The 115,343-nt window shown below is 38.3% G+C and carries 118 protein-coding genes, 2 pseudogenes and 1 riboswitch (2 of these 121 only partly in view); of the genes and pseudogenes, 78 read left to right on the top strand and 42 right to left on the bottom strand.

The annotated features are described in order from the left end of the window. A protein-coding gene (gene paaZ, locus AOLE_RS12945) for a phenylacetic acid degradation bifunctional protein PaaZ (RefSeq protein WP_013198409.1) crosses the window boundary here: on the bottom strand, nt 1–229 show its 5' end (the start). The gene continues 1,874 nt to the left of window position 1, outside the view; the window shows 229 of its 2,103 coding nt (coding positions 1–229); it begins with the start codon at nt 227–229; the stop codon falls past the left edge of the window. Nucleotides 230–495: 266 nt separating this feature from the next. On the opposite strand from paaZ, the gene paaA reads away from it, so the two are divergent. The 13 genes from paaA (at nt 496) to AOLE_RS12880 (ending at nt 11,865) form a co-directional block, all read left to right on the top strand. Next, nucleotides 496–1,434, top strand: coding sequence for a 1,2-phenylacetyl-CoA epoxidase subunit PaaA (gene paaA, locus AOLE_RS12940; protein ID WP_013198408.1), 939 nt, complete (start codon nt 496–498; stop codon nt 1,432–1,434). Between the two features lie 32 nt (nt 1,435–1,466). Further along, a complete protein-coding gene (gene paaB, locus AOLE_RS12935) occupies nt 1,467–1,757 on the top strand; it encodes a 1,2-phenylacetyl-CoA epoxidase subunit PaaB (RefSeq protein WP_000389648.1) in 291 nt (96 codons plus the stop codon). 12 nt (nt 1,758–1,769) lie between these two features. Continuing rightward, nucleotides 1,770–2,525 carry a 1,2-phenylacetyl-CoA epoxidase subunit PaaC gene (gene paaC / locus AOLE_RS12930; protein ID WP_005303777.1) on the top strand — a complete coding sequence of 252 codons (756 nt, stop codon included), beginning with the start codon at nt 1,770–1,772 and terminating at the stop codon, nt 2,523–2,525. Nucleotides 2,526–2,541: 16 nt separating this feature from the next. Continuing rightward, complete coding sequence (gene paaD / locus AOLE_RS12925) at nt 2,542–3,042, top strand: 1,2-phenylacetyl-CoA epoxidase subunit PaaD (RefSeq protein ID WP_013198407.1); 501 nt, start codon at nt 2,542–2,544, stop codon at nt 3,040–3,042. Between the two features lie 23 nt (nt 3,043–3,065). Next, nucleotides 3,066–4,127, top strand: a complete 1,062-nt coding sequence (gene paaE, locus AOLE_RS12920; protein ID WP_013198406.1) for a 1,2-phenylacetyl-CoA epoxidase subunit PaaE — start codon at nt 3,066–3,068, stop codon at nt 4,125–4,127. A gap of 8 nt (nt 4,128–4,135) precedes the next feature. Beyond that, nucleotides 4,136–4,909, top strand: a complete 774-nt coding sequence (locus AOLE_RS12915) for an enoyl-CoA hydratase-related protein (protein WP_013198405.1) — start codon at nt 4,136–4,138, stop codon at nt 4,907–4,909. Then, entirely contained in the window at nt 4,909–5,700 is a 792-nt protein-coding gene (paaG, locus tag AOLE_RS12910) for a 2-(1,2-epoxy-1,2-dihydrophenyl)acetyl-CoA isomerase PaaG (protein ID WP_013198404.1), read from the top strand. Before AOLE_RS12915 ends, paaG begins: the two co-directional genes overlap by 1 nt. Before the next feature lie 2 nt (nt 5,701–5,702). Further along, nucleotides 5,703–7,241, top strand: a complete 1,539-nt coding sequence (locus tag AOLE_RS12905; RefSeq protein WP_013198403.1) for a 3-hydroxyacyl-CoA dehydrogenase — start codon at nt 5,703–5,705, stop codon at nt 7,239–7,241. Between the two features lie 12 nt (nt 7,242–7,253). After that, nucleotides 7,254–8,462: a 3-oxoadipyl-CoA thiolase gene (gene pcaF / locus AOLE_RS12900; protein ID WP_013198402.1), complete on the top strand. Its 1,209-nt coding sequence runs from the start codon at nt 7,254–7,256 to the stop codon at nt 8,460–8,462. Nucleotides 8,463–8,502: 40 nt separating this feature from the next. After that, nucleotides 8,503–9,792: a phenylacetate--CoA ligase PaaK gene (paaK, locus tag AOLE_RS12895; protein WP_013198401.1), complete on the top strand. Its 1,290-nt coding sequence runs from the start codon at nt 8,503–8,505 to the stop codon at nt 9,790–9,792. 53 nt (nt 9,793–9,845) lie between these two features. Beyond that, a complete protein-coding gene (paaX, locus tag AOLE_RS12890; RefSeq protein ID WP_000062822.1) occupies nt 9,846–10,811 on the top strand; it encodes a phenylacetic acid degradation operon negative regulatory protein PaaX in 966 nt (321 codons plus the stop codon). Then, a complete protein-coding gene (locus AOLE_RS12885) occupies nt 10,798–11,403 on the top strand; it encodes a carbonic anhydrase (RefSeq protein ID WP_013198400.1) in 606 nt (201 codons plus the stop codon). Before paaX ends, AOLE_RS12885 begins: the two co-directional genes overlap by 14 nt. Before the next feature lie 78 nt (nt 11,404–11,481). After that, nucleotides 11,482–11,865, top strand: a complete 384-nt coding sequence (locus AOLE_RS12880) for a PaaI family thioesterase (RefSeq protein ID WP_002036046.1) — start codon at nt 11,482–11,484, stop codon at nt 11,863–11,865. Between the two features lie 251 nt (nt 11,866–12,116). On the opposite strand, the gene AOLE_RS12875 is transcribed toward AOLE_RS12880, so the two are convergent. The 5 genes from AOLE_RS12875 to AOLE_RS12855 all read right to left on the bottom strand — a co-directional run bounded on the left by AOLE_RS12875 (nt 12,117) and on the right by AOLE_RS12855 (nt 15,859). After that, on the bottom strand, nt 12,117–13,355 hold the full coding sequence (locus AOLE_RS12875) for an MFS transporter (RefSeq protein WP_013198399.1): 1,239 nt from the start codon (nt 13,353–13,355) through the stop codon (nt 12,117–12,119). Nucleotide 13,356: 1 nt separating this feature from the next. Continuing rightward, the gene (locus tag AOLE_RS12870) at nt 13,357–14,040 is read right to left on the bottom strand and encodes a hypothetical protein (RefSeq protein ID WP_013198398.1); all 684 of its coding nucleotides are present in this window, start codon (nt 14,038–14,040) and stop codon (nt 13,357–13,359) included. Between the two features lies 1 nt (nt 14,041). Next, nucleotides 14,042–14,752, bottom strand: a complete 711-nt coding sequence (locus tag AOLE_RS12865) for a phytanoyl-CoA dioxygenase family protein (RefSeq protein WP_013198397.1) — start codon at nt 14,750–14,752, stop codon at nt 14,042–14,044. Nucleotide 14,753: 1 nt separating this feature from the next. Beyond that, nucleotides 14,754–15,497 (bottom strand): SAM-dependent methyltransferase, encoded by a 744-nt coding sequence (locus AOLE_RS12860; RefSeq protein WP_013198396.1) that lies wholly within the window; start codon nt 15,495–15,497, stop codon nt 14,754–14,756. Between the two features lie 80 nt (nt 15,498–15,577). After that, nucleotides 15,578–15,859: a hypothetical protein gene (locus AOLE_RS12855; protein WP_013198395.1), complete on the bottom strand. Its 282-nt coding sequence runs from the start codon at nt 15,857–15,859 to the stop codon at nt 15,578–15,580. Nucleotides 15,860–17,130: 1,271 nt separating this feature from the next. On the opposite strand from AOLE_RS12855, the gene AOLE_RS12845 reads away from it, so the two are divergent. Both AOLE_RS12845 and AOLE_RS12840 read left to right on the top strand, forming a co-directional pair. Next, nucleotides 17,131–17,685, top strand: a complete 555-nt coding sequence (locus AOLE_RS12845; protein ID WP_013198394.1) for a TetR/AcrR family transcriptional regulator — start codon at nt 17,131–17,133, stop codon at nt 17,683–17,685. A 245-nt stretch (nt 17,686–17,930) separates the two neighbouring features. Beyond that, complete coding sequence (locus AOLE_RS12840) at nt 17,931–19,271, top strand: aspartate aminotransferase family protein (protein ID WP_013198393.1); 1,341 nt, start codon at nt 17,931–17,933, stop codon at nt 19,269–19,271. A 154-nt stretch (nt 19,272–19,425) separates the two neighbouring features. On the opposite strand, the gene qhpR is transcribed toward AOLE_RS12840, so the two are convergent. The 3 genes from qhpR to AOLE_RS12825 all read right to left on the bottom strand — a co-directional run bounded on the left by qhpR (nt 19,426) and on the right by AOLE_RS12825 (nt 23,170). Continuing rightward, nucleotides 19,426–20,460 carry an AraC-like transcriptional regulator QhpR gene (gene qhpR, locus AOLE_RS12835; protein WP_005802588.1) on the bottom strand — a complete coding sequence of 345 codons (1,035 nt, stop codon included), beginning with the start codon at nt 20,458–20,460 and terminating at the stop codon, nt 19,426–19,428. A gap of 308 nt (nt 20,461–20,768) precedes the next feature. Further along, nucleotides 20,769–22,094 (bottom strand): HAD family hydrolase, encoded by a 1,326-nt coding sequence (locus AOLE_RS12830; RefSeq protein ID WP_013198391.1) that lies wholly within the window; start codon nt 22,092–22,094, stop codon nt 20,769–20,771. 74 nt (nt 22,095–22,168) lie between these two features. Further along, nucleotides 22,169–23,170, bottom strand: a complete 1,002-nt coding sequence (locus AOLE_RS12825; RefSeq protein ID WP_013198390.1) for a phosphotransferase enzyme family protein — start codon at nt 23,168–23,170, stop codon at nt 22,169–22,171. 181 nt (nt 23,171–23,351) lie between these two features. Between AOLE_RS12825 and eat the strand changes: the two genes are divergently transcribed. Continuing rightward, nucleotides 23,352–24,767, top strand: a complete 1,416-nt coding sequence (eat, locus tag AOLE_RS12820) for an ethanolamine permease (protein ID WP_013198389.1) — start codon at nt 23,352–23,354, stop codon at nt 24,765–24,767. 87 nt (nt 24,768–24,854) lie between these two features. Here the strand turns inward: eat and AOLE_RS12815 are convergent, their stop codons facing one another. Further along, nucleotides 24,855–25,322 (bottom strand): Lrp/AsnC family transcriptional regulator, encoded by a 468-nt coding sequence (locus AOLE_RS12815; RefSeq protein WP_004642213.1) that lies wholly within the window; start codon nt 25,320–25,322, stop codon nt 24,855–24,857. Nucleotides 25,323–25,440: 118 nt separating this feature from the next. Here AOLE_RS12815 and AOLE_RS12810 point away from each other — a divergent pair, with 118 nt between their 5' ends. The 3 genes and pseudogenes from AOLE_RS12810 to AOLE_RS20905 all read left to right on the top strand — a co-directional run. Then, on the top strand, nt 25,441–26,301 hold the full coding sequence (locus AOLE_RS12810; RefSeq protein WP_023274282.1) for an EamA family transporter: 861 nt from the start codon (nt 25,441–25,443) through the stop codon (nt 26,299–26,301). A 194-nt stretch (nt 26,302–26,495) separates the two neighbouring features. After that, nucleotides 26,496–27,122, top strand: a complete 627-nt coding sequence (locus tag AOLE_RS12805; protein WP_013198387.1) for a hypothetical protein — start codon at nt 26,496–26,498, stop codon at nt 27,120–27,122. A 37-nt stretch (nt 27,123–27,159) separates the two neighbouring features. Continuing rightward, nucleotides 27,160–27,258, top strand: a pseudogene (locus AOLE_RS20905) (aminotransferase); the annotation flags it as partial. A gap of 113 nt (nt 27,259–27,371) precedes the next feature. Here the strand turns inward: AOLE_RS20905 and AOLE_RS20600 are convergent. The 3 genes from AOLE_RS20600 to AOLE_RS19970 all read right to left on the bottom strand — a co-directional run bounded on the left by AOLE_RS20600 (nt 27,372) and on the right by AOLE_RS19970 (nt 28,384). Continuing rightward, nucleotides 27,372–27,605: a hypothetical protein gene (locus tag AOLE_RS20600; protein ID WP_035331595.1), complete on the bottom strand. Its 234-nt coding sequence runs from the start codon at nt 27,603–27,605 to the stop codon at nt 27,372–27,374. Nucleotides 27,606–27,946: 341 nt separating this feature from the next. Continuing rightward, nucleotides 27,947–28,078, bottom strand: coding sequence for a hypothetical protein (locus tag AOLE_RS20760; protein ID WP_227502001.1), 132 nt, complete (start codon nt 28,076–28,078; stop codon nt 27,947–27,949). Nucleotides 28,079–28,228: 150 nt separating this feature from the next. Next, entirely contained in the window at nt 28,229–28,384 is a 156-nt protein-coding gene (locus AOLE_RS19970) for a hypothetical protein (RefSeq protein WP_013198384.1), read from the bottom strand. Nucleotides 28,385–28,768: 384 nt separating this feature from the next. Between AOLE_RS19970 and AOLE_RS12790 the strand changes: the two genes are divergently transcribed. The 12 genes from AOLE_RS12790 to AOLE_RS12740 all read left to right on the top strand — a co-directional run bounded on the left by AOLE_RS12790 (nt 28,769) and on the right by AOLE_RS12740 (nt 38,839). Then, nucleotides 28,769–29,089, top strand: a complete 321-nt coding sequence (locus AOLE_RS12790) for a hypothetical protein (RefSeq protein WP_013198383.1) — start codon at nt 28,769–28,771, stop codon at nt 29,087–29,089. Nucleotides 29,090–29,326: 237 nt separating this feature from the next. After that, nucleotides 29,327–29,536 (top strand): cold-shock protein, encoded by a 210-nt coding sequence (locus AOLE_RS12785; RefSeq protein ID WP_013198382.1) that lies wholly within the window; start codon nt 29,327–29,329, stop codon nt 29,534–29,536. A 217-nt stretch (nt 29,537–29,753) separates the two neighbouring features. Beyond that, complete coding sequence (locus AOLE_RS19965; protein ID WP_013198381.1) at nt 29,754–29,903, top strand: hypothetical protein; 150 nt, start codon at nt 29,754–29,756, stop codon at nt 29,901–29,903. Between the two features lie 96 nt (nt 29,904–29,999). Then, complete coding sequence (locus AOLE_RS12780; protein ID WP_013198380.1) at nt 30,000–30,470, top strand: hypothetical protein; 471 nt, start codon at nt 30,000–30,002, stop codon at nt 30,468–30,470. Between the two features lie 147 nt (nt 30,471–30,617). Further along, nucleotides 30,618–30,806, top strand: a complete 189-nt coding sequence (locus tag AOLE_RS12775) for a hypothetical protein (RefSeq protein ID WP_081399341.1) — start codon at nt 30,618–30,620, stop codon at nt 30,804–30,806. 611 nt (nt 30,807–31,417) lie between these two features. Then, entirely contained in the window at nt 31,418–31,981 is a 564-nt protein-coding gene (locus tag AOLE_RS12770; protein WP_013198378.1) for a TetR/AcrR family transcriptional regulator, read from the top strand. Between the two features lie 317 nt (nt 31,982–32,298). Further along, complete coding sequence (locus AOLE_RS12765) at nt 32,299–33,363, top strand: catalase family peroxidase (protein ID WP_013198377.1); 1,065 nt, start codon at nt 32,299–32,301, stop codon at nt 33,361–33,363. Between the two features lie 12 nt (nt 33,364–33,375). Next, nucleotides 33,376–33,966, top strand: a complete 591-nt coding sequence (locus tag AOLE_RS12760; protein ID WP_013198376.1) for a cytochrome b — start codon at nt 33,376–33,378, stop codon at nt 33,964–33,966. A 276-nt stretch (nt 33,967–34,242) separates the two neighbouring features. Next, nucleotides 34,243–35,169: a LysR family transcriptional regulator gene (locus AOLE_RS12755; protein WP_013198375.1), complete on the top strand. Its 927-nt coding sequence runs from the start codon at nt 34,243–34,245 to the stop codon at nt 35,167–35,169. A gap of 111 nt (nt 35,170–35,280) precedes the next feature. Beyond that, a complete protein-coding gene (locus AOLE_RS12750) occupies nt 35,281–36,474 on the top strand; it encodes a CaiB/BaiF CoA transferase family protein (protein ID WP_013198374.1) in 1,194 nt (397 codons plus the stop codon). Then, nucleotides 36,471–37,409 carry a hydroxymethylglutaryl-CoA lyase gene (locus AOLE_RS12745; RefSeq protein WP_013198373.1) on the top strand — a complete coding sequence of 313 codons (939 nt, stop codon included), beginning with the start codon at nt 36,471–36,473 and terminating at the stop codon, nt 37,407–37,409. The genes AOLE_RS12750 and AOLE_RS12745 overlap by 4 nt, the downstream gene beginning before the upstream one ends. A gap of 113 nt (nt 37,410–37,522) precedes the next feature. Then, the gene (locus tag AOLE_RS12740) at nt 37,523–38,839 is read left to right on the top strand and encodes an MFS transporter (protein WP_013198372.1); all 1,317 of its coding nucleotides are present in this window, start codon (nt 37,523–37,525) and stop codon (nt 38,837–38,839) included. A 141-nt stretch (nt 38,840–38,980) separates the two neighbouring features. Here AOLE_RS12740 and AOLE_RS12735 read toward each other — a convergent pair whose 3' ends face one another. The 6 genes from AOLE_RS12735 to AOLE_RS12710 form a co-directional block, all read right to left on the bottom strand. Continuing rightward, the gene (locus AOLE_RS12735; RefSeq protein ID WP_013198371.1) at nt 38,981–39,706 is read right to left on the bottom strand and encodes a cysteate racemase; all 726 of its coding nucleotides are present in this window, start codon (nt 39,704–39,706) and stop codon (nt 38,981–38,983) included. A 1-nt stretch (nt 39,707) separates the two neighbouring features. Continuing rightward, nucleotides 39,708–40,730: a D-cysteate sulfo-lyase gene (locus AOLE_RS12730; RefSeq protein WP_013198370.1), complete on the bottom strand. Its 1,023-nt coding sequence runs from the start codon at nt 40,728–40,730 to the stop codon at nt 39,708–39,710. 16 nt (nt 40,731–40,746) lie between these two features. Then, nucleotides 40,747–41,538, bottom strand: coding sequence for an ABC transporter ATP-binding protein (locus AOLE_RS12725; protein WP_013198369.1), 792 nt, complete (start codon nt 41,536–41,538; stop codon nt 40,747–40,749). Next, nucleotides 41,538–42,317, bottom strand: coding sequence for an ABC transporter permease (locus tag AOLE_RS12720; protein ID WP_013198368.1), 780 nt, complete (start codon nt 42,315–42,317; stop codon nt 41,538–41,540). Before AOLE_RS12720 ends, AOLE_RS12725 begins: the two co-directional genes overlap by 1 nt. Nucleotides 42,318–42,326: 9 nt before the next feature. Beyond that, nucleotides 42,327–43,406, bottom strand: a complete 1,080-nt coding sequence (locus tag AOLE_RS12715) for a taurine ABC transporter substrate-binding protein (protein WP_013198367.1) — start codon at nt 43,404–43,406, stop codon at nt 42,327–42,329. Between the two features lie 334 nt (nt 43,407–43,740). Continuing rightward, a complete protein-coding gene (locus AOLE_RS12710; RefSeq protein ID WP_013198366.1) occupies nt 43,741–44,178 on the bottom strand; it encodes a DUF2147 domain-containing protein in 438 nt (145 codons plus the stop codon). Nucleotides 44,179–44,686: 508 nt separating this feature from the next. Here AOLE_RS12710 and AOLE_RS12705 point away from each other — a divergent pair. Continuing rightward, entirely contained in the window at nt 44,687–45,157 is a 471-nt protein-coding gene (locus AOLE_RS12705) for a Csu type fimbrial protein (protein ID WP_013198365.1), read from the top strand. A gap of 136 nt (nt 45,158–45,293) precedes the next feature. On the opposite strand, the gene AOLE_RS12700 is transcribed toward AOLE_RS12705, so the two are convergent. From AOLE_RS12700 to AOLE_RS12665, 8 genes and pseudogenes are all read right to left on the bottom strand, one after another. Then, on the bottom strand, nt 45,294–45,971 hold the full coding sequence (locus tag AOLE_RS12700) for a membrane protein (RefSeq protein WP_013198364.1): 678 nt from the start codon (nt 45,969–45,971) through the stop codon (nt 45,294–45,296). Between the two features lie 47 nt (nt 45,972–46,018). Beyond that, entirely contained in the window at nt 46,019–48,190 is a 2,172-nt protein-coding gene (locus tag AOLE_RS12695; protein ID WP_013198363.1) for a TonB-dependent siderophore receptor, read from the bottom strand. Between the two features lie 156 nt (nt 48,191–48,346). Continuing rightward, nucleotides 48,347–48,931 carry a GNAT family N-acetyltransferase gene (locus AOLE_RS12690; protein WP_013198362.1) on the bottom strand — a complete coding sequence of 195 codons (585 nt, stop codon included), beginning with the start codon at nt 48,929–48,931 and terminating at the stop codon, nt 48,347–48,349. A gap of 49 nt (nt 48,932–48,980) precedes the next feature. Further along, nucleotides 48,981–49,799 carry an isocitrate lyase/PEP mutase family protein gene (locus tag AOLE_RS12685; RefSeq protein WP_013198361.1) on the bottom strand — a complete coding sequence of 273 codons (819 nt, stop codon included), beginning with the start codon at nt 49,797–49,799 and terminating at the stop codon, nt 48,981–48,983. A gap of 64 nt (nt 49,800–49,863) precedes the next feature. Further along, nucleotides 49,864–50,562, bottom strand: a complete 699-nt coding sequence (locus tag AOLE_RS12680; protein WP_013198360.1) for a DUF1826 domain-containing protein — start codon at nt 50,560–50,562, stop codon at nt 49,864–49,866. A gap of 153 nt (nt 50,563–50,715) precedes the next feature. Continuing rightward, entirely contained in the window at nt 50,716–53,259 is a 2,544-nt protein-coding gene (locus tag AOLE_RS20755) for a TonB-dependent siderophore receptor (protein WP_013198359.1), read from the bottom strand. A 58-nt stretch (nt 53,260–53,317) separates the two neighbouring features. Continuing rightward, nucleotides 53,318–54,284 (bottom strand): annotated as a pseudogene (locus tag AOLE_RS12670) (FecR domain-containing protein). 30 nt (nt 54,285–54,314) lie between these two features. Continuing rightward, complete coding sequence (locus tag AOLE_RS12665; protein ID WP_013198357.1) at nt 54,315–54,821, bottom strand: sigma-70 family RNA polymerase sigma factor; 507 nt, start codon at nt 54,819–54,821, stop codon at nt 54,315–54,317. Nucleotides 54,822–55,187: 366 nt separating this feature from the next. On the opposite strand from AOLE_RS12665, the gene AOLE_RS12660 reads away from it, so the two are divergent. Together AOLE_RS12660 and AOLE_RS12655 are read left to right on the top strand one after the other, a co-directional pair. Continuing rightward, a complete protein-coding gene (locus AOLE_RS12660; RefSeq protein ID WP_023274281.1) occupies nt 55,188–56,561 on the top strand; it encodes a putative bifunctional diguanylate cyclase/phosphodiesterase in 1,374 nt (457 codons plus the stop codon). A gap of 144 nt (nt 56,562–56,705) precedes the next feature. Continuing rightward, the gene (locus tag AOLE_RS12655) at nt 56,706–58,652 is read left to right on the top strand and encodes an acid phosphatase (protein ID WP_013198355.1); all 1,947 of its coding nucleotides are present in this window, start codon (nt 56,706–56,708) and stop codon (nt 58,650–58,652) included. A gap of 123 nt (nt 58,653–58,775) precedes the next feature. Here AOLE_RS12655 and AOLE_RS12650 read toward each other — a convergent pair whose 3' ends face one another. The 3 genes from AOLE_RS12650 to AOLE_RS12640 are packed head-to-tail and all read right to left on the bottom strand — an operon-like array spanning nt 58,776 to nt 61,647. Further along, complete coding sequence (locus AOLE_RS12650; RefSeq protein ID WP_013198354.1) at nt 58,776–59,690, bottom strand: alpha/beta hydrolase; 915 nt, start codon at nt 59,688–59,690, stop codon at nt 58,776–58,778. Beyond that, nucleotides 59,674–60,573: an alpha/beta fold hydrolase gene (locus AOLE_RS12645; RefSeq protein ID WP_023274280.1), complete on the bottom strand. Its 900-nt coding sequence runs from the start codon at nt 60,571–60,573 to the stop codon at nt 59,674–59,676. Before AOLE_RS12645 ends, AOLE_RS12650 begins: the two co-directional genes overlap by 17 nt. Before the next feature lie 21 nt (nt 60,574–60,594). After that, nucleotides 60,595–61,647, bottom strand: a complete 1,053-nt coding sequence (locus tag AOLE_RS12640; protein ID WP_013198352.1) for a sugar phosphate isomerase/epimerase family protein — start codon at nt 61,645–61,647, stop codon at nt 60,595–60,597. 180 nt (nt 61,648–61,827) lie between these two features. Here AOLE_RS12640 and AOLE_RS12635 point away from each other — a divergent pair, with 180 nt between their 5' ends. Then, nucleotides 61,828–62,427, top strand: a complete 600-nt coding sequence (locus AOLE_RS12635) for a TetR/AcrR family transcriptional regulator (protein WP_013198351.1) — start codon at nt 61,828–61,830, stop codon at nt 62,425–62,427. 77 nt (nt 62,428–62,504) lie between these two features. Here the strand turns inward: AOLE_RS12635 and AOLE_RS12630 are convergent, their stop codons facing one another. Then, a complete protein-coding gene (locus AOLE_RS12630) occupies nt 62,505–63,125 on the bottom strand; it encodes an NUDIX hydrolase (RefSeq protein ID WP_013198350.1) in 621 nt (206 codons plus the stop codon). Nucleotides 63,126–63,359: 234 nt separating this feature from the next. Continuing rightward, nucleotides 63,360–64,247 carry a LysR family transcriptional regulator gene (locus tag AOLE_RS12625; protein WP_013198349.1) on the bottom strand — a complete coding sequence of 296 codons (888 nt, stop codon included), beginning with the start codon at nt 64,245–64,247 and terminating at the stop codon, nt 63,360–63,362. 106 nt (nt 64,248–64,353) lie between these two features. Here AOLE_RS12625 and AOLE_RS12620 point away from each other — a divergent pair, with 106 nt between their 5' ends. From AOLE_RS12620 to AOLE_RS12560, 12 genes are all read left to right on the top strand, one after another. Then, on the top strand, nt 64,354–65,274 hold the full coding sequence (locus AOLE_RS12620; protein ID WP_013198348.1) for an alpha/beta hydrolase: 921 nt from the start codon (nt 64,354–64,356) through the stop codon (nt 65,272–65,274). A gap of 24 nt (nt 65,275–65,298) precedes the next feature. Then, the gene (locus tag AOLE_RS12615; RefSeq protein ID WP_013198347.1) at nt 65,299–66,213 is read left to right on the top strand and encodes an alpha/beta hydrolase; all 915 of its coding nucleotides are present in this window, start codon (nt 65,299–65,301) and stop codon (nt 66,211–66,213) included. A gap of 700 nt (nt 66,214–66,913) precedes the next feature. Continuing rightward, on the top strand, nt 66,914–67,468 hold the full coding sequence (locus tag AOLE_RS12605; protein WP_013198345.1) for a TetR/AcrR family transcriptional regulator: 555 nt from the start codon (nt 66,914–66,916) through the stop codon (nt 67,466–67,468). Between the two features lie 319 nt (nt 67,469–67,787). Next, nucleotides 67,788–68,954: a carbohydrate porin gene (locus tag AOLE_RS12600; protein WP_013198344.1), complete on the top strand. Its 1,167-nt coding sequence runs from the start codon at nt 67,788–67,790 to the stop codon at nt 68,952–68,954. An 11-nt stretch (nt 68,955–68,965) separates the two neighbouring features. After that, entirely contained in the window at nt 68,966–70,261 is a 1,296-nt protein-coding gene (locus tag AOLE_RS12595) for a serine hydrolase domain-containing protein (protein ID WP_013198343.1), read from the top strand. 284 nt (nt 70,262–70,545) lie between these two features. Beyond that, nucleotides 70,546–71,250, top strand: coding sequence for a hypothetical protein (locus tag AOLE_RS12590; RefSeq protein ID WP_013198341.1), 705 nt, complete (start codon nt 70,546–70,548; stop codon nt 71,248–71,250). A 141-nt stretch (nt 71,251–71,391) separates the two neighbouring features. Then, nucleotides 71,392–71,709, top strand: coding sequence for a hypothetical protein (locus AOLE_RS12585; protein WP_005041709.1), 318 nt, complete (start codon nt 71,392–71,394; stop codon nt 71,707–71,709). Nucleotides 71,710–71,878: 169 nt separating this feature from the next. After that, entirely contained in the window at nt 71,879–72,073 is a 195-nt protein-coding gene (locus AOLE_RS12580) for a hypothetical protein (RefSeq protein WP_013198340.1), read from the top strand. Nucleotides 72,074–72,323: 250 nt separating this feature from the next. Next, complete coding sequence (locus AOLE_RS12575) at nt 72,324–72,782, top strand: hypothetical protein (RefSeq protein WP_013198339.1); 459 nt, start codon at nt 72,324–72,326, stop codon at nt 72,780–72,782. A gap of 312 nt (nt 72,783–73,094) precedes the next feature. After that, nucleotides 73,095–73,439: a hypothetical protein gene (locus tag AOLE_RS12570; RefSeq protein WP_005303900.1), complete on the top strand. Its 345-nt coding sequence runs from the start codon at nt 73,095–73,097 to the stop codon at nt 73,437–73,439. A gap of 121 nt (nt 73,440–73,560) precedes the next feature. Beyond that, on the top strand, nt 73,561–74,505 hold the full coding sequence (locus AOLE_RS12565; RefSeq protein WP_023274277.1) for a DUF4424 family protein: 945 nt from the start codon (nt 73,561–73,563) through the stop codon (nt 74,503–74,505). Between the two features lie 92 nt (nt 74,506–74,597). Then, a complete protein-coding gene (locus AOLE_RS12560) occupies nt 74,598–75,395 on the top strand; it encodes an SDR family NAD(P)-dependent oxidoreductase (protein WP_013198337.1) in 798 nt (265 codons plus the stop codon). Here the strand turns inward: AOLE_RS12560 and AOLE_RS12555 are convergent. Then, nucleotides 75,392–75,994: an HvfX family Cu-binding RiPP maturation protein gene (locus AOLE_RS12555; RefSeq protein WP_013198336.1), complete on the bottom strand. Its 603-nt coding sequence runs from the start codon at nt 75,992–75,994 to the stop codon at nt 75,392–75,394. The genes AOLE_RS12560 and AOLE_RS12555 overlap by 4 nt on opposite strands. A 164-nt stretch (nt 75,995–76,158) precedes the next feature. Here AOLE_RS12555 and AOLE_RS12550 point away from each other — a divergent pair, with 164 nt between their 5' ends. The 17 genes from AOLE_RS12550 (at nt 76,159) to AOLE_RS12465 (ending at nt 90,206) form a co-directional block, all read left to right on the top strand. Next, complete coding sequence (locus AOLE_RS12550) at nt 76,159–76,467, top strand: HvfA family oxazolone/thioamide-modified RiPP metallophore (protein WP_004702533.1); 309 nt, start codon at nt 76,159–76,161, stop codon at nt 76,465–76,467. Between the two features lie 69 nt (nt 76,468–76,536). Next, nucleotides 76,537–77,400: an HvfB family MNIO-type RiPP peptide maturase gene (locus AOLE_RS12545; protein ID WP_013198335.1), complete on the top strand. Its 864-nt coding sequence runs from the start codon at nt 76,537–76,539 to the stop codon at nt 77,398–77,400. Continuing rightward, entirely contained in the window at nt 77,351–78,106 is a 756-nt protein-coding gene (locus tag AOLE_RS12540) for an HvfC family RiPP maturation protein (protein ID WP_023274276.1), read from the top strand. The genes AOLE_RS12545 and AOLE_RS12540 overlap by 50 nt, the downstream gene beginning before the upstream one ends. Nucleotides 78,107–78,108: 2 nt before the next feature. Continuing rightward, entirely contained in the window at nt 78,109–78,729 is a 621-nt protein-coding gene (locus AOLE_RS12535; RefSeq protein ID WP_004702529.1) for an RNA polymerase factor sigma-70, read from the top strand. Continuing rightward, nucleotides 78,723–78,902: a zf-HC2 domain-containing protein gene (locus AOLE_RS12530; RefSeq protein ID WP_002048456.1), complete on the top strand. Its 180-nt coding sequence runs from the start codon at nt 78,723–78,725 to the stop codon at nt 78,900–78,902. Before AOLE_RS12535 ends, AOLE_RS12530 begins: the two co-directional genes overlap by 7 nt. A 90-nt stretch (nt 78,903–78,992) precedes the next feature. Further along, nucleotides 78,993–79,904: a LysR family transcriptional regulator MumR gene (gene mumR, locus AOLE_RS12525; protein ID WP_013198333.1), complete on the top strand. Its 912-nt coding sequence runs from the start codon at nt 78,993–78,995 to the stop codon at nt 79,902–79,904. 340 nt (nt 79,905–80,244) lie between these two features. After that, the gene (locus AOLE_RS12520; protein WP_081399177.1) at nt 80,245–81,498 is read left to right on the top strand and encodes an NRAMP family divalent metal transporter; all 1,254 of its coding nucleotides are present in this window, start codon (nt 80,245–80,247) and stop codon (nt 81,496–81,498) included. Nucleotides 81,499–81,532: 34 nt separating this feature from the next. Continuing rightward, on the top strand, nt 81,533–82,297 hold the full coding sequence (locus tag AOLE_RS12515) for a LamB/YcsF family protein (protein WP_004793259.1): 765 nt from the start codon (nt 81,533–81,535) through the stop codon (nt 82,295–82,297). Nucleotides 82,298–82,299: 2 nt separating this feature from the next. Next, complete coding sequence (locus AOLE_RS12510; RefSeq protein WP_081399176.1) at nt 82,300–83,115, top strand: putative hydro-lyase; 816 nt, start codon at nt 82,300–82,302, stop codon at nt 83,113–83,115. Between the two features lie 32 nt (nt 83,116–83,147). Next, on the top strand, nt 83,148–84,731 hold the full coding sequence (locus AOLE_RS12505; protein WP_013198331.1) for a 5-oxoprolinase subunit B/C family protein: 1,584 nt from the start codon (nt 83,148–83,150) through the stop codon (nt 84,729–84,731). Next, complete coding sequence (locus AOLE_RS12500; protein ID WP_013198330.1) at nt 84,731–86,449, top strand: acetyl/propionyl/methylcrotonyl-CoA carboxylase subunit alpha; 1,719 nt, start codon at nt 84,731–84,733, stop codon at nt 86,447–86,449. The genes AOLE_RS12505 and AOLE_RS12500 overlap by 1 nt, the downstream gene beginning before the upstream one ends. A gap of 301 nt (nt 86,450–86,750) precedes the next feature. Beyond that, nucleotides 86,751–87,971, top strand: a complete 1,221-nt coding sequence (locus AOLE_RS12495; protein WP_013198329.1) for a chloride channel protein — start codon at nt 86,751–86,753, stop codon at nt 87,969–87,971. Nucleotides 87,972–88,177: 206 nt separating this feature from the next. After that, on the top strand, nt 88,178–88,483 hold the full coding sequence (locus tag AOLE_RS12490) for a hypothetical protein (protein WP_013198328.1): 306 nt from the start codon (nt 88,178–88,180) through the stop codon (nt 88,481–88,483). Nucleotides 88,484–88,555: 72 nt separating this feature from the next. Further along, on the top strand, nt 88,556–88,867 hold the full coding sequence (locus AOLE_RS12485) for a hypothetical protein (protein ID WP_013198327.1): 312 nt from the start codon (nt 88,556–88,558) through the stop codon (nt 88,865–88,867). Between the two features lie 42 nt (nt 88,868–88,909). Next, a complete protein-coding gene (locus AOLE_RS12480) occupies nt 88,910–89,215 on the top strand; it encodes a hypothetical protein (RefSeq protein WP_013198326.1) in 306 nt (101 codons plus the stop codon). Between the two features lie 421 nt (nt 89,216–89,636). Then, nucleotides 89,637–89,951: a hypothetical protein gene (locus AOLE_RS12470; RefSeq protein ID WP_013198324.1), complete on the top strand. Its 315-nt coding sequence runs from the start codon at nt 89,637–89,639 to the stop codon at nt 89,949–89,951. A gap of 42 nt (nt 89,952–89,993) precedes the next feature. After that, entirely contained in the window at nt 89,994–90,206 is a 213-nt protein-coding gene (locus AOLE_RS12465) for a hypothetical protein (RefSeq protein ID WP_013198323.1), read from the top strand. A gap of 162 nt (nt 90,207–90,368) precedes the next feature. Here AOLE_RS12465 and AOLE_RS12460 read toward each other — a convergent pair whose 3' ends face one another. Continuing rightward, nucleotides 90,369–90,671, bottom strand: coding sequence for a hypothetical protein (locus tag AOLE_RS12460; RefSeq protein WP_013198322.1), 303 nt, complete (start codon nt 90,669–90,671; stop codon nt 90,369–90,371). 974 nt (nt 90,672–91,645) lie between these two features. Here AOLE_RS12460 and AOLE_RS12455 point away from each other — a divergent pair. Next, nucleotides 91,646–92,200, top strand: coding sequence for a TetR/AcrR family transcriptional regulator (locus AOLE_RS12455; RefSeq protein WP_013198321.1), 555 nt, complete (start codon nt 91,646–91,648; stop codon nt 92,198–92,200). Nucleotides 92,201–92,254: 54 nt separating this feature from the next. Here the strand turns inward: AOLE_RS12455 and AOLE_RS20555 are convergent, their stop codons facing one another. From AOLE_RS20555 to yddG, 3 genes are all read right to left on the bottom strand, one after another. Then, entirely contained in the window at nt 92,255–92,488 is a 234-nt protein-coding gene (locus AOLE_RS20555; protein WP_013198320.1) for a hypothetical protein, read from the bottom strand. A 419-nt stretch (nt 92,489–92,907) separates the two neighbouring features. Next, the gene (locus AOLE_RS12445) at nt 92,908–93,339 is read right to left on the bottom strand and encodes an SRPBCC family protein (RefSeq protein ID WP_013198319.1); all 432 of its coding nucleotides are present in this window, start codon (nt 93,337–93,339) and stop codon (nt 92,908–92,910) included. Between the two features lie 128 nt (nt 93,340–93,467). After that, nucleotides 93,468–94,400, bottom strand: a complete 933-nt coding sequence (gene yddG, locus AOLE_RS12440; protein ID WP_013198318.1) for an aromatic amino acid DMT transporter YddG — start codon at nt 94,398–94,400, stop codon at nt 93,468–93,470. A 204-nt stretch (nt 94,401–94,604) separates the two neighbouring features. Between yddG and AOLE_RS12435 the strand changes: the two genes are divergently transcribed. The 5 genes from AOLE_RS12435 to uca all read left to right on the top strand — a co-directional run bounded on the left by AOLE_RS12435 (nt 94,605) and on the right by uca (nt 102,284). Further along, nucleotides 94,605–95,555 (top strand): 3-hydroxyacyl-CoA dehydrogenase NAD-binding domain-containing protein, encoded by a 951-nt coding sequence (locus tag AOLE_RS12435; RefSeq protein ID WP_013198317.1) that lies wholly within the window; start codon nt 94,605–94,607, stop codon nt 95,553–95,555. 235 nt (nt 95,556–95,790) lie between these two features. Continuing rightward, nucleotides 95,791–96,954 (top strand): zinc-dependent alcohol dehydrogenase, encoded by a 1,164-nt coding sequence (locus AOLE_RS12430; RefSeq protein ID WP_013198316.1) that lies wholly within the window; start codon nt 95,791–95,793, stop codon nt 96,952–96,954. A 188-nt stretch (nt 96,955–97,142) separates the two neighbouring features. Beyond that, nucleotides 97,143–97,238, top strand: a riboswitch (guanidine-I (ykkC/yxkD leader). 28 nt (nt 97,239–97,266) lie between these two features. Next, nucleotides 97,267–98,007, top strand: a complete 741-nt coding sequence (locus AOLE_RS12425; RefSeq protein WP_013198315.1) for an urea amidolyase associated protein UAAP1 — start codon at nt 97,267–97,269, stop codon at nt 98,005–98,007. 15 nt (nt 98,008–98,022) lie between these two features. Then, nucleotides 98,023–98,676, top strand: a complete 654-nt coding sequence (locus tag AOLE_RS12420) for an urea amidolyase associated protein UAAP2 (protein WP_013198314.1) — start codon at nt 98,023–98,025, stop codon at nt 98,674–98,676. Between the two features lie 2 nt (nt 98,677–98,678). Further along, the gene (gene uca / locus AOLE_RS12415) at nt 98,679–102,284 is read left to right on the top strand and encodes an urea carboxylase (protein ID WP_013198313.1); all 3,606 of its coding nucleotides are present in this window, start codon (nt 98,679–98,681) and stop codon (nt 102,282–102,284) included. 40 nt (nt 102,285–102,324) lie between these two features. On the opposite strand, the gene AOLE_RS12410 is transcribed toward uca, so the two are convergent. Continuing rightward, nucleotides 102,325–102,861 (bottom strand): NAD(P)H-dependent oxidoreductase, encoded by a 537-nt coding sequence (locus tag AOLE_RS12410; RefSeq protein WP_013198312.1) that lies wholly within the window; start codon nt 102,859–102,861, stop codon nt 102,325–102,327. Nucleotides 102,862–102,953: 92 nt separating this feature from the next. Between AOLE_RS12410 and AOLE_RS12405 the strand changes: the two genes are divergently transcribed. From AOLE_RS12405 to AOLE_RS12390, 5 genes are all read left to right on the top strand, one after another. Continuing rightward, nucleotides 102,954–103,319: a winged helix-turn-helix transcriptional regulator gene (locus AOLE_RS12405; protein ID WP_013198311.1), complete on the top strand. Its 366-nt coding sequence runs from the start codon at nt 102,954–102,956 to the stop codon at nt 103,317–103,319. 221 nt (nt 103,320–103,540) lie between these two features. Beyond that, entirely contained in the window at nt 103,541–103,666 is a 126-nt protein-coding gene (locus AOLE_RS19945) for a hypothetical protein (protein ID WP_001000625.1), read from the top strand. A 4-nt stretch (nt 103,667–103,670) separates the two neighbouring features. Continuing rightward, the gene (locus tag AOLE_RS12400; RefSeq protein WP_001118705.1) at nt 103,671–104,105 is read left to right on the top strand and encodes a CopG family ribbon-helix-helix protein; all 435 of its coding nucleotides are present in this window, start codon (nt 103,671–103,673) and stop codon (nt 104,103–104,105) included. A gap of 12 nt (nt 104,106–104,117) precedes the next feature. Next, nucleotides 104,118–105,929: an allophanate hydrolase gene (atzF, locus tag AOLE_RS12395; protein WP_013198310.1), complete on the top strand. Its 1,812-nt coding sequence runs from the start codon at nt 104,118–104,120 to the stop codon at nt 105,927–105,929. Then, nucleotides 105,926–106,948, top strand: coding sequence for an ABC transporter substrate-binding protein (locus AOLE_RS12390; RefSeq protein ID WP_013198309.1), 1,023 nt, complete (start codon nt 105,926–105,928; stop codon nt 106,946–106,948). Before atzF ends, AOLE_RS12390 begins: the two co-directional genes overlap by 4 nt. 51 nt (nt 106,949–106,999) lie before the next feature. Here the strand turns inward: AOLE_RS12390 and AOLE_RS12385 are convergent, their stop codons facing one another. The 4 genes from AOLE_RS12385 to AOLE_RS12370 all read right to left on the bottom strand — a co-directional run bounded on the left by AOLE_RS12385 (nt 107,000) and on the right by AOLE_RS12370 (nt 110,655). Then, nucleotides 107,000–107,881: an ABC transporter ATP-binding protein gene (locus AOLE_RS12385; protein WP_013198308.1), complete on the bottom strand. Its 882-nt coding sequence runs from the start codon at nt 107,879–107,881 to the stop codon at nt 107,000–107,002. Further along, entirely contained in the window at nt 107,881–108,825 is a 945-nt protein-coding gene (locus AOLE_RS12380; RefSeq protein WP_009389057.1) for an ABC transporter permease, read from the bottom strand. The genes AOLE_RS12385 and AOLE_RS12380 overlap by 1 nt, the downstream gene beginning before the upstream one ends. A gap of 95 nt (nt 108,826–108,920) precedes the next feature. After that, nucleotides 108,921–109,322: a hypothetical protein gene (locus tag AOLE_RS12375; protein ID WP_013198307.1), complete on the bottom strand. Its 402-nt coding sequence runs from the start codon at nt 109,320–109,322 to the stop codon at nt 108,921–108,923. Beyond that, nucleotides 109,315–110,655 (bottom strand): MFS transporter, encoded by a 1,341-nt coding sequence (locus tag AOLE_RS12370; RefSeq protein ID WP_013198306.1) that lies wholly within the window; start codon nt 110,653–110,655, stop codon nt 109,315–109,317. Before AOLE_RS12370 ends, AOLE_RS12375 begins: the two co-directional genes overlap by 8 nt. 98 nt (nt 110,656–110,753) lie before the next feature. Here AOLE_RS12370 and AOLE_RS12365 point away from each other — a divergent pair, with 98 nt between their 5' ends. The 3 genes from AOLE_RS12365 to AOLE_RS12355 all read left to right on the top strand — a co-directional run. Continuing rightward, entirely contained in the window at nt 110,754–111,650 is an 897-nt protein-coding gene (locus tag AOLE_RS12365; protein ID WP_013198305.1) for a LysR family transcriptional regulator, read from the top strand. A gap of 106 nt (nt 111,651–111,756) precedes the next feature. Then, nucleotides 111,757–114,654, top strand: coding sequence for a type VI secretion system Vgr family protein (locus AOLE_RS12360; RefSeq protein WP_013198304.1), 2,898 nt, complete (start codon nt 111,757–111,759; stop codon nt 114,652–114,654). Beyond that, nucleotides 114,654–115,343, top strand: partial view of a hypothetical protein gene (locus AOLE_RS12355; protein ID WP_005303969.1) — the 5' end (the start) only. The gene runs 711 nt beyond the window's last position; 690 of the gene's 1,401 nt are visible here — the first part of the coding sequence; its start codon is at nt 114,654–114,656; its stop codon lies beyond the right edge, outside the window. Before AOLE_RS12360 ends, AOLE_RS12355 begins: the two co-directional genes overlap by 1 nt.

Below are 115,343 nucleotides of genomic sequence, written 5' to 3'. Positions count from 1 at the left end.
GTTCTGAACCATTTTGTTTGGCATATTGAACAACACGTTTCATATCAATGCCATGACTACTTACGGCATAAATCGATTCACCTGTAATGGCATGGTAAACAGGGCGCAGTTCTTCACTGGTCGAATGCCATGTTCCATAGACAGAAGAAGCAAGATGAGGCAGTTGATGCCCAGACTGCTGAAAATCTGTGTCAGTTGAGGTTCCTTCTAGGTGTGCTTGTTCAAGCATGACCAAACTCCTTTTTTTATGTGATACGTCAATTATAAAAATTGAAAAAATATGATTCATAATTTCAGATTAATTTGTCTAAAAGTCAACTTTATTTTGATTTGTAAAAGTAAAAAGGTTTTTTACAATTGGCTTAAATTTAATAATTTCAATAATTTGATGTGTTTTACTGTTGGTAATTTAATTTGATACTAAAAAAGTGATTGACTTTGTTTTTAGTGTATCGAAAAATAGATTTAAGGGTGATGCCTACAGGGAATGAAAGAATGGAAAACAACTACCAGAAATTTGAACAAAATATTGCCAATGAAATTACGATCGAGGCTAAGGATCAAATGCCCGATGCCTACCGCAAAACATTGATTCGTCAAATTGGGCAACATGGCCATTCTGAAATTGTAGGTATGTTGCCTGAAGGAAACTGGATTACTCGTGCGCCGACTTTAAAACGTAAAGCGGTTTTGCTCGCGAAAGTACAAGATGAAGCAGGTCATGGTTTGTATTTGTATAGCGCCGCAGAAACTTTAGGTGCTGACCGTGATGACATGATGGAAAAATTAATTGATGGGAAAATGAAATACTCATCAATTTTTAACTATCCAACTTTGACTTGGGCAGATGTCGCTGCAATTGGTTGGCTTGTCGATGGGGCAGCCATTGTGAACCAAGTTGCGCTTTGCCGTACGTCTTACGGACCATATGCACGTGCAATGGTACGTATTTGTAAAGAAGAAAGTTTCCACCAACGCCAAGGTTTTGAAGCCATGATGGCTTTAGCAGGTGGTACACCAGAACAAAAACAGATGGCACAAGATGCGGTAAATCGCTACTGGTGGCCAGCACTCATGATGTTTGGTCCAAGTGATGAGCACTCTCCAAACAGCGCACAAAGCATGGCATGGAAAATCAAACGCTTTAGTAACGATGAATTACGTCAAAAGTTTGTTGATAACACGGTGCCGCAAATTTTACAGCTAGGTTTGGAAGTTCCAGACCCAGATTTAAAACTGAATGAAGAAACAGGCCACTATGAGTTTGGCGAGATCGACTGGCACGAATTTAAAGAAGTGATTGCCGGACGTGGACCATGTAATCACGAGCGTATCGAAGCACGCCGTAAGGCATGGGAAAACGGCAAATGGGTTCGTGATGCAGCCGTGGTCTACGCTAAAAAACAACAGCTTGAAGCGAACAAAGTGGCTTAACAAGATTTATGGAAAAATTTGAGGAAATCAAAATGGAAGATAAAAACAACTGGTCGCTCTACGAAGTATTTGTACGTAGTAAACAAGGCTTAAGCCACCGTCATGTAGGCAGCTTAAGAGCACCTGATGATGAGATTGCACTGCAACATGCTCGTGATGTTTACACACGCCGCAATGAAGGAATCAGCATTTGGGTGGTTCGTTCTGAACTGATTAAGTCATCACAGCCAGATGAAAAAGCTGAATTTTTCGATCCTTCTTTAGACAAGGTTTATCGTCATCCGACTTTCTACCATATCCCAGATGGCATTGAGCACATGTAAGGGAGATGACACATGAATCATTCAGTTTTATCTAAATTCTTATTACATATTGGCGACAGCCAACTGGTTTTGTCTCAGCGTTTGGCTGAGTGGTGTGGGCATGCACCTGAGCTTGAAGTTGATATTGCCTTAGCAAACATCGGTTTGGACTTATTAGGTCAGGCAAGAAACTTTCTGACTTTGGCTGGTCAATATGATGAAGCTAAACGTGATGAAGATCAGCTTGCATATTTCCGTACAGAACGTGAGTTTTTAAACCTATTGTTATGCGAACAACCGAATGGCGATTTTGCACAAACGATTGTACGTCAGTGGTTGATGGACCATTACCATCTTCATTTATTTACGGCTTTAACCCAGAGTTCGCTTCCAGAAGTTAGTGCGCTTGCTGTCAAATCTTTAAAAGAAGTGAAGTATCACATCCGTTTTTCAACAAGCTGGATGGAACGTTTAAGTTTAAGCACAGATGAAGCACATCAACGTGTACAAGATGGATTAAATAATTTATGGCGCTTTACTGCTGAGTTATTTGAACTTAATGCAGACGAACAAGCACTAGTTGCAGAAGGTGTGATTCCAGATTTTTCAAATGAAAAAGAACAATGGAACCAAACCATTGCAGATGAACTTAAACGTTTTGAATTAAATGTTGCTGTGAACGGTGCTTATCGCCGCGGTGCAAAACAAGGATTGCATACCGAGCATTTAGGTTATTTGTTGGCTGAAATGCAAAGTATTCAAAGAACTTATCCAGGCATGACCTGGTAAGACAAGGAGGTGAGCCATGCAAATGATTCGTCATTGCATCGACCAATGTTGGGATGTTCTACAAACGGTAAGTGACCCTGAAATTCCGGTTTTATCTGTTGTGGATTTAGGCATGATTCGTGGTGTAGAGATTAACGACCAACAAGAAATTATTGTTCGTTTAACTCCGACATATAGCGGTTGTCCAGCAACAGATATGTTGAAAGCACAAATTGCTGAAGCCTTTACCGCAGAAGCTTTGACACCAGTCAAAGTCATGGTCGATTTGTCAGAAGCATGGACCACGGACTGGATGTCTGAAGCGGGTAAAAAGAAACTGCAAGTTTATGGCATTGCACCACCAGAAGGGTTGGCGCATCAATGTGGGACTCACGTTCACTTAAAAGATGGTGTCGAGTGCCCACGTTGCAAAAGTAAACACACCCGACTGTTAACAGAGTTTAGTTCTACCGCCTGTAAAGCACTTTATAAATGTCAGGACTGTCTTGAGCCTTTTGATTACTTCAAATGTATTTAAGTCTTTAGATAAGGAAATCAGCCATGAGCCAATTTGTACCATTAAAAGTAAAAAGTATTACGCCTCAAACCGATCAGGCAATTTGTATTGCATTTGACGTTGTACCTGAACAACAAGAACAATTTCAATTTCAACCGGGGCAACACTTAACCATTCGCCATTTAACAGAAGCTGGTGAAATCCGCCGTTGTTATTCAATTTGTAGCTATGCAGCAAAAGAAGATATCAGTATTGCGGTTAAAAAAATTGATCAAGGTCAATTTTCAAACTGGGCAAATGACCATTTGAAAGTAGGCGACGTGCTTGAAGTGATGCCACCCCAAGGCGTGTTTTTTCAGAAAGCAGCCAAGATGGGTGGACAAAACTATTTAGGCGTTGCAGCGGGCAGTGGTATTACGCCAATTTTATCGATTGTTAAGCAGGTGTTGTTTGAACAACCTGAAGCTAAATTTACATTGCTCTATGGCAATCGCTCATGGAAACAAACCATGTTTGCCGAGCAAATTATGGATCTGAAAGATCAGTTTAAAGAACGTTTTCAACTCATCAATATTTTTTCTCGTGAGTTCAATGACAGTGAACTGATGAATGGCCGTATTGATGAAGAAAAGCTTAAACAGCTTTTTGATTTTGATGTACTTGAAACGAGTTTTGACCATGTTTTTGCATGTGGTCCAGACGAAATGATGAATGCCGTAGAAAGCACTTTGCCAAGCTATGGTATTGCAAAAGAAAAAATCCACACCGAACGTTTCCACACAGGCCAAGCGCGTAAACGTAGCGCTGAAGCTGATGCAAACCGTAAAGAAGAAAAAGTAAACATCATTTTAGATGGTCGTGAACTGATTGTGTCTGTGGCTCAGGATGATGAAAGTATTCTTGATGCGGCTTTACGCGCAGGTGCTGACTTGCCATATGCCTGTAAAGGTGGGGTGTGTGCGACTTGCCGTTGTAAAGTTGTTTCTGGTGAAGTCGATATGTTCCTTAACTATAGCCTTGAAAAAGATGAAGTTGAAAAGGGCTATGTGCTTAGCTGTCAAACCTTACCAAAAGGCCCAAATGTTCGTTTGAGTTTTGATGAGTAGAGGCTGTCATGCAAGAGTTAATCAAAGCCAGTACAGCAACTGACGGTGTCTTGTTATTAACCCTAAACCGTCCAGAAAAAAGAAATGCTTTAAACAATGCAACATTGCAATGTTTATGCGAGTTGCTCGAAGAAGCTGAGCACAATGCTCAAGTCAAAGCAGTGGTTTTAACAGGTAACTCACAATGTTTTGCTGCTGGAGCAGATCTTAGCGAGTTGGCTGCAATGGACGCCGTGACTTTGCAACTCGATATTCGTCCGAAGCTTTGGCAAAAAATTGATGCGTTTAGTAAACCACTGATTAGCGCAGTCAATGGCTATGCCTTAGGCGCTGGGTTTGAGCTGGTTTTGCATTCAGATATGGTCGTTTGCGGTGAAAATGCCCGTTTTGCTCTACCTGAAATTGGCCTTGGCATGTTGCCGGGTGCAGGCGGAACACAGCGTTTAGCACGCTTGGTTGGGCAACAACTCACCATGCGCTGGGCCATGACAGGTGAGATGATTTCGGCAAAACAGGCGGAGCAACATGGCATTTGCAGCCAAGTGGTGCCGACCGAATTAACTGTTGAATATGCGGTTCAACTTGCAGCCAAAATTGCCAAACAAGCGCCTTTAGCGATTAGCGTGATTAAACAATCAATTAAAAGTATTCATGAAACGACTTTAAGTCAGGGACTCAAGTTTGAACGTCAAAACTTTGTCTGGCTGGCGGCTACAAAAGATCGAAACGAAGGGATTAATGCTTTCTTTGAGAAAAGAAAGCCAGTGTTTAGAGGTGAGTGATGGACTATCAAAATATTATTGCTGAAGAAAAAAATGGTGTTGGCTACCTGACATTTAACCGCCCAAAAGCACTGAATAGCTTTAACGTTGATATGCATCGTGAAGTGGCTGAGGTTTTAAACCTGTGGACCAAAAATCCAGATGTTCGCTGTGTGGTGATTAGTGGCGAAGGCCGTGGCTTCTGTGCAGGGCAAGATTTAGGTGACCGTGTAGTAGACCCAAACGCTGAAGCTCCAGATTTAGGATATTCCATTGAAACTTACTATAACCCGCTCATTAAAACGATTGTAAATATGCCAAAGCCTGTGATTTGCGCCGTAAATGGTGTGGCAGCAGGTGCAGGGGCAAATATTGCACTGGCATGTGATTTGGTGATTGCAGCAAAATCGGCAAACTTTGTACAAGCCTTTTGCCGCTTAGGTTTGGTTCCAGACTCGGCGGGCACATGGTTTTTACCACGTGCGGTAGGCCATGCGCGTGCGATGGGTTTGACCTTATTAGGTGACAAGCTACCAGCAGAAACCGCAAAAGAGTGGGGCATGATTTGGGATGTCGTTGAAGACGCTGAGCTTAAAGCAAAAGTTACTGAACTCGCAGAGCGTTTAGCGAAACAGCCTACATTTGGTCTATCTCTCATTAAAAAAGCCATTCATCAATCAAGTAATAACACCTTTGATGAGCAAATGCTGTTAGAGCGTGACTTACAACGTATTGCGGGTCGTTCAGAAGATTATCGTGAAGGTGTACAAGCCTTTATGAATAAACGTGAACCAAATTTTAAAGGGCGCTAAGCATGACAGAATTAGACTTATCTCGTGCCCGAATTGCCGTTATTGGTTCTGGCACCATGGGCATCGGCATTGCCCAGTTAGCCATCGTCAATGGGCACTCGACTGTTTTATATGATCTGGATGCTCAAAAAGCGCAACAAGCCGTTCAAGGTTTAGGGCAGACATTTAAAAAGCTGGTTGAAAAGAGCAAGCTCACACAACAGCAAGCTGATGAAGCTTTGGCACGTTTAACTGTGGTCAATCAAATTGAAGCGTTACGTGATGCCGACTTGGTTATTGAGGCAGTTGTTGAGAAAAAAGAAGTTAAACAGTCTTTATTTAAACAGCTCGCTGAAATTTGTAGTTCGCAAACCATTTTTGCAAGTAATACATCTTCAATTTCAGTGACTGCAATTTCGGCTGGCATTGCTCACCCTGAGCGCGTAGTGGGATTACACTTTTTTAACCCTGCGCCAGTTATGAAACTGGTTGAAATTGTACAAGGCTTAAAAACACCAAACAGCTTATGTTTGGCTTTAAAAAACTTGATGCTTGGCTGGAAAAAAATTCCAGTACTCACCAAGTCGACTCCTGGGTTTATTGTTAACCGAATTGCACGTCCGTTTTACGCAGAAGGCTTTAGAGCACTGCAAGAGCAAGTCACCAGCTACGACCAGCTAGACTATGCCTTAAAGCAATGCGGCGGTTTTGCGATGGGGCCATGTGAACTTACCGACCTCATTGGACACGATGTTAACTTTTCGGTGACCCAAAGCGTTTACCAAGAGTTCTTTTATGAGCCACGCTATCGCCCAAGCCTGATTCAAAAAGAATTGGTCGATGCGGGTGCTTGGGGCCGTAAGTCAAAACAAGGCTTTTATACCTATAACGAAAAAAATCAGTACGAGACATTTCAGCCTCAAGCTGTAACTGCCAAACCAGTTGATGCCCATATTCAGCTCAAAGGGACTTGGTCTCAGCTACCTGCTTTTTTAACGCGTTTAGGTTTAAAAAGCGGATCTGCGAGCGACGACAATATTCTTCAAATTGATGATATCGACTTACGTTTAAGCCAAGGTGAGTCAGCCAATATCCATTACTTAAGCCGTAAAGTGGTTTTAATGGATTGGCATCATGATTTTGAGCACGCTGAAGCTTTAGTACTCAGTCATAACGAGCTTTGTGAAGCAAGTGATCTGGCTAAAGTCGAAGCTTACTTTGCGCAGTTTGGTATCAGTGTGATGTGGATTAAAGATCATCCGGCACTGTTAACCTTACGCACCATCGCTTTACTCATTAATGAAGCCTGCGAAGCAAGTTTACATGGTGTTGCGAGTCTGGAAGATATTGATAATGCCATGAAATATGGAGTGAATTATCCTAAGGGTCCTTACCAGTGGTTGACACAAATGGGTGGTGCTTATGTGCTCCAAACTTTAAATAATTTATATGCACTGTATGGAGAGGAAAAATATCGCGCGAGTATCTACCTCAAGCAATATGTAGCGAAAACTCAAAACATTGCTACTCAATATTCACGTGATATGACCGAATTTGCATAATCAGGAGTCAACATGGAAGACGTTTTAATTTGCGATTTTATTCGTACCCCAATTGGACGATATGCAGGTGCCTTAAGTGCTGTACGTGCAGATGATTTAGCTGCATTGCCCATCAAATATTTAAAAGATAAACACCCGAACTTACCGTGGAATACGGTAGACGAAGTATTTTTAGGATGTGCTAACCAAGCAGGTGAAGACAACCGTAATGTTGCACGTATGGCAACACTCTTGGCAGGCTTACCTGATGCAGTGCCAGCGATGACAGTCAATCGTTTGTGTGCTTCTGGCTTAGATGCGGTGGGACTTGCAGCACGCTCAATTAAAGCAGGTGAAGCGCAGTTCGTGTTGGCCGGTGGTGTAGAGTCAATGAGCCGTGCGCCATTTGTACAAGCTAAACCGACCGAAGCGTTTAGCCGAACCCCTGAGATTTATGACACCACCATTGGCTGGCGCTTTGTAAATAAGCAGCTTAAAGCACAATACGGCACCGACAGCATGCCTGAAACTGCCGAAAATGTAGCTGAAAAATATCAAATTAGTCGTGAAGACCAAGATGCGTTTGCATTTCGTAGCCAACAAAAAACGGCTGCTGCCCAACAAAACGGTTTTTTTAACGACGAAATTTTGCCTGTTGAGATCGTAGACCGTAAGAAAAATGTGAATGTGGTTAATCGAGACGAACATCCGCGTGAAACGACACTTGAAGCACTCGCAAAACTAAAAGCGCCTTTTAAGAAAGAAGGCGGTTCGGTGACTGCTGGAAATGCCTCTGGTGTAAATGACGGTGCTGCGTGTGTGTTAATTACCAACCGTGAATTTGCAGATACACATGGTTTAAAACCTTTAGCACGAGTAATTGGCATTGCAAGTGCAGGGGTTGAACCCAAATATATGGGTATAGGTCCTGTTCCGGCTGTGCAGAAACTTTTAAAGCAAACAGGTTTAACGCTAGATCAGATGGATGTGATTGAGCTGAATGAAGCATTCGCAGCCCAATCTTTGGCTTGTATGCGTGAACTCGGTCTAAAAGATGACGATGAACGCGTTAATCCAAACGGTGGTGCGATTGCATTAGGACATCCACTCGGTATGAGCGGTACACGTTTAGTCATTACGGCAACACGTGAGCTAAAAAAACGAGGTGGACGATATGCACTTTGCACAATGTGTGTGGGTGTGGGACAAGGCGTCGCACTGATTTTGGAAAATTTAAATTAATTCAGACGGTTTTAAAAATTACATAATGAGGAGATAGGCGATGGACAGCCTTACAACGGATAATGTTGAGCAATTAACACTTGCAGAGCTTAGAGCGCTGCAAACTAAACGGTTAAAGCAAACCCTGACTTTTGTATATGAAAATAGTCCGGTCTATAAGAAAAAGTTCGATGACGCAGGTGTGCATCCTGATGACTTCGTAACTTTAGATGATTTGGCGAAGTTTCCATTTACCACTAAACAGGATTTAAGAGACAACTATCCGTTTGGAATGTTTGCCGTACCGCAAGAGCAAATTGTGCGTTTACATGCATCATCGGGTACAACGGGTAAACCGACTGTAGTGGGTTATACCCAAAAAGATATTAATACTTGGTCGGACATTGTTGCGCGTTGCTTACGCATGGCAGGTTTAAGTGCCAAAGATATGATTCAAGTTGCTTATGGCTATGGACTATTTACAGGTGGTCTAGGCGCGCATTATGGCGCTGAGCGTTTAGGTGCAACCGTGATTCCAATGTCTGGCGGACAAACTGAAAAGCAAGTTCAGCTCATTCAAGACTTTAAACCTACTGCAATTATGGTTACGCCATCGTATTGCGTGAGCATTATTGAAAAGCTTGAGCAACAATTTGGTACTGCACGTAATACGTCTTTAAAAGTCGGTATTTTTGGTGCCGAGCCGTGGACCAATGAACTGCGCCGTGAAATTGAAGAGCGCTTAAATATTAAAGCACTCGATATTTATGGTTTGTCTGAGGTGATGGGGCCGGGCGTTGCGATGCAATGTCTAGGTGAGGGCGAGGGATTAACCATTTGGGAAGATCATTTCTACCCAGAAATTATTAACCCTGAAACGGGTGAAGTCTGCAAAGATGGCGAACTTGGCGAGCTAGTCTTTACGACTATTACCAAAGAAGGCTTACCGATTATTCGTTACCGTACTCGTGATTTGACTCGCTTACTCGCTGGAGAAAATCTAGCGATGCGTAAAATGGATAAAATTGTGGGTCGTAGCGACGACATGCTGATTATTCGCGGTGTGAACGTTTTCCCGACTCAGATTGAAGAGCAAATTTTGCAAGTTCCGCATTTAGTTCCTAATTATGAAATTTTGGTGACTAAAAAAGGACATATGGATACTTTGCATATTCGTACAGAGATGTGTCATAACTGTACTATACAGGCCAATCAACTTGCTCAGGAGTTGATGAAACGCATTAAAACCATGATTGGGATTAGCGTTACTGTAGAAGTTGTTACAGAAGCGACCTTACCTCGTTCGGAAGGTAAGGCAAAGCGGGTAATCGATATGCGTCAGATTGCTTAACATCAAGATCATTCAGGGTATAGAATCTATACCCTGAAACTAAACGCCAAGACATGAGTATGAGTGCAAAAATACAGCAAATAATTGATTCTGTTGTAAAGAATGAAACCTTAAGTGGAACTTCGCTTATTTCGACAATTTTTGGAGATTCAGTACTTCATCGGGGTGGAAACATTAGTCTTGCAAGCCTGATTCAGTTATTAGAGCTATTTGGTTTTAATGACCGAGCTGTAAGAACCTCTGTCTTTCGTTTAGTTAAAAATGATTGGTTATGTTCAGACAAAATCGGCAGAACCAGTTTTTATCGTATTACCGATTCAAGCCGTTCGACTTATTTACAAGCCGAGCAACGCATTTATAACGACCAGATGAAAGAGTGGGACCATTATTGGGATCTTATTCTGATGTCTAGCCTCGACACTGAAAATAAAGCGTTGTTAAAAAAAGAACTCGAATGGTTAGGATTTGCCAATATTTCGACAAACTTAATGGCTTATCCGGGTTGTAACCGTATTGAACTGCAACGCTTGTTGGTTGACTTAAATATGAGTGAGCAAGTGGTGGTGTTTAAAGCCGAAACCTTGCAGCTCTTTAATAATTCGGTCGATACCATTGGTCGTATGCTCAGAACCAACTGGCCCATCGATGAATTACGCCAAAGATACCTACAGTTTCTCGATATTTTTAGAGAAATTGGCGTGTTGTTGATGCAGGAAAATGAACAACTCGAACCTGTTCAGGCCTTTCAAATTCGAACTTTGCTGATTCATTATTATCGACGGATTTTATTGAAAGACCCTGCATTACCGCTTGAGTTGTTGCCAACTGACTGGCCCGCGATTAGTGCACGAACTTTATCAATGAATATTTATAAAAAAGTATTTGAACCTGCCGATGAATACTTCTTGTCTGTTGCCGCAACAGCAGAAGGACCAATGCCAAATGCCACAGCACATTATTGGCGCCGTTTCGGAGGTTTGGTGGCGACAAATGAGAGGTTAAATCATGCCTTGTTATAGTATTGACGGTGTTATTCCAGTCGTTAGCCCAGATGCTTTTGTACACCCAACCGCTGTTTTAATTGGTGATGTGATTATTGAAGCAGGCGCATATGTAGGGCCATTTGCTTCATTGCGTGCCGATTTTGGTCGTATCCATATTAAGCAAAATGCCAATGTACAAGATAACTGCACCATACATGGTTTTCCGCAAAGCGTGACTTTAGTTGAGGAAATGGGGCACATAGGGCATGGCACAACTTTACATGGCTGCCGCATTGGCAAAAATGTTTTGGTCGGCATGAACAGCGTAATTTTGGACTATGCCGAAATTGGTGAAAACACTATTATTGGTGCAAATAGTCTAGTCAAAACCAAAGATATTATTCCGGCAAATGTATTGGCAATGGGTAGTCCAGCCAAGGTTGCACGTGATTTATCAGAACAAGAAAAAAAGTGGAAAACTCGCGGTACGCAAGAATACATTGAGCTTGCACAGCGCTGCTTAAATTCAATGCAAGAAGTTGAGCCTTTAAGCTCAGAATTGGATGACCGCCTGACCTATAAGGATTTTAGTTCTTCAAACTATCAGATTAAACAAGATAGCGTTTAACGGCTATTCATAAGTCGATTTCAATACACATAGATTCATAACATTTAGGGAAATACTCGCACGAGTAGGGAGACGTTTGTGCAAAAAATGGAAACTACCGCAGTTGATCAATTCGCAGAATTATTAGGTGTTCAAGTGCTGCATCGCAGTTTTGATGAAGCGCGTTGTCAGCTTAATGTGAAAGACGAACACATGAATGCCTTGGGCGGTGTGCATGGTGGTGTCATATTTTCTTTAGCTGATATCGCTTTTGCGATGGCTTGTAACGCAGGGGATGCGCCATATACGGGCCTACAGGCTGATATTCGCTATATGAGCGGTGCGAAAGATAGGGTGTTATTTGCAACGGCAACTAAAGTCGGTAGTAGTAAAAAATTCGCGCATTATGAAGTGTTGATAACAGACGGTTTGAATAATAGAGTCGCTTTATTTACATCTACGTGTTACAGACTTGCGCCGTAAGATACCGCTAGTTAGAGTGGATGGGACTTTTACTCTGGATTAACATTGCTTACCAAGCTAATCCATGCGTAACCATTAAAAATAAATACTCGTTTATTTTTTATATGAAAGTCTTTGCCCTTAAGTTTTTTAATAGTAGAACTTTTTGCTGTATTAAAAAAAAACTCTGCGAGAAGCAGAGTATATATTTTATATAATTCTTTTTATATTAAAAATAGTTAAGTAAAAATATAGAGTATATGAAAATTCATTTAAAGTAAGATTTTATCTACTTTTCGTAAACTAAAGAATAAAATTACTAAAGAAATTAAGTTAATTAAGCAATTAAATAAAAATACATATCTTGATCCAAGAAAATCTACTATTAATCCTCCAGATAATGAACCTAATGGCATTGCTCCATAAATTAATGTTCTAGCAGCGCCTACTAACTTACCCATGGCTTCGGGTGGTACTACTTTTTGGCGATAAGTAGCTGAATATATATTAAACAAACCAAGACAAAGTCCCCATAGGAAATATCCAATTGAAATTAATATAGATGTTATCCAAATAGGACCTCTTGCAAATGACATAATTATAGATCCAATTATCATAAGTATAATTGAGAAAAGCATCAGAAACTTTACACTAAAAAAAATATGAAGCCACCTAGCTGAAATATTTCCAACTAATGATCCAATGCCACTAAAAATTAATAAAGAGGAAGCTATTAATGTATTAAATCCAAATAATTTTAGAGTTACTATGAAATATACAGATTGTACAGCCATAAATGCAAAATTTGATATCGCACCAACGAGTATTATACCCATTAAAACAGGTCTTGATAAAAGTTCATGAAAGCCATCAAAAAAAGATTCTTTTTGGCTGGAAATATTACTTTTCCTATCTTTAGCTTCTATAGGTAACTTAGCTATAAATATAGCTGATAGGAAAAAAGTTGCTGCATTAATTAATAATGAGGATGTTGCACCTATAATATTAATAATAAAGCCTGCTACTCCTGGACCACTAATTTCACCTACAGAGGAAATGACCTGTAGATTTGCGTTGGCGGAAAGGCGTTTATCGGGAGGAATAACTATTGGAAATAATGAAGAAAGAGATAACTCAAAAAATATCCTAGCGATTCCAATTAAAAAAGCTATTAATATAAGAAATGGAATATTTATGAAATAAAAGGTATATAAAATTGGTATTGATAAAACTAAAATGAATCTAGTTAATTCAGCATATATTGCTATAAATTTTCTATCTGAGCGGTCAACAAAAGATCCTATACTGATACTAAATAGCAAATTAGGTAAGTAGCGTGCAGTAGATATTAAACTGACCTCTATTGCAGACGCATGTAATAAATGAATTGCTATGATAGGAAGTGCTATATTATGAATAGCAATTCCTATGGCAGCAATAGATTGAGAGGACCAAATAATTCTAAATGCCTTGAGGGTCCATGCAGAATTAGAACTGATTTTTTTTAACAAATTAAAAGTCCTTTTTTATTTTTGTTATATCTAGTTTGTTAAGTGTCAATTTTGTACTTTTTAATACAGGAAAAAACCATGCAATTTCTTCACCTTTTTCTATGGTAATTTTTGTATTAAGAGGTGGGAGCCTAACTATAATATTAAGATGTGCATAATTGTATAAATCATTGTCTATGTAAGTTTGTCGGGTTTGATTGCCGTGTTCAATACCTGCCATTACTTCAAACTGATTATTTGTAAGACATGCATTTGGAATTGGTCCTTGATAAAGATAATAGTCTAAAGGAAAAAAAACTATAATACCTGTTTGGATTTTTACGTATTCAGAACCGGATATCCAACTAGCTATAAGACCTGAATCACTATTTGGCCACTCATCTCCTTGAATACAAGCTTTTCCAAAAGCAGATTTTCTTTCATAAAATATTCTTTCTTTTAAAGGTGTTTCATTTCTCTCTAAAATAACAGTTCCAGGGCAGCGAACACTAAAACCATAATTAGCTATAATTGCTATAGGAATACAGTCATAAGGATGAACTTCTCTACCAAGGTCAACTGCACGTGGTAAATCATCTTCTTTTTTTTGTAATCTATTTGCATATGCAAGTTTAATTTTACTGGGTGGGTAGGCCCCCATTTCTTTTGATTCTAGGCAATCAAATGCCCATAATATTTCAGGCATTTCATTTCCCCTTCATATTTTCTCTAAAGCTAGATGAGCGATAGTTAAATGCAAAGGCTTCACGAGCTGGGAGAGTAGTCTTTTGTCCACTACGGTGAATAGCATAAGCATGATGTACTATGCAGTCTCCTTTTCTTAGAATTACTGGTTCAAAGGTATATTCTGAAGAATCTTTAAGCTCCATTCCAAAATCACGTGCATTAGATTCTATATGAGGTAATAACTCCATTAAATTATCTGTTTTTGCATATTCTAGTACGCCATCGCCTAAATTAATATCAGTTAATGGACACCAATATGTTATAGCCATTTCATCATCAAAATGGCTTTGATAAAAAATTTGATCTTGATGTGGAGGGGTAGGATATGCACCTAATTTAGGTTTACAGAAATATTCACAATGTATAGGAATTACAGATTTACTTAATAATTTCTCAGAGACATTCATTATTTCTTTATCTCTAGATAAATCAAAAAGAAACTCACTCTTCGAAAATAGCGAATTAATCACTAAAAAATTGCCTTCTTCATCTGTTATAGAATTGGTTTGAATACCCAATTCTAAGTCTTTTTTAATTAATATAGCTTCTTCAATTAAATTGGCAACTAGATTGCTAGATAAGAAATTAGGCAAAATGACCCAACCTCTAGAAAGAAGTGTTTTGGAGTAAAATTTTAAATCATTATCACTATAAAAATTATTAAAAAGCATTTTATAACCCTTTGTCTATTGGTGGTATATAGAGAGTAGGTCTGTTATTTAGTAAAATTTCTTTACTAGTAATATCTTGAATCTTAATTTTCCTTATGTCTGATATTTCTAAAATTTGTGTTGCAGAATGTATAATATAAACTTCATGTTCTTCAGGGTAAAAATTAATTAAATGTTCTTTCAAAGGACTTAATGCAGAACCATTAATTTCTCCTAGCATAATTTCTTTATTGTTAGTAGTACTTAATTGAAATATTAGAAGTGGTACTTCAGTATTCAAACTCCAATTGTGATTTATTAATGTCGTACTATCAAAAAACTGTAAAGCATATCCATAATCAATTTTAAGATCACACATTAATGTGTCGAAGGAGCTTATACCTGGTAAAATTTTTACAGATAGATTGTTTTCTTCAGCTAAATCAAGAGTATACTCAGATGCGCTAACTAAAAACAGAGGATGCCCATGTACTATAAATGATACAGGCCCATTATCTTTAGCAGTTGCTATAATAAGTTCAGAAATTTTTTTGTATACATCTTGGCGATATAATTCATCTTTATAAAGATAAGCCATATCATGTACTTGAGCAGAGGAGTATGTTTCTTTAAAGTCCTCAATTAAGGAAGTGTCAGGATTCAAAACAAATATATGTTTTGATATTTGAAGAGCCTGCTTTGTTTCTTCTGTAAGATGAAGAGAACCTAAAATTCCTGATCCTAATAGATATATATTCGTAGCCAAATTATAACCCCTTATTTTAATTGTACTTTGAAAGAGTTTAGTGTTCTCTTTCAAAGTATAGTTTTAGGTTAATTATGATGTTATGCAATTTCTTCTAATTTCATAATTTCCGTTATTTTGAATCCGTTATCTCTTAGGAAACCGCGGAATGGACGTACATCAATACCCCATTCTTCTAGTGCTACACGTCGCATAGTTGAAATAACACTAATTTCCTCCTCGGTTAATCCTGAGTTTTTTAATGCCTCCTTCGGATTCTCAGTTAATAGTTCACGAAATTTAATATCTTTTGCTGCTTGCTGAAGAATATTTTCTACTCGAATTTTTCCTTCGCTTGTAAGTGGCTTAACATGTAGTGACATGGTTAGTCTCCTTTATATATTAATTTTATGTTGTACCGCCTTAATGAAAAAGCAAAAGTCATACCAGATAATATTAAAAATTATTAATTGCTTGAATTTTAAATTTAAAATTATTTTTTTATATAATAATAATTAAATAAAAAGGTATAGATTATAATTAAACATGAACTATAGAGATACATTCTAATGGTTTAATCAAATCTGTGCCTCTAGTTAGTGCATATTGATGAAAGAGGAATAATCTGTCTATTGTTAAGGATTGTAATTTTCTAGCATTTTAATTATTTATAAATACTAGGATGTTGGAAGCTTGTTGAAATAATTAAGTAAATTATTATTTTAAAATAATAATTCTGCCAATAGACTTTATTGATTCTAGTATGGATGTTTTTTTAATACTGTTTTCATCTTCAATGTATTTATTAGAAAATATTTTTAATCCAAAATTTCTTAAGTATATTGCTGTTTATAAAGAAGATCTTCATTAATACGAGGTTCAAAAATTAAGACTTGGGTTTCCAGTGTATTCATTCTCTTTTACCCATTCTTTAACATTTTCTCGAATGATTTAATTGACCATTGAATGCTTGTTGTGCATCTCATAAGGATATTTTCATTTCATTATTTACTTTTTTATATTTGGAATTACCTATTGAAAACTAATATATTTAGATAAATTCTATTCCTCTACAACCTCCCACTTAACAATAACTCCTTCATTATTTAGCCTTGCTTTTTTAATGATTTAATTTAAAACAAATGGCATTTTACGTGCTTGACTGCAATAGGACAGAGCACTATTCTTTGCCTGCTGGCCTACATTGCCAGTCGGTTTTAGCAGACCGCATAGTAAGAGCATCAGATTATTCCTTCTGAGGAGTAGTCTCATGTATATCAATCGTCCCTCGCTCGTTGCGGTAGGACGAGTGAGGGACACCTTCGGGTGTGCTGATTCTTACTATCAGTCTGCTAACCCTTGCTCGTTCTGCCACCATAATTTTAATGTTTGGCAGAACTCCCAATAAAAAGGAGTTGGCTTTGCACATCCATTATTTATTGGCTCTCGATGCCAAAAGCTATAACGACACAGCTTAAAAATTAAAGCAGCTTGAACGCCCTAAGGTTTTCAGGCTTTAAGTCTTTTTTATTTAAAACTTAGCAACAACAAACTCGAGATGTGCTACGCACAGTCTTTACGGCTTTGCTATGCCTTTTTTTCTCCCAAAAAAGTATCTCATTTAGAAACAACAATAATTTATAACGGTAAAACCATGCCAAAGTTAGTTCTCCCAACACGTGCCATACAAGTTATTAATACGTCGATTTATTTATTTCACCATCACGGCTTTCATACGGTTGGGGTCGACCGAATTGTGAAAGAATGCCAAATTCCCAAAGCAACTTTTTATAACTACTTTCATTCTAAAGAGCGGTTTATTGAAATCTGCTTGATTGTGCAAAAAGAACGTCTAAAAGAAAAAGTGGTTTCAATTGCTGAATACGACCGAGGCACAAGTGTAAAAGATAAACTCAAGGCGCTTTATCTTTTACACACCGACTTAGAGGGGCTTTACTACCTATTATTTAAAGCCATTTTTGAGATAAAACTGACTTATGCAAAAGCCTATCAAGTCGCAATTAAATACCGTACATGGCTAATCAATGAAATCTATAGCCAGCTTATAAAACTCAAAACCGATGCGACTTTTCAGGACGCAAAACTATTTTTATATATGACTGAGGGCGCAATTATTCAGCTTTTAAGCTCAGATGGGGCAGACGACAGAGAAAGCCACTGGAATATGATTTCTAATGTCTTTCTTTAGACGTTTCGGCTTATTTGGGGAAAGGCATAAACCTTAATTCTAAAATAGCTATTGGATGGGCTTTGAGAGTTGACTTCAAATCGTGGCTTAAGTGGTCTGAGGTCAAGTTTTTTTAAAGATACTTAAGCAATATGGTTTGCGTAACTTCAATCAAATACTGAAATATTTCGAATCAGCGTATGAGTTGCCTACGTCAGTCATCGTCTCGCACAAAAGTATGCTGAATATAAATAGAGGAGTCATTCATGGGTACGCGTTCAACCATTATGGATACCAATAGCTTTCGTCCAGAACATGCTGCTGAGCTGGACCATGCTACCCGCAAACTGACCGATAAAAGAAATAAAATTTTAGGTGAATCCTATCGCTTGTTTTATCGTAATCCCGTGCATCTGGTAAAAGGACAGGGGCAATATTTATGGGATGCAGCAGGTCATCAATATCTGGATGTTTACAACAATGTTGCCAGCATTGGTCATTGTCATCCTGCAGTGATTGAAGCGGTAAATGAGCAAATGAAAATGCTCAATACGCATACGCGTTATTTACATGAAAACATTTTGGATTATACCGAAGAACTATTACAAACCACTCCCGATGAAATTGACCGTGCCATGTATATGTGTACTGGTTCGGAAGCGAATGATTTAGCGATTCGTATTGCACGTGAATATAGCGGCGGTACAGGAATCATTGTGTCTCAAGAGTCATATCATGGAACCAGTAGCTTAACCTCAGGATGCTCTCCAGCGCTTGGAACTGAGCAGCCTTTAGATGCGACAACTCGTCTAGTTCCAGCACCTGATTATTATCGCATTCAAACTGATGATTTAGGCACTTGGTTCGCGCAGCAGATCCAGCAACAAATTGATGATATGAATGCAAAAGGTATTAAGTTTGCAGGTTTTTTAGCGGACTCAATATTCTCTTCTGACGGTGTAATGCCTAATCCTGTTGGGTTCTTACAAAAAGCGGTTGATGTTGTGCATGCCAATGGCGGTATCTTTATTGCTGATGAAGTACAACCGGGTTTCGCGCGCACTGGCGATTCTTTCTGGGGCTTTGGTCGTCACAATGTTGTGCCTGATATCATTACCACAGGTAAACCAATGGGTAACGGGGTACCTGTGTCAGGGCTTTTAGCCAAGAGTGAAGTCCTTGCTGCTTTTAGCGATAAAATTCCATATTTTAATACCTTTGGCGGTAATCCTGTTTCTATGGCAGCGGCACAGGCTGTACTTAAAGTTATTCAGGAAGAAGAATTGCAAACCCATAGCAAATATGTGGGAGGGCTACTTCTAAAAGAACTCACCAAACTTATGGATAAACATGAGATGGTTGGCGACGTACGTGGCGCTGGTCTATTTATAGGATTTGAACTGGTTAAAGATAGAGCCACAAAAGAGCCGAATAAAGCGTTGGCTTTGAACCTTATTGAGGAGCTCAGAAATACTCATCGAGTTTTAACCTCAGTTGCAGGTCCTTATGGCAACGTATTGAAACTGCGCCCACCTTTGGCTTTCCAAACAAAAGATATCGATTGGTTAGTTGGTGCTTTGGATCAAGCCTTAACAAAATTAAAGTAAGTCACTTTAAATATAAAAAATACCCTTCAAGTTGGATGTTAAATCTAATTTGAGGGGTATTTTTTTGTTCAATTATCTTATGTGTCTGTAGAAGATATCTCGAATTGCTTAAATAATAAAAAGGCCTTTATTCAAGGCCTGTATTTGCGATGTTTTAGTGTCTTAATTGACGTGGTGTAACACCAAACCAGCGTTTAAATGCACGAGATAAAGCACTTACTTCTGAGTAACCTAGCAGGAATGCCATTTCTGAAATTGGAATATTTTTCTGCTTAATATAATGTTCGGCCAATTCACAACGAACCTGATCGACCAAATGGGTAAAGGTGAGTCCTTCATTTTTTAAACGGCGGGTAAGGGTGCAACTCGTTAAACCAATATCATGAGCGATTTTTTCAAGGTTTGGTTCACCTTCACTGAGTTCAAGTTGTATGTGAGAGCGAACTTGATCTGCAAGACATTGACTTGGTGAAGCGCGATTGAGTAGGTGCAATGTATCTAGAATCACTGTTAACAAAATAGAATCACGCCCCGGCATAGTATGCTGGACGTCTTTTTTTGAAATGATGATGGAGTTAAAAGGTTGATCAAAATAAACAGGCGCGTTAAATAATTTGCTATGTTCTTGCCAGAATTCAGGTCGAGTATGCTCAAAGTGAATCGCGCGAGGTGAATAATGAGGGCCCATCACTTCACGAATCACATTCATAAACATGCCCATGGTCAGTTCTGCATCTTGGCGGCGAGTTAAAATCGCGCCGTGTTGAACTTGATAATCTATGCGCCAGCTATCTCCCAAATCGACCATTCGATTGAGGGTATCTTTCTGATGCAAATAAAAATTATTGGTCATGTTCATGAGTGCAGACTCTAATGTATTTGAACAAAGACCAATGTACCCAATGAGCCCTAATGATTTGGGTTGAAACTGTTGACCATAATGCAGACCAAAATTATCACAACCAGAAACCAGCGCTGCTTGTTCTAGCACCTTGCAATAATTGGGTAGTTGTAAGCTTAGAGTTGGGCTGATTAAAAGTTCAGGATTAATACCACTAATACCTAAAACGCGATCAACATCTGCACCTTTTTGACGAATAAACTCGCTTAATCCAGAGGCAGCTGCAGACAATACACCTTGATTACACATATTTGAATCGACAAGATGAGCTGGGTTGAGATGTAACATGTCAAGTCTCATGATATTTATTCCTAACTATTCTTATATTAAGCAAAAGCCATACCAGTTTTTGCTTACGTCCTTGATTTTGTTTTGTTAAAAACTTTTATAAAATAATGACTTATGTGTTGCTGTTTTAAGTTTCAGGCTTGATTCTTTAAGAAGAGATCAAGAGTTGTATTTAAGGTTGGGTAGCGAACTAAAAGAAGGCAGAAAATGCATTAGAGATAGGCAAACAGGGCAGAACTAAAACAAGAAATTAAGCGGCTTCTCATGCATACAACATCTATTGTAGGCATGAGAAAATAAGTGAAATATTAATTTTTTGTAGTTTTTGCCGTTTGCGCACCATAACTTAAACTAGCCATTGAGGGTCTAAATTGACCTGTGTTGGCATCGCGGCCCTGTAGTAAAAATTTAGGATTGGTTTGACCATAGCCCTGTACAGCCTGCTGAGAAAACTTGCCGATATCAGAACTTGGGCTGCGCAATCGGTTGATAATCAGTACCTTCTGAGTCGCCGCAAAATCTTGCATCATATTTTGATCGCCTTCACTGTCACCTGCGATAAAAATTGGCCCGTAACCATATTTAGAAACTAAAAAACGCTGGATGGTTGCAGTTTTGCCTTTACCTTGAGTTTGCGCATAGCCATGACGAAACTCGGGTAAAATTCGATTTTGTGCATCTCTTTCTAACTCCATCGCGTAGGCATTTTTTTCATTAATGTTGTAGCCGATATCCGGATTGGAAATAATTTCCTTAATCACATCAATAAAAGATGCCGAACAGACATAGACATCAATGCCATTGTCCTGAAAGGCCTTAAATAGATTTTGCATTTCTCGGTATGGTCTTAAACCATTTTCCCAAGTGGTTTTCACAACGCCTGCTTGGCCCGAAAGTGCTGCTGGGGAAGTCCATGTCACAGGTCCAATCGGTTGCTGCATTTGCCAAGCCACCGTTGCTTTTACTAAATTACGGACTTCTTGTTCGGTAAGCCCAGTAAATAAATAAGTGACCCATGGATATGCAACTTCATGATCAAAGGTGTCTCCAATCGCCGCATATAGATATCTCATTTTAGTAATGAAATCGAGATAATGCGGATCTTGTTTAATTTGATCCAGACTTTGCTTACCTTTTAGACCGCTATAGTGGTGATAAAGCCATGTGTAGCTAGCAATAATATCTGGGGCAATTTTATCAATATTGACGGCTTGGCCTTGCTGGTTATTGTAAGCCGCTTCAAAATTTTGCGAGCTAATTCCTTTGCGAATAATCTGATTAAGCTGTTCTGGCGTGACATTAAACGCTAAGTGTTCAAGCTGATAAATTAAAGTTGCTTCTTCGATGTCTAAAAATACCGAGGTATTGTCAAAGTCAGTGACAATATACGGGCGTTTGTCAGGATTGTAGTTTGGGCTATCTTTTCCATAAGTAGCAATTAATTGATTAAGTTGGTCAAAGTTAAAAGCGTCCCATTGACCTTTTGGGATATATTCCTTTTTGGGAATAGCGACCGCGGGAGATGTATTTTGTATAGGGTTGTAATTACATGCGCTTAGAGCAATCATACTTGCCAGACTACTGGTGAGTAATAGTGCTTTGGCAACTTTGCTCAGTTGATGGGTAGCTTGCATAAACCCTTCCTTTAAATTCTATAAAATTTAAAAACTAAAAATTGAAAAAGAGGAAAAGCGATCTAAATCACTTTTCAAATTCCTACAGGCATTTGTCCGTTTAAATATTTTTTACAGAGACGCACAGTTTCATTGGACCATTGATCTCCAAGACTTTGAGCCATTTCTGTTTGTGCGTGAGAACCATTCCAAGCCATCATTTGAATGCGGCGTTGCATGATAAAAGTCGGGATCATTTCATATTCTTCAGACTGAATATGACCTACGCGCTCATAGCCTTTTAACCAGTAATCAACCCAATGAGGTGCATTTGCATAATGTTCATTGAAGCTAATTGCAGCGGCGAGATCATGCATAAACCAGCTCATTCCGCAGTCATCAAAGTCGATCACACCGATACGTTCTTGTTGTAGTAATAAATTGGTTAAACGCAAATCGGCATGAATCAGACCATAGCGTTCCTGAGTTTTGCCAAAGAAATTTAAATCTTTCGAAATCTGTGCAATTGCTTCTTCAATTACGCCGTGATCTTGTGGTCTTAAATGAGGTGCATTTTTCCAGTTTCCCCAGTGACCATCTGCACCGACCATGGTTTCATGGTTCCATACAATGCGTTGAAAGTTTTCAGGCGCTTGCCATGTCTTACTATGTACGTGCAACTTTGCGGTAATTTGTCCTAATTGCTCAAATGCAGTGGGGTCAACTTCAACCGTCGGCATATCGCCCTCAACCCAGTTGAAAAGGACTGCATAACGATAAATATCATTCGATAGTTTCAAGGTAATGACGCGTTCACCCGATTGATCTGCAATCGCAACAGGAACTTGGATTCCACTCGCATTTAAAGCATCTAACCATTCAAGCTCACTTTGTATATCGAGTTTGCTGTGATAGTTCGGACGGTGAATTCGAAGTGCATAGCGGGCAGATCCAGTCGAAACTTGATAGGTTGCATTTTCAGACTGACACAGTAGTTTGACCTGTCCTTGATAGTCTGATGGATACTGCTTAATTGCTTGTTCTGCCAGTATTTGTAATTGAACTTGGCTTAAAAATTCATTTTGTTCTACAGACATAACCCATCTCCTCAATTTAATTTTTAAACACGTTTCGTGTTGAGATGCCGTCGATCTTATAAAAGAAAAAATGAATCAACTTGACTTCAAGTGGTCGGGGAGATGTTTTGCTGTCAAGTTTTATGAATATCTTTTGCGCAACTATTGGTGGTGTAAATTTGGTCGATAAGGCAATACGACAATGAAAGAATCTGAATTAAGCGTAGATGTTGGTGCTTTACAACAGGACGCAGAGTATTTTGCAAAACGTCAGTTAAAAAAGGGGGCAGTAGGTTGGTTACTTTTAGTGGGATTAGGTGTCTCTTACGTTATTTCTGGTGACTTTGCGGGTTGGAATTTTGGGTTGGCACAAGGCGGCTGGGGAGGACTCTTTATTGCAACAGTCATCGTCGCATTTATGTATCTCTGCATGAGCTTTGTGATGTCTGAGATGTCGACGATGTTGCCCACTGCTGGCGGTGGCTATAGTTTTGCCCGTGTTGCATTTGGTCCTTTTGGAGGATACCTCACAGGAACTGCGATTTTAATTGAATATGCAATTGCACCTGCCGCGATTGCTGTATTTATTGGGTCATATTGCGAATCACTCTTTGGAATTGGCGGCTGGGCAGTTTATTTAATTTGCTATTTGGTTTTTATGGGTATTCATCTGAAAGGTGCAGGTGAAGCGCTTAAAATCATGTTTGGAATTACCGCCGTTGCTTGTATTGCACTGGTCGTATTTATCGTGGCGATGCTTCCACATTTTGACAGCGCACGTTTGTTTGATATTCCAGTCAGTTCTCATGCAGGTGCGAGTAGCTTTTTACCATTTGGCTATATGGGAATATGGGCCGCAGTACCTTATGCCATCTGGTTTTTCCTTGCAGTTGAAGGGGTGCCACTGGCAGCCGAAGAAGCAAAAGATCCAGTACGTTCATTGCCACGCGGTTTGATTGGTTCAATGTTGATATTGGCATCGTTTGCACTTTTAATTTTATTTTTAGGAGCAGGCGCAGCGGGTTCAAATGCATTAAAAAATTCAGGAGCACCTTTAGTTGATGCACTTATTGCGGTGTATGGTCAGCACACATGGTTGGCAAGTTTTGTTAACTTTGTAGGTCTTGCTGGACTTGTCGCAAGTTTCTTCTCAATTATTTATGCCTATTCGCGTCAAATTTTTGCATTGTCACGTGCGGGATATTTACCAAAAAACCTATCGCTCACCAATGAAAATAAAGCGCCATATTGGGCCATTATCATTCCGGGCATTATTGGCTTCTTACTTTCTTTAACAGGTGAGGGTGACTTACTCATTTTAATGGCAGTATTCGGTGCAACCATTTCTTATGTGTTGATGATGCTCTCACATATCAAATTACGTTTGTCTCGCCCTGAATTACCACGCCCTTATAAAACGCCTGGAGGAATATGGACGTCTTGCATTGCCTTGATTCTCGCTGCTGTTGCTGTAGTTGCAGGTTTAATGGTAAATCCAAAAGTTTGGTTATTGGCCGCACTCATTTATGTCGGATTTATACTCTATTACTTGTTATACAGCCGTCATCATTTGGTGAAAGGCACGCCTGAACAAGAGTTCGCCATGATTGATGACTGAGTTTGAGTGCAGTAAAAATAAAGAGGCTTCGGCCTCTTTTTAAGTTTTATAAAACGACTAAAAAGTTTAGAACCAAAATAAAAAAGTTTAAATATTTAACTCAAAGTTTACTTTTACACGATCTAAAACAATTAAGGTTCGATATGTTTTTACATCTTCATTATCCGCAAAATGTTTTCTAACTAAACTTTCAAAATGAGATAAGTTGTTGCTCAACATAATAATGATAAAAGAGACTCCTCCATTCACGAAGTAACACTGTTGAATTTCTTCAACAGAAGCAAAGTATTGCTTCGCTCTATCCATCACGACAGAGCGGTCTTCGCTAAGTCGGACTTCAATAATAGAAGTAATTTTTTCTCCAAATTTTAGCGGATTTAAAATAGCGCAATTTCTTAAAATAATTTCCTTTTCTTCCATACGAGATATACGTCTTTGAACAGAAGCTGAGGATAGGCCAATTTTTTCAGAAATTTCTCGATGCGAAGTTTTATTGTCTTTTTGAAGTATTCTTAAGATTGCATAATCAAAATTATCTAAAGAAATATCTGACATGAGTAAATCTCTCATTAAGCTTTAAATATAGAGTTATTTAATCGTTTTATTGAGGCAAATAGAAGAAATATATTGATTACATAGAATTAAAATTTCAATCATTCCCAGAGTGGTAAATATGATGATTGAGACAAACTCCAAGCAAGGCATGGCATTTGCAGCCGCATTTCTATCTTTAGTTTCTGTGCAAATAGGAGCATCAATAGGAAAAGCCCTTTTTCCAATTCTGAGTGCAGAAGGAGTGACCTTAACTCGACTTGCTTTAGCAGCATGTTTCTTATGGATTGTTTATAAACCTTGGAGAGATTGGAATAAACAGACTAATTGGAAAAATCTCATTATTTATGGGGCCATCCTCACTTTAATGAATACTTTAATTTATAAAGCATTTTCTTATATGTCTGTGGGGATCGCTATTTCCATCGAAGTGTTAGGCCCGCTTACGGTCGCTATTTTAATGTCTAAAAATAAATTAGATTATTTTTGGGGAGCATTATCTCTTATTGGTTTGCTTTTTTTACCCATGGGCAATTCAAATAATAACTTTAGCTTTATTGGTATGGCGTATGCGCTTGTGGCTGCCGTGGGTTGGGGACTGTATGTTATTTTTGGCTCTAAAGTTGCGCAAGGTGGCGGAAGCTCAGTTGCAACAGGAATGTTTCTAGCGGCTTTGTTTGCAACACCTTTAGGGGCATCTCACATTATCCATATTTTTGATAGTTATAAGATTCTTTTGACATGTTTACTCATGGCGATGCTAGCAAGTGCAATTCCATTTATATTAGATATGGTTGCTATGAAAAAGTTGCATCCGCGAGTTTTTGGAATATTAGTGAGCGCATCACCAGCGGTGAGTGCTTTGGCCGGATGGCTGATTTTAGATGAACGATTAAATCATTTTCAGATCATTGGAATAACAATTATTATGGCATCGTGTGCAGGATGTTCTTATTTCTCGTATAAACGTAATACCGCATAAGACCATTTGTCTATGATGGCATATATCTAAAGCTGGATGAGTCGTTTTGAAGGGGGATAAATAATAAGCCCCCTTAAAAAGGCTACCTCTGTACAAAAAGAATATAAAAACAGCAAGTATCACTTACTCAAGTATCATTTTAATCTGATTGATATTTATACAATATAGTTACCAGATCACAAGGATATGAACTGATGAAATTTCTAAAATTTCTAACTTTTAGCACCATTCTTACGTTGTCCGCGCATAGTTATGCGACAGTGGGTGGTGGACAAAAAATTGAAGTATTGGGTTATCAGCAAAAAGAGAAGAAGCTTTATGTATTAAGACACTACGAAGATGGTCGAGGACGTTTACCACAACTATATTATTATTTATTAAATAGTAAATCGCCTGACAAACTTATTGAAGTTAAATCGCTCTACATCAATCCAAAAACACATAAGATTGATTATGATCAAGATAGTACAGCGTTTAATAAGGCTCTCAATAAAATTAAAAGGAATTTAACTCCTTTGATCGTAAGTAATAGTAAGACTGTAAAAATTCAGACATTAAAAACTCATCAGAATCAAGTATCGGCTTGGTTTGATCCTTCAGGGAAGATCACACAATATAAAACAGAATATGTTGTAAAATCGCCGTCTTTACAAAGTAAGCCCCATGTTGCGGTTCATTACACCAAAGCAATAAAAATTTCCCAAAATTATAGTGTGCCTAAACACAATAAGAAGTTGGTTGTCGTTAAATATTTGGGGGTTCCAGAAGAAACTGGTTACGATATTGAAGATCCTGTTTTATTACTCCCTGTGAAAAAATAAGTTTAAGCGTAAATTATTTTCTTGGTTCAAATCGGTAGCAGCAGGGCATCAGTATCTGGATGTTTACGACAATATTGCCAGTATTGATCATTATCATCTTAGGGTCATTGAAATTGTAAATGAGCAAAAGAAAATGCCATTTGTTATTTTCTAATCATTTTGAGAGTTAAAAACGGTGATATTTCAAAAAGGATTTTAATTTTTTATATAATTAAATCAGTTGTCTATAAAAATAATGAACGAATTAATTTATTCAAGATCAAGTTGATTGTCATCTTTAGTGACTTTGATTTTTAACTTTTTATATTTCCGTTTGTTTGGATCAATTGCAGAATTTATAACCTCATCTGAGAAAGATGAACATAGCATCAATTTTGCGTATGCTCTGTAACCTATCAAAATTCTTCGTAGTGGGTAGTCTGTTCTTGTAGAGTAATAGTCGATTCTGGAGTCTAATTCTTGTAGCAGGGGCTGCTGGGACATTGGAATAATTTCTCTAAGAGGTACATACAGCATATAGAGATTTAACTCCGCTAAGAAGAATTATTTTGAAAATGTTATAAATTTTAGATAAATCAATATTCATATTAAATATCAAAGTATTTTAGATATGCAAAATATATATTTATTCCTTGTAAATTTAAGTAGATACACTCCAAATGGCAATATTTTATTATGCTGTAAAAAATATTAGTAACAACTCTTTTTAAAGCCACAGTGGCCTATGTGTTATAGTCAATTTCGATTAATTATTGGTATTAAAATGGATATCTGTATTGGCGGTATACTTGATGGGAAGAAAAGAAAGGATGATCAAAATCATTTCAGAGTAGATAGTCATTATTCTGATCATGGTTCTGAATATAATAAAGAGCATTTTCATTTACATGGGCAGCTTCATACATTTTGGATAAGTGAAGATATTGATTTTTTTGCCGCGCAAAAAAGAGTTGAATTAATATTAAGTGCAAGATTTGGACTTGTTTAAAAAAATATATGTACCATTTTGGATGATTTTTAATATAAAAATTTTAAATTAAATATTTTATAATTAATATGATGTGAAACAAAAGCTCTATTTAATATAGAGCTTTTGAGTTAATAAGTTATTTATTTCTTTTTTCTTGATTATTATTTTCGGTAGGATTTTTTTCTGTTTCAGGGGTTTGTTCGGGATTTTCAGTTTTATCCTCAGTAGGTTGAGCATTAGAGTCATTTTGATTTTGTGTGGTTTTTTTTGAAAATTCTTTGAAATCAGACATTTTAAACTTCTTAATAATAGTAAGGAAGCTTTATCGTAGGCTTTTAATTCAGTTACATTGCGGTGATTATGAGAACTCTATGTAGAGATATGTGCCTAAAAGTTTTCAATTATCGACATAATATTTCTTTGAGTCAAATAGAGTGTTGATATATAAGTGGAAGGAAATTTTAATCAAATACAAGAGTTAACATATAGTTAAATAGCTATTGTATTTAATGTTTTTTTAATAATTACAATTTATTTAAATATATTATTTTAAGTTCTTAATTGGAGGGGATATTTTTAATTAAAGTGGGGGATTCGATCTATAAATATATTTATACAACATAAAGATACAGTTTTACATGCATACTCAATCAAATTAATTAAAAATGAGAAAAATATGGATGCTGAAATGAAAAAATATTTTGATGTGGCTGAAAGTGTTTACAATAATATTCACTTTAAAAATCAGTCTTCTAAAGATTTAGTTGATTGTCTCAATAGACTGTTAGTTGAAATTAAAAAAGAAGCAGCTACAAACAATTTACAATTAAAATATTCTGTTATTGATTTTGAAAGCTGTTTAAACAGGCCAATGAAAGAGCGTATTGTTAAAATTGATTTAAGCCTTCTCCCTAATTTTGAGAATCAATATGAATTTATTCTTTGGTTGGTAAGTTTTATAAAAAGTATTTCTGTATCTAGAAGTTATTATTTTTAAATTGTTGTGTGATAGCAAATAAAATAAATATTTTTTTAAATTTGTTGTATAAATATTTATTTAGCGTATACTCAATTTAACTAGAAAAATAGACTTATTAGTAAATCCTCTTTTAGTATCGTAGTTTTATTCATAATCCTTCGTTTTTTAAGATTTTAAACTCAATTTGTTATTATTTTTAAAGTTCAATGAGTCATAAAATATGGCTTTATATTATTAAAAATCAAAGGATATATTATGTCTAATACAGCAATTGGTACAGTGAAATGGTTTAATGAAACTAAAGGTTTTGGTTTTATTCAACAAGATGCAGGTCCAGATGTTTTTGCACATTTTAAAGAAATTAGTAGTTCAGGTTTTAAAACCTTATATGAAGGTCAACGTGTTAGTTTTAATATAGCTCAAGGACAAAAAGGTCCTTCTGCTATTAATATTGTTGTTCAATAATATAATTGGAAAAAAAGCACCTTAGGTGCTTTTTTTTGTTTTTTAAGTATATTAATTTCTAGATAATTTATAAATTAATTAAAATATTAATAATTATGATGTTAAACAAGGGTATCACATTCAGATACACTTACCTTGTATCTATATAAAGATAAAAGGACTATGTTAACTAAGTGCTAGATAATCATCTACACAACATTAAATAGGAGAGACTCTAATGTCTCAACAAAACCAAGTAAAAAACGATCAAGACAAATCAAAAGAGCAACAGCAGCAACAGCAAGACGGTAAAGAGTTTGAGCCTAAAAGTCCTGATCAGAATGCTGTAGAAAAAGTTGATCAAAATGATAAAATTGAGAAAAAATAATAATATAATAAATTTGTTTTTTCTTAAATGATGGGTTGGTAGAAAGAATAATGATTCTTTTTGCCAATTTATAAAATTAAGAGGAATGTTTTTAATATGTCTTTTATTATAATAACTTTAATTTTGTTTGTTTTTGCTTATATTTTATTTAAGGTTTTTTCTACAGTTAAACTGGAGCTCCCCGAAAGTACTCTAAAAATAGCTGGAAAAATATTTACAGAGAATAAGAACTTTTTCGAACATGAAATAATTGTAACTTTATACCAAGAAGAATTGATAACTTTAGTCGGCAATCAAAATAGTGATAGAACTAATGTCTTTAAAAATGCTGTAATATGCCTTGAAAAAGAAACAAATAAAATTGCAGTGTATATAGATACTTTAAGAGTTGGATATCTTAATAAAATAAATTCTTCCAGTTTTGTTAATTTTTTAAAAACAAAAGGTTTTAGTGAGCGAGATGCTTTTGAAGTTGATGCCGTTATAATGAGTGAAAAAATAAGCCAATGGAGTGTGAAATTAGACATACCATACGATATGGAAAAGTTTAGGTTTGATAAATATTAAATTTACGATAACTATTTAATTGATATTTCTATAAGATATATTTTGGTACATTTTTTTTAGTATTGAAAATAAAAAGAGATCATAATAATTATATTGATAATAAAAAGGAGAAAAGATATGGAACTTAGAGCTGTAAAAATGCATAAAATGTTTAGAGATTTTCATGAAGAAAAGCAACTTGGCTATGTAGGGGAATATGATGAAAAACATAACCTTATAGCGATATATGATATTTTTAAAGAAAAGATGCAGAAAATAGAAGGAACTTATCAATGGGTTTTACCCTCATCGGGTGAGGTGTTTTTTGTTGAGGAAGATCCGCTATATAGTCGTTAATGAATTTTGCCTCCTACTTTAAGCAGGGAAAAGCCTCTTTATAAATCCCAATTTAACAATAAATTTTAATTATTTATCCTTACTTTTTAATGATCTATTTTAAAACAAATGTCATTTTGCGTGCTTGACTGTAAGAGGGTTGGACACTATCCTTTGCCTGCTGGCCTACATCGCCAGTCGGTTTTGACGGACCGTATCATAGAAGCATTAAAGGTTTTTACTTTTAGTGCCTAGCCCCTCGTGCCCCCTCTACGGTGGAACGGGAGGGGGACACCTTCGGGTGTGCTGGCTCTATGACCAGTCCGTCAACCCTCTTTCGTTCTGCCACCATAATTTTAATTTCTGGCAGAACTCCCAATAAAAAGGAGTTGGCTTTGCACATCCATTATTTCTTGGCAACCTTTGCCAAAAGCTATAACGACACAGCTTAAAAAATAAAGCAGCTTGATCACCCTAAGGTTTTCAGGCTTTAAGTCTTTTTTTATTTAAAACTTAGCAATAACAAACTTGAGGTGTGCCAAGCACAGTCTTTATGGCTTTGCTGTGCCTTTTTTTCTCCCAAAAAAGTATCTCATTTAGAAACAACAATAATTTTTTATAACGGTAAAACAATGCCAAAGTTAGTTCTCCCTACACGCGCCATGCAAGTCCTTAATACGTCGATTGATTTATTTCACCATCATGGCTTTCATACGGTTGGAATCGACAGAATCGTAAAAGAGTCCAAAATTCCAAAAGCGACTTTTTATAATTACTTTCACTCGAAAGAGCGATTTGTTGAAATCTGTCTAATCGTACAAAAAGAACGTCTAAAAGAAAAAGTGCTTTCAATTGCTGAGTCTCACCAAGGTACAAGCGTGAAAGATAAACTTAAGAAACTTTATTTCTTACATACCGATTTAGAGGGACTGTACTATTTATTGTTTAAAGCTATTTTTGAAATAAAACTGACCTATTCAAAAGCCTATCAAGTCGCAATTAAATATAGAACTTGGCTAATCAATGAAATCTATAGTCAGCTTAGAGTATTCAAAACGGATGCGACTTTTCAGGATGCCAAGCTATTTTTATATATGATTGAAGGCGCAATTATTCAGCTTTTAAGTTCGGGTCAGGCAGATGAGAGTGAAAGGGTGTTGGATTGCTTTCTCATCTCTATGATCAATCATCACTAGTTAACGAGCTCGGTTTTAAAAAGATCACCTCTTCGGACTCTTTCAGTCAAAGTGGGGGCTTCTAGATTCTTCGTTACCATGCTTTATTTATCTCCACTCAAATGTTAATAAGATTAATACTAACCCCGAGGTGCGTACCTTATATGATCGGGAAATAAATATTATATTAAGGCTTATCTCTATTGGATCCAGAATATTTCAGGATTTTATTTACTTAGCTAAGGTTGAATTTGGTTCCATCAATCTAAGAAAAACTCTTTTTACATGATCAAAATCTTCTTTAGGGATGCAGCCATACAATTTACACAGGATGAAGAATGAATAATTTGAATTTTAAAACTCTAAAGAAGTATTGGTTGCGATTCTTGGGTATTGCTGTAATCGCTGGCTCCTTAGTATTGGCATTTGCTTGGGTCGCTGGTCTATTTGGACATCGCACCACAAGTAAAACTTTTTTGGGAGACTCATTAAGTAAATTTGATCCCGGATATCGACGTGCACACGGTAAGGGTATTTGTTTTGATGGCACTTACCACAGTAATGGTGCGGCGGCTGCACTCTCTAAAGCGACTGTATTTGCCAAGTCTGATATACCAGCAATTGGCCGATTTTCTATTGGAAGTGGTAACCCGCATGCGGCAGATAATTCGACAGCAACAGTGAGTATGGCTTTATTACTTTCCGCAGCTGATCATTCACAATGGCGCATGAAATTAAACAACTTTCCCTATTTCCCTACGCGAAATGCTGAAGGTTTTTTGGCTCAGCAAAAAGCATTTAAACCAGTTCCATCTACTGGCAAACCTGATCCGGCCCTTGTTGAGGCTTTTCTAAAAGAATATCCCGAAGCACGTAAGTCTATTGAACAAAAGGCAAAGATGCCATTAACCGGTAGTTTTAGTGGTGCAGAATTTTATGTCGTAAATGCTTTTATATTGCGGGCCGCCAATGGACAAGAACAGCCAGTCCGTTGGTCTATGCGTCCTCATTCAAAATTTATTAGTCTGACCAAAGAACAACGTGATCAAGCTGGCCATGATTTCTTATTTAAAGACATCAAAAAACGTTTGGCTGAAGGGCCGCTCTATTGGGATTTAGTTTTGCAACTTGCCGAGCCAGGAGACCCAGTGAATGATCCATCTCAACCTTGGCCCAAAGAACGTAAAGAAGTTATAGCGGGAACATTGGAAGTCAAAAATGTGACTGAACAGGTAAATGGCGTTTGCCGTGATATTAACTTTGACCCAACTTTGGTTCCACCCGGAATTGAGTTATCAGATGATCCGGTACTCGCAGCACGAGCGGGTATCTATGCACAGTCTTACAATGCTCGCTTACGTGAAATTGGATTTGGCAAAGCAACGGATGCCGTGGGTAAATAGGAGAGATCAGCCATGCAAAAAAAATCTAGCGATAATGCTCCACGTCATTTTAATTTGACTGCTCGAATACTACATTGGCTTATGGCGGTAGCGATTTTAGCCATGCTATTTATTGGTGTTGGAATGACAACTTCAATCACTTGGCGTCCGTGGTTAATCGATATTCACCGTCCCTTAGGAATCGCAATCTTATTACTGGTCATCATAAGATTAATAAATCGACTCTATTTCCCAATTCCACCTTTGCCGCCGACTGTACCCCGTTGGCAGGCGTTTATTGCCCATGCATCACATTGGTTACTTTATATTTTGATGTTTAGTTTGCCATTGCTCGGATGGGCAACGCTTTCGGCAGGTAATTGGCCTGTAACGTTATTTCCGGCTTGGGACCTTCCACCTATCGCTCCAACCGACTCTACACTCTATGCATGGTTTCGTACTCTACACGGAATTTTGGCTTGGCTATTATTTGCTGTCGTTATTGGTCATCTATCTGCTGCATTATTACATGCATGGATTTATCGCGATGGCGTATTCTCAAGTATGGCTTTGGGTTCTTCTACTGAGTCAAATAGAGATAATGAAAAGAAGAGTGTGGATTGAGGGGAGTGATTTAGCTCTTAAGCTCAGATCAGGCGGATAAAAGGGATAAGCCAGCGGAAATGGTGGCTTATTTTGATGGACTTAAAACAAATAAATTTGGAATGAATGATGTTCTATTTAAGTTACATTCGATTTTGGTTTAAGGTTTTAAATGATTGATAATATTTAAATTTAATATATTTTATCTGTCTAACAATGGGAAAATATAAATTTCCTATAATTCTAAATATTTGTCATAGCCTTATGAGCTTCAAGTTATAAGATTGGTAATGTGTAATGCATATTGAAAATATTATTCGAAAACTAGATTTAGTAACTTTAAAGATATTTCAGACGGTCTGTGATGAAAAATCTCTGAGTAAGGCCGCTGAAAAAAATATGATTGCGCTGTCTGCTGCAAGTAAGCGTTTGACTGATTTGGAGCATTTGATTGGAACCAAATTGTTTATTCGTGATGGTAAGGGCATGCAAATTACACCTGCTGGTGAAAGCCTGCTTTACCATTGCAGAACTATTTTAGACTCGGTTTATAAAGCTTCGGTTGAGTTAGAAGAATACAAAATAGGTATTAAAGGTTTTGTACGATTACAGGCAAATTTATCAACTATCATTCAGTTTTTACCCGAAAGTCTGCATCCTTTTATTGTTGAAAATCCTCAAATTAAGATTGAGCTTGAAGAACGTCCAAGTATAGAAATTATCCAAAATGTAAGTAATAAAATTGCCGACTTAGGCATCTGCATTGCTGAGAATTTGTCAGAAGATCTGGATTATTATCATTATCGTAGCGATCGGCTGGTCGCGGTCATACAAAACCAGCAATATTTAAGTGAACAGAAAATCATTTCCTTTGAAGATGCTTTGGACTACGACTTTATTGGCTTGCATACTCAAAGTGCGATTAACCGGATTTTGCAGCAAAAGTCTGAAGCGTTAGGAAAGCAGCTCAAACTCAGAATATTGGTAACAAGTTTTGATGCGGTTTGCCGTATGGTGCAGGCTGGTATGGGAATTGGAATTTTGCCTCATAAGGTTTTCGAAATCTTTGGTAAACCCTTGGGGCTGGCAAGTGTAGAGTTAACCGATAGTTGGGCAAAAAGAGATTTATATCTTGTGTCCAAGCATGATGAGTTTTTAAATCCAGTAACTTTGCTTTTAAAACAATATTTTATGCATCCACATAAAGAAATTATATCTGAATGACTTTTATAGGTTTCGCAAAACACGAAGGCTTGTTGATCTTTTAAGAATTGTATTACTACTCATTGCGCCATAAATTTAATTCTATCGGAAGTAGATATAATATGGATTGTTATGAGTCTAGCCCTTGAGAAAATAAAAGTCCTAGAAATAGGAACTCTAATTGCTGCTCCTTTTGCAACACGCATTCTTGCTGAGTTCGGTGCTGAAGTCATAAAAATTGAGCCTATTGGCAAAGGCGATCCACTTCGTAAATGGCGTAAGTTACATCACGGAACATCTTTGTGGTGGTATTTACAGTCACGTAATAAGAAATCTTTAGCGCTTAATCTCAAGTCACCGGAAGCAATTGCTTTAATCAAAAAGATGATTGTCGATACCGACATTCTGGTCGAAAACATGCGTCCCGGTGCACTTGAAAAATTAGGTCTAGATTGGGAAACCTTAAAATCAATTAATCCTAAACTGACTTTTGTTCGCATATCTGGTTATGGGCAATCTGGCCCTTATAAAGACAAACCGGGCTTTGGTGCAATTGGTGAGGCAATGGGTGGAATTCGTTATACCACGGGTTCCCAAGATTCTGCGCCTGCACGAGTTGGGGTGAGTTTGGGTGACTCACTTGCCTCATTACATGCGGTGATTGGCGCTTTAATGTCGATTGTAAATATCAAAACAAATAACGGTAACGGACAGATTGTTGATGTCTCTCTTGCAGAGAGTGTCTTCAATATTATGGAAAGTGTTGTCCCAGAATACGACTTGCATGGTTTTATTCGGGAGCGTTCTGGAGGTTCGTTACCGGGCATTGCACCTTCAAATACCTATCGAACCAAGGACAACGCTTTTGTGGTAATTGCAGGAAATAGTGATCCAATTTTTAAGCGCTTGATGCATGTGATTGGTCGTGAAGATTTGGCAAATCGACCTGAGTTTGAACACAACGATGGGCGTGCGCAACAAAGTGATTTGCTAGATGCCGCAATTGAATCATGGAGTCGACAGCATTCAATTGATGAGGTCTTGCAGCAGCTTGAACAAGCCGAGGTTCCATCAGGGCGAATTTATTCTGTAGCCGATATGGTCAATGATCCGCACTTTAATGCACGTGATATGTTGCTTTCAACCGAGTTGCCTGATGGTCAGGTGGTAAAAATGCCGGGTATTGTTCCGAAGCTTTCCGAAACCCCAGGGCAGGTCAAATGGCGTGGTCCTGAGCTGGGTGAGCATACCGAATCTGTTTTAAAACAATATGGTTATCAAGCTGAAGATATTGAAAGCCTGCGTGTATCGGGAGTAGTGCAATGACAGCATTTACCGACTTACTTGTCGTACAAGAAGTCTCTCCACGAGATGGTTTGCAAATTGAGCCGACTTGGGTGCCCACGACAAAGAAAATTGATTTAATTAATCAGTTGTCGACAATGGGTTTCTCTCGAATTGAAGCAGGGTCTTTTGTCTCTCCAAAAGCGATTCCGAATCTGAGAGATGGTGGTGAGGTTTTTACTGGAATTACACGCCATAAAGATATTATTTATGTTGGGTTAATTCCAAATTTAAAAGGCGCGCTTCGGGCAATTGAAGCCAATGCAAATGAGTTGAATCTTGTGCTCTCTGCTAGCCAAACCCATAACCTTGCCAATATGCGTATGACAAAAGCTCAATCGTTTGCAGGATTTACCGAAATTGTGGAGCAACTACAGGGTAAAACACAGTTTAACGGAACTGTTGCAACAACTTTTGGCTGTCCATTTGAAGGCAAGATTAGTGAAAGGGAAGTGTTTAGCTTAGTTGAACATTATTTAGAGCTGGGTATTCATAATATTACACTGGCAGATACCACTGGCATGGCGAACCCAGTGCAAGTGAAAAGAATTGTCTCTCACGTTTTATCGTTAATTTCGTCTGAGCAACTGACCTTACACTTTCATAATACACGTGGCTTGGGGCTAACTAATGTTCTTGCAGCTTATGAAGCAGGAGCAAGACGGTTTGATGCTGCATTGGGAGGTTTAGGTGGGTGCCCATTTGCACCAGGTGCTTCAGGAAATATCTGTACTGAAGATTTGGTCAATATGTGCGAAGAAATGGGAATACCGACCACTATTGATTTAGATGCTCTCATTCAACTTTCCAGAACCTTACCAGCTCTTTTAGGGCATGACACACCAAGCCAACTTGCCAAGGCGGGGCGGAATACTGACTTGCATCCGATACCGGATTATATCAAATCACTTAATTAAGATACGTTATTCAAGTTAGTTGGAAGTAAGACGATATTCGTATCGTCTTCGGTCAACTCGTCTTTAAAATCTTGAGAGGACGTGTCTTGAGGCTCATTTTCAGGAGAAAATAAATGAGTTTAAAGCAAAGCATGGAATTATCGGCTGAAGCAATTGCCGAAAAGCAATTAATAAAAAAAGTAGCATGGAAAATCATGCCATTAATTATGGTGTGTTACTTATTTGCCTTTTTTGATCGTATTAATATTAGTTTTGCCAAGTTTCAGTTACAAGCTGATCTATCTCTAAGTAATACAGCTTATGGCCTCGGTGCCAGTTTGTTTGTAATAGGGTATGTCATATTTGAAGTACCCAGTAATTTATTGCTACATAAATTTGGTGCAAGAAAATGGATTGCACGCATCATGGTTTCTTGGGGTGTGGCAACAGCCTTAATGGTGTTTGTGACTACCGAATGGCAATTTTATGTATTACGTTTCTTGATTGGTGCAATGGAGGCTGGCTTTGCTCCGGGTGTACTGTATTACATGACCCTTTGGTTTCCTCAAACCTATCGTGGCCGAATTATTTCCTTATTCTTCCTTGCTTCTGCTTTTTCAGGCATCTTTGGAGGACCAATTTCAGGGGTGTTGTTGTCATCACTTGATGGTGTGATGAACATGCGTGGGTGGCACTGGTTATTTCTATTGGGAGGTATTCCGTGTGTTCTGTTGGGTCTTTGCGTTTTAACTTACTTAAAAGATCGTATTGATGATGCGCGGTGGTTATCATCCTCAGAAAAAGCTCATTTGAAACGCTTGGTTGAACCTAAACAACCAGAAAAAGCTTCTCACTCATTATGGGCTGCCATTAAAACGCCGGGATTATTAATTTTAGGTGTTATCTATTTTCTGATTCAGATTGCATCTTATGGTCTAAACTTCTGGGGACCACAATTAATAAAAAGCTCAGGTATTGATGATACTCAAGTGATTGGTTTTCTTAGTGCCATTCCATATCTCATGGGAGCAATTACGATGGTAATTGTTGGGCGTTTAGCGGACAAATCTGGGGAGCGTTTAAAATTTACTGCTGGTTTACTCTCTTTAGGTGCTATCGGTTTCTTCACCGCCGGTTTCTTTGATGCAAACCCAGTTGTAGTCGTCATTTCGCTTGCGTTATTAGGGGCGGGTATTGTTGCTGCAATTCCTTCTTTTTGGAATTTACCACCTAAAGTCTTGGTCGGAGCTGGGGCGGGGGCTGCTGGTGGTACAGCACTCATTAATACATTAGGGCAAATGGGCGGGATTGTTAGTCCTATTATGGTTGGCCATATTAAAGACATAACAGGTAGTACAACGCCCGCTCTATATATTATTGCAAGCTTATGTGTTGTGTGTATTGCACTATTGATATGGGCTACGCCAAAACGATTACAAGAGAAAGGTTAAATGATTCACTCATGCTCAAAGCCACTTTGTTGGCTGTAGCATGAGTGTAGTTAATATGAAAGTGATCTAGAAGCTTACTTAATTCGATACCACGTTTGGTTTCGGCTAATTATTCAGTTTTTAGATTCGAAGAACATTATTTTAGAGTTGTGTATTCCGATAAAACCAATGTACACAAGCATCTGCCAAAATTTGTGTGGTATCAAAGCTCACATCTAAAATTGGAGACTGGATTGCATGTAACCCAATTGGAATTTCTGTACAAGCTAAAATAATCGAACCAGCACCTTGATCTATGAGTCTTTGGCTTAACTCTTGAAAAACGATACCCGCTTTTGCCGATTCATTACGTTTTACAGCATAAACAGCGGGCATAAATTCCTGTTCAATTTCTTCATCTGAATTAATGACAAAAGGAATGTCATGCTTGCTTAACTCATGTTGATACAACTGAGTAGAAAGGGCACCTTTGGTTGCCAATATTCCGACTTTATCACCCGATTGATAATTCTTTAAAATCTGTTGCACCGTAATTTCAACCATATTTAAGATTTCAATAGGGGTGTGTTGCTGTAAGTCAGAATGCCAGAAGTGTGCGGTATTACATGGAATGGCGATTTTAGAGACACCGCTACGCTCTAAAATTTTTAGTCCATGTAACATGGCATTTAAAGGACTTTCACCTAGGTTTTTAAGTGCAAGTTGTCGGTCAGGAATACCGCCGTGATTCCAAGCAATTGTTGGAATATGTTCCTGATCTTTAGTGGCAGGGCTTGCATCGAGCAGACGCTGTTGAAAATCAACAGCAGCGCCCGGTCCCATGCCACCCAAAATTCCAAGGGTGGGGAGTTCTGAAAATTCTGTCATCTTACAAACGGTATGCATCTTTGTTAGAGAATGTTTTACGATAACCGAATAAGCCTACGGCACCGCCTGTATGAAGGAAGATCACTTTGTCATCTTTAGTGAAATGACCCTGACGAATGAGATCTACTAAACCCGCAAAACCTTTACCTGAGTAAACAGGGTCAAGCAAAATACCTTCAGTTCGAGCCAGCAATTCAACAGCCTCAACCATGCTATCAGTTGGAATACCGTAGCCATCGCCAACATAGTCACTATTCGCAATCACTTTTTCACGAGCAATAAGATCTGCGCTTAAACCCAGATGTTCTAAAGTTGCACGAGTAAGTTTATAAACATTTTCTTCTTGTTTAGATTTTTCAGCACGAACACTGATACCGAGTACAGGTAAGTTTGAGTGAGTTACCGCAATACCCGCTAAAAGGCCAGCTTGAGTACCTGTGCTACCTGTTGCATGTACAAGATGAGTCGGAGCCAGTTGAATCTGGTTAAGTTGGTTAATTAATTCAATTGCTGTTGAGACATAACCTAAAGCACCAATAGCATTTGAACCACCACCTGGAATAATGTACGGACGTTCCCCTTGTAGTTCTAATTCTTTTGCTTTGGCTTCTAAAGCTGCCACCATATCGGTGCCACCCGGAACTACCTCAATTGATGTTGCACCTAAAATCTCATCGAGCAATAAGTTTCCATTATTGTAATATTCATCTGTACCATCACTAACGCGTTGTTCGAGTAAAACTGATGCCTTTAAACCAAATTTATTTGCTGCTGCAATCGTTTGGCGAACATGGTTAGATTGAGTTGCACCTTGAGTAAGTACATGGGTTGCACCTTTTGTAAGTGCATCACCAATTAAAAATTCTAATTTGCGAGTTTTATTGCCACCTGTAGCCAGCCCTGTAGCATCGTCTCGTTTGATGTAAATCTGGGGACCATTTAACGCTTTAGTTAAGTTAGGTAAAAACTCTAGAGGAGTAGGCGCATGAACCAGTTGAACGCGCGGTAAATGACTTAATAACATAATAATGTCCTAAAATTTAATGTATGTAATCAATCATGCGGCTTACTTCTTTGCGCATAATTTCTAAAATATGTTTTTTGGTTTCAATAAATTCTTGCCGTGGCGTAATATTTTCAATGCTACGCGCACGAGGTAAATTCACTTGAATATCTTCGGCAATGCGTCCGGGATGGCCTGCCATTAAAATAATGCGATCTGCTAAAAGTAGAGATTCATCAATATCGTGAGTAACAAATAAAACGGTAGTTTTATTGTCTTGCCAAAGCTGAGTCAGTGTTTCCTGCATTAAAATACGTGTTTGAGCATCTAATGCCCCAAAAGGCTCATCCATTAATAAAATCTTTGGCTTCATGACCCACGCACGGGCAAGGGCAACACGTTGTTTCATACCACCTGAGATTTGCCAAATTCGATGATGTTCAAACTTCTTTAAACCCGTTTTTTCTAAGTAATATTCAGTTTGCTCAGCAATATATTTAGGCTCGGCTTTTGATTGCTTAAGTGGAAATTGAATATTTTCTTTTACCGTGAGCCAAGGAAATAACTGAGCTTGTTGAAATACAACAGCTCGGTCTATGCCCGGTGCTGAGATGGTTTGACCATCTACATAAATTTCACCTAAAGTTGGTTTTTCAAAACCAGCAAGCAAGTTCAAAATAGTTGATTTACCACAGCCAGAAGGCCCAAGTAAGCAAACAAACTGACCTTCAGGAATTTTAAGATTAATATCTTCTAGGACCGTATTTTCCGTCTTGTTTTGTTTAAATATTTTCTGAACATTATTTAGCTCAATAAAGGGTTGAGTCATTATGCTTTTCCTGTCCAAGGGGCCCATTTTTGCTGTGCTTTCACAATGAGCCAATCTAAAATAAAGCCAATTGTTCCAAGTAAAATAATCCCGACAATCACAACATCTGTACGCAAATAAGAACCGGCATTAATAATCATCCAGCCTAAACCAGAAGTTGCTGCAACCATTTCCGCTGCAATTAATGATGTCCAACCAATACCAATAGATAAACGAATGGTGGTGAAAATTTCAGGAAGCGAAGAGGGTAAAATGACGCGGAATAAGATTGCTGTTTTTCCTAAGCCCATCGTTTGTGCTGCTTGAATCAAACCATATGGAACGTTTTGGCTTGCTGCGGTTGCACCCACAATGACACTCAGTAAAGTCGCAATAAAAATAAGGAAAAATTTAGATTCCTCACCAATTCCTAGCCAAACAACAACCAATGGAATGAGGGCAATTTTGGGAATAGGACGTAAGAATTGTACAAATGGATCTAAAATGGCATTAAGTACAGGACTACGGCCCATTAATAATCCCAAAGGCACACCAATAACGATTGCAACGAAGAAAGCAAAGAAGGCGCGCGCCGTGCTGACTAAAATGTGTTGATAAAAAGGAGCATCTCGGTAACCGTTTTTAAATAAATCTAAAACTGTATCTAAAATCTGTAGAGGAGAGGGCAACAAAATGGGTGAGACAAGTTTAAATGTACACACAAGTTGCCAAATAATCACAAAAGTGATTAGCGATAATGTACTAATCACTTTTACTTTAAACGGGTTCAACTGAATCATTTGATAACCTTATTTTGTCGCTTCAATAAGGTATTTACTGTCGATATTAGGCGCATAACTCTTTGGAACATCAGATTGTTTCAACTCGCCAATACTGACTAAAAATTTAGCGATATCTTGAGTTGCTTTAGCCAAGCCAGAGTTTTCATCGTTTGATGTTGCACCTAAATATTTTTCAGAGGCTTGATCTTTTAGTGGAATATATTCGATACCAGCAAGTGTGGTTTCGACTTGGTCATATGGAAGACTTAAGTATTTAGAGATTTTTTCAGAAGCAGCTTTAGGATCACGTTTATATTCATCAACTTGATCTTGGTAAGCCTTCAAGAACTTAATTACAAGGTCAGGGTGTTTTTCTGCAAACTCTTTACGGACAGCGAAGTTGTTATAAACCAAAATACCTTTTTCATTCAACGTCGTTGTACGATAAATTTCTTTACCGCCTTCTTTCTCTAGCTGTTGAGTAAATGGTCCCCAAACATAGGCTGCATCAATATCACCACGTGTCCATGCAGAAACAATTTCAGCAGGCTTAAGTGGAATTAATTTGATTTTTGATTTATCAATTTTATTTAATGCAAGAGCTTGTTCCAAAGCATATTGCGCGGTGGAGTTGGCAGGGAAGGCAACTTTTTTACCAACCAGACCTTGCAGATTTTTAATATCAGGACGAACAATTAAACGTTCTGCACCAGAAATTAGACCTTCCAAACCAATGATTTCAATTGGTAATCCGCGAGTAATACCTGCAACAGCTGGGCTGGAGCCAAAACGAGCAATATCAATTTCATTTGCGGCGAAGTAATTAATTACATCAGCACCTGAAGCAAATTCAACCCACTTAATTTTTGTACCTAAAGCTTTTTCAAAATCTCCATCAGCCTTACCAAGAACCCAAACTCGTGGACCGCCACCCCAAGCAAAACGTACTTCTTTAGGCAGTTCAGCGGCAGCCGCAGTTTGAGAAGCTTCTGCCTTAGTTTCATTATTTTGCTGTGAATTATTTCCACAACCAGTTAAAAGTGCAAAGCTGAGAACCCCTACTGATAAGACAGCGTTTTTTAAGTGAAAACGTGTTGCAAACAACATTATATTTCCAGTAATTTTCGAAATTTATTCGATCTTAGTGAAAATTTATGATTAATAAAAATATGAAAAAGTGGAATGGATATATGCAAAGATGAGTTTATATTTATCATTAAAAAAGAATTATTTATCACTTAAAATTGGTAGTTATATTTTGAATTAAAATCGGTATCTGAAAAAAATAAGAGCTCTTAAAAATTATTTATTTTTAGGTTTAGTGCATGATTAAAATTCTTAATTAAATTAAGAATATTCAAAAATTACATGGCTTTTGAGGTAAATGATCACTTCAAAAAACCATGCAATTTATAAGTAGGGCTTTTAACGATTTAGGAGCTTATTTAATTCGATACCACGTTTGGTTTCGGCCAATTGCAGAAATACCAATGTATCCACGAGCGATAAGTTTTTCACCATCTGGTGATACGGTTACACTAAATTTATAAGTTTTATCTGATTGAGGGTCGAGGATAGATCCCTTGTCATATTTATTTTGACCAACACTTTTTAAATTTTTGACAATGGTTAGGCCAATCAAAGATTTGTTTTTGTAAGTACCTTCACACATCGTACATTTGTTAGCTTCATTTGGAACAAGTATTTTTTCGATGTTCGCAGACAGATTGCCATTTTTATCTTCGCTGAATCTTACCAGTGCTCTTGGTTGATTGGTTGCATCATCAATTGTTTTCCAAACACTGCCATGTAATTTGTCCGAAGCAAATGAATGAATTGAATAAAAGCTAAGTAAAAGTAAGAGTAAATATTTTTTCATATCAAGCATTTCTCAAATTAAAAATGGATGGTTTTAAAGGTCTGAATTATTCATTTTAAATTTAACTTCACAGTTTTCTTGGTATTGAATCTTTAAGCTAAACAATATGTGAAGTTATAATCTATTTGCATGAATATTATTTTGATCAATTTATTTATGCAATTGCGAGAATGGACAGAATGATTAAATAAGGTTTTAAAAGCTGATAATAAATTATTAATAATTTTTAGAATGAGAGATAGATGAAGTAGATATACAGTTTGATAAGGAATGATGGAACTTATGCTGAAGAGGACTAAAAACATCAACTAATTTTTAAATTAGTTAGATTGCGTGTAATACATCACGGTTTATAAAATAACATTCAAATCATGCGTTTAGTATTTATTGACAGTGTGCAATATTAAGTTTTATAACTAAAAGATCCTGAAGCTGTTTCTTTAACCAGAACAGAAAAAACACAATATAAAGATGAATAGACATTAGAACAAAAAGTTAAGGAGAAGAAATGAAAGTCCTTAAATACAGTTTATTTTCTCTGATGAGTATGCTGACAATAAATAGTGCGGATGCTGGAAATGCATCTACATCATTAAGAGTCAGTTTAACGATTATTGAAACGTGTGAAGTTTCTACACAAGGAAATTTAGATTTTGGTTCAGTGGTTCGTTCTCAGTCAGTTGCTGCTGCAAGAACGGATGTATCTGTGCAATGTAGTCAAAATACGCCGTATCAATTGGCGGTAACTTCAGACAATAACTTTGAACTTAAATCTGCTGCCAGCCCAGCATCTGTTGCATATGTACTGTATCAAGATGCTGGCCATACTCAAATTTGGGGAGGCCAGGGAAGTAAAATATATTCAGGAGTTGCCACAGGGATGAAAGAAAATATTCCTATTCATGGGGCAATTACATCAAGTACCAATGTTCAGGCCACCAAGTATGAAGATTGGGTCCGTGTGAACGTTATATATTAATAAAAGAATAATAAATAAAGCGCTTCTGCTGTAAAGCTGAAAGCCCAATATTTTAATCACTATGATTTGATATCAAATTCTTTTGCAGCTCAACAAGGTGCGATGAGTGGAAACTTGTTGAGCTACATAAATGATTTTATTTATTGCTCAGCCATTGAATTGAGGCATCAAACAGTTTTAATCCATCGTCAGATAGATTGGTAAATGTGTCGTTGTTAAGAAAAAACATAAGTCTTTTTGCAGGTGCTAAAGATTCATAGTCCATGGTTGCACCTTTCTCATAACCCCAAATCGCTACTTTTTCAGGTTGCCCATACACAGTCGCGATAATGGTGGCACCTAAACCAGGTTTGCCCCAACTCATAGGTGCTTGCGCTTTATAGACATTGTGAGTTCCCGCAGAAAGATTTGCAGAGAGTGGATGTGGCGCATTGACTAACCACAAATAACGTTCTTTCTCGACTTCGCCAAAATCGCTATTAATTCGTTTACCTGTCATAGCCAAATCATCAAGATAATCGTTTTCCCACGTCATCAGTGGAATGGCGAGTTGGCGCCAACCCGATTGAAGATTTTTAGAAGCGACTGTAGAAGAAATAATGACTAAATCTGTGTTTTTTAAATTATTCGGTGAAACAGATTGATCTAATACTTCAACTTGATAGCCTTTGCTCTGCAAGTATTTTTGAATAGCGACATCTGTACTAGCCGATGACCCCTTGATCTGTGAGATTAGAGCAATTCGTGTTTGGGCGTAAACAGAAGAGCTAAACAGTGTGCCAATTAACACCACCGTAGAAAGAAGCTTTTTCATATTGTTCTCGAAAGAGCAGTGATTTAACACTGCTCTGATCCTGTGTTTTAAAATTTAAAGGTTGCGCGTAATACTGCTTGGCGAGAGTCACCTTGAGATACGGCCAAATTATTGACGCTAGCTGTGTAGTAAGTTGTGTCAAAGATATTATTTAAATTAAATTGGAAAGTGACCGCTTGTTTAGCAATGGTGGTGTCATAACTCACAAAGGCATTCGCTAGTGTGTAGTCAGGTAGGTCAAAGGTATTTTCCGAATCACCAGCACGTTTTCCTACGTAATTACCACTCAAGCCTAAACGTAAGTTACCGTTATAAAGCTGCCCATAATTATAGGCCAATGCTAGAGAAGCTGTATTACGCGCTACATTGTTTAGGCGGTTGCCTTCTAGACCACTTTCATCTTCAGTCACTTTAGCATCTGTATAGGCATAGGTGAGGGTAGCATCAAGCTGATCTGTTAGACGGCCTGTCAGGTCGAGTTCAGCACCTTTAGAACGAACAGCACCCGTTGTATGCAGTTCGACTTCATTCGTAGATGAATTGGTAATTTTAGCTAAAACATTACGTTTTTTAATATCGTAGATTGCAAAATTGGCTTTAATACGGTCATTTAACTCATATTTTGCACCAACTTCATAAGACTTAGCTTGTTCAGGTTGAACGTCTGCATTAATAACAGCGTCGCCGCCTAAAGGAGCAATTGAAGAAGATGGCTTAAGTGACTCGGTATAACTACCATAGAATGAAAGTTGGTCATTCCATTGATAGACTAAACCTGCGTGTGGGAGCCAAGCATCATCGTTGGTATTGGTATTTTCCTTAAATGGTCTGCCACGTCCAGCAGTTTGCTCATAGTTTAGGTAACGACCACCAAGTACAGCAATCCATTTTTCATTTAAATGAATGGCATCTTGAACATAAAAACCATAGGTATGTAGTTTATCTGTTTGGTCGCTATCTGATGCGACAACATTTTGAGATGGTTCAACAGTTCCAAAACTTGGATTTAAATAATCTAAGGTTGAGGTATCACCACGAACCATATCTGGACGGAAATATTTGCGATATTCAATGTCTGAACCAATTTGAATATCATGTTTTAAACCAAACAGATTGGTTGAACCATTGATATACGCTTGGGCGTTACTGTCTATACTTTCTGCATTTAAAGTCGCATCAGTACGGCGTGTCACGGTATGTTTGGTCGTATCTAACTTGGTTACACGTAACTGATTGGCATCATAGGTTTCGTAGTTGTAGGTATAGCCGAAGTGAGCCGACCAATTATCATTAATTTGGTGATCTACCAACAGTTGAGCTAAATGATCTTCACCTTTCATTTGGTTAAAAGCTTCATCTAAACGTTGATATTTAGAGATGGGTAGGGCTTTGTTTGTTTTTGGATCAAAAACGGTAGAGCGGTCAAAAGGTACATCAAAGTGGCGGTATTGATAGCTCAGGTTCACTTTAGTTTGACCATTATCCCACGCTAAAGATGGAGCAATTAGTGACTGTTTGAGGTTACCAAAATTACGCCAATAGTCTGCATCTGAGTGATCGGCAATAAAGCGATAGGAAAAGTTACTATCACTAATCGCGCCCGTGGTATCGATGCTTGCGCCTAAACCATTTTTACCCGCTGCAAAGCTTGAACCGTAGACGGAAAATTCAGTTTTCTGAGTAGCCTCAGGTTTCTTTGTAATGACATTAACCACACCGCCCGGGTCCATAATGCCATAGAGTAACGAAGACGGGCCTTTTAAAACTTCAACTTGTTCAACAGCCGCATTCATGGTTCGGCCTTGCACAATCGGCATACCATTTACGGTAATTGAACCGTCACGGTTATCACCAAAACCACGTTTCATTACGGTATCTTGCGTACTGCCTAAAGTATTACCTTGCGTAATGCCGCTGACTTGGGTCAGTGCATTGTCCAGATTTGCAGGTAAATAGTCTTTCATATATTGCTTAGAAACGACATTTACGGTTTGTGGGCTTTCTAGATTTTTTTGATTGCCTCGTAAGGTCGATGCCGTTTGATTTTCGATATAGCTTGAGTTCGCTTCCGCCTGAACTTTAATAGTCTCTAGCTGCGCTGGTTGGATCGCAGTTGTTTCTGCCCAAGACATGATAGGGATGAGGGATAAAAGCAAGGGGCTACTATGTTTTAAAATTTCAACAGTAATTAAATTTTTACGCGGGGAGAAAGCAAACATAAGTATACCTAAGTGATATAAAAATCGTGAAAGGCTAAAAAAGAGTGACTATTCAAGCGAACAAGAGAGCCGACTAGACTCAAAAAAAGTGTGTAAAGTATATATAAATGAGACTCATTTGCAATGTTTTTGAATGGGAATAAAAGAGCAGAAAAATTAATAATAATTTAACTTTTTAATAAGATTCTCTTTTATGTTTGGCCACTCTTCATCAATGATACTAAATCTGACAGAATTCCTTTTTCTTCCATCAGGCATAATTCTCTCATTTCTTACAACACCTTCCTTTTGAGCACCGAGTCTTAAAATCGCATTCTGTGATTTTTCATTAAGCACATCTGTTGTAAGCTGAACTCTGACGCAATTTAATTCCTCAAAGGCATATTTAAGAAGCAAATATTTTGCTTCCGTATTTGCGTATGTTCGCTGCCAATATTTCGAATACCAAGTACTTCCAATTTCTAACTTTAAATTTTTTCTATCTATTTTCCAAAATCTCGTAGATCCAATGATCTTTCCTGTAGCGATATCTTCAACAACAAAAGGAAGAACTGTACCTGCTTGATAACCTTCTAGCGCAAGGTGAATATAGTCATCTATTGTTTCTGCTGAAGGTACGACAGTGAAAGGAAGGTTCCATAGTTCTCCGTCTGATGCAGCGGCGACTAAATCTCTTGAATCTTCAATCTTTAAAAGGCGTAACCGAATACGATCACTTGAAAGTATGATGTTTGGGGTCATAACAGAGGTCCTGTCTGAAAGTTACCAAATAAAGAGATTTATCTAAATCTTATTTAAATCGACTATTTAGATCACTACTTGAAACTAACGTATTGAGTGAATGGAAGTGACCTGATTCGGCAATAGCACTCGCTGCTTTAATAAAACCATCCCAAGCTGTACGAGCTAATGCTCCACCTAAGCTAATACGTCTTACACCTAAATCTGCAAGTTCTGCTGCTGTTAAATCACTATCCCAGCCGATTAAAACGTTCACGGGTTTTGGTGCAACAGCATGAACGACAGCAATGATTTGTTCACGTGTTTTGATACCGGGTGCATATAGGCAGTCAGCACCAGCTTCTGAATATGCTTTTAATCTATTAATCGTATCTTCTAAATCAGGCACACCAACAAAAAAGTTTTCAGCACGGCCGATAAGCATCGTATACGTTCCGCTTTGATCGATCGCTATACGAGCTGCACGGATTCTTTCAACAGCATTAGGAATATCACGAAGCGGCTTTTCAATATTTCCAGTTGAATCCTCAATCGAAATACCAGCTATACCTGTATCAAGCGCCATCAGAACATTTTCAATAACACCTTGAGTAGTATCTGAAAATCCGCTTTCAAAATCAGCATTAATAGGAAGATTGGTCGACTGAACCATGTAACGTAAATGTGCCAATGTTTCATCTCTGTCGAGTTGACCATCTGCTTTTCCACAGGTCCATGCATAGCCCGAGCTTGTTGTTGCAAGTGCTTTATAGCCAAGTTGTTCGAGTACCTTTGCGCTGCCTGCATCCCAAGGATTAGGTAAAATAAAACATCCGTCTTTATGGAGATCACGGAAAATCTTTCTTTTCTCATCTACTGATTTTTTCATTATTTGGTACTCTTTTTAAATGGATGAGATTAAATTTAATCATCCAACCTTAAGCTCAAAACATTTAACAAATCAATAGCAACCGATACTCGCCATCTTTTTCAACAGGGGCTCGATGAACACAAGGCAAAACCTTTTGAGTGGGATGATCTACTGCTAAACGCCAAATATGGCCCGTGCCTAAATTTACAGGTTGGGCAGCGGGTTTAGGTTGATAATGCAAATCAAAGAAATACTCTGCCAAGAAAGCTTCAAATTCAGCTTCTGGGCCATCATGTAATTCTTTGAGCTTTTCTCTAATTTCTGGAATTAAAACTTTTTGTTCAACCTGATCATTGGAAACAATATCACTGGCAGCGCCGTGATAGGTACATAAGAAAGTATCGGTTTCAACTGGAGAGCGATCAACATGAAATGAATATACATCTGTTGAAATGAAATCTAGCTCTTCATCGCGTTCATAATGTTTAAGTAAGTTAAGTACTGGCGATGCGCCGAAATCAGTTAACTGCTCGATATCTTCTAAAATAGTTTTTCTTGCCAGATTGCCTTTTTCAGAAAGTTGTAGCGCTAAAAGGTCTTCAACAGAAACCTCTGTAATATTTTCTTTTAAATGAAGTTTATTCACAATCTCTTTAAAGTCGCCAACCAAATTTCTGTGCCAGCAAATTGCATTTGTCTCTCCTCGGAACTTTGTATTTACAAGTTCAGGGAAACTAGACACTTGTCTAATTTGTTTGCTGTCAGAAAACGCATTCTTCATAGGACAATTAAATAAAATAATAGAGCATGTCTAATATTATAGCCTGAGCTTAGCCAAAAATATTCCATTCCAATTGATTAAGCTAGTTTAGTCTTACTTCAGAAGAACATTATTTGCCTCTGAAGTAAGGTCTTTAATTGACGAGTAATTTATTTACCATTCATATTTCACACCCACTCGGAAATTAGTCGGAGCGCCGTAATAGCTATTTGTGGTGGCTAAATGGTATTTCTCATTAAATAAGTTATTAACATTAAAGTTGAGCATTAGATTATTGTTGACCTTATAACGTGCCATTAAGTCGACCAAAGCGTAACTTTCTTGAGTGAATCTACCCGTTGTAGAGACCGCATTTTTTTCATAAATTTCGCTTTGCCAACGAACACCGCCACCAATGGTCAGGGCTTCATCAAGATAAGGCAGTGTGTAGGTCGTAAACAGTTTGGCTGTGTTATTTGGCACACCGGTATTTAATCGGTTGTCTTGGCTATCTTTTGATAAGTTACGGCTAAAGCTTGTGGAAACTTGCCATAAATCAGTCAACTTACCTGTCGCTTCAATTTCAAAGCCGCGGCTTTTGGTGCCAGATTCTGTTCGATAGGCTTGTGAACCATCTGGGGCAAATACATCTGCTAATGCAATTGCTGTATTGTCCTCTTTAGTTTCATAAATAGCAGCGCCAACATTTAACTGATTATCAAAAAACTCACCCTTAATACCCAGCTCGGTACTATTGCCTATTAATGGGTCTATGTATTCGCCTGTAACGGCTTTCTTATCTTGTGGTGAAAAAATATTGGTGTAGCTTGCGTAAGCAGTCCAATTGTCAGTGAAATCATAGGTAATGCCCACATAAGGAATCACCTTGCCACTTTCTTCTTGTGTTGTGTAGGTGGTCTTATTATCAGCATCTGAATGGTTGCCAGTTACGCGTTCCCAGTCTTCAATTCGAGTGCCTAAAATGACTGCAAGATTGTCGGTTGCTTTAAGACGAACAGCACCAAAAATAGATTGGCTACGATCATCTCCACTGTACCAACCATCTATTTTTGTTTCGGGCCGGTTAGGTGTACTACCATCCCAAGCAAAAATATTTTTTAGAGTTCCATCCCATGTCATTTTGCCGTCAACTGAGTTATTCCAGCCAGAATAGGTGGGACGTTTATTTTTACTTTTTGTGTAAGTCGTGCCTAACACCACGTCATGAGTTTGATTAAACAAATCAAATGAACCATTCAAAGTTAAATTGAACAAGTCTTGAGTAGGACGATAATCCCAACGGGTTGCATATAACATCGCCCCGCTACCAGTAGCTTTATCGATCCCTTTACTTGAGTAGGTATAACCTACAATTTCATCAGAATCGGTAATGGTTCTAGATACTACACCTTTTAATTTCCAGCGATCATTAAACTGGTGTTCAATGTCGGCAAAGTAAGATGTCGTTGAGCGGTCTGAACCCGTCCAACTTGCTGCCGCTGAATCTGAACGGGACCAATTAATGAGTGTGCCATCTGTATAAAAGCTTGGTAAACCACCTCTAGCCACACCAGTCAAATCAATTTGCTGGTAACTTGCACCTAAACTTGCTTTGGTTTGGTCTGTTAAATCAGCTTCTACGACTGCATAAGCAACTTTACGTTCTTCATTGTAGCGGTCGATATAAGAGTCTGACTTTTGGTAGGCAAAAAGGGTACGGCCACGAATACTTCCTGATTCATTAAGGGGGGTAGAAACATCAATATCGGTACGGTAAGAATCCCATGAACCAATGTCAGCACTCACCGAAGCCTTAAAGTCTTGTAATGGTTTTTTTCGGACCAGATTAATACTTGCGCTTGCACTGCCAGCACCTGTCATTAAGCCATTTGCACCGCGCACGACCTCGACTCGGTCAAATAAAGCCATGTCCTGACTTTGGAAAATACTTGCATATGAACTCATGAGCTTCACGCCATCGAGTAAATAGCTATCTACTTCTTTGCCGCGAGCGTAAATAGGTGAATTATCACTACCAATATTGCCGCCTTGTTTAATAGAGAGTCCTGCTGCTTGACTGACAACATCGGTTAATTGGGTGAGGTTCTGGTCTTTCATTTGTTGGTTGGTGATTACACTGACCAGCTGAGGTGTTTCTCGCAAACTTAAAGCTAAGCCATTAGAAGCGGTGGTCGCCTTCGCTGTATATAAACCTGAACCTTCGGTTGTTAAATTTTCACCATGATCAGCATTAACATGAATTGTTGCTAAATGCGCCGTACCTGTTTCACTGCCTGCCGTATCAAATTCATTATTGTTATTTGCTTTTGTTTTAATGGCTTCTAACTGGAAAACTTTGGGTTCAATTGGAGCGGGTGGAGCCTTCACTCGGATGCTGTAACCACCATTGTTGACTTTAACGGCTTCAAATGGATGGTTTTGTAATAACAGACTTAAAGCATCTTCAACAGCGTAATTGCCTTGAAGCGCTTTGCTTTTTGTTTTTGAAAGACTGGCATTATCGTAGCTAATGGTTGTGCCTGTTTGAATCGCCAGTTGTTTAATGGCCTGATCAAGCGTGCTCTGGCGAATTGAAATACTATAAGTTTGCGCAGCGTAAATAGAAGTTGAGGTAAGCGCCGTGACCACCAATGGCGTACTCCATAGCACTGCACGTATAGCCAAAGCCAATTTACTTTTTGCTTGATAATCCTTCATGTGGTCTTCTCGACAGGGAGTGTATTTCTCTATAAGTCGAACCAGATCAAAAAAAGGGTCACATTTTTTTATCTTTTTTTAATATTTAACAAATAGGGACTGTAATAATTCAGTTCAAGTTGATGGCTATAGGCTAAAGTTTCTAAGCTTTGCTCAGGATTTTTTAGAGAAAATACGCCCGAAATTTTTATATTTTTTAATTCCGCATCGAGATGGTAGCTTCCTTTTTTATAACGAAATAGCTCATCCAGCACTTTTTGAAGTGGCCATTGATCTACAACCAAAAGTTGTTGGGTCCAATACGGTTGATCATTATCGAGAGGAAGAGACTTTGAAATATATTTTTCGTCAAAAAAAGCACGCTGGCCTTGTTTTAATATTTGCCGTTTAGATGAGTTCTCGGGTTCAATTGCGACCGCATGTTTATAGACTTTGACTTTGGTCTGTTCGCTATTTTCTTGGCGAACCGTAAATTGAGTACCTAAGGCTTCTACTGAACCATTCTTGGTTTCGACAATAAATGGTCGATGTTGAGCATCCTTTGCCGTTTCAATATAAATTTCTCCATCAATCAGTTTTATCTGACGTGTCTCTTGCGTGAAATTTACATCGACATAGCAATCACTGGCCATAATCAGTTGTGAGCCATCCTTTAGCGCTACTTTTTTAATTTCACCCACTTTGGTGTGGTAATCCGACTGCCATTTTTCCCAAGGTATGAAATAGGCAGACAAACCAACGAACATTAAACCTGAAAGGCTTAACAGCATATTGCGTTTTGCAGCAATATTAAATTTTTTATTAGACTGAACTAAAGCTTCGGAAGGGAAGTTACCTGCAAGGTTTGATAAACCATGGCTGAATTTTTCCATTTGCTGGAGTGCTAGCTGGTGTTCTTGTTTTTCAGTTTTCCATTCCTCAAATTGTTGTTGCTGTAACGCTGTCATTTCACCCGAATGTAAGAGTACCAACCAGTCTGCGGCCGCATCTAAAACATGAGGAGGGATTTTAGTAATATCTGACATAAGGTAACAAGTTAAGCGCAGCTAACAGGGTTAATTATAGAGGTCTATACAAGCTAAAAAAGCTTGTTTCATATCTCTTTTCACAGTGGCTTCAGAAATATTCATTTTTTCACTAATTTCTCGATAAGTCATGCCATCTAGTTGAGACATTAAAAAGACCTGAGCTGTGCGGGTAGGCAGTTTTTCTAATATTAAATGGACCTGATATAAAGTTTCTTGAATATAAACTTCATGTTCAGCGGAGGGATAATATTCTTCTGGAAGATGCTGTAGGGCGTCTAGATAGAGGTTTTCAATATGTTGACGACGCCAATAGTCAATCATGACATGTTTGGCGATGCCCATAAGCCATGCCTGTGGTTCCTTAATTTTTTGAAAACAATATTCACTTTTTAAAGCACGATAAAACACTTCCTGGCTTAGGTCTTCAGATTGATGATGGTGCTGAAGTTTGTGTTTAAACCATGATAAAAGCGTAGTTTGCTGAGAACGGTAAATTTGGCTAAACCATACCTGTTTGTCTACATCGAGGTTCATAGCAGTGAAGTCCACAAATTGGCACTGAGTAGCGCAATTAAACACACATTTAAATTATTCTTAAATAGTAATGATAATTATTATTAATATCAATCATTGGGACAATATATTCTAGAAACAATAATGTTCTAATTTTTCGCTATTTAGAGCCTGTACCTTAGTCGCAGACACATGTATCGTTAGGGGATGATCCTTTAAAATTATAAGGTGTTTGATAAGCAACATCGTTCAATTAAACAACCAAACTATACCACCACGATAAAACAACAACGTTCTCAAGATGAGTCGTATAAATAACAAGGAATAAAACATTTTGTTTTATTAGTGAATCTTGAAGTGGGGTATCAATGATCCAGATGGGGGTCTATGAAGAAATATTTTATGGTTGATTTATTTATGTTCGCTTCGTCTTTTTTTAAGAAACACAAGAAAAATTACCGCAGCGTAAAGGATCAGCAGCTTACAATTGCAGCCAAAGCAAATATCTTTATTTGCATCATTTTTTGCTTGTTCTGGACCATATATTTTGCATTTGCACAAATGTGGTTGATTGTTTACATGGATATCTTTTTTACATTGATCTCCATATTTAGCCTTTTTCTTATTTATATAAATCGAATTTCAGCCGGTATTCTTCTTTCACAAGTCGTACTGCTGGTTTTTCCAGTGGTATTCTGCCTATTTTTTGATATAGCTACCGTTGATCGTCCACAGGTAGCTCATTTATTTTTACCCGCTGGAGCGATATTGGGGTATTTGAATTACCGCAGAGAGCCAAGCTATTTACAATTCATTTTAATTTTATTGTCGATTGGGTGTTTTATATTTTTTAGTGGAAGCTCTTTTAATCTTGAGAGTGCTATACCGCTATCTGAAGATATTCGTAATCATGGCGGATGGATTGCAACTTGTGCTGCCACATTAATGATTTGTATTTCAATTTATACCATGCAATTAGAGATACAAATAGAAAACAGCATGGTGAAAGACTTACGCTTAGCTCTTGCTAAACAACAATTTGAGCTTTTTTATCAGCCACAAATCAATTCATCTGAAACGTTGATTGGCGCAGAAGCTTTATTAAGATGGCATCATCCTACTTTAGGTTATGTGCCTACAAAAGATTTCATTCCAGCGGCTGAAACATTTGGATTAATGCCAGAGATTGGGGAGTGGGTGTTAGCTCAAGGCTGCAAAGTTTTACAAGACTGGAGCAAAAAAGCCGAGACCAAAGATCTTACGCTTTCAATCAATATTAGTGCTGATCATTTTATGCAAGCTACCTTTGAGCAAACCGTGATTGGAATGGTTCAAAAATATCAGATAAATCCATCGCGGCTCATTTTAGAAATCACTGAAAATATTGCTTTAAATAATTGTGTAAGCATGATCGAAAAAATGCATTTCCTGTCAAAAAATGGAATTCAGCTTTCCCTTGATGATTTTGGTACAGGTTATTCATCTTTAAGCTATTTACAGAAAATGCCCATCAGCCAAATCAAAATTGATCGTAGCTTTGTACAGGCAGCTTTGGATGATAAACGTAGCAATAAACTCGTAACTGGCATTATTAAAATTGGACTAGATTTAAACCTTCGAGTTTTAGTCGAAGGCATTGAAACGACTGAACAATTTAGTGCTTTTAAAAATAATGGATGCACTGAGTTTCAAGGCTATTTATGGGGATGTCCGATGCCGTTAAATGACTTCTTAAAACAGATTGCCTACTTCAAAAAATAGGCAAAACAACTATTTCAGCAGTTAAGTATAGAAAGTAAAAAGAGAGTTAGCATTGTTTAGAAAAATTTAAATTAATTTCAAATATGTAATAACAGCTAAACATTCATGATGAAAGATATGGATATTTATTAAACGGATCACACCATGTCAAGCTTTAAAATAAATACACTTTTACTTTCTCTTATTTCTTGTTCGGTCTTTTTTACGGGGTGTAATGACAGTAATAGTTCAGATGATAATTCGGCAGCAAACCAAGAAATACCCGCAGCGCCCAAGGGTGTAGGCTTTGAAGATACTGCTCCAGTTCCATCGAATATCACCACCATTGTAGATTCGTGGACGACCAATCAACGTGGTGATGCAAGATATGCCACGGTTGAAACAAATGCTGGCGTACGTGTGCTGAGCGGCTTTTTAGATGTATGGACGCCTTCGAGTTTATTTGTCGATGCAGGCCAATCTGCTGAGGCAAGAGATGGTTTTCCGGCAGTAGTCGCATCAAACTGGACAGGTTTACCGGGCGACAGTACGGACGGTACAAAAAAGAATATAGATGTATTGAACTACAACATTAATTATTCAATTCAAACCACGCATAAGCGTACAGACGAAGAAGCTATCCGAGCCTATTTAGATGATAGGCGCGGAAAAAGCTATAGTGTAACGACAGGGATGGGAGCATTAACCGATCCTTGGAGAAAACTCACTGGGCAGACCACCACAATCAATTCAGTGCCAGCCGATGCTGCACAAGTAAAATACGATGACAAAGGCAATAATAGTGGACTAACCACGGCCGATGGCAATGCCAACTTTGGAAAAGTCGTTGAGTTTGTTCAAGCGATGGGGAATAACTCATCGACAGAGTCAGCAAAGCGTTTTTATAAATATGCTCGTCCGTGGCGCTGGAGTTCTGAAGTCATTGTTGTACCTAGTTTAGAATCTGCTAAAAGTAGTACACCTGCAACTGACGGTGGTTTTCCAAGTGGGCACACCGCCGAAGCTGGTCGAAATGCAATTGCGATGGCGTATTTAGTGCCTCAGCGTTATCAGGAATTGATTGCTCGCGGTATGGACCTTGGTGATTCACGTATTATTGCGGGCATGCATTCAGCGATGGACGTGATTGGCGGACGTCTTCAGTCGATTGCCGCAGATGTTGCCAACTTAAATGCTATGACTGTAGAGCAACGAAAAGAAGCTTATTTACAAGCTCAAACACAGCTCATGAAAGAGACCAATAGCTCAACGTTTGAATCATTTTATAGCTTGGCCAAAACACGTTATGACGCGAATGACCGTTTTGCCGATCTTGAAAAATTAAAACAGCAGGTTAATCACTGGATGACCTATGGTTTTAACCAAATTGGCGATAAAACAAAAATAGCAACAGTTCCTAAAGGTGCAGAAGTTTTATTGGAAACTCGACTGCCTTATTTAACTGCCGATCAGCGCCGTGTGGTTTTGAAATCGACTGCACTTGCTTCGGGTTATCCAGTCATGGATGACATTGAAGGTTATGGCCGTTTAAACCTGTTTAGAGCGGGTGCAGGTTATGGCAGTTTTGATGGCGATGTTAATTTGACCATGGATGCGAGTTTAGGTGGCTTTAATCAATATGATCAGTGGAGTAATGATATTACGGGTGCTGGGAAACTGACCAAATCAGGTACAGGAACTTTAGCACTGACAGGAAATAACTCGTTTACTGGCGGAATTGATTTAAAACAGGGTGGTTTAGAAATATTGTCTGAGCATGGTGCAGGTCAAGGCGATATTTATATGCGTGAAAATAGCCTATTAAAAACCAACTCAGCTAAAACAGTTACTATTGCGGGTAATTTAACTCAGCTTGCAGGAACGACATTTAACATCACGTTTAAATCGAATGTACTTCCAGCCGTTCAGGTGGCAAATACGCTGACCTTAAATGGAACATTGCAGCTCGTCACAAAAGACAATTTAGCGGCGGGAACTTATACGGTGTTATCGGCTAAAAAAGTCCAAGGCACCTATAAAAAAGTGACACTCAATGGCAAGGATATTACGCCAATTTATCAAAATAATAGCGTTAAGTTTACGGTGTCATAAGCGGAACTTGGATAACCCATATCCATAGTTAAAAGTAAGTTGGGCCACTCCAAAAGTTTAATTAAACAATTTTGAAGAGTGGCTCAACTACGTAATATGTCTGAATAATAAAAACGAATCTATCTATATACGAACTTTATGATAGATCGATTTTACTTCCTCGGGGCTAATTGCCGGCATGTGAATCACGCCGTGAATCATCCCTTCTAACAAATGAAAGTTCACCTGAATGCCAGCATCCCACAATTTTTGAGCATATCTTTCGCCATCATCTCGAACAGGGTCATATTCACAAACAAAAATCGTTGCATCTGGCAGTCCATCTAAAGACTGAGCGAGTAACGGACTTACAAGTTCATTCTGTTTTTCACTTTCATCTTGCACATATTGATCCCAACAATAAACCATTGTGGATGACTCCAAACCATAACCTTCGGCGTATTGGTCATAAGATTTGCTACTCATCGTGGCATCTAAAGCTGGGTAGAAAAGAAGTTGATGGCTCACCTTAATTTCCGGATGTTGTTTTGCCATTAGACATGCAGCGGCCGCTATGTTTGCGCCCGCACTATCTCCACCTACAGCTATACGGTTTGAGTCAATTCCAAATAGTGAAGCATTCTCATGGATATAGCGTAATGTCGTAAAAAAATCATTTAGAGGAGTTGGAAACTTAAACTCTGGAGCCAATCGATAGTCCACAGAAAACACAACCAGTTGAGTGGTTTCTGCTAACAGCCGACAAGTGCGGTTCCATGCATCTAAACTTCCCAGACACCAGCCTCCACCATGAGCAAAAACTAAAGCAGGCCATTGCTCAGTGTTTTCGAGTGAATAGGGAACATAAACACGAACTTCAATTTCAGCACCATCTGAAACAGCAACATAAAAACTTTGTTGATAGCTTGCATCTTGTTGAATGCCTTGCTGATCAATAATGTCTTTGTTTACTTGCTCCCTAAGTTCTTGTAACGAGTTTACAGCCTGTGTGGTTGGTCTGGATTTAAGCCAGCTTTCAATTTCAGCAAGTAGAGGCATCACTTTTTTCCTGCTGCAAAAAATCTAAAATGAGTGAACTGAATATTTCTGACTGTTCTTCCATAATGAAATGACCGCAGTCTTTTACAATCGCACTGGTTAAATGCGGTGAAACCTTTTTCATGGTTTCATAAGGCGCATTGTTTGTGGCATGTTCAGCGCCTATGGCTAAAACTGGCATGTCTAAACTTTTAGTTTCTCTGATTTTATTTTGACGTATGGTCTCGGGAATAGAGCGGTAATAATTAAAACCCGCCGTTAAACGACCTGGAATTTTATAGGCTTCAATATAAGTTTCAGTTGCCACTTTATCTTTGTGCCACGACCATTTATCAAACATATAATTTAAATAAGTATCTTCGCGGCCCGCGATTAAGGCTTCGGGTAAGTCAAGGGTTTGGTTAAACATGAAGTGCCAAAGAAAGATATTTTCACTCGGCTCAACAAAAATAGGAGGTGCGGGCGCTAAACCGGGAATCACTGCTTCTGTTACCGCAAGTCGAGTGACTGACTCAGGAAAGTCTGATGCAAGCGCATAGGCAACCCACATGCCAATGTCGTGACCAACCACCGAATAAGTTGGATATTCAAGTTCAGTCATGAGCATTGATAAAATTTTAGCAATACGCCCCGTATCGTAACTTCCTTCAAGTGGAGCTGAATTTCCGGTTCCGGGTAAATCAACCGCGATTGCTCGATAACCCTGTTTTGCCAGTTCAACCATGACTTTGTGCCACGCGTACCATGTTTGCGGCCAACCCGGAATCAGTAATACAACTGGACCTTTCCCTAAGGTCACGTAGTGTAATTTCTTGCTCTCGATGTGAATGTAATGATGTTGGAATTCGTTATACGAGTTTTCATTGAATAATTGAGTTTTCATGTTGAGTTCTCTTACGATTCCTTAAATACCTAATAACTGATTAATTTGAGTCTGATTCACGGGGGCAGCAGCAAAGTCATCAAATACTTTATTGGTGACATGAATAATATTTTGCTTAATGAACTCGGCACCTTCGCGTGCGCCATCGTCTTTATTTTTTAGGCAGCATTCCCACTCCAACGTTGCCCAGCCTTCGTAGTCGTAATGCGCTAACTTTGAAAAAATCGCTTTAAAGTCAACTTGACCATCACCCGTAGAACGGAATCGACCCGCTCGATTTCCCCAGCTTTGATAGCCGCTATACATTCCTTGGCGGCCTGTTGGATTAAATTCGGCATCTTTAACATGAAACATGCGAATGAAATCTTTATAGATATCGATATATTCCACATAGTTCAGTTGCTGTAAAACAAAATGGCTTGGGTCAAAAAGAATATGGCAACGTGGGTGGTTGCGAGTCCGCTCTAAAAACATTTCAAATGTAATGCCGTCATGCAAATCTTCACCGGGGTGAATTTCATAGCAAAGGTTGACGTCTTGTTCATCACAAGCATTCAAAATAGGAAGCCAGCGACGCGCTAATTCATCAAACGCCGTTTCTATGAGCCCTGACGGTCTTTGAGGAAATGGAAATACATAAGGCCACGCCAAAGAGCCTGAAAATGTCCCCATGTCTTTAAGACCTAAACGGGCAGATGCTTGAATTGAAGCGAGCATTTGCTGTTTTGCCCACTCGGTTCTAGCCGCTGAATTGCCATGCAAATGAGAGGGGGCAAAGTTATCGCACATTGAGTCATAAGCAGGGTGCACAGCCATTAGCTGCCCAAAAATATGAGTCGTTAACTCACTAATTTTTAAGCCATGATTGTTTAAAGTACCTAATATTTCATCGCAATAATCTTGGCTTTCTGCTGCCAAATTGACATCAAATAAACGCTTATCCCAAGCAGGAAGTTGTACGGCTTCAAAGCCTTGGTTTGCTACCCAAGCTGCAATATCTTCTAGGCGGTTAAAAGGAAAAACATCATCGCTAAATTGAGCAAGATGAATACTAGGGCCTTTGATGGTTTCCATAATAAAACCTAATTAGTTGTCGATCGACAAACAATAGGCTTAATTTTTGAGAAAAACAACTTTTTATTTGAAAATCAAAACAAAACAGGACTATTTTGAATAAATCTCATTGATTTATTTGTGAAAATATTTTTTTCGAATAATAATGAAAACACGTACTAAGTTTGATAAAGGGTCATTATGGCTGGCAGACCAAGAGAGTTTGATCGAGAAGAAGCCCTCGTAAAAGCGAGAGATTTTTTCTGGCTTCACGGCTATGAAGGCACATCAATGTCAGATTTAGTTGAAGTTTTAGGGATTGCCTCCGCTCGAATTTATAAAGCGTTTGGCTCAAAAGAGGCTTTGTTTAGAGAGGCTGTAAATCACTATGAAAAGAACGAAGGTAATTTCGCGCTAAATGCTTTAAAGCAAAAAAATATTAAGGATGCAATCAGCCAATTATTTCAAGATGCACTAGCGCTTTACACGCAAACCAACCATTCCTATGGGTGCATGGTCGTGTCGGCAGCGAGTGTGCTAGGCGAAGAAAACCAAGCTGTTTTAGACTGGATGAAAGCACAACGTATTGCACGGGGCCAAAGTCTGGTCGATCGATTTATTCAGGCAAAATCAGACGGTCAATTGGTGGCAGAGGCTGACCCTAAAACCTTAGGGCAATATTACGCGCTCGTTCTCCATGGTTTATCTGTTCAGGCAAGAGATGGATATTCAAAAGAAGAACTTGCTCAAGTGATTAATTTTGCATTAAAAAATCTAGATCAATATATTGTAAGTGCTTAATTAATTAAGCATTTATTTGATCCGTAGTGTAATAACAGAACTCTAAATATAAGAGATCTACCTTACATTAAGTTTAATTAATCAAACTTAGTAACCTCTGGTACTGACTCTAAATAATCAAAAAATTGCTGTATTTGTTCTTCTGTTACACGTGCTGTAGAAATAGGCGGTAGCTCATCTCTACCAAAGAATCCAACTTCGGGTGTTTCAATACTTGGTGTCAGCTCACCATCAATAATTTCACACCAGAAGAAAGCCTTATACACATGTAAAAACATCGGAGGGTGAGGGTGCTTGGTTCTATCTGTTAAAGCTAATAATTTAATGGCTTTAACTCGTAGACCTGTCTCTTCTATAACTTCTTTTTCAGCATTTTCCGATGCCGAGTAACCTACGTCAGCCCATCCACCAGGAACGGACCAACCTCCATCTTCAATTTCTTTTACTAATAATAATTTATTTTCTTTAAAAACAACTGCTCTGACATCTAGTTTCGGAGTGGCATAACCCACATCTTGAAGAACATTATTAATAAAATTTTCTGTTTTGATTTCTTTTAACTCTAATAAATACTCAATGTGTCCTAGAAGTTGTTCATAACGTTCCTTGTCATAAACATCTTTTGAGTAATGCAAACCTGTTTGAGCAATACCAGTAATTTTATTTAAAGTTTCTAACCACTTAACTGAGTCATTCATTGCAACGGATGCCTTCAAGCTTATATCTTTTAGCTATGGTAAGGCATACTCAGGTGAAGCACTATTAAACAGTTGTTAAATGAAATTTCAAATGAATTTTTTAAGATTAATAGCTCTACTAGCTTTAAATTTACGGTGTCATAAGTTGAGTTTCAGTACTGAACAATGACGGTAGTCAAATGGGGAGTAAGTGACAAAGTTGGATTTCCACTCACTCCTTAAGGATTTTAAGCTTTATATTTCACTCAACGTATCTTTAACAATTTTAAAGGCAGGGGACATTAAGCGACGGCTCGTATAAAACAAATAAAAAGGTGGCAAGGTAACAGCGTGTTGTTCCAATAAACTTACTAATTTTTTTTCTTCTAAAGCTGGTTTCACTAGAAAGTAGGGCAAATAAGCTACTGCGCAGCCATCAAGTACAGCATCGAGCATTTCATCTAAACTGGTCATGACCAGTTGAACGGGCCCTCTAAAAAATACACTTTTATTTTTATCTTTAAACTCCCATGCCATTAAAGAGTTATCAGTTAAAAGACGAATATAAATGCCTTTGTGCTTTTTTAGATCGTCTATAGATTGCGGTGTTCCATACTTTTCTAAATATTCAGGTGAAGCGATTAATCGGAAGGGAATTTCTTTACTAATTGGAACCGCAATTAAATCTTTTTCTACCAAGTTTCCAACACGTACCCCAGCATCATATCCTTCTTTTGCAATATCAATTCGTCTGTTTTCGGAAGTCAGTTCCAAAGATATATCGGGATATTGTTTTACAAGCTTTTTAAGCTTTGGCCACAAATAATACTTAATCGTAAATGCATCGGCAGAAATACGCACATGACCACTTGGAAGGTCTTTCATCGAGCTAATTTGTTCTATTCCTAAGTCAATATTTTCAATGTTTTGACCAACGAGCTCAATAAGGCGCGAACCTGCTTCTGTAAGGGTGAGACTACGGGTAGAACGGTTTAATAACTTTATTCCTAACTGTGCTTCAAGATTATTAATACTCTGGCTTACAGCCGATTGGGTAACACCCATATATGCCGCAGCTTTAGTAAAGTTTTTAGTTTTTACTACTTCAGAAAATGTTTTTAAATCATTCAGATTAATTTTCATGATTCATAAGTTCTACTAATAGTTACGATCAGATTATAGCATCTAATCAGACTAATCTTTGCTTGTTACTATGTTTTTCATGAAGTTCAACACAGGTGAGTCAACAATGAAAAATGTAAAAATCAAAGCACCTTATTGGGAAATCGCAGCAAATCTTCACTTCCCAGAAAATTTTGATGAAAGTATTCAATACCCAGCAATTATTAGTGGACACCCAATCGGAAGCTGTAAAGAACAAACCTCTGGAAATGTATACGGTGCAGCATTAGCAAAAGCTGGCTTTATTGTGATTGCATTTGATGCAAGTTTTCAGGGCGAAAGTGGCGGTGAACCACGTTCAACAGAAAACCCAGTACTTCGTGTAGAAGACTTCCGTTTAGTGACTGATTATTTGATGACGCTTAACTATGTCGATGAAAACCGAATTGGTGTACTAGGAATTTGCGGTGGTGGTGGCTATGCACTCAATGTTGCAATGACCGAAAAACGAATTAAGGCAGTTGCTACAGTAGACGCCGTAAATTTTGGTCGCTTGTCGAGAGAAGGCTTTAGCAACTGGAATCCTTTAGAGAAACTAGAGCTTATTGCAAAACAACGTACTGCCGAAGCTCGCGGAGAAACAAAAAGAGTTGATGATTTGTTGCCAAGTTCAGTTGAAGAAGCCAAAGCGGCTGGAATAACAGATATTGATGTACTAGAAGCAACTGACTATTACAAAACCGATCGTGGCTATCAACCAAATGGTGTTGCTAAAACATTATTTTCACATTCGGCTGTGGCAATCGGTTGGGATGCATTCCACCTAGCTGAAGTATTACTTACACAGCCTTTATTACTGATTGCAGGTGATAAGGTCGGTGGTTTTGGTTCATATCGAGACAGTTTGGAAATCTATGGTCGAGCACGTTCACAAAATAAAGAGCTTGTGATTGTAGAAGGTTGGTCTCATTACGATTTATATGACAAACCTGAACCAGTGGCACAAGCATTAGCAAAACTCATCCCATTTTTTCAAAAAAATATTTAAGTTAAGCCTATAAAGGAGCTAACCATGAATACAGTTAAATTTCAAAATTCAAATGGTCAAGATATTACCACTGCAGCAAATATTCACTATCCATCAAACTTTGATGAAACACAAAAGTACGTAGCAATTGTTGTTGCTCATCCGGGTGGAGGCGTAAAAGAGCAGACCGCAGGTTTGTATGCGTCCAAGCTCGCTGAACAAGGTTTTATTGCAATTGCATTTGATGCAAGTTTTCAGGGCGAAAGTACAGGTTTACCTCGCCAGTTAGAAAACCCTTACATTCGTACAGAAGACATTAGTGCCGTGATTGATTATCTAACCACCTTAAGCTATGTAGATGAAAACCGTATTGGGGCGATGGGTATTTGTGCGGGCGGTGGTTATGCCGCAAATGCTGCAATCAATGACCGCCGTATTAAAGCAGTAGGTACGGTAAGCGCAGTGAATATCGGCTCTATGTTCAGAAATGGTTGGGAAAACACAGTTAAAGATGCAGATGCTATTCCATATATCCAAGCGGGTTCAGATGCGCGTACATCAGATGCAAATAGTGGAAATGTTGCAACCATTCCGCTTGCACCTTTAAAAGAAGAAGATGCACCGAATGAAGAGCTTCGTCAGGCGTGGGAATATTACCATACGCCAAGAGCTGAGCACCCTAACTCACCAGGGGTTGCAACAGCCCGTAGCTTAACTCAAATTATTACTTATGATGCTTATAACAAAGCCGAAGCTTTCTTAACTCAACCATTAATTGCAATTGCTGGAAGTGTTGCAGGTAGTAAATGGATGAGTGAAGACCTAATTCAGCGCGCTGCAAGTCAGGATAAAACTTTACATATTGTTGAAGGTTCAAACCACATGGAGTTATATGACATTCCTAAATATGTAAATGAAGCTTCGAACGTACTTGCAGATTTCTTTAAAATGAAATTGTAAAATTACCACTATTGATTTAATAAAAGCCCGTTAATGGGCTTTTATTATTTAAACAGAATTTGCTTATTTTATTGAAAGAACAAGATTGCTTTAGACAGAAAATACCTATTTATAAACCAAACTTTAACAATAACTTCCTCATTATTTATCCTTACTTTTTAATGATCTATTTTAATACGATTGTCATTTCGTGTGCTTGACTGAAAGAGGGTTGAATACTATTCTTTGCCTGCTGGCCACATTGCCAGTCGGTTGTCGCAGACCGAATCAAACGAGCATTAAAAGTTTCATACTTTTAGTGTTGAGCCCTCGTGCCCCCTCTATGGCGGAACGGAGGGGGACACCTTCGGGTGTGCTGGCCTCGTTTGACCAGTCTGCGAACCCCTTTCGTTCTGCCACCATAATTTTAATGTCTGGCAGAACTCCCAATAAAAAGGAGTTGGCTTTGTACATCCATTATTTCTTGGCAGCCTTTGCCAAAAGTTATAACGACACAACTTAAACATTTAAAGCAGTTTGATAGCTAATAAGCTTTTCAGACTTTAATTCGTCTTAACCAAAAAACTTAATCAACAATAAAACTTGAGATGTGCCAAGCACAGTCTTTATAGGCTTTGCTATGCCTTTTTTTCTCCCAAAACGGCAGCGGTTTTTTATATCTCATTTATATACAACAATAATTTTTTATAACGGTAAAACTATGCCACATTCAGATCTTCCGTTTCGTGCTTTAAGCGTACTACACACTTCCCGCTATCTTTTTAATAAATACGGCTTTCACAATGTTGGGGTAGACCGAATTGTTGAGTCGGCAAAAATCCCAAAAGCGACTTTTTATAACTACTTTCACTCAAAAGAAAGGCTAATTCAAATGAGCTTAACCTTTCAAAAAGATGGTCTTAAACATGAAGTGCTTTCAATCATTCATGTTCAAAAAGAATTAACCCTAGTTGAAAAGCTGCGCAAGCTTTACTTTTTACATGCCGATTTAGACGGGCTTTACCATTTACCTTTTAAAGCTATTTTTGAAATTGCGAAAACACATCCCAAGGCCTATCAGGTGGTCGTTGACTACCGAAATTGGTTTATTAATGAAATCCATAAACTACTTTTAACGACTAATGAAAATGCTTCAAAACAAGATGCACACATGTTTTTGTTTGTGATTGATGGAGCAATAGTTCAGCTTTTAGACCCCAACAAACCAGATGAAAGAAAGCGCTTGCTTGAGTATTTTTTGCTGGGGTTTGGGTGATTTTTTTTGATTATTTAATAGCCTAAGTGTTTAAGGGGTATATGTCATTTTTAGACAAAATTGATGTCATTAGTACACAAGTCGAGCCAATATAAATATGTTGAAATCAGATTTATCAAATGGGACTGAAATAAATCAGCAAGCCCAAAATTATCGATATTTATTAAATATAATTTATTAATTTGTGGTGAAGGAGATTCAAAAACTATCAGAGTTAATAAATATTATATTGAGCTAGAAATAATCGTTATACCAAGTTTTTAATTATAAAAATATAAAACTTGGAAAGTGATTAATTATATTTAAAGGAAAGGATTCTATGTATATATCTAAACAAGGATGTATAGGTACACTCGTGCTTTTATATACGATGAGTGCAAATGCAGAAGTGAACCTAAAAGATAATTTTAAGTTCACAGCTAATTTTATTGATTTAGCGATGTATAGCCAAGAAAGTAATGTAGATGACAATTTTACTAATTCAGCAGGTTTATTTTTAAATACTGAAATTAAATTAGCGAATGAAGGTCATGACTTTGGGGTTTTAAAAGCACAATATGTGTTTAATGGTTTAAATGATGATGCACAGCTAAATACCTCAAACAATTGGTTTGGCGGAGTAGGAAGTTATGTCGGTGGAGCAATTGCTGCCAATGATTTGGCTTCATCCCAACTCAGTTTGCTGACTTGGGATAAGTATTGGAATGATAAGAAACTCTATACTTCCGTTGGGCGTACTAATCTAAGAAGATATTTCCTCTATAACAATTGTCAAAATATCCTTTTATGTACTGACCCGATTAAAGGGGCAATGGGTTCATTGCCGACTAACTATGCGTATTGGGGTGGTTATGCCAAATATAATTTATCAGACCATATCTATATGCATGCAGGGATTTTTGAGGTCAACACAGATGATTATGTCTATAAGAAAAAAGGACTAGATTTTTCCTTTCATCATCAGCTAGGTTACAGCCAAGTATATGGTATGGGATATAAAGATAAAAATACTAAAGCAGAGTTATTATATTTTTATAATAATTCTGAATATCGTAATGCATATACTCAAGAAAAATATGATGGTACAGATGGTTTAAATTTTAGATTTAATCATGATTTTAATAATCAGAATATTCCAACTGTATTTGGTGCTTACTCATATATTGATGAGAAAAACCAGCCTTATAAAAATTATTGGGAGCTTGGGTTAAGCTACAAAATCAATCAAGGTAAAAATCATTTAGGTGTGAAGTTCGGTCAGTCTCAACTCAATGATGATTATGTTTTAATGACAGAAAAAATTAATGGTAATAATAATAGAACAACCTCTTTTCTTTCTTTAGATACCGATATTAATTACAAACGTCTGACTCTAAGCCCATTCGTACAATACATCTGGAATCCGGATAACTACTACCGCTCTACAGGAAAAGCCTTCAATAGCAATGTGATTGTCGGTTTAGTCACTCAAATTAAGCTCTACTAAGGGAAAAAAAGATGAAGATTACAAAAATGAGCCTACTGTTCACTGGTCTATTCGTCAGTAGTGTCGCTTGTGCTGAATATAGCTGTCAGCAGTTGGAACTAAAGGACTGTCCAACGACCGTGGATAAAAAATTACCTGACCCACATGATATGTTGACATGGACGCAACAGCAAAGGGTGGTGGGCTTTCGAAATACATTCCATAGTTATGATGGCAGTGTTTTTCACCCTGATAAGAAAAACGTGCTTGCACTTCCAAAACTAAAGGACAGCATTAAAAATAAAGATATCCATTACTCAGTAGATGGTAAAAATTATAATTTAAATGACTACTTAAAAAATCAAAGTGTTGCAGGTCTGATTGTATTAAAAGATGGCAAAATTGCTTATGAATATTACGGACAAGGCAACAATGAAACGACTCTATGGACTTCTCGTTCAGTTGCAAAGTCTATTGTGGCAACATTAATTGGAGTCGCTATTCAACAAGGTAAAATCAAATCAGTAGATGATCCAATCATTCAATACTTACCAGATTTGAAAGGAACTGCTTGGGAAAAAGTATCCTTAAAACAGCTTTTGCAGCATACATCAGGAGTTGAATGGAATGAAAACTATAAAGATCCAAATTCAGATTTTGCAAAAATGACCTACTGTGAGGCAGCTAATAATCCCGATGCTTGTGTCTATAAAAATGTAAAAAACCTGAAAGCGAAATATGAACCGGGAACGGTATGGTCATATAGCACAGGTGGGGCATATTTGGTGGGTAAAGTGTTAGAAGCTGCTACACATGAAAATATTGCTAAATACCTAGAAGATAACGTCTGGAAACGGGTAGGTATGGAGCGAGAAGGTGTTTGGCAATCTTATACCCGTAATCAAGTTGACATGGGTGGACATGGGTTTAATGCAACGTTACGTGATTATGCGCGTTTCGGACAATTTATATTGAATGAAGGACGTGTTTCTAATGGAGACAAGATGTTACCCGATGGTTGGACAGCCCAAGCGACCAAATGGAATCAAGCGAAAGGCTCTGTCTCAGAAAACTACCCAAAAGGCATATATGGTTTTCAATGGTGGAATTCACATGCCAAAAAAGGTTCGCCATTAAGCACACAAAATTCTGATGAAACTTTCTGGGGACTGGGTATTTTTGGACAGATGTTAGCCATTAACCCTAAAGACAAGATTGTCATGATGCAGTGGAGTACATGGGAAACTGCAATGCCATCCGCTGAGCTTGATAATGAAAAAAGTTTATTTTTTAATGCGGTAACTCAGCATCTTACCGAGCAAAAATAAGCAGTTTTCTATAGCTTAGATTGTCATGAAATTTTAACTTGATATTTAACTAAGGTAATTTTAGAATCCGCCCAACAAATTTTTAGGAGCTTCAATGTGAGTACTTGCTCGAGTGACGGTAGTCGATCGGTAATAGTCTAAGTATCCACTGAAGTCCTGACAGACCTCTTTTTGTGGATACAAGAAGAGGTTTTTTATTTTCATCTTTTCATTTCTATTATTAACCCATGATTTATTCATGACGGGTTGCAGTACTTGCATGTGCTCCATGACTTATGGGAGTGATGCCAGTGTTATTTACTTTAAAGAAACGCTCACTTATTTCTGGTTTCTGTTTATTTGCATTATCTAACGCTAGCCATAGTGGACGACCTATGGTTGTGGACGATGCTGCTCTTGTTTCGCCAAAAACTTGCCAACTAGAAACTTGGGCGCAGCATAACCCTGACAACAAAGAATATTGGGCAACACCAGCCTGTAATTTTGGCGGCAATTTTGAATTTGCGGTAGGGATGGGAAGAGTAAACGATGATACTGAGCACGTCAGTTATGCAACTTTACAAGGTAAAACCTTATTAAAACCCTTAGAAACGAATGATTGGGGAATCGGCTTTTCTTTTGGCACACTAATAAATGCTAAAGATTCTTCAAAAAAAGATTGGACGGTTAATGTTCCTTTAAGTGTTTCTACATTGGATGATAAGTTTTTAATCCATGCCAACCTTGGTTGGTTACGTGAAAATACTACGCATAAAAACCAAACTACGTGGGGAATTGGAACCGAAACACAACTTACTCATCCATTAACACTCACTGCCGAAGTATATGGTAATGACCGAAATGATGCCTTTTACCAAACAGGTTTTCGATACATGGTCTATAAAGACCTTGTGCAATTAAACGCAAGTTATGGCAATCAAATGTCTCATCACAATAATGCTTTTTTCTCTGTCGGATTTGTATTTCTAACACAGCCATTTTTACCTTAATGGTTTATATGTATCTCAACCTATCAATAAATGTGACAGAATCTAACTTTTTATATCATGTAAATACGACTATCCTAATTGAACTTGAGCACATCCTTTTGAAGTGTTCGTTTTTTCGTTAGATTTTTAGGTATTTAAAAAATGAATAAAATGCACGTAACTTTAGCGGTCATTATTGGTTTAATTGTTGGTGGTGTAATAGGCGCTCTTGGTTACTCTAAAACTGCTGCACGTTATGACGCGATGACTACAGCCTGTGTCATGGTAAATCAAGCGGTTGAACATGGCATCTTGAAGCCAGAACAAGTGAAAGAGCTAGGTGAGCTAACAGGTCAAAGCCTTAAAAAAGATTATGAGTCAGTTGCATCCAAATTCAAATTCTCTGAAAAGCAATTAGGTAATGCATCTGAAGGTTCTAATTGTAGTCAGTTTATTGTTGGGGTAAATGCCGCAAAATAACCTAGAGTAAGCCCACAAACTGTGGGCTTTTTTATGTAAGGCTATTTAGTGTGGCTACAAGATCAACTGAACATATGATCTATAAACTGCTATAATAATGATCAAAGTAAAATCTAAGCTTGCTCTAAAGGCAGGCTTTTTATATGTGTAAATAAGTCTGCTAGGAAATATGAAACGCTATTTAAAACAAACTGAATCGGCTACGACTAATTGGACAACAGAGCAAGACTGCTTCTTGATCGAAAATAACTTTCTTTCAATTCAGGAACTCATTGAACAGTTACCTTTTTCTGAAGAAGAAATACGAGTACGTAGAGCCGTTTTAGGTTTAGTGAGACGAGATAAACAGATGAAAACATATTAATTTTACCAAACGGTCAAAATAATATGAAAATAAATGTTTCTAATTATCTCTATTCAACCATTCATTTTTGCGGATGAGTTATCAAAACCATAATTTTTTTAGGTATTTTTATGGTGCACTTTACATAAAGTTCTAATTACTTACAAAGCACTCTAATAAGGATACCTTTAATTACACTACTTTAAGCATAATCAAAGACAGAAAACATTCATAGATCAGCACTTTATAACAATAGTACGGAGAGAGGTTAATGCCAAAGTATCTAGCTGTAGCCGAAAAGGTTTATAAAAATATTAAAAAAGATAGCTTATTCACTGATGACATTACTCAGAACCTTAACTGTTTAATTAGTCAGATTCGAAAAGCCATTAAAGGAACGGAGTTTAAGCTCAAGTTCAACTATATAGACTTTGAAGAAAACTTAACGAAACCGTTAAGTGAGTGCAAGGTCCAGATTGATTTGAGTGTTATGCCGAAGTTCGCAAATGAAGGTGAGTATCTTCTTTGGTTAGCTGGTTTTATCGAGCGAATCACAGAAGGGGGAAAACCTAAATTACCACCAATTTCGCATTTTTTGCCACCAGGTTTTAAGATGTCGAAAGATGCGTTTCCAATGACTGTTGCTCCTGCAAAAGAAGAGCATGCTGATATGATCATCAATTATTTTAAATCTGAGGATTTTATTAAAACTAATAAAACTCCTTCATAAAAGAATATAGAAGTGAACGTCCACCTTGCTTCTATATACTGCTGGTTTTTAAGTTCAGCGACCGCCTTCTGGGGCGGTTTTTTTTACTCAAAAAATAATGACTGAGTTAACTTTCTTTTTGAGTAAAGGCATATTTTTGAGAATATTAAATGTATATAAATTTACTCGGAATTAACTGATTTTATTATATAACAATGGCTTGTATATATCTTTTGATAAAGAAATATATACGCTTTTCACATAAGCCATGTGTCAAGTAACGCAATTAAACATTTAGCTGTTCATAATCTTTAAAAAAGAGAGATGAATGATATGAATGAAAATGCAGAGCTTATAAAATATATAGACGTTGCTGAAAACGTCTATGAACGTGTCTATGAGAACAACCAAGTTTCCAATAATTTGATTGTTAACCTTAACCGCATTATGGCAGAAATAAAAAAGCAGGCCGAAGAAAAAGACCTAAAGTTGAAATATAAATCGATCGATTTTGAATATTGCTTGAGCTTACCTTTAGCAGATCGAGATATAAAAATTGACCTCAGTTTGATTCCTCACTTTGAACACCGTGATGAATGCATTTTATGGTTAACCAACTTTATTGGAAAAATTAGTGTGCCTAAAAAAATGACGAAGCAGAAATTGAGTTTTAATTAAATTTTAGATTTTAAAGAGATATATGAATCGTCGCTAAAAGATTAACAACACCGACGTTTAAACAGTTATGCTTTATTGCAGATCGACATTTCATAATTAGAAAATGACAGAGCGCTTAAAAATGAAAAAGCTTGCAATAACCTTTGCTGTTTTGGTCCAACTATCTACCTATGGCTTAGCCAATGATTCTACGGGTTACGTGGGTACAGGTGGGATTCAATATCTCAAAAATTCGCAGATTGCCATGCAAAGCGAAGATCTATTTATTAGTAAAAAACGAATTAAAGTCGACTATCTCTATAAAAACCTAAGCAATAAAGATGTCACTGAAACGATTTTATTTCCGTTACCACGCATTGATAATTTCTTTGAGTCTGACTTTGCTCACACTGAAGAGCTTTTAAAAAGTTTTAATATTGTGGTGGATGGTAAAAATATTAAACCAGAAATGCACGTGCGAACGTTTATTCAAAAAGATGAGAGATCACCGCTGATTGACGCAACAGATGAGTTTAAGCAGTGTGGTTTTATTGAAAAAGACATGCTTAATCCGTGGCTGCGTAATAACGATGATTATGAGTATTATGTAGATAAGCTAAAGAAGTGTAATAAGCTAAAAATACAGAAAATTTTAGCCAATTTTAAAAAAGATGATGTGATTCCGTGGTCATCTCAATTGATCTATAGTTGGAAGCAGACCTTCAAAGCCAATAGTCTGACTAAAATTCAGCATGAATATAAACCTTTGGTGGGTGGTTCTGTTGCTCTCTATCCAGATGAATATAACCAGCAATTTTGTATGGATAAACAATTTAAGCAGGGCTTAAAAAAAGCCAGTTCAGAAAATTCGCCGTTTAGTGCTTTGGGCTATATTTTGACGACGGGTGCAAATTGGGCAAAGCCGATTGAAAACTTTAAGCTCACCATTGAGCGCGATAAAGACGAACTGGTTTCATTTTGTTGGGATGGAGAAGTTAAAAAGATTAGTCCAACTCAATTTCAAATGACTAAAACCAAGTTTGTACCAAAGCGAGATTTAGATATTATTTTTGTCAAAGTTAGATAAGCTCATACAAACTCTAAACTGTATAAAATTGCATCACTCTTGATTGTGTGACATAACTTAATGATGGCACATAATAACAAGAGGATGCCGCAATGTTGCTTAAGGGAAAAGTGGCTGTCATTTTTGGAGGCAGTGGAGCAATTGGTACTGCAATTGCGAAGGTTTTTATTCGTGAAGGTGCACATGTCTATTTGTGTGCAAGAGATTTAAATAAACTTCAAAACATTGCGACACAACTTCATCAACTTGGAGGTGCGGTTCATACGGCCAGCGTTGATGTGTTAGACAGTCAGTCAATAAATAATACCGTGGCTCAAATTGCTCAAGATACAGGTGGGCTAGATTTGGTCATCAATGCCACCAGTTTTATACATAATCAAGGCAAAGAAATTTTGGAATTAAATCTTGATGAGTTCGTCGGGGGAATAAATCCATTTCTTACAGCTCAGTTTAATATATCTAAAGCTGTGGTGCCTTTTATGGGCGGCGATCGTGGCGGAACAATGATTTCTATTGTGGCACCTTCAGCTCGGATGGCAATACCGGGCCATCTGGGGCATATTGTGGGCTGTGCCGGAATCGAAGCTTTTATTAAAGCACTGGCTAGTGAGTTAGGCCCTAAGAATATACGAGTACTGGGTGTTCGCTCACATGCAATTGTTGATGCTGTTCAAGCTGGTTCCTACACGCGTGAATTATTTGAGTCAAAAGCACAGGCAATGGGACTCAGCATAGGACAATGGCTTGAAGGTGCGGCTCAGGGCACTATGCTAAAACGGTTACCCACGCTTTCTCAGGTTGCAGAAACTGTGGCTTTTCTAGCATCGGAACATGCGAACTCAATGACTGCAACCGTGGTAAATATGACGGCTGGTGCAATAATCGATTAGTGCAATTTATTTTTAATCCAATAATCTAAACTAAAGTAACGGCCACCTCCAAGCACAAGCAGAGCAAGCAACATAACCATGTAGGTCGCAGCAAATTCAATTCCATTATTTAAAATAACAAACGAACCGCTCGATGTAAGCCAGTCATAGTTGCCATAGTTCTGTAGAATTTCACGAGCTTTATCTAACTTTTCAGCGGAGGACAATACTTGCATGTTTGCGAAGGGTGCATGCGGGTCAGCAATTGCTTGCCATCCATTAGGGAGATGTACCGTAAATATTGCAACTAACATTGTAATAATGAGTGGGATACTAATTAAACGGGTAAACAGACCTAATGTTAAAAGTATTGCACCTGCTAGCTCAGTTGCTGTTGCAAGCAAAGCCATTAAATAGGGGAAAGGAAGTCCTAATCCTCCATCTGAGTTGCCGAACCATTCTACAATGTCATTGAAGTGCATTAATTTATTTATGCCTGCCATCCAAAATATGGGGACTAGGTACAATCGAATAGCCAGCGCTGCAATGCCATCAATATGTTGTAGGGACTCGCCGAGGCGTTGATAGTATTTACATAAGCCATAAATAAAGTTCTTCATAATAATTTCACATCCATTGCGATTGAATAATAATTAGTCGGATGGAAGCTGTATTTCTTACATAAAAAATTTTTTTATTTACGGTGTAATAAAAAAGGATTTGGTCCGTCTAACTTTATGTACATGTGTACAAACCGAGAAATTATCATTAAAGGAATACGAAAATGAACAAACTCAACTCAATGACTTCAGTGGCAGCATTATTAGCACTTTCAGTTGCAGGAGCTACGCAAATGGCTGTAGCAGCCACTAATACAACAACCGAAGTACATGCAACCAAAGCAGCCGATGGTAAATGTGGTGAAGCGAAATGCGGAGCCAACAAAATGAAAAAACATGAAAAATCTGCTGAAGCAAAATGTGGAGCAGCTAAAAAAGCAGCAGATGGTAAATGCGGTGCAACTAAAAAAGCAGCGGACGGCAAGTGCGGTGCAGATAAAAAAGTTGCTGATGGTAAGTGTGGTGCCAAGTAAACAATTTAATCATGGATGATGTCGGCCTTATAGTAAGTGTCGGCATCATTTCCAAAAGGAGAAATCACCATGATGGAGTTGAATGGTGTAGGGCTTGGTTTAAGACGAGATTTCATAGATTCGTTTCTAACAGCAAAAACATATCCGGACTTTATTGAGGTTGCCCCAGAAAATTGGCTAGGTTTTGGTGGTCGACATGCAAAATTACTTGCACAGTGTGCTGAAAAAGCGCCGTTAATTTGTCACGGCTTGTCATTATCTATTGGAGGGCCGCATCCACTTAATCTCGAATTTATTGGTCGAGTAAAAAACTTTTTAGAACAATATGATGTACCAATTTATTCTGAACATTTAAGTTATACAAATGATGGTGGCTATTTATATGATTTATTGCCAATACCGATGACAGAAGCAGCTGTTAAATATGTGGCTGAACGCATTTTGCGTGTGCAAGATATTTTAGGGAAAAGATTAGTTATAGAGAATGTTTCTACTTATGTCATGCCGAATGCCGAAATGAGTGAAGCTGAATTTATCCGTGAGGTTATTCAATATGCAGACTGTGATTTACTTCTTGATGTAAACAATGCCTATGTCAACAGTATCAATCATGGCAGTAACGCATTTGGATTTATTCGAGACATGCCAAAAGAGCGCATCCGTTATTTACATATTGCTGGGCATGAACAAGTTCAGAAAAATTTATTAATTGATACGCATGGTGCAGAAGTTTGTGACCGTGTTTGGGAGCTATTGAGATATACCTACCAAGTATGTGGAGTAAAACCGACTTTATTAGAACGCGACTTTAATATTCCATCATGGCAAGAATTAGAAGAGGAACTTGCCAAAATTAAACTTATTCAACAACAGGAGAGTGGCTATGAAGGGAAATCAAACATCCTTCCAAACCATGCAACGTCAGTTTTGTGACTGGATTCGTGATCCTGATTTGGAAATACCTCAAGCACTTCCTCCTCAAAGAATGCAAATTTATCGGGATTTACTTTTTAATAATGTCAGCTCATTTATTAACTTAGTTTATCCGGTAGCTCGTGCGATGTTGCCAGAGTTAAAGTGGCAAAAACTGCTGTTAGAGTTTTTTCAAAAAGCTGAGAGTCGCTCACCTTTATACAATGATATCTCTCTAGAGTTTAGAGAGTATTTAACGGAGCAACAGCATCCGATATTACAAGAGTATCCTTGGTTGGCTGAGTTATTACAGTTTGAATGGCTAGAATTATATTTAGACACTGTTGAAATTGAAGATGTTGTTTTACATGAAAATTATGCTTGGCAGTTAACCACCAAAGTATGGGTATTGGTTTATCAATATCCCGTTTATACTTGGACGACTTTAACGACACCAGAACAAGTTGAACTTGCACCAGGTGCAGTAATGGTCTGGCGCGATGAACAAGATAGGGTATGTATTGAACAACTCTCTCCACTGTTTGCTATGCTGATTGAACAGTTAACTCAAAATATAACGTTGACTGATCATGATATTTTTACACTCATTCAATCAGTACTAGCTGACTTGTCTGAGCCTGAAATTTATCTGCAAATTCAAGAACTAAAAAATCTACTAACTCGGCTACAATTAATTCAAATTCCCTATAATTTAAAAGAGGCATAAGGATGACTTCAGCCGCTGCATCACGTCATGACGACCTAGGGGATCAACTGCATAATCCAGCCTTTTTACAAGACTTAAGACAGCAAATGATTAAATTTGCTTTTTTACAGTTGTCTTCGCTTCCGCAAGCTGAGGATGTAGTGCAAGAGGCATTAACGAGCGCTTTTCAAAATTTAGATTCATTTAAAGGGCGGGCTGCGTTCAAAACATGGGTATTCGCGATTTTAAAAAATAAAATTATTGATGTAGTTAGGCAAAAGTCACGTTTAGTCGCCATGTCTGAATTATTTAAAGATGAGGAAAGTGAACTCAGTGTCGACGAGTTATTCGATGCATCAGGGCACTGGCATAAATATGAAGCACCTCAAGCATGGCAAAGCCCTGAAGAAATGATGGAGCAGTCAGATTTTTGGATAATTTTTGAAGCCTGTTTAGATCATTTGCCTGCCAAATATGCGCAGGTTTTTATGATGAGAGAAGTGGTAGAGCTGAGTTCTAACGAAATTTGTAGCAAGCTGGAATTGTCTATTTCAAATTTTAATGTGTTGATGTATCGAAGTCGTACCCGATTACGGGAATGCTTAGAAAATAAATGGTTATTGAAGGAGGATTGTTCATGTTGACATGCCGACAAGCCACTCAACTATTGTCTGAAAAGCAAGATAGACCGCTGTTTTTACGCGAGCAAAGTAGTTTACAACTGCATTTGTTGGCGTGTCGATCATGCCGCCGTTATGCAAAACAGATCAAAACAATTAGTCAGCTTTCTAAAGCATTTAAAAATTTGGATGGCTAACTTTAGTTAAAAATTTATTTATTGCTGGCCTTAACGCGTTAAAAGCTTACATACTATAAAAGTAAAGGAATTTTTAAGACAGGATGAAACGTGAATTTAAAGAATCTTGAAGCATTTTATTGGGTTGTGACTTTAAATAGCTTCAATAAGGCTGCGACTAAATTGCAAACTACCCAGCCTGCAGTATCTCAAAAAATCACATCTCTTGAAAATGAATTAGGCTTTAAAGTTTTAGATCGAAACTATCGGCAGTTTAAACCGACTCATAAAGGCTTAACTTTATTTAAGTACGCCGAAAAATTTATGCGCCTAGAAACAGATCTAGTGGCTGAACTGACCGAAAACCAGCACCTGACTGGCACCATTCGTTTAGGTGTTTCCGAAACTATTGTTTATACGTGGTTGGTCGAATATATCGAAAAGGTTCAACAAGAGTTTCCAAAAATTTCAGTCGAAATTGTGGTGGACCTGACACCGAACTTACAAGAAGGTGTTCGAACAGGTGACTTGGACATGGCTTTTTTGCTTGGACCAACCTTGGCTTTTGAATGTATTGAGCAGGCATTGTGTGACTTTGAATTAAGTTTCTTGGCGTCACCTTCCTTTAAAGGTGGTGTAGCTCAAATGTCTTTTAAAACTTTAATGTCACATACCATTTTAACTTACCCCAAAATTACCTATCCATATAAAGAATTGAAAGCCAGAATGAAAGAACAAGGAATTGATGAACCACTCTCAATTACCAGTTATTCATTGGCAACTTTATTGCGTTTAGCCGAGCAGGGCCTAGGTATTGCTGTCGTACCGACTTTAACGGCGCTAAAAGAAATTACCGATGGACGACTAGAAATATTAAATACTCCCATTCAATTAAAGACCTTTCATTTCACTTCAATCTACATTCAAGGAAATGATGTTGCCTTGAAAGAAAAACTAACTGAAGTTGCCGTTAGGGTATCGGAAACTGCCATGAAAAGCCTCAATGAGAAAATCCAAAAATAAGCGATACTTTTATTTCTCATAAAATATTTTTTATTATTTTAAATAAGCTGTTTGCATGCAAAGTCATAAAAGCAGCTTATCTCGTTCAATAAGTAAAACTTATCCTGCTTTTTAAATTAGATATAAACCATTTAAAATCAAATGCTTGAATTTTTAATTTTATGTAAAAAGTCTTATTGTCCGTAGGGTTTAGCTATGTTTTTATTTTAGATACAAGATTTGATCACCGATTGTGCTGATTCGGGAACAGGGAATCTTTGTCATTTTAAAGGATTAAAGAATATTGTTTGGGAAAAATGATGTTCTTGGTTCAACCTGAAAATAGCGTTGTTAAGCTCAAATGGATGAGGAACGCATTAATATGTCTTTACTGAAATCTTCTTTTTTATCAGATCGCCAATGGGCCATTGTAGCCTCAATCTTTATGATGGCGACCTCTGCAATGGGGCCAGGATTTTTAACCCAAACTGCTGTATTTACAGTCAAGCTAGGTGCAGCATTCGGCTTCGCAATTTTAGTTTCCATTCTGATTGATTATGTAGTTCAACAAAATATTTGGCGAGTGGTCACACTTACTCAAATGCGTGCATCAGACATTGCCAATAAAGCATTACCGGGTAGTGGTTATTTACTGGCGTTTCTGGTGATTTTGGGTGGTTTTTTCTTTAGTGTCGGTAACATTGCAGGTGCAGCTTTAGGTTTAAATGCGCTTTTTGGCCTAGATACAAAATGGGGCGGTATTTTAAGTGGTGCATTAGCCATTTTGATTTTTGCATCAAGAAAAGCAACGCTTGCCATGGATAAAAGTATGATCGTGTTGGGATTGCTTAAAATCCTCCTGATTATTATTGTTGCCGTCATTGTAATGCCTCCTGTGGGTCAGGCTGTACACCAAACCTTTGCTCCAGACCAAATCGATTTTGCCATTATTACCACCATTGTTGGCGGTACAGTTGGTGGCTATATCTGCTATGCAGGTGCCCATCGTTTACTCGATAAAGGCGCTGTTGGCCCTGAAAATATTGATGAAGTTGCGAAAGCTGCGACCAAGGGCATTATTGTTGTCGGCATCATGCGCTACGTGTTGTTTTTAGCGTTTTTAGGTGTGGTGGTGAGTGGCGCAACAATTGATTTAGCCAGCCATGACGCCAATCCAGCAGCTCAAGCATTCCAATATGCAGCGGGTACATTTGGTTTTAAATTATTTGGTTTAATTTTCTGGGCAGCCGGTATTAGTAGCACTATTGGCGCAGCATATACTTCAGTGTCATTCTTTACTGCGTTTAAAAAGAACTTAACACCAAAACAAACCAACTATACAACCATTACCTTCATTGCATTAGCTTTATTGCTTTATGTGTTATTGGGTGCAACTCCAGCAGGTCTACTCATTTTTGTAGGTGGTTTTAACGGATTGGTGTTGCCAATTGGTCTTACAATTTTTGTGTATGTTGCTGCGTGCCGTAAAGATTTAATGGGTAATTATAACTATCCAAAATGGTTGCTTATTTTGGGTGGGTTAACATGTCTATTGACATGGTGGATGGGCTATATGTCATTTACGACAGTATTTAACTATTTGACCAAGCTTTAAGCCAGACTGCGTGAAGTAATAAAGGAATAATGCCATGTTTGTAGATTTAAATAGTGATTTGGGTGAAAGCTTTGGTTCATGGAAAATGGGTAATGATGATCAGATTTTACCTGTCGTGACCAGTGCCAATATTGCTTGTGGCTTCCATGCTGGCGACCCGCTCGGCATTTTAAAAACGGTTCGTAAAGCAGTTGAGCTTGGTGTGACCGTTGGTGCTCATGTGTCTTATCCAGACCTTGTAGGCTTTGGCCGCCGTAATATGGATTTGTCGCGTGACGAGCTTATTGCCGATGTGCTTTATCAAATTTCTGCACTCGATGGTTTGGCTAAAGTGGCAGGTTCAAAAGTGCAGTACGTTAAACCGCATGGCGCGCTTTATAACACCATTGCACATGACCAAGCTCAGGCAGCTGCAGTGATTGACGCCATTAAAATGTATAACCCTGAACTGGTTTTAGTGGCTTTAGCTGGGTCGAACTTAGTCGAACAGGCACGAGCTGCTGGCTTAAAAGTTGTGTCTGAAGCATTTGCAGACCGCGCTTATAACAGTGATGGTTCACTGGTGTCTCGTCGTTTAGAAGGTGCGGTTTTACACGACTCGGCATTTGTAGCAAGCCGTGTGGTGTCTATGCTTAAAAATGGTGGGGTAGAGTCAATTGACGGTGTATTTACCCCAATTCAAGCCGACACCATTTGCTTACATGGCGACACTGACGGTGCATTAGAGATGTCAGCAGCCATTAAAGCCGAGCTTGTAAAAAACAATATTGAAATCCGCCCATTTGTAAACAAAGCATAAGGATGAGCACCATGTATAAGGATATTAAAGTCGACCCAGCTCAGCTTGAAGCCGCATTAGATGCACGTTTAAAAATCCGTGCAGGTTTTGATAAACCGACAGCAGGTATGGCCGCGGGCATGACGCAGGTCAACATGATTTCGGTGCCAAAAGAGTGGGCATACGACTTTTTACTCTATGCGCACCGTAACCCGCAAAGCTGCCCAGTGCTTGATGTGCTCGAAGAAGGTATCTATGCAACTAAGCTTGCGGCGGACTCAGACATCCGAACCGATTTCCCGCGTTATCGCATTTGGAAAGATGGCGAAATGGTCGATGAAGTGACCGATGCAAGCGAGATTTATAACGTCCATCCTGATTTGGTGACTTTCTTAATTGGCTGTAGTTTTTCGTTTGAAACAGCCTTGCAAGAAGCGGGCATTGAAGTTCGCCATATTCATGACGACACCAATGTACCGATGTATTTAAGCAACATACAGTGTGAACCAGCAGGGCGTATTTCAGGAAATATGGTGGTTTCCATGCGACCAATTCCATCGCATCAAATTAGTGAAGCGGTAAAAATTACCGCACGCATGCCGAGTGTGCATGGCGCGCCTGTACATATTGGTCACCCTGAAAGCTTAGGAATTTCGGATGTAAACAAGCCAGACTTTGGCGATGCTTCTCGTATTGAAGCGGGTGAAATTCCAGTGTTTTGGGCATGTGGAGTAACACCGCAAGCCGCCGTCATGAACTCGAAAATTCCCTTTGCGATTAGTCATGCACCGGGTCACATGTTTATTACCGACATTCCTGACCGTGCTTGGATTGGCTAATTGGACTAAAGAAGAATTAAAAGGATAAGCAAATGCGTTTTTTATCGGTAAACGCCGACTGTTTTCTGATTGAGCTTGCGAGCCTAGAAGAAACTTTGGCGTTGTACAATAAATTGCAAAATACGCAATTGAATGGAATTAAAGACTTAGTCCCTGCTGCAAAAACTATTTTGGTTTTTTTCAACGAGATTGAAACCAACTTTAAAATGCTGGTTGCTTCAATTCAGGGCCTCAAAGTTGATTCTGGATTTGAGCGTAGCAGCCAAGAAGTGATTGTGCCGATTCGTTACGATGGCGAAGACCTTGCGCAAGTTGCCGAACTACAAGGGCTGTCTGTGGCTGATGTGATTAGAAAACATCACGAAAGCGTGTGGAATGTTGCTTTTATTGGTTTTGCGCCGGGCTTTGCTTATATGAGCAGTCCCGATAAGCCTTTTACCGATATTCCACGCTTAACGGTTCCGCGAAAAAAAATACCGTCAGGTTCTTTGGGTTTGGCTGGAAAATACTCTGGTATTTATCCAAAAGACAGTCCGGGTGGTTGGCAGCTGATTGGTACAACATCGGAAAAAATGTGGGATTTAGAGCGTAAAAATCCTGCTTTGCTGTTACCGGGCATGACTGTACATTTTGAAGATGTCACGCATAACCCAACAACTGTGACTGTGCCGCAGCAGATTACGCGTAAGGTTGAGCCGAAACAATCTCTGCCACTGTTTACGATCACTGTGCCAAGTTTACAGATGCTCATTCAAGATGAAGGGCGCTTAAATCAAACCAATATTGGGGTTGGGGGTGCAGGTGTAATGGACTTATCTGCCATGCACAGTGCTAACCGTATTGTAGGTAATCCAACCGATACACCTGTCATTGAAGTTTTAAATGGTGGCTTAAAAGCCAAGATGCAGCATGCAGGTGTTATTGCGGTGGCTGGGGCTATTTCAAACATTCGTGTGAAATTTGCCGACGGCCAAACCGCAGACTTTCCAAGCTATCAGCCGATTGATTTGGATGAAGGCGATGAATTTCAAATTCAGCCACCAACAGCAGGCTTAAGAAACTATTTAGCAGTTCGAGGTGGTATAGACGTTGAACCCGTACTTAATAGTGCTTCGTTTGACAGCTTGGCAGTGTTAGGTCCAGAACCCTTAAAGCTCGGAGATACGATTTATCAAGGACCGGTGAAGGCTGCCAACATTAGCGTAAATGAAGTGGGCAAAAGCGATTTGCCACGAGCTGGCGAAGTGGTTGAGCTAGATATTGTGATGGGGCCGCGTACAGACTGGTTTGAACAAGACAGTATAGAGTTGCTGTGTCAGCAAGAATGGCTGGTAACCAATGAAAGCAACCGAGTCGGGCTAAGACTTTCAGGTGAGCAGCCTTTAACTCGCAAAATTACCCATGAACTGGAAAGTGAAGGCACGTGTATTGGTGCTTTGCAGATTCCACCGAGCGGGCAGCCTGTTTTGTTTATGAATGATCACCCTTTAACGGGCGGATATCCGGTCATTGGCTCTGTTGCTAAACACCATTGGGATTTGGTGGCACAGATTCCAGCAGGTTGCCGCATCAAATTTAAAAAAATTGCCGAATTTACAGATTTTGAGAATGAATGATGAATACAGAAAAATTATTGATTGCTAACCGTGGTGAAATTGCCGTTCGTATTATTCATGCTTGCCGTGATATGGGAATTTTATCAGTCGCGTTATATGCAGATGACGATATTGGCAGCATGCATGTCGAACTTGCAGATGAAGCATGGGGTTTGGCTGGTGCGACTGCTAGCGAGACTTACCTAAATATTCCAGCGATTATTGAAGTTGCAAAGAAATCGAAAGCGACCATGGTGCATCCGGGTTATGGCTTTTTATCTGAGCGTGCTGAGTTTGCTCAAGCCGTGATTGATGCAGGTTTAAAATGGGTAGGGCCATCACCAAGTGCGATTGAAAAGCTAGGTGATAAAATCGAAGCACGTAAAATTGCCGCTTCGGTCGGTGCGCCGTTGGTTCAAGGTACGCAAGACCCACTCAATAATGCAGAGGAAGCTTTAGAGTTTGCCAAGCAATATGGTTTACCAATTGCCATTAAAGCTGCGTTTGGTGGCGGTGGCCGCGGCTTAAAAGTTGCGTGGAAACTTGAAGAAGTTCAAGAGCTTTATGAGTCGGCAGTACGTGAAGCAAAAGCTGCCTTTGGTCGTGGTGAGTGTTTTGTCGAGCAATATCTCGATAAACCGCGCCATGTAGAAGCGCAAGTCATAGCCGACCAACATGGAAACATTGTGGTGCTTGGCACACGTGATTGCTCGTTGCAACGTCGTAACCAAAAGTTAGTCGAAGAAGCGCCCGTGCCATTTATTAGCGATGAGATTTATCAGCAAATTTTAACTTCTGCAAAAAACATTTGTCAGGCCGCAAACTATGTGGGTGCGGGCACAGTTGAATATTTACTGAGTCGTGACGGCAAGCTTTCATTTTTAGAAGTAAATACGCGTTTGCAAGTTGAGCATCCAGTGACCGAAGAAACCTCAAAAGTTGATTTGGTGGTTGAGCAAATTCGCGTGGCACAGGGCCATGAGCTTTCTATTAAAGAAACACCAAAAGCACAAGGTCATGCCATCGAGTTTCGTATTAATGCCGAAGACCCAGCACGTGGTTTTATTCCTGCATTTGGTGTGTTGAGTTTATTTGAAGCGCCGTTTGGTCATGGTGTACGCGTGGACACAGGAGTTCGCACTGGCTCTTTAGTATCTAGTCACTTTGACTCACTCATGGCAAAACTGATTGTGACTGGCCCAACTCGTGAAGTTGCAATTGCTCGCGCTAAACGTGCTTTGAAGCAATTTAAAATTGAAGGCGTGGCTTCTGTTTTAGATTTTCACCGCGCTGTTCTTAATGAACCTGACTTTACCGATGAGTTTAATGTACACACGCGTTGGATCGAAAATGACTTTAAACAAGAGTTGAAATCGACTAAACGCGGCATTCCAAACCATCAACAACCGATGTTGCTGAGCTACATTGAAATTGATGGCAAGTTACACCGTTTAGGTTTACCAGCAGGGATGTTTGCACAAGGCCCAGCAACCGCAGTTCAAGCCCAAACCGCCGAGCCAGAAGTGAGTGCCGAGCATTTACTTGCCCCAATTAATGGTGTGATTAGCGCTTGGAAAGTCGAAAATGGTGAGCAAGTCACCGAAGGCCAAGTGGTTGCCATTATGGAAGCCATGAAAATGGAAGTGCAGGTACTGGCACATCGCAGTGGCGTTATTCAGATTAGTGCAGAGAAGGGTGCAACCTGCCATGCAGAAACTGTGATTGGTAGCATTAATTAAGTTTTGAATAAATGATTTGGCCTGATTTTGTTTTTAGTTTGATTGGGTCAAATCAGATGCTTATTTATTAACTCAGTCCGCTATTTTCACAGTCTCGTTAACCATTTTCAACTTGAAAGCCAGAAAGGGTTATGAGATATTTCGCCCTGTTTGGTGATATCAAAATTAATCACTGTATTGAAAGCTCGCTTGTGCGAGCTTTAATTTTTAGCCCAGTTTAAGCATTTCTCACTTAATGAGCTGGCTGCATAAAAAAATTGAGAATTTATCATCCATTTTAAAGGCTAATTGAAGAACGCGAATGAAAATTCTACCTTCATCTGAATATGATCAAATTCTAAAATACAGTGTCTATTGGCTCGTCATCTCGATTGTGATTGGAGTCGTGGCTGGGTTGGCCTCGACTTTAATTTTTGTCGCTTTTGATATTTCAAACAAAGTCAGAAGTCTGCATCACTGGCTCATCTATTTCCTACCTTTTATTGGGTTTGGCATTGGTTATCTCATTAAAAAATATGGTTCACCGATTGAACGGGGAACACATTTATTGATTGATGAAATTCACCAGCCGAAGTCTTTCATTCCGAAACGGATGAGTCCCATCATTTTTATCACCTCAATTTTAACTCAGTTGTTTGGTGGTTCGGCAGGGCGTGAGGCACCAGCGGTTCAGCTTTCAGGAGCTTTAATTGACCACTTGAGTCATATATTAAAAATCTCGGAAGATAACCGAAAAATCTGTTTAATTGCCAGTATTGGTGCGGGCTTTGCAGGGGTGTTTGGCTTGCCTCTGGCGGGTGCAATCTATGGTTTAGAAATTACTGCTTTAGGTAATTTAAGATACTCAGCCATTTTCCCATGTTTTGTGTCGGCGCTTATTGCATCGACCATCCCTGAGCTATTCGATATTGTTCATCCGCACATCTACTATGTGATTAGCGAGTTTCCAGCTATTCATTTTGGCGTGCTCATGAGCTTAATTGCGGCAGGGTTAGTCTTTGGTTTAGCTGCGCGTTTCTTCATTGCTGCTATTCACTTGGCGAGTGATCTCTTTTATAAATACATTCGCTACTTACCATTAAGAACCATGGTCGGTGGTATTGTCATTATGCTACTTACTTTGTTCACTGCACATCAGCAATACAACGGTTTGGGTACAGATAAAATCATTGCATCTTTTTATGTGCCAATTGAGTTTTACGACTTTTTTAACAAGACGGTTTTTACTGCAATTACTTTAGGGTCGGGTTTTAAAGGTGGTGAAATTACACCGTTGTTCTATGTGGGTGCGACATTAGGTAATGCTTTAGGCGCAGTTTTAAACCTACCCATTTCATTACTTGCAGGCTTAGGCTTGGTGAGTCTGTTTTCAGGAGCAAGTAAGGCACCATTAACGTCTATTATTTTAGCTGTTGAGCTATTTGGAATGAATGTTGCCACGTATGCGATTATTACTTGTTTGTTGGCAGCGCTATTTTCTGGAAATTGTGGGTTGTATCGCCGTAAGAAGTTAATGGATTGATTAAGCCTTTCTAAGGAGTTGAGTAGTTTTAGGTTGCTTAACTCCTATTAAATCTTCTTTTTTAATAACAATAATAAAAATTGGCATATTAAATGCTTAATAAAAATTGATAAGCAAATGAAAAGAAATGAAGTTCTATTTCTTGTTGGGAACTATAATGAGAAATAGAAAATTATTTTAATATTAAAAAAGGAATAACTTAAACTGTGTCAATATTTATTCTAATACTTAATTTTTTCGTGGGTGTACTTGTTGGACGATACACTATATTTTTAATTCAAAAGTCTTTATCTATTTTTATATCTGTGGTCGATGAATTTTTAAATAAATACATTGTCTTTTTTCTTTTAGCTATTTTGTTTTTTATTTTATTTTCTCTAATTTTAACAGGAGGATTTATGTTGTGGCATATTCTTAGTGGTGGAATAACAGAAATTGGTAAGTTTATATACTTATTTGGATGGGTAGTTGGAGCGGGTTTATGGGGTTTTGTACCTAAAAACAATGCTTAAAAAATGATAAGCAAATAAAATTCTATTTCTTATTGGAAATTATTCTAATATTAAAAAGGAATAACTTAAATTATGTCAATATTTATTATGATACTTACCTTTTTTGTGGGGTTGCTTGTTGGCAGATATACTATATTTTTAATTGAAAATTCTTTATCTATTTTTTTATATGTTGTTAATAAATTTTTGAATAAATATTTTGTTCTTTTATTATCAATTGTTTTTTGCTTTCTCTTTTTCTCTATCTATTTAACAGGAGGATTGATGTTGTGGTACATTCTTAGTGGTGGAATAACAGAACTAGGTAAGCTTATATATTTATCTGGATGGATAGTCGGAGCAATATTTTTTGGATTTCATCCGGAAGATAATAATTTTAAATGATAGATAAGTGGTTAATATAAAAATAATCTTAAAGAGGGTGCTATGTCTATATTAGGTTTCGCTATTTTCTTTATAATTTCATATATTGTTGGGAGCTTTGTAGCTAAAACTGAATGGAAGATTCGGTATTTGGCTTCTATATCTTTTATTTCAACATTTATAATTGTTTGGTTGGGTTTTTTATTACTACTTTATTGTAAAGGAAGATATATCAAATTCTTTATGGATGGAAGGATATCTTTGAATTGGCGAGCAGTAGATTTATTTTTTGTGGCAGGTATGTCTTCAACCTTGTTAACATTGCTACTTGTTATTGTAGTGTGGAGTATTCGTAATAAAGTTTTCTAAATTAATGTTGTGACAAGTAAGTTATTATTTAAAAGAAGGTACTATGTCTATATTGGGTCTCGCTATTTTTTTTATATTCTTATATGGCATTGGCTATTTTGTAGTTAAAGCACGGTGGAAGCTTCGCTATTTAGCGCCAATATGGTTTTTATCATTTTTTATTATCACTCTATTTATTTTAGCAATTTTATTTCCTAAAGATTGGACCAATGCACAATTTTTTACTATAGGTGGTCCTAATCACTTAGCACTTCTGTATTTATTAATATCTTCATCGTTAAGTTTACTTATTACTTTTATTTTAGTTTTGGTTGCATGGGCTATTCGACATGATGTCATGTAAATTGTTTAGATTAAAAAATCTTAGACAATCTAATATTTGTATTAAAGAGCTAAGTCTTCTCTCATTTGGAACAGTAAAATGATTGAGTCCATTCCTATGATCGTTTTGTTAGGTGCTTTTTCAGGTGCTATTTTTGGGCGCTACTATAGACCAGTCTTTGTCTTTTTATATGATAAAGTTTATATACTTCTTAAAGGCCTTCTAACTAATCCTTTCCTTTCAATAGTTTCGATGCTTTTTGCAATAGCTTCTGTTTTCCTATTCGCGCTATGGGGCAATGTCTTTTCTTTGGTTATCTCTGACGAAAATTGGGTGTATTTCTATAGGCCATATTTTGTTGGAATATTGGTAGGTGTTTTTTTGCTTAGATTAAGTAGTGAAAATAAGTTTTAAGTAATTGAATTTGAATTATTCTATCTGTATCTGGTGATTGAAATGAAAATAATAAAAACAATATTAAAAATACTTAAATGGCTTATTGTCCTATTTCTAATGTTTGTTATCTTATTGGGTATGATCGAATTTATTGCAAATAAATTCTTTGACAATGCAGCTACGAAAGATGCATGTGCTGACTCTGGAGGGGCATGGGATCATCAAAAAGATACCTGCCAATTTGGTCCTAATGACCCGAGAAGTAAAAAATAATTGGGAATATAAATGGAAAAGCAATTTATCGATGTACAAATCTATTTTCTAGAAATTGCGAGTTGTATCGCTGTAAAAATATTATCTGATTAAGTCGTAATGCAATCAGATAATATTTTAATTAATAAAGTTTTTGAGTAGTCAAAATTATAAAAGCTACCATTATTTTTTTAAAATCATCTTCAAACCTAATTTAAGCTCAATTAATGAGTCTTTTGCAGCTTGAAAAAAATTTCGTTGTTCAAAAGTTTTTATATAGGATGCTCTATAAATTAGCCAGAATTCAACCATAAGAACTAAAAAAGCTAATGTCATACAAATATTAGTTGTAACTTTATTGTCTCCAAAGAAAAAAACTAATATTAATTGGAAAATAAAAATTAATAGTGACATAGGAATGAGAAAGACTAAATTGAAAAACAAGTAATATGGAATATACCAAATTAGAGGTAACACAAAAGGCATGATTTACTCTTTCAGTTTTAATAAATTGAAGGAATTTTAAAATAATTTTAAAAATTAATATATTAAAATTATATGTATTTGCTTCACCGTAATAGTTTTTATTTCCCAACTGTTCGAACTTAATACAAACTATATTTTCTATGCTTGACGACAAGAAAAGTGAATAATATCCTTTCTTTCTGGTAGGACGGAAAGAGGACATCTTAGGATGTGCTGGTCTCTTTGGCACCAGTCTGCTAACTCTTTTCCGTTCTACTACCATAAGTATTTAGGAGAGATTGGTAGGATTATATTCACTCCTGAGTTTGTATTTAATTTTTATAACTAGACAAACAGATACTAAATATCAATATTTAATTAGTTTTTTTAATCTTTAAAACTTGAAAATAATTTAGAACCCAACCGCTCTACTTTAATACGATTGTCATTTCACACGCTTGACGACAACAAAAGCGAATACTATCCTTTGCGGGCTAGCCTACATTGCTAGCGGGTTTTAGCAGACCCTATTTAACAAAGACGATATTCGAAACCTAGTTTTGTGTATCGTGAACTCGTTCGCCCCCTTTTTCTCTACGGTAGGGCGGAAGGGGGACACCTTCGGGTGTGCTGGTTTCTTTGTTGCCAGTCTGCTAACCCTCTTTCGTCCTGCCACCATCATTTAGCAGTGATCGGTAGGATTTCTTTTGTTAACAAAGGAGTCCGCTATGCGTACTAATTCTTCTCAATTTTTGGCCTTTGCCAAAGTCTCTCTATTTATGCCGTTTAAACAGTTTATAAATAGGTTTAATCGACTCTAGGTTTTCTACACCTTAAGAATCGTTACGACTCAAAAATCATAGCAACAATAAAACCGAGATAGGTGAGCACACCTTTAGTGCCACTTTTGCATGCCTGTTTTTAGCACTCATTTTAAGAGTGACGGTATTTCTATCTCTTTTACATACAACAAAAAATTATTTTAAGCGGTATACATGAAAAATTTAGAATCTTCATTTAGAGCACTGCGCGTGCTTCACGTAGCAAAAGATTTATTTAATCAAGATGGTTTTCATAAAGTCGGTGTCGACCGGATTATTGCAGAAGCCAAAATTCCCAAAGCTACTTTCTATAACGACTTTCACTCAAAAGCACGACTCATCGAGATGTGCCTCACTTTTCAAAAAGATGCGCTCAAAGTAAAAGTATTTTCAATTCTCAAATCTTACCGTGAAGAAATGGTGCTTGATAAACTCAAACAGATTTACCTTCTACATACCGATTTAAATGGCTTTTATCGTTTACTCTTTAAAGCAATTTTTGAAATTGAAAAGCTCTACCCAAAAGCCTACAGCGTGGTGATTGAGTATAGAACTTGGCTCATCAACGAAGTTTATAAACTACTTTTAACCGTCAAAACTACGGCTTCAATGAAAGACGCCCACATGTTTTTATTTGTGATTGATGGAGCAATGGTTCAACTTTTGAGTAAAAACAGTGTAGATGAGCGAGACAAGCTACTCGAGTATTTTTTTATAATGCTGTCTTAGTGATAAATTCAAACACTTTCTAAAAGGAAAAAAGCCCGTAACTGGGCTTTTTATTTATTCGAGTTCAAGCTGATCGTCGTCTTTTGTGACTTTGATTTTCATCTTTCTATATTTACGTTTGTTTGGGTCTAAAGCAGAGTTTGATACTTCATCAGCAAATTTTGGATTTTGCATGAGTTTTGCATAGGCTCTGTAACCTATGCGGATTCGGGTAGGCGGACAATCTGTTCTTTTGGAATAATATTCAATAAGTGAATTTAATTCCTTTAACAAACTCTGATGTTCCATTGGATTGATTATTTTCTATTAATTAGTAAGTTATTTTTAGCATACTAAACTTTAGAAAACTTCTAAAGATCTAGTTGATATACATTACCTTTAATAAATGTGATTTGAATTACACTAATTTAATGTATGGTGATTTATTTTACTTTTTATCTAAGTTTTTTGATTTCTTTTTAATCAAATAGTCATAATTAAGGGTTAAATTAATTTTAGAAAAAGAAAATAGATAGAAGATTGCCACGAACAAGAACTATTTAAGCAATTTTCTCAAACTGTAGTATTCAGCTGACTTTAACGAGTCGGCTTTTGTTTTTGTTGTTAAGTTCTTAAATTTCCTATTTATAGAAATTGATGCAGCAGTTCATCCATACATCTACTTAAAAATAAAAGCCCGATAAAGGGCTTTTTATTTTATATCTTGATTAAAACTTGAGTTTTTTAAGCCCACGACTCACGCCATTTTGTAAGGCTGCTTTAATAATGGGACCAATAAAAGGAACGCGACCTTTAAAGCTAATGGTGTAATCCAAACGAGTTCGATTATTTCCCAAGTCAGTAAATTTCATTACACCACGGTGACCCTTAATTGGGCTAATACCGCTCGTGATTGCGTACTCGATCAGTTCATTTTCTTTGTAGACTAAATTTGTTTCTATAAATGAAGGGGTGAGTGGAATAGACATTTTGCGTGCAGAGCCAACACCATTACGAGCGTCTTTGCCGTTACTAATACGAGTGACTTTAGCCGGAGCGAAAAGTTTGCTTAAGTTTTCATGCTCACTTAAGGTTGCAAAGACTTTGTCTACGGGTGCATCAAATTCTTGTACGATGTTGATTTTTTGAGTTTTTAACATCTTGTTCCCTCTAGAAATTATTTTGACATTAGTAATTGTCAGAATTTGGATATTAGCATGCTTTGGGTAATGGGGGAATTCTTCTTCGTCGGAGTTATCTTAAATCCGAAAAAAGCATTGCGATCAATCTACAATACTTTTTGGTCTTTTCTTAATTTTTTAAAGAAGGGCTGAATCACAGACCAGTTCGTTGAAACCCAGCAAATAAAGGAACCAGCCGTCACCATTGCTGTTCCTTGCCAAAAGCTCATCGATAATTGAGTTTGTAAAACAAACATGGCCAAAATAGACGAGATAATCGGGGTGAAATAAGAAGCCACCACAAGTATGGTAATGTTTCCATGAATGATGCCAATGTTCCAAGCAGCATAACCAAAACCCATGGCAGCAGATGCCACTAAAAGGGTGATGACTGCTGGAATATCCATTGATGGAATGGCGAATTGCCCCGAGACAAGCAGCTTGAGCCAGAGAGTAAGCGCGACACCAACAAAGAAAATGGAAATGGGGTTTTGCCCATTGCTCATTTTTTTAGTGATTACACAGTAAAAAGCCCAGATGATGGCACCTGTAAATGCCAAAATATAGCTCAGTGGGTTGCTATGAAAATTATCGACAAGACTATTTAGACTAAAATCACCGCTTCCAGTTTGAATAAAAATAATGCCAGAAATTGAAATAAGTAAACCAAGAATAATAAGAAAATTAAACTTTAATTCCTTAAAAATCACGAAAGCCAAAACCGTTAAACTCGGCCACAAATAGTTAACAATACTAATTTCAATGGCTTGCCGTGCTGTCTGAGAATAAGCAATCGCAAATGAAAAGCACACCTCATAAGCCACGAACAGAATTGTGCCAAATATTAAGTATTTTTTAGAGATCTGCTTAAAATCTGGAACTTTGAAAATGGCAAGCAACAGTAGCGCACTTAAAGAATAAATAAGCGTAACACCTAGCTCAGGTCCAAGGGCGGCGCTGACTTGTTTCATCAGACCGACCAGAGATGCCCACATGAGAATGGCACTTAAACCAATCAATGTTGCTAGATTTTTTGACATAAAATTCAGTAAATAACGGTTAAAAAATGGTAAAAGATTAAGTTGTACTAATGAAAGGAATCAATTTTCAAGCTAAGGAATATAGGACAAATTATATAAAATATAAACAATTAAATTTATTGATTGGTTGAATCTGCTATGTTTATTTAGCATTCAATTGAGTAACGAAATTTCTTAATAAAACAACATTCTTACGAGGAAAATATGGAAGTCATTAAAACAGTTGGTGTTGTTGGAGCTGGTGTAATAGGTGCGAGTTGGACGGCCTTATTTTTATATAAAGGATTTAAAGTTAAGGTTTACGACCCGTATCCTATAGATGAAGCGGTCTTTAAAAAAAGAATATCTGCAAATTTAAAGGATTTATTGGCTTTAGATCAGAACGCTGAACACGCCCATTCTCAATCAGATGCGCTGCTTCATTTGGAAATTTTTAATCATTTAAAAGATGCAGTTTCAGACGTAGATTTTATTCAAGAAAATGCCCCTGAACGTCTCGATATCAAACAACAGCTATATCAAGAAATCACAGCATATTGCCCTGAACATACTATTATTGCTTCAAGTTCATCGGGCTTAAAAGTGTCTGATTTTCAAAAAGAGGCACAACATCCTGAACGTATTTTATTAGGTCATCCTTTTAATCCGCCACATCTCTTACCTTTGGTCGAGATCGTTGGTGGTAATTTGACAGATCCTCAAATTTTAAAACAGGCTTCTGAGTTCTATAAACAACTGGGCAAGAATCCAATTGTTTTAAATAAAGAAGTAAAAGGGCATGTCGCAAACCGTTTGCAGGCTGCGCTATGGCGAGAAGCTTTTTCACTGGTTGAACAAGGTGTGTGCTCTGCCGAAGATGTTGATGTCGCGATTACTAGTGGCCCAGGTTTAAGATGGGCATTATTTGGTCCCTACATTAATATGCAGCTTGCCAACCAAAAGGGGTTTAAAGAGGCAATTCATCATTTAGGCCCGCCAATGACGGAATGGTGGAACGACATGCACGCATTTCAGCATTCAGATGAGACAACAGAGTTGTTGGAAGCAGAAACCAATCAGCTTTTAACCCAATATAAAAATATCGACTTATATCAAACCAGAGATAAAGGTCTGGTCGATATCTTAAAGCTTAGACAGCAACTCAAGTTAGACTAAGTCAAATTTTTAAGACAAAGCCGATCATTTCATTGCAGGGATGATTGGCTTTTTGCTGGGTCAAATAACAAAAATCTCCCTAGCTGAAAAAATCCTACATTCATTAAATGTTACTGAAATCTCTGTCGCGTTGCATTTGAACTATATGCCTTACGTGAAGAGTAAGAATCGTTGCAAACCGTAAAGAAAGCCTCCTCATAATCAAAGGACATCACAGAAAATAGAGGAATATAAAATGCGCGCTCTAACTTACCACGGTGCAGAAGATGTTCGAGTAGAAACAGTAGCAGACCCTATTATTCAAGAACCGGATGACATTATTTTACGAGTGACTGCCACAGCCATTTGTGGCTCTGACTTACATTTATATCGAGGCAAAATCCCTAGAACCGAACAGGGCGATATCTTTGGGCACGAATTTATGGGCGTGGTTGAAGAAGTCGGCCCAGCTGTCACCGCAGTCAAAAAGGGTGATCGAGTGATTGTTCCTTTTGTGATTGCCTGTGGCGAATGTTTCTTTTGCCAACTAGACCTAACCGCTGCCTGCGAAACCACTAATACAGGGCGCGGTGCAATTATTAATAAAAAGCAGATTCCACCAGGCGCAGCTTTGTTTGGCTATAGCCATCTTTATGGCGGTGTACCGGGTGGGCAAGCAGAATATGTGCGTGTGCCAAAAGCCAATAAAGGCCCTTTTAAAGTGCCAACCTCATTGTCAGATGAAAAAGTACTTTTCTTGACGGATATTTTACCGACTGCTTGGCAAGCAGTGACCAATGCCCAAGTGACTCGTGGCTCAACCGTTGCAATTTATGGTGCAGGGCCAGTCGGACTATTAAGTGCCGCTTGTGCCAAGATGCTTGGTGCTGAAAAGATATTTATGGTTGATCACAATGACTATCGATTGAACTATGCAGCGGCAACATACGGTGCTATTCCAGTTAATTTTGACGAAGTCGATGCGGCCGAATTTATTATTCAACATACCGACAATTACCGCGGTGTCGATGCTGTGATTGATGCGATTGGCTTTGAGGCAAAAGGCAGTGTGATTGAGACAGTTCTAACTAATTTAAAGCTTGAAGGTTCAAGTGGTGCAGCGCTTCGTCAATGTATTGCCGCAGTTCGTCGTGGTGGTGTAGTCAGCGTACCGGGTGTATATGCAGGCCCGATTCATGGCTTTTTATTCGGCGATGCTTTTGATAAAGGACTGACTTTTAAAATGGGCCAAACCCATGTGCATCAATATTTACCGCAACTCTTGGAATTGATTGAGCGTGGTGATTTGTCACCTGAAACGATTATTACCCATCGAATGAAATTAGAAGATGCCGCAGAAGGTTATCGTATTTTTAATGAAAGAGAAGAGGACTGCCGTAAGGTGATTCTGCTTCCTTAAACTCTCAATCTTATAATCCATTTTTAAGCCTCTTAGTGAAAGGGGCTTTTTTATTTTCAAGATGCACAATTTTGAGTGCAGTTTTTTATTTTTGAACTTAAATCGCACCTAAACAGCCCAAGTTTAGTATTACTTTTAACTAAAAGCGTAATACTAAACTGGCATGTCCTTTGCATAGTCATAACCAATCAAAAGTGATCTAGGGTTCCGATACTTACAGTATGACTGGACCGAGAGTTCACGGTTCCTAGCGAACTACACGGAGGGATAAAAGCCCGGGAGGAAGTCTAAAACTATCCGACAGGAGTAGCTATGAACACTGCAAGTTATCATAACAATCAGGCGATTTGGACCGAACTTTTACCCGGAGGACATCACTGGTCGGGTCGTATTCAAAAAGGAACCATTCTTAGATTTACATCGCTTGGCGCTCAGGCAAATGTTTCTTTGTTTTGTGTAAATGCTGCCGATGTGCTTGAACGTTTTAACATGCCCGACAGTTTAAAAGGGCAACATACCGCCTATTTAAAAACTTCCAATGTATTGTACTCAGACCTTGGCCGTGTCATGGCTTCCATTGTTCATGACGATCATGGTTGGAATGATGCACTTTGTGGTCCAAGTCGACCAGAACAAATTGAGAAGCAATTCGGCAATCGCACATTTCAAGATGCCCGCAATGATATGTACCAAAATGGCTTAGACAGCTTACTCATTGAAATGTGTAAATACGGACTTGCTAGCCAAGACCTGAGTGCCGCCGTTAACCTATTTTCTAAAGTTGTGCCAGATGAAAACGGCGCTTTGTCTTATGTCAGTTCTGACAACACCGATCAAACCATTGAACTGCGCTTTGAAATGGACTGCTTAATATTTTTATCTGCTGCGCCGCATGGTTTAGACACCAGCCCAATCTATCAACCTGCCGATATTCAACTCAGTTTATTTAGAGCCAATTCACTAACAGACAGCGATATTTGTCGTGATGCGTGTTCGCAAAATCAGCGTGCGTTTCAAAACACAGCCCGCTACTACGCGCTTAGCAATATTTAAATCAGGAGAAGCATCATGACAGTTTTACAATCATTTGAAAAAGCAGTTTTAAATGAAGTTTGTCCTGCGGGTGAAGCGTGGATGTGTGAGGTTAAAAAGGGCCAATATTTTCGAATTATTGATCTTGAGGGAAACCAAGCGGTCGATACTTTGTTTATGAGCGCCGAAAACCCAACTGAGCGTTATAGCGCAATGGATACCTTGGCCATCAACCAACAGATTTATTTGGAAAAGGGCACCAAGCTCTATAGTAACTTTGGCCGCCCAATTGCTGTTATTCATGATGATAACTGTGGGCGCCATGACACCATTGGCGGTGCTTGTTCATGTGAAAGTAATACAGTTCGCTATGCACATGAAACGTATCCCATGCATAGTTGCCGTAACAATTTTATGTATGCTTTGGCAAAACACCCAATTGCAAAAAAGCATGGTTTAAATGTCCGTCATATCGGTCCAAACATTAACTTTTTTATGAATGTGCCAGTAACATCAGACGGTCAGCTTAAATTTGATGACGGAATTTCAGCGCCGGGGAAATATGTCGAAGTTCGGGCAGAAATGGATTTAATTGTTTTAATTTCAAATTGTCCGCAGCTCAATAACCCGTGTAATGCCTATAACCCAACCAAAATTCAACTGGTTGTCCGTGAAGCGGAAGGGGTGTAAGCATGTTTAAAAAAGTTCTAATTGCCAACCGTGGTGCAATTGCTTGTCGCGTCATTCGCACTCTTAAAAAACTCGGGATCGCTTCGGTGGCTGTTTATTCGGAAGCCGACCGTGATTCGTTACATGTGACTTTGGCCGATGAAGCTTTCCTAATTGGTCCTGCACCTGCGCACCAAAGTTATTTAAATATTGAAAAGATTCTTGAAGTAGCAAAACGGTCGGGAGCAGAAGCCATTCATCCCGGTTATGGTTTTTTGTCTGAAAATGCCGAGTTTTGTGATTTGTGCGAAAGTCAAGGCATTGCCTTTATTGGGCCAACTTCAAGCCAAATGCTCGATTTTGGTTTAAAACATACTGCACGTGAACTGGCGATTAAAAGCAATGTACCCTTACTTCCGGGTAGCTCATTACTTGCCGATGAAGCTGAAGCCTTAACTGAAGCAACGCGTATTGGTTATCCAGTCATGTTGAAAAGTACCGCGGGTGGCGGTGGTATTGGCATGCGTTTGGTTTGGAATGAAGTCGAATTAAAAGATGCCTACCAAACCGTATCTTATTTAGCGCAGGTCAATTTTAAAGATGCAGGTTTGTATTTAGAGAAATTTGTACAACATGCACGCCACATCGAAGTACAAATTTTTGGTGATGGGCAAGGACAAGTTTTAGCCTTGGGTGAGCGTGATTGTTCGGTGCAACGCCGTAATCAAAAGGTGATTGAGGAAACACCCGCTCCACATCTAAATGAGCAGCAACGCGACTACCTGCAAAAAGTTGCGATTCAACTCATGCAGTCAGTGAACTACCGCTCGGCTGGCACAGTTGAGTTTGTCATGGACACTGAAACCCAAGAATTTTATTTCTTAGAGGTTAACACGCGTTTGCAAGTCGAGCACGGCGTGACCGAGCAAGTGTTTGGTGTCGACTTAGTTGAATGGATGGTTACACTGGCAAGCGGTGACTGGTCAGCACCGACTAAAAAGTTAGAGCCAACTGGACATTCCATTCAGGTCCGTCTTTATGCCGAAGACCCGATTAAACAGTTCCAGCCAAGTGCGGGCCTACTTACACATGTTAAATTTGACCCGCAAACCCGAGTCGAAACATGGGTAGAAACAGGTTCAACGGTTTCGTCTTTTTATGACCCAATGATTGCTAAAATTATTGTGACCGCTGCAACACGAGAGCAAGCCATACAGGCAATGTGTGCCAGTCTTGCCAACACACAGGTGGCTGGTATCGAAACCAATTTAGAATATTTGCAAAATATTATTGCTTGCGATGTGTTTGCTTTAGGTACTCAAACCACTCGGTTTTTAAATACGTTTGAATGGAAAACTCAAAAAATTGAGGTGTTGCAGGCTGGTATTCAAACCGCCATTCAAGACGTAACAGGTCGACTAGGTTATTGGGATGTTGGGGTGCCGCCATCAGGTGCTATCGATCCGCTCAGTTTAACTGTAGCAAACCAGCTTTTAGCCAATGAGCCAAATACGGCAGGGCTTGAATGCACCTTGCAAGGGCCAACTTTAAAGTTTCACTGCGACAGCCAAATTGTCATTACAGGTGGTGATATGCCATCAAAACTTGATGGTGAACTTGTGCCGATGTGGCAAACCATTAATGTAAAAAAAGGCCAAGTTTTAAAATGCGGGCTTATCCGTTCAGGTTGCCGTAGCTATATTGGTGTTAAAGATGGTTTCGATGTTCCTGACTATTTAGGGTCGCAGGCGACTTTCACTTTGGGTCAGTTTGGTGGGCACGCAGGTCGTAATTTATTAATTGGTGATATGTTGCCAATTACTGAATATTCCGCTCAATCGACTACTACTTTAGCTCAAGCACAAATTCCTAGCTTTACTCAAAACTGGGAAATTGCAGTCATGTATGGCCCACATGGCGCACCAGATTTTTTCACCAAACAAGATATTGATACCTTTTTTGCCAACGAGTTCGAAATTCACTATAACTCAAGCCGTACAGGTATTCGTTTAATTGGACCAAAACCTGAGTGGGCACGTGAAGATGGCGGTGAGGCAGGTTTACATCCTTCCAATATTCACGACAATGCGTATGCGATTGGGGCAATTGATTTTACGGGCGATATGCCAATTATTTTGGGTCCAGATGGTCCAAGCTTAGGTGGCTTTGTTTGCCCTGCGGTAGTGATTCATTCCGAGCTTTGGAAAATTGGACAACTTAAAGCAGGTGATAAAGTTAAATTTGTACCTGTGAGTTATGCGCAAGCAAAAACACTCGATCAAAAATATCATCAAAGCTTAACCGCGGCTGATACGACTCAGATCAATTTTAACCCAGCTATTCAAGCAGAGCCCGACACTTTAAAAGATGCTGTTTTAGCCACTTTAGAAGGTAAAACTGATTTACCAAACGTGACCTATCGACCAGCAGGAAATAGCTATTTGTTGGTGGAATATGGTGAGTTAGTACTCGATCTAAATTTACGCTTCCGTATTCATGCGCTCATGCAATGGGTCAAAGATCAAAACATTCAGGGCATTATTGACCTAACACCGGGTATCCGTTCACTACAAATTCATTTTGATTCAATCCAGCTCGATCAACGTGAACTTTTACAAAAACTTCAGCAAGCAGAAGCCGAGTTACCCGATATTCAAAATATGCAGGTGCCTTCACGAACTGTCTATTTGCCTTTAGCTTGGGAAGATTCACAAACTCAACTTGCCACCGAGCGCTACACACAAATTGTTCGACCAGATGCGCCGTGGTGCCCAGATAACGTCGAGTTTATTCGTCGTATTAATGGTTTGGCTTCTAAGCAAGCAGTTAAAGATGTGGTCTATAGTGCAAACTATTTGGTGATGGGTTTAGGTGATGTCTATTTAGGAGCACCTGTTGCAACACCGCTCGACCCACGCCAACGTTTAGTCACCACAAAATATAACCCTGCGAGAACTTGGACACCTGAAAATGCCGTCGGTATTGGCGGTGCCTATATGTGTGTATACGGCATGGAAGGGCCAGGTGGCTATCAGTTTGTTGGCCGTACCACTCAAATGTGGAGTCGTTACCGTAAAAATGCCGACTTCGAAGATGGCAAACCGTGGTTATTACGCTTTTTTGACCAAGTGAAGTTTTATGAAGTTTCTGAGACTGAACTTTTGCAAATGCGTGAAGACTTTAAGGCGGGCCGCCTACAACTTCGTATTGAAGACGGTGTACTCAATTTAAAAGAATACAACGCGTTTTTAAAAACACATCAAGACAGCATTCAAGCCTTTAAAGACATGCAACAAGCCAATTTCGAGGCTGAACGTCGCCGTTGGCACGAAGCAGGTTTACAAGAATATATCTCTGAAAGCCTAGATGCTGTAGATGAAGGTGAAACCGTGGTTATTCCTGAAGGCGGTTGTGCAGTCGAATCACACATGCCGGGGTCAATCTGGAAAATTGAATGTGCATCGGGAGATATTGTTGAAGAAGGTGCAACCCTTGCGGTGATTGAGGCAATGAAAATTGAAATTCCAATTATTGCGCCCGAACGCATGAAGGTTGAAACCATTACCATTGAAAAAGGGCAAACCGTAAAAACAGGACAAGTGCTATTTACATTGGCACCTGTGGCCTAAATTAAAAAGAGAGCATCGATATTGATGCTCTCTTTAAATCTTATGCTTCAGATAAATGCTTTAATACTTTATGACCATGTTCAACCGCTTCTAATTTAATTTTTGACTCTGGGTTACCTGATAAAGGCGAAACGTCATAAAGCAAGTAAGTGGCGCTTAACTGCATTTGCGTATATTGAATTGAATATTGAACCGCTTTTAAAAAGCTATCGATTAAGTTTTCTTGGTCGTTCACCATGTTGGCTTCTGTTTGGCCGACCGTCATACTAATAATGACTTTTTTGTCTTTTAATTTATCGCCCTGAGAGCCATAAGCAAACTGGTAAGTAAAAACTTCATCAAACCATAATTTCAAAATTGCCGGCATATTAAACCAGAACATTGGATATTGCAGAATGATGGTGTCATGGCGCAACAAGGCTTCTTGTTCAGCACTTACATCAATTTGGTAGTCTGGATAAAGTTGGAAAATATCTCGGACTTCAAGGTCTGGATAGGTTTTTACGAGTTCATTCACAATCGTTTTATTTGCAATAGATTGCGCGTAGTAGGGATGAGCTAAAATCAGTAAAGCCATGAGAGTGCCTTTAAACTATAAAAATAATAGTCACTATAATTTTTATAGTATTGGCGTACAATAACTATCAAAGTTGATAGGTAGTGTTAAAAATGGCAAATACTGAAAATACATGTGAAGTCACAGTAAATGGAAAAACTTATCCATGTCATATCAGTATGGCTATGGACTTGGTGGGTGGAAAATGGAAATGCGTGATTTTGTATTATTTAAAAGATAAACCGAAACGCTTTAATGAAATCAAGCAACTCATTCCTACAATTACTGAAATGACATTAAGTCTTCAACTCAAGCAGTTAGAGCAAACCGGCTTAATCTCTAGAACGGTTTATGGTGAAAAAGCACCGATCAAAGTTGTCTATGAAATGACAGATTTTGGAAAAACTTTTAGGCCAGTTTTAGATTCTTTATATGTATGGGCTCATAGTTTGATTAGTTTATCTGAGGTTGCAGAATAAAAGTTCGATTCACAATTATTATAATTAATATAAAAGATTGATTTTTTAATGCTCACTTCAATTAGCCCCATCCCTGTGCATGGGGCTTTTTTTGTGCCCAAAAATCACTCATAAATACCCATAAAGCCTATCAAAACGACGCTTAAAAACTGGCACATTTTCTGCATCTCTTATCAGTAATACAAAAACTGAATTTGGTAATACCAAACTAGAGGTGCGATATGAACGATGTAAAACCTGTGGTTCAACCAAAGCCAACGTTAAAAGCCTTTTTAGTCGAATTGCTTAGCGTACGTGCAGGCGTATATATCAAGCAAAACAATCAGCCGCCTAAAACAAAAGGATAAGACTGTGGCAAAACAAAAGTTGGCTCGAATCAGTATTACTGTACCTGAAACGACCCTCAACGCACTCGACCAAAAAATTGTCGAGCAGAACTATGAAAGTCGCTCGCAAGCCATTGTCGACATGATTAATAAACACCTGATCGCAGAGCAGGCGCAGGCTAATGAAGTCATGGTGGGCACCTTGACGTTACTTTATGACGCTAGCCAAATGACCTTGCGTAATCAATTGGTCGATTTACAGCAACAGTTTTTAGCGCAGGTGATTAGTTCACTTCATATTCAGCTCGACCAACAAAAGATATTGCAAGTCATGTTAATGCAGGGCGCGAGTTCTGAACTTAGACAAATTAGCCAGCAATTTATTGTGCTGAAAGGGGTGATCAAAGGACATCTAGAACTGATGGATGCCGTCATGCCGCCTATACAGCAAAATGACTAAATGAGGAGTAGCGTGTTGAAAAATTTATGGACAATCCAAGACTGGAAAACAGCATATCAAAACGGGCAAATCCATCTTACAGATCTGATTGGCTATGTTGCAGAAATTAAAAATGATGACCATGCGTGGATTGAAATTGCATCGAACGAGCAGATTCAGGCACAAATTGATGTTTTAAAAGATCAGAATATTGCTGACTTACCTCTATACGGTGTGCCATTTGCAGTCAAAGACAATATTGATGTTGCTGGTTTTCACACTACTGCCGCCTGTAAAGAAGTTGAATATTTAGCGACACAAGACGCTGCCGTAGTTGCCAAGCTAAAAAAAGCAGGGGCGATTGTGGTCGGTAAAACCAACCTAGATCAGTTTGCGACTGGGCTGGTTGGCGTTCGCTCTCCCTACGGTGCAGTAAAAAATAGTTTTAACCCCGAATATATCAGCGGTGGTTCAAGTTCGGGTTCCTCAGTGGTGGTTGCCAATGGTATTGTGCCTTTTAGTTTGGGGACAGACACGGCGGGGTCCGGACGTGTTCCCGCAGGCCATAACAATATTGTGGGTCTTAAGCCGACAAAGGGCTGGTTTTCTACCATAGGTTTAATTCCAGCCTGTCGGACTATTGACGTCATTTCTATTTTTGCACTGCATATTGATGACGCTTGGACCGTTGCCAGTTTAATGCAGGGTTACGATGAAACAGATGAATATTCACGAATGCATCCAGCCAATGTACCGACTCAGTTTTCTAAACGAAAAATAGCTATTCCAGCTCAGCTTGAGTTTTATGGCGATCTGGAATCTGAAAAAGCCTTTTTAGTTGCAGTCGAGCGCGTAAAAAAACTGGGCTATGAAGTTGAGAGTATTGATTTCAGCGCGTTTAATGAGCTTGCTGCTGCACTGTATAACGATGCTTGGGTGGCTGAAAGAACAGTCGCCGTTGAACGTATGATAACACGTGAAAAGGCTTATCCAGTCATTGCTCAAATTATTGCGCAGGCAGATAAATTCAAGGCAACAGATGCACTTCAAGCTGAATATAACCGCGCCGTTCTGGCTCGAAAAATTAATTTGGCATTACAACCTTTTGATGCATTGATGGTTCCGACAGCGCCAACCATTTACACCATTGCAGAAGTTGAAGCCGACCCATTGACTAAAAATGCACACATGGGAGCCTATACCAACTTTGTCAATTTTGCCGATCTTTCTGCTTTAGCCTTACCTAATGTACTCCGTGAGGATGGCTTACCAAGCGGAGTAACCTTTATTGCACCTGCGTGGCACGATCAAGCGCTCGCTAATTTTGCACAGCTTTGGCAAGCCGAAACATCGCTGAGTTTAGGTAAATCAACTCAATATTATCAAAAAAGTATAAACATCCACTCGAATCATTCAGTACAGCTTGCTGTAGTGGGAGCGCACTTAACAGGCATGCCGCTTAATTTTCAGCTCACTAGCCGCAATGCCACTTTGCTTAAGAAAACACAGACCGCCGAGACTTATAAACTCTTTGCCTTAAAAAATACCACGCCACCAAAACCTGGCCTGCAATACGATGCAGCAGGGACATCAATTGAAGTCGAAGTATGGGATGTTCCTTTAGCAAATTTTGGAGCCATTGTGGCTGAAGTACCTGCACCTCTTGGCATTGGGAACCTCAAATTAAAAGATGGTACATGGGTCAAAGGCTTTATTTGCGAAGCTTATGCCATTCAAGATGCAATCGATATTAGCCATTTTGGAGGCTGGCGAGCCTATATACAGTCACTCAATCAAACCGCTCAAAGTGTTGTTAATAAAAATGTTGGGGAAGTTTCTATATGATTAAAAAAGCGTTGTTATCCGTATCTATTTTATCGGCAGTTGTATTGGGTGGGTGTGACAATACCGCTAAAGTGCCCGAGGCTAAACAAGACACTCAGGCATCCACAAATACAAAACCAATTACCATTGGATATAGCGATTGGCCGGGCTGGGTGGCTTGGCAAGTGGCTATTGAGAAAGGCTGGTTAAAAGAAGCAGGGCTAAATGTAGAGTTTAAATGGTTTGATTATTCGGCTTCGCTTTCAGCCTTTTCGGCAAATCAGCTCGACGCTATTTTGGTCACCAATGGCGATAACTTGGTAACTGCTTCTGGCGGTACGCAAGGCATGATGATCATGGCAACGGATTATTCTGCGGGCAATGATGTCATTATTGCGAAAGAGGGTATTAACACCATTCAAGACTTAAAAGGAAAATCAATCGGCGTTGAAAAGGGCTTGGTTGATCATCTTTTACTGGCAACAGCTTTAACCGACCATAACATTAAAGCGAATGAGGTAAAGCTGGTAAATTCAGCGACGAACCAATTACCTCAAGTATTTAATAGCCCCGATATTTCTGCGATTGCTGTTTGGCAACCTGTTGCAGGTCAGGCATTAAAAGCAGTGGCAGGCTCTAAAATTATTTATACTTCTAAAGACAAGCCGGGTTTAATTTATGACACCTTGACTGTCAACATGAGCCATTTAACTGCTCATCAAGAAGAATGGAAAAAAGTCATTCAGGTGTGGGACAAAACAGTTAAATATATTAATGACCCTGCAACCCATGCCGATGCAGTTAAAATTATGGCAAACCGTTCAGGGGTTGACCCAAAACAATATGAGTTGATGGTTAGCGGTACGCATTTATTAGATATCAATGCTAATAAAAAAGTATTTACTAAATCTCAAGGCTTCGATTCGATTTATGGCTCTACTTATCACGTCAATAAATTTAATGTCGAAAACGGTATTTATAAAACCGAACAAAATGTAGATGGGCTGATTTATCCAACACTCATAGAACAACTCAAATAAACCCCATAAATTAAAAAGCCCAAGATGAACTTGGGCTTTTTTGTGTCTGACTTATTTTTCTGTACTGACCTGAGTCATACGTGGAATTTTTGGTAAGTCTTGTAAAGCAGGGTCAAGCTCATCTTCTTCAGCGTGTACCAGATAATCAACTCGTGCTCGAAGTTGTTTGAACTCAGGTGTGCTCATCAAGTCGAGTGAGCGTGGACGCGGTAAATTAACTTCAATAATTTCCTTAATTTCACCCGGGTTGGCTTTGAGTGCCACAATTCGGTCTGCCAGTAAAATGGCTTCATCCATGTCATGGGTTACAAAAATAATGGTGATATCAATGTTTTGCCATAAATCCATCAAGTGCTTTTGCATTTTTTGACGAGTGTGCGGGTCGAGTGCACCAAAAGGTTCATCCATGAGTAAAATTTTAGGTTGATTAACCAAAGCTCTAGCAATCGCAACGCGCTGTTTCATACCGCCAGAAAGTTGGTGTGGATACTGATTTTCATATTTTTCTAAACCAATAATATTAATCCATTCACGTGCTTGAGCTTCGGCTGTCATTTGACTAGCGCCGCGCATTTGCGGGCCAAACATCACGTTTTCTTTTACAGTTTTCCACGGAAAAAGGGTATAGCCCTGAAACACCATGCCGCGTTCAGGACATGGACCCGTAATGCATTCTCCGTCTACTAAAACTTCTCCACTATGGTATGGGTCTAAACCTGCAATAACACGACTTAGAGTCGATTTGCCGCAGCCAGAAGGACCAATCACACAAATAAATTCTCTTTTATGAATTTTTAAATCGAGCTTATTTAAAACAGTGCGTTCGCTGTGACCATGCTTAAAGACTTGGCTCAGTTGTTTAGCTTCTAAAATAACAGGACGTTCATAAATTTTTTGAAAGTATTCATGCGCGTTAAATGTTGAATCGTTCATTATTTTGCTCCTACTTTCCAAGTGAACATCCGCTCACCTAACTTCATTAATAGCCAATCACAGACCAGACCAATCACTCCAATAATCAAAATAGCCGCATAGACATTGTCAAAGTTTTGATAGCGTGCCTGTTGAGTAATAAACCATGTAATACCCGAGGTCGTACCAATCAACTCTGAAACTATTAAATAGGTCCAAGCCCAGCCCAATAGAACACGTAAGTCACGGTAAATATCAGGTAAGGCCGCAGGAATCACCACGTGAAATAAACTTTTAAGCTTATTGGTGCCAAGCGTATAGCCAGCTTCAATTAAGCTTCGATCTACCATTCGGGTGGTATTGGCAATAATTAGAATTTGCTGAAATAGCGTACCAATCACAATAATGGCAATTTTAGGTGCGTCATTAATCCCTAAAATTGCTACTGCAAGTGCTCCAAAGGCGGGAGCTGGTAAGTAACGGAAAAACTCAACAAAAGGTTCTGTTAACAGTGATATTCGCTTAGAAAAACCACACAAAATACCCAGTGGAATTCCAATCAATGAAGAGATAAAAAAAGCTGAAAAAACCAGTTTGATACTGTGCCATAAACTTTGATGAAACCACGGCGAATCAGGTTGTTCTGGTGGCGTGGTAAAGGCGGTGACCAAAGCCTTAGCGACTTCATGGGGAGCTGGTAAATAAATCGGATTAACCAAAATACCTTGTGGTGGTGCAGAATTTCGATTGACTGCATTTTGTGCTTCGAGATAGAACACATTTTTATCAATGCGACTTCCTACTTGTAAGTAAGAAACACTTCCCGAACTCGTGATTTGTACTTGAGGATGCCAAACAAAAGGTAAGTAACTGATTGCGCACCAAAGACATATTGGAATAACGAAAGAACAAATACTGAGAATCAGCTTGTTCTTTCGCGTAAATTCCTTTGCAACATAACCCATATCGACAGCTCCCCATTTTGATCAGTATTACGATTTTCATAAAACGTAATATTGTTAAGCAAAATAGGTGCCATCTTTAAGGTACTCCAGATGAGTTAAGAAGATGAGGGAACTAAAGTTTCATGTAAATAAACCCAATAACATTTTTCGCCGTCTACTTTAATGCAGGCTGTAGAGGTACGTACTGTCTCCGTTTCATCAGTTTGCTGATGTTCCTGATATTGCACCCAACAATAATTTTCAAATTCGTATAAAGCTGTACTATTAATAATGTCGATTTTTAAAGAGGGTTTGTTTCCAATATTTTGACTAAATAAACTATTCACTTCTGCGAAACCAATGCTGTGACCTTGAACGGTGACCATCTTAAAATTTTGATCAAAGCTATCTAAAAGCGGGCTCAGACTTTGCTCTGCATTTTTTCCTGTAAATACATTTTCTATTAAAACATGTAGGTCAATGACACTTTGAATGGCCTGATCCATTTGTTTAGACATGGGTTTTCTCCTTTAAAACGGGAATGAGTGAAAGTAAGCAGAGCAAAGCTGCAATTAAAAAAGTATGTTGATAACGAAGCAGATCGCTTGAGCCAGACATCAAGTTATATATTGAAATGAGTACAACAGTACCGACACTAAAAGAAACTTGTCGATTAATATTCCAGAGCACACTTCCTTGTAGTAAATCTTGGTCTGAAAAATCAATCAATGAGCTAATTTGGGCAATATTGGCACTTAGACCGCCACCCATACCCATCAATAAATAAGCAATCACTAAAAAGCTCAAAGGACTAGTATTTGAAATATAAAACAAAAGAAATATACCAAAGCTATGTAGGGTTATTCCGATAATAAGAAGATACTTTTTTCCTAACCGTTGATAGAGCAGGCCGCCACTAATCATGGCTGCGAGTGCCCCAGTTGCATAGAGCAACATGAATAAACCAGTTTGTTTTGCATTAAAGCCAAAGTTAAGCTGTAAATTAAAAATATTGAGTAAATTAACGCCTGTAAAAATACCCGGAACGGCGTAATAGACAATAAATGCATTACGTAAATTTTTATTTTTTAATAACTCAAGATTAAGAACAGGATGGGAAGTTTTTTTCGCATGTCGAATATAAAAAATAAGCATTCCCACCGAAATTAAAAAACTAATTAGAGCGAATGAGGCGTTATGGTAATCGCTATAGAACGAAAAGGAGAGTAATAAAGATAATAGGCTTATATTAAAAATAACCAAGCCTTTTATGTCTGGTTTTTCACTCGAAACATTCTCTGTTTTTTTAACCCATAACCATGCCAGGGCTGCTGCCAGTAAAGAAAAAGGAAGGTTAGATAAGAACACCCATCTCCAATTCAATGAATCAATAATCACGCCACCAATCGCAGGTGAAAAAGCTGGCGCAATCAGTGCAATTGCCATAATTAATGTAGAAATGCGTTGGCGTTCTTGGTTCGGGAAGAATGCATACACGAGAGCTTGCCCGACTGGAATTAATAAACCTCCAGCTACACCTTGAATAAATCGCCAAAAAATTAAGCTATAAATCGATTCGCTAGAGCCAATAAAGCAGATGCTTATCGAGAATAACAGCATCGAATAACACAATAATTTTTGGTTACCAAGTTTGGTGGCTAACCATAAACTCATGGGCATAATTAAAATGAGGCCGAGAATATAAGCATTTGTTACCCAAGCGACCATGGATTGGCTAACTGAAAATGACGATGCAATATTAGGCAATGCAATTGCAGACATAAAAATGTTGATGCAATCAATAAAGAATCCAAGTAAAAACACTGTTGCTATTTTATATCGATAAGACATACCTACCTCCGTGCAGGCAGGGTAAGATTTGGCTCTTTTATTGTCGATGCAAGCGAAGTAAAATCATTGTTTGATAATTTTAAACAATTGGCTTAATTGTGCAAAAAAACCTCAAGCAAATTACCAGTTTTTTACAAGTCGTTGATTCTGGCTCTTTTACCAAGGCTGCTGAAATTTTAGGCTTAAGCCGATCAATGGTGAGTATTGATATAAAACAATTAGAAAAGCAGCTCAATACAAGCCTATTAATTCGCAACACACGTAATATTGCATTAACTGAAATTGGTCAGCATTTTTATGAGGATTTTAAACAAATCCAACTTCAGATTGATGAGGCATTTGAGCGAAGCCAACACTTAGGTACAAGCATTACAGGCACTTTACGGTTTTCGTCGACCAATGAATTTGGCCAACGTTTCATTTTGCCTTTACTGCCTGAGTTTTGTCGGCTTTACCCACATTTACGTTTACAGTATTTGTTTAATTCATCGCTTGATGATTTAGTAACTGAAAAATTAGATCTGGTTATTCGGCTAGGAAATTTAAAAAACTCATCTTTAAAAACTCGAAAAATCGGAGAATATCCAATTTATCTTGTGGCTACTCCGCAGTTTATAAAAGACCATCCTATAGAAAATATATCTGATTTAGCAGATGTTCCTTGGATTGGCCACACCTTATTAAATTGGCAAGATTCACAATATATTTTGCAAAATAATTTAGGGGAGCAATATTCATTACCCTTTATTCGAAGTCAGTATGAATCAAACTCGGTCACTGCAATTCATCAAATGGCTCTTTCATCTTTAGGTGTGGCGATTTGTCCTGCATGGTTAGTTGATGAAGATATTCAACAAAATCGCCTAATTCGATTATTTCCTGATTTTTCGTTACCGCTACAAAGTATTCAATTACTTTATCCTCATACCTCTAATTTACCGGCCAAAACGAGAGCATTTATAGATTATTTAATAGCCAATCTTTCTTTCAGTTAAACTAAAAAATATGTAAGTCATGGAAGATAAGCTAATTTATATAAATAGACAATTCTGTCTGTTTTTTATAAAATATCGATGATTATGACTCAGTTTTATAATAACGATGTCCCATAAAATATTTCAAATTTTAGATAGTTTAGGTTTGGTCGCACAGAATCGTGTACTTCATGTGCAATTTTCCAACCCATCATTAAACAATCAAGTCTTCTTACAACGTATTGAAGGCGAACATACGCTTAATCAGGGCAGCGTTGCTGAGCTACTGTGTCTGTCGACGAACGCGCATATTGCATTAAAACAATTTATTGGCTGTCAGGTGGCCGTAGATCAAGTCACTGACACAGGCCAGTTCTTTAGAACCACAGGTATTATTACAGAAGCAAGCCAAGGGCAAAGCGACGGCTCACTCACCATTTATAATTTAACCTTAAAAGATCCAACTGCACTCTGGCATAAACGCCGCAATAGCCGAGTGTTTATGAATAAAAGCGTGCGAGATATTAGCGAAATTCTGTTTAAAGAATGGCAGGGGAAAAGTCCGTTATTTGCCTCAAGTCTAACGCTCGACACAGCAGGTTTAACGAAGGACTACGATGTGCGTCCATTTGTGATGCAGTCAAACGAAAGCGATTATGACTTTTTAACCCGTCTGTGGCGTAGCGAAGGCATTAGTTGGTTAGTCGATGAATCTCAGCTTTTAGTAGCGGATCCGAATGCGTCTATTCAGCCACAAGTGCTACGTTTGATTGATGAAAATCAGAATTATAAAGCTCTTGAACGCCGTAGCCTCCGTTACCAACGCAGCAGTGCCACAGAACAGTTTGATACCATTACCCAAGTTAAAGCTGAGCGCCGCTTACAACCGACTTCAGTTCATGTGCAACGCTGGCAAGCCGATGCCCTACAACAAGAAGAAGGTAGCGGCAGTGTACAAGGCACGCAAAAGCACAGTGAACACTATGACAATGCAAGCTTGAATCTTGAAGATGCATGGCACGTTAGCCCAGCTTGGATGCAGGACTTAAAGGGTGAAGACCAAGCCACCGCTTCTGGTAATAGCCAGATTGAACAGCTTAACCAGCATATTAATGCTTATCATCACCTGAGTTCTAAACAGTTTACGGTTTCAGGTAATGTCCGTGATGCACAGGTCGGTTATTGGTTTGAACTGAATGACCACCCAGAACTCGATCAACATGACAGCGCTGATAAAGAATTTTTAATCTTAAGTAAGCACTACTATAACCAGAATAATTTACCGAAAGAATTACAGCAGCAACTCGAACGCTTGTTGCCAAAAGACAAACTCAAGGCCGCTCAACTCGATAACCAAAACCCAGAGCAGCGCCACTATGCTGAGCTGAATGTCGTTCGACGCAATATTAAAGCTGTCCCTGAATATAACCCGCTAGAACACCGACCAGCAGCTTACCCGCAGCGTGCTAGAGTAGTTGGGTTAGAGGGCGAAAGCATTCATGTCGATCAGTGGGGACGCATTAAAGTCCGTTTCTTGTTTACCCGAGCTGATGACCATAGCCATGACGGTGGAGCGGGAAGTAACGACAATGACACTGACTCGGCTTGGGTCGATGTGCTGACCCCATGGGCAGGCGCAGGTTATGGTGCACGCTTCTTGCCTCGAGTGGGTGAGATCGTGGTGATCGATTTCTTTGACGGCAACATTGACCGTCCATTTGTGGTGGGGCGTATTCACGAAGCTGAACGCCACCCAACCCAGTTCGATCAGAAAGGCCAATTACCTGATACTAAAAAACTCAGTGGTATCCGCTCAGAAGAAGTCGACGGTAAGGGCTTTAACCAGCTACGCTTTGATGACACCACAGGGCAAATCAGTGCCCAGCTACAAAGTAGTCATGCAGCAAGCCAGCTCAACTTAGGTAACTTAAGCCATCCAAAAGATAAGGCGGAAAGTGATGGTCGAGGTGAAGGTTTTGAACTTAGAACAGATCAGTGGGGTGCAGTAAGAGCTGGTAGTGGCTTACTCGTTAGTACCCATAAACAGGACCAAGCTCAAGGCGTACACCTAGATGCAAATGAGGCCAAACAACAAATAGAAGGTGGCCTTAACAATGCCAAGGCACTCAGTGAAGTAGCTAAAAATCAGCAAACTGATCCATTGGAAGTTCTTGAGAACTTAAAAACGTTCATAGAACAAATTGAAGAAAAAGATCAAGACAAAGCTGCCGCTTTTAAGCAAGCCTTGATGATATTAACTGCACCTAACAGTATCGCTTTAGCCAGTAATGAAGACATTCACCTAAGCGCAGATGCTCAGTTAAGCCAAACTGCGGGCGATAGTATTAACCTGTCTACACAAAAGAACTTGATTGCACACGCCCAAAATAAAATCAGCCTTTTTGCAGCTCAAGAAGGGGCGAGACTCTATGCAGGCAAAGGCAAAGTCGAAATACAAGCACAAGGCGATGGAGCAGATTTAATTGCCCGTAAAGCTGTTCAGATTATTTCAACAGAAGACAAAATTGAAATTAGTGCTTCTAAAGAAATCGTTATCACGGCGGGCGGATCTCAAATCAAGATTAATGGTTCAGGAATTTTCCCTGTCACTGGTGGCAAGTTTGAGGTAAAAGCTGGGCAGCATTTATTTATGGGGGGAGGAAGTGCGCAAAGTCAGAATATAGGTCTTCCCTTATTAGGTAAATTAAATAATTGGATGGAACTTAATTATCATTATGATGATTTATCTCCAGTTAAAGGTGCGCCATTTAAAGTTTTTTTTGAAGATGGTAGTTATAGAGAGGGAGTCTTAGATAGCAAAGGATACGCAAAATTAGAAAATATTCCTTCTGGTAAATCAGAAATCTATTATGGAGAGGATCCTTCTGAGTTTATTAAAGATGAGCCAGATGATTTAGATGCTGTAATTGAAGATGACGATCAATTAGAAGATGATTTATGGTCATTTCTAGATGAAGATAGTTATAAAAAATTAACATCTGATTTACAAAAGGGGAGTAAATAATGGGTTCGGTCGCTAAATATAAACGTTCAGCTGATTCAGTCCCGAGTGGTTGGTTGCAAAGCTTAAAAAAAGACACGATGACTTTTCTTAAAGGTGATAGCACAGGGGGCTGGGCAATTATTGCTGAAACCGTTATTGGTTGTGTACCAGTATTAGGGCAGTTGGTAGATGCTAGAGATATTATTAAAGCTATAATTATTTTAACTGCAAATCCTTCTAGTGCCGCAGGCTGGTTTGACCTAATTACAGCTTTAATTGGGCTCGTTCCTGGCGGTGGTGATGCTGTTAAAATGTCTCTTAAAAGTGTTAAAAAGGGTGCTTTGCCAATAGATAGTATTTTAGATGGTATTCGTAAATTTGGAAAAGGTGATCCAGAACAATTAATTAGAAAGTGTTTGGATTTAAATGCTTTACAGAAAAATTTAGATAAAATCTTAACAAATCAAAAAATTCTTAATCAGTTAAGCCCAGCTGCTCGTAAAAATGTAGATCAAATAAGAAATAATTTGGGAAAACAACTACAAGAATTTAAAAAAGAGGTTGATGGGTGGCTTATAAAAAGTAGGAAAACATCGGCTGATGCAGGTAAAAAATCAACAACACAGACCACAAAACCTAAGTCACCTTCAAATGGGGGGCAAAATACTCATAATACAAATCAAGGGAAATCAAAAACTTCAAATAATTCG

Origin of the sequence: Acinetobacter oleivorans DR1, assembly GCF_000196795.1 — a bacterium.
GTDB lineage: Bacteria > Pseudomonadota > Gammaproteobacteria > Pseudomonadales > Moraxellaceae > Acinetobacter > Acinetobacter oleivorans.
This window is presented reverse-complemented; position numbering and strand designations above follow the sequence as displayed.

What these genes read in the sequence shown, in the direction of transcription:
- paaA (WP_013198408.1), top strand. Translation starts at nt 496, where the DNA reads ATGGAAAACAACTACCAGAAATTTGAACAAAATATTGCCAATGAAATT.
- paaB (WP_000389648.1), top strand. Translation starts at nt 1,467, where the DNA reads ATGGAAGATAAAAACAACTGGTCGCTCTACGAAGTATTTGTACGTAGT.
- paaC (WP_005303777.1), top strand. Translation starts at nt 1,770, where the DNA reads ATGAATCATTCAGTTTTATCTAAATTCTTATTACATATTGGCGACAGC.
- paaD (WP_013198407.1), top strand. Translation starts at nt 2,542, where the DNA reads ATGCAAATGATTCGTCATTGCATCGACCAATGTTGGGATGTTCTACAA.
- paaE (WP_013198406.1), top strand. Translation starts at nt 3,066, where the DNA reads ATGAGCCAATTTGTACCATTAAAAGTAAAAAGTATTACGCCTCAAACC.
- AOLE_RS12915 (WP_013198405.1), top strand. Translation starts at nt 4,136, where the DNA reads ATGCAAGAGTTAATCAAAGCCAGTACAGCAACTGACGGTGTCTTGTTA.
- paaG (WP_013198404.1), top strand. Translation starts at nt 4,909, where the DNA reads ATGGACTATCAAAATATTATTGCTGAAGAAAAAAATGGTGTTGGCTAC.
- AOLE_RS12905 (WP_013198403.1), top strand. Translation starts at nt 5,703, where the DNA reads ATGACAGAATTAGACTTATCTCGTGCCCGAATTGCCGTTATTGGTTCT.
- pcaF (WP_013198402.1), top strand. Translation starts at nt 7,254, where the DNA reads ATGGAAGACGTTTTAATTTGCGATTTTATTCGTACCCCAATTGGACGA.
- paaK (WP_013198401.1), top strand. Translation starts at nt 8,503, where the DNA reads ATGGACAGCCTTACAACGGATAATGTTGAGCAATTAACACTTGCAGAG.
- paaX (WP_000062822.1), top strand. Translation starts at nt 9,846, where the DNA reads ATGAGTATGAGTGCAAAAATACAGCAAATAATTGATTCTGTTGTAAAG.
- AOLE_RS12885 (WP_013198400.1), top strand. Translation starts at nt 10,798, where the DNA reads ATGCCTTGTTATAGTATTGACGGTGTTATTCCAGTCGTTAGCCCAGAT.
- AOLE_RS12870 (WP_013198398.1), bottom strand. Translation starts at nt 14,040, where the DNA reads ATGCCTGAAATATTATGGGCATTTGATTGCCTAGAATCAAAAGAAATG.
- AOLE_RS12865 (WP_013198397.1), bottom strand. Translation starts at nt 14,752, where the DNA reads ATGCTTTTTAATAATTTTTATAGTGATAATGATTTAAAATTTTACTCC.
- AOLE_RS12855 (WP_013198395.1), bottom strand. Translation starts at nt 15,859, where the DNA reads ATGTCACTACATGTTAAGCCACTTACAAGCGAAGGAAAAATTCGAGTA.
- AOLE_RS12845 (WP_013198394.1), top strand. Translation starts at nt 17,131, where the DNA reads ATGCCAAAGTTAGTTCTCCCAACACGTGCCATACAAGTTATTAATACG.
- AOLE_RS12840 (WP_013198393.1), top strand. Translation starts at nt 17,931, where the DNA reads ATGGGTACGCGTTCAACCATTATGGATACCAATAGCTTTCGTCCAGAA.
- qhpR (WP_005802588.1), bottom strand. Translation starts at nt 20,460, where the DNA reads ATGTTACATCTCAACCCAGCTCATCTTGTCGATTCAAATATGTGTAAT.
- AOLE_RS12830 (WP_013198391.1), bottom strand. Translation starts at nt 22,094, where the DNA reads ATGCAAGCTACCCATCAACTGAGCAAAGTTGCCAAAGCACTATTACTC.
- AOLE_RS12825 (WP_013198390.1), bottom strand. Translation starts at nt 23,170, where the DNA reads ATGTCTGTAGAACAAAATGAATTTTTAAGCCAAGTTCAATTACAAATA.
- eat (WP_013198389.1), top strand. Translation starts at nt 23,352, where the DNA reads ATGAAAGAATCTGAATTAAGCGTAGATGTTGGTGCTTTACAACAGGAC.
- AOLE_RS12815 (WP_004642213.1), bottom strand. Translation starts at nt 25,322, where the DNA reads ATGTCAGATATTTCTTTAGATAATTTTGATTATGCAATCTTAAGAATA.
- AOLE_RS12810 (WP_023274282.1), top strand. Translation starts at nt 25,441, where the DNA reads ATGATGATTGAGACAAACTCCAAGCAAGGCATGGCATTTGCAGCCGCA.
- AOLE_RS12805 (WP_013198387.1), top strand. Translation starts at nt 26,496, where the DNA reads ATGAAATTTCTAAAATTTCTAACTTTTAGCACCATTCTTACGTTGTCC.
- AOLE_RS20600 (WP_035331595.1), bottom strand. Translation starts at nt 27,605, where the DNA reads ATGTCCCAGCAGCCCCTGCTACAAGAATTAGACTCCAGAATCGACTAT.
- AOLE_RS19970 (WP_013198384.1), bottom strand. Translation starts at nt 28,384, where the DNA reads ATGTCTGATTTCAAAGAATTTTCAAAAAAAACCACACAAAATCAAAAT.
- AOLE_RS12790 (WP_013198383.1), top strand. Translation starts at nt 28,769, where the DNA reads ATGGATGCTGAAATGAAAAAATATTTTGATGTGGCTGAAAGTGTTTAC.
- AOLE_RS12785 (WP_013198382.1), top strand. Translation starts at nt 29,327, where the DNA reads ATGTCTAATACAGCAATTGGTACAGTGAAATGGTTTAATGAAACTAAA.
- AOLE_RS19965 (WP_013198381.1), top strand. Translation starts at nt 29,754, where the DNA reads ATGTCTCAACAAAACCAAGTAAAAAACGATCAAGACAAATCAAAAGAG.
- AOLE_RS12780 (WP_013198380.1), top strand. Translation starts at nt 30,000, where the DNA reads ATGTCTTTTATTATAATAACTTTAATTTTGTTTGTTTTTGCTTATATT.
- AOLE_RS12775 (WP_081399341.1), top strand. Translation starts at nt 30,618, where the DNA reads ATGTTTAGAGATTTTCATGAAGAAAAGCAACTTGGCTATGTAGGGGAA.
- AOLE_RS12770 (WP_013198378.1), top strand. Translation starts at nt 31,418, where the DNA reads ATGCCAAAGTTAGTTCTCCCTACACGCGCCATGCAAGTCCTTAATACG.
- AOLE_RS12765 (WP_013198377.1), top strand. Translation starts at nt 32,299, where the DNA reads ATGAATAATTTGAATTTTAAAACTCTAAAGAAGTATTGGTTGCGATTC.
- AOLE_RS12760 (WP_013198376.1), top strand. Translation starts at nt 33,376, where the DNA reads ATGCAAAAAAAATCTAGCGATAATGCTCCACGTCATTTTAATTTGACT.
- AOLE_RS12755 (WP_013198375.1), top strand. Translation starts at nt 34,243, where the DNA reads ATGCATATTGAAAATATTATTCGAAAACTAGATTTAGTAACTTTAAAG.
- AOLE_RS12750 (WP_013198374.1), top strand. Translation starts at nt 35,281, where the DNA reads ATGAGTCTAGCCCTTGAGAAAATAAAAGTCCTAGAAATAGGAACTCTA.
- AOLE_RS12745 (WP_013198373.1), top strand. Translation starts at nt 36,471, where the DNA reads ATGACAGCATTTACCGACTTACTTGTCGTACAAGAAGTCTCTCCACGA.
- AOLE_RS12740 (WP_013198372.1), top strand. Translation starts at nt 37,523, where the DNA reads ATGAGTTTAAAGCAAAGCATGGAATTATCGGCTGAAGCAATTGCCGAA.
- AOLE_RS12735 (WP_013198371.1), bottom strand. Translation starts at nt 39,706, where the DNA reads ATGACAGAATTTTCAGAACTCCCCACCCTTGGAATTTTGGGTGGCATG.
- AOLE_RS12730 (WP_013198370.1), bottom strand. Translation starts at nt 40,730, where the DNA reads ATGTTATTAAGTCATTTACCGCGCGTTCAACTGGTTCATGCGCCTACT.
- AOLE_RS12725 (WP_013198369.1), bottom strand. Translation starts at nt 41,538, where the DNA reads ATGACTCAACCCTTTATTGAGCTAAATAATGTTCAGAAAATATTTAAA.
- AOLE_RS12720 (WP_013198368.1), bottom strand. Translation starts at nt 42,317, where the DNA reads ATGATTCAGTTGAACCCGTTTAAAGTAAAAGTGATTAGTACATTATCG.
- AOLE_RS12715 (WP_013198367.1), bottom strand. Translation starts at nt 43,406, where the DNA reads ATGTTGTTTGCAACACGTTTTCACTTAAAAAACGCTGTCTTATCAGTA.
- AOLE_RS12710 (WP_013198366.1), bottom strand. Translation starts at nt 44,178, where the DNA reads ATGAAAAAATATTTACTCTTACTTTTACTTAGCTTTTATTCAATTCAT.
- AOLE_RS12705 (WP_013198365.1), top strand. Translation starts at nt 44,687, where the DNA reads ATGAAAGTCCTTAAATACAGTTTATTTTCTCTGATGAGTATGCTGACA.
- AOLE_RS12700 (WP_013198364.1), bottom strand. Translation starts at nt 45,971, where the DNA reads ATGAAAAAGCTTCTTTCTACGGTGGTGTTAATTGGCACACTGTTTAGC.
- AOLE_RS12695 (WP_013198363.1), bottom strand. Translation starts at nt 48,190, where the DNA reads ATGTTTGCTTTCTCCCCGCGTAAAAATTTAATTACTGTTGAAATTTTA.
- AOLE_RS12690 (WP_013198362.1), bottom strand. Translation starts at nt 48,931, where the DNA reads ATGACCCCAAACATCATACTTTCAAGTGATCGTATTCGGTTACGCCTT.
- AOLE_RS12685 (WP_013198361.1), bottom strand. Translation starts at nt 49,799, where the DNA reads ATGAAAAAATCAGTAGATGAGAAAAGAAAGATTTTCCGTGATCTCCAT.
- AOLE_RS12680 (WP_013198360.1), bottom strand. Translation starts at nt 50,562, where the DNA reads ATGAAGAATGCGTTTTCTGACAGCAAACAAATTAGACAAGTGTCTAGT.
- AOLE_RS20755 (WP_013198359.1), bottom strand. Translation starts at nt 53,259, where the DNA reads ATGAAGGATTATCAAGCAAAAAGTAAATTGGCTTTGGCTATACGTGCA.
- AOLE_RS12665 (WP_013198357.1), bottom strand. Translation starts at nt 54,821, where the DNA reads ATGAACCTCGATGTAGACAAACAGGTATGGTTTAGCCAAATTTACCGT.
- AOLE_RS12660 (WP_023274281.1), top strand. Translation starts at nt 55,188, where the DNA reads ATGAAGAAATATTTTATGGTTGATTTATTTATGTTCGCTTCGTCTTTT.
- AOLE_RS12655 (WP_013198355.1), top strand. Translation starts at nt 56,706, where the DNA reads ATGTCAAGCTTTAAAATAAATACACTTTTACTTTCTCTTATTTCTTGT.
- AOLE_RS12650 (WP_013198354.1), bottom strand. Translation starts at nt 59,690, where the DNA reads ATGCCTCTACTTGCTGAAATTGAAAGCTGGCTTAAATCCAGACCAACC.
- AOLE_RS12645 (WP_023274280.1), bottom strand. Translation starts at nt 60,573, where the DNA reads ATGAAAACTCAATTATTCAATGAAAACTCGTATAACGAATTCCAACAT.
- AOLE_RS12640 (WP_013198352.1), bottom strand. Translation starts at nt 61,647, where the DNA reads ATGGAAACCATCAAAGGCCCTAGTATTCATCTTGCTCAATTTAGCGAT.
- AOLE_RS12635 (WP_013198351.1), top strand. Translation starts at nt 61,828, where the DNA reads ATGGCTGGCAGACCAAGAGAGTTTGATCGAGAAGAAGCCCTCGTAAAA.
- AOLE_RS12630 (WP_013198350.1), bottom strand. Translation starts at nt 63,125, where the DNA reads ATGAATGACTCAGTTAAGTGGTTAGAAACTTTAAATAAAATTACTGGT.
- AOLE_RS12625 (WP_013198349.1), bottom strand. Translation starts at nt 64,247, where the DNA reads ATGAAAATTAATCTGAATGATTTAAAAACATTTTCTGAAGTAGTAAAA.
- AOLE_RS12620 (WP_013198348.1), top strand. Translation starts at nt 64,354, where the DNA reads ATGAAAAATGTAAAAATCAAAGCACCTTATTGGGAAATCGCAGCAAAT.
- AOLE_RS12615 (WP_013198347.1), top strand. Translation starts at nt 65,299, where the DNA reads ATGAATACAGTTAAATTTCAAAATTCAAATGGTCAAGATATTACCACT.
- AOLE_RS12605 (WP_013198345.1), top strand. Translation starts at nt 66,914, where the DNA reads ATGCCACATTCAGATCTTCCGTTTCGTGCTTTAAGCGTACTACACACT.
- AOLE_RS12600 (WP_013198344.1), top strand. Translation starts at nt 67,788, where the DNA reads ATGTATATATCTAAACAAGGATGTATAGGTACACTCGTGCTTTTATAT.
- AOLE_RS12595 (WP_013198343.1), top strand. Translation starts at nt 68,966, where the DNA reads ATGAAGATTACAAAAATGAGCCTACTGTTCACTGGTCTATTCGTCAGT.
- AOLE_RS12590 (WP_013198341.1), top strand. Translation starts at nt 70,546, where the DNA reads ATGCCAGTGTTATTTACTTTAAAGAAACGCTCACTTATTTCTGGTTTC.
- AOLE_RS12585 (WP_005041709.1), top strand. Translation starts at nt 71,392, where the DNA reads ATGAATAAAATGCACGTAACTTTAGCGGTCATTATTGGTTTAATTGTT.
- AOLE_RS12580 (WP_013198340.1), top strand. Translation starts at nt 71,879, where the DNA reads ATGAAACGCTATTTAAAACAAACTGAATCGGCTACGACTAATTGGACA.
- AOLE_RS12575 (WP_013198339.1), top strand. Translation starts at nt 72,324, where the DNA reads ATGCCAAAGTATCTAGCTGTAGCCGAAAAGGTTTATAAAAATATTAAA.
- AOLE_RS12570 (WP_005303900.1), top strand. Translation starts at nt 73,095, where the DNA reads ATGAATGAAAATGCAGAGCTTATAAAATATATAGACGTTGCTGAAAAC.
- AOLE_RS12565 (WP_023274277.1), top strand. Translation starts at nt 73,561, where the DNA reads ATGAAAAAGCTTGCAATAACCTTTGCTGTTTTGGTCCAACTATCTACC.
- AOLE_RS12560 (WP_013198337.1), top strand. Translation starts at nt 74,598, where the DNA reads ATGTTGCTTAAGGGAAAAGTGGCTGTCATTTTTGGAGGCAGTGGAGCA.
- AOLE_RS12555 (WP_013198336.1), bottom strand. Translation starts at nt 75,994, where the DNA reads ATGAAGAACTTTATTTATGGCTTATGTAAATACTATCAACGCCTCGGC.
- AOLE_RS12550 (WP_004702533.1), top strand. Translation starts at nt 76,159, where the DNA reads ATGAACAAACTCAACTCAATGACTTCAGTGGCAGCATTATTAGCACTT.
- AOLE_RS12545 (WP_013198335.1), top strand. Translation starts at nt 76,537, where the DNA reads ATGATGGAGTTGAATGGTGTAGGGCTTGGTTTAAGACGAGATTTCATA.
- AOLE_RS12540 (WP_023274276.1), top strand. Translation starts at nt 77,351, where the DNA reads ATGAAGGGAAATCAAACATCCTTCCAAACCATGCAACGTCAGTTTTGT.
- AOLE_RS12535 (WP_004702529.1), top strand. Translation starts at nt 78,109, where the DNA reads ATGACTTCAGCCGCTGCATCACGTCATGACGACCTAGGGGATCAACTG.
- AOLE_RS12530 (WP_002048456.1), top strand. Translation starts at nt 78,723, where the DNA reads ATGTTGACATGCCGACAAGCCACTCAACTATTGTCTGAAAAGCAAGAT.
- AOLE_RS12520 (WP_081399177.1), top strand. Translation starts at nt 80,245, where the DNA reads ATGGATGAGGAACGCATTAATATGTCTTTACTGAAATCTTCTTTTTTA.
- AOLE_RS12515 (WP_004793259.1), top strand. Translation starts at nt 81,533, where the DNA reads ATGTTTGTAGATTTAAATAGTGATTTGGGTGAAAGCTTTGGTTCATGG.
- AOLE_RS12510 (WP_081399176.1), top strand. Translation starts at nt 82,300, where the DNA reads ATGAGCACCATGTATAAGGATATTAAAGTCGACCCAGCTCAGCTTGAA.
- AOLE_RS12505 (WP_013198331.1), top strand. Translation starts at nt 83,148, where the DNA reads ATGCGTTTTTTATCGGTAAACGCCGACTGTTTTCTGATTGAGCTTGCG.
- AOLE_RS12500 (WP_013198330.1), top strand. Translation starts at nt 84,731, where the DNA reads ATGAATACAGAAAAATTATTGATTGCTAACCGTGGTGAAATTGCCGTT.
- AOLE_RS12495 (WP_013198329.1), top strand. Translation starts at nt 86,751, where the DNA reads ATGAAAATTCTACCTTCATCTGAATATGATCAAATTCTAAAATACAGT.
- AOLE_RS12485 (WP_013198327.1), top strand. Translation starts at nt 88,556, where the DNA reads ATGTCAATATTTATTATGATACTTACCTTTTTTGTGGGGTTGCTTGTT.
- AOLE_RS12480 (WP_013198326.1), top strand. Translation starts at nt 88,910, where the DNA reads ATGTCTATATTAGGTTTCGCTATTTTCTTTATAATTTCATATATTGTT.
- AOLE_RS12470 (WP_013198324.1), top strand. Translation starts at nt 89,637, where the DNA reads ATGATTGAGTCCATTCCTATGATCGTTTTGTTAGGTGCTTTTTCAGGT.
- AOLE_RS12465 (WP_013198323.1), top strand. Translation starts at nt 89,994, where the DNA reads ATGAAAATAATAAAAACAATATTAAAAATACTTAAATGGCTTATTGTC.
- AOLE_RS12460 (WP_013198322.1), bottom strand. Translation starts at nt 90,671, where the DNA reads ATGCCTTTTGTGTTACCTCTAATTTGGTATATTCCATATTACTTGTTT.
- AOLE_RS12455 (WP_013198321.1), top strand. Translation starts at nt 91,646, where the DNA reads ATGAAAAATTTAGAATCTTCATTTAGAGCACTGCGCGTGCTTCACGTA.
- AOLE_RS20555 (WP_013198320.1), bottom strand. Translation starts at nt 92,488, where the DNA reads ATGGAACATCAGAGTTTGTTAAAGGAATTAAATTCACTTATTGAATAT.
- AOLE_RS12445 (WP_013198319.1), bottom strand. Translation starts at nt 93,339, where the DNA reads ATGTTAAAAACTCAAAAAATCAACATCGTACAAGAATTTGATGCACCC.
- yddG (WP_013198318.1), bottom strand. Translation starts at nt 94,400, where the DNA reads ATGTCAAAAAATCTAGCAACATTGATTGGTTTAAGTGCCATTCTCATG.
- AOLE_RS12435 (WP_013198317.1), top strand. Translation starts at nt 94,605, where the DNA reads ATGGAAGTCATTAAAACAGTTGGTGTTGTTGGAGCTGGTGTAATAGGT.
- AOLE_RS12430 (WP_013198316.1), top strand. Translation starts at nt 95,791, where the DNA reads ATGCGCGCTCTAACTTACCACGGTGCAGAAGATGTTCGAGTAGAAACA.
- AOLE_RS12425 (WP_013198315.1), top strand. Translation starts at nt 97,267, where the DNA reads ATGAACACTGCAAGTTATCATAACAATCAGGCGATTTGGACCGAACTT.
- AOLE_RS12420 (WP_013198314.1), top strand. Translation starts at nt 98,023, where the DNA reads ATGACAGTTTTACAATCATTTGAAAAAGCAGTTTTAAATGAAGTTTGT.
- uca (WP_013198313.1), top strand. Translation starts at nt 98,679, where the DNA reads ATGTTTAAAAAAGTTCTAATTGCCAACCGTGGTGCAATTGCTTGTCGC.
- AOLE_RS12410 (WP_013198312.1), bottom strand. Translation starts at nt 102,861, where the DNA reads ATGGCTTTACTGATTTTAGCTCATCCCTACTACGCGCAATCTATTGCA.
- AOLE_RS12405 (WP_013198311.1), top strand. Translation starts at nt 102,954, where the DNA reads ATGGCAAATACTGAAAATACATGTGAAGTCACAGTAAATGGAAAAACT.
- AOLE_RS19945 (WP_001000625.1), top strand. Translation starts at nt 103,541, where the DNA reads ATGAACGATGTAAAACCTGTGGTTCAACCAAAGCCAACGTTAAAAGCC.
- AOLE_RS12390 (WP_013198309.1), top strand. Translation starts at nt 105,926, where the DNA reads ATGATTAAAAAAGCGTTGTTATCCGTATCTATTTTATCGGCAGTTGTA.
- AOLE_RS12385 (WP_013198308.1), bottom strand. Translation starts at nt 107,881, where the DNA reads ATGAACGATTCAACATTTAACGCGCATGAATACTTTCAAAAAATTTAT.
- AOLE_RS12380 (WP_009389057.1), bottom strand. Translation starts at nt 108,825, where the DNA reads ATGGGTTATGTTGCAAAGGAATTTACGCGAAAGAACAAGCTGATTCTC.
- AOLE_RS12375 (WP_013198307.1), bottom strand. Translation starts at nt 109,322, where the DNA reads ATGTCTAAACAAATGGATCAGGCCATTCAAAGTGTCATTGACCTACAT.
- AOLE_RS12370 (WP_013198306.1), bottom strand. Translation starts at nt 110,655, where the DNA reads ATGTCTTATCGATATAAAATAGCAACAGTGTTTTTACTTGGATTCTTT.
- AOLE_RS12360 (WP_013198304.1), top strand. Translation starts at nt 111,757, where the DNA reads ATGTCCCATAAAATATTTCAAATTTTAGATAGTTTAGGTTTGGTCGCA.